The following is a 113413-nucleotide window of genomic DNA, read 5'->3' as shown; positions in this document are numbered from 1 at the left end:
CACCGTAGCCAAGCCCCCGAGTGATCTCCCCCGAATCCCCTGATCGACCACCCCGTGGGACGGGGGGCCGGGCTTGGGGATGTGGAGGACTTGGGCCGGGGTGTGACATCCGGGGAGGGGGTGGCGCTGATGATTGCGTGAGCATCGAACCTTCTGTCGGGAGCGACGGCGTGACGCGTCGGCTCGACGAATCCGCGCTGGACGGCACGGCGTCCGTCACCACGGTCACGATCGCACCGGCTCCCCCGGCGAGCGCGGCGCCCGTCTTCGTGGACGGCAGCGGGCGGCGGGCCCGGACCGTCCGGGGCATCGGTGCCCTCGCGGGTCTCGCCTTGATCGCGTACCTCGCCGTGGTGGGCGTGAACCTGGCCACGGGCGCGGAGGTGCCGTTCACCCCTTGGCCCGCCGGGAAGACGGCGACCCGCTCGGACAAGGGCGAGCAGGGCGAGCCACGGACTCGTAGCGTGTCGCCCCGGCCGGTTGGGCCGGGGACGGTGAACAACGGCTCGCGGAACGAGGTGCCTGGCGGCGGCGCCCCGTCCCAGGGCGGTCTGCCGTCGAATGGGGTGCCTGGCCAGCCATCGGCGGCGCCCCGGCCCTCCACGACGTCCAGCCCGTTGCCACCGACCGCCGGGCCGACGCCCACGCCGTCGGCCGCCACGCCGATCCCCACTCCCACCTCGACTCGGCCTGGCAATTCGCATGCGTCGCCACCGGCTCACGGCAAGAAGAAGAAAGAACAGAGCGGCTGACCGTGGCGAACGCGAACGCGAACCGCGAACCCAAGGGCCACTGGATCCTGCTCCTGCTGGGCGGGATCGCGCTCGCCGTCGCCCTGCTCGTGAACGGCTTCGCCAGTGGCCAGATGGGCGAGGGCACGGGCGGCGCCGGGAAGACCGTCGGCGAGCCGCCGTCCGAGGCCACCCGCGCCGGTTCGGTGCTCAACCTGACGGACGGCAGGCTCCGCAGCGCCCATCCCCTCCCTGGCAGGATCGCCCTGACGTTCGACGACGGCCCGGATCCGGAGTGGACGCCGAAGCTGCTGGACGTGCTCCGCAAGCACAACGCCCACGCCACGTTCTTCTCCATCGGCGCGAACATCGCCAAGCATCCCGATCTGGCCCGGCGCATGATCCGTGAGGGCCACGAGATCGGCTCCCACACGTACACGCACGTCGACATGGGCTCCGCGCCCGCCTGGCGTACCGACCTGGAACTGGATCTCACCCAGCGCGCCCTGGCCGGGGCCACCGGCCGCGGCACCAACATCCTCCGGCAGCCGTACTCGTCGACGCCGTCCGGGCTCACCGCGGCGCAGTGGCAGGCCGCCCAGGCCTCCGCCAGGCAGGGCTATCTGACCGTCCTCACCGACCGGGACACCGAGGACTGGGCCCGTCCCGGCCTCGACAAGATCGTTGAACGCGCCGCCGGAGCCGGTGCCAAGGCGGGCGCCGGGGCGATCGTGATGTTGCACGACTCGGGCGGCGACCGCACCGAGACTGTCAGGGGCGTCGAGGCGATCCTCACGCGGCTGGCGGGCAGGGGATATCGCTTCACGACCGTCTCCGAGGCGATCGGGTTGCCGCCGGGGAACACGCCGGCCGCCACCGACGAGAAGGTGATCGGCAAGGCCCTGGTCTGGGGGCAGCTCGGTTCGTCCTGGATCATCGGCGGGCTGGCGCTGCTGTTCAGCGTGGCGGCCGTGCTGACCGCGCTGCGGCTGGCCATCCTGTTGATCTTCGCCAGGGTGCACGTCGGGCGGGTGCGGCGGCTGCGCAAACGCCGGGCGCACCGGCGAAACCCCGTGTACGCGGTGCCCGTGTCGGTGGTCGTGCCCGCCTACAACGAGGAGGTGGGCATCGAGGCGACGATCCGTTCCCTCGTCGACAGCGACTATCCGGCGCCGATCGAGGTGATCGTCGTCGATGACGGCTCCACCGACCGGACGGCGGAGATCGCCGGCTCGCTCACGCGGCTCCCCGGCGTGCGCCTGATCCGCAAGTCCAACGGCGGCAAGCCGAGCGCGCTCAACGCCGGCATCGCGGCCGCCCGGACCGACATCGTCGTGCTCGTGGACGGCGACACCGTCTTCCAGCGCGACACGATCGGAAACCTCGTCGCCCCCATGGCCGATCCCCAGATCGGCGCGGTGAGCGGCAACACCAAGGTCGCCAACCGGGGCGGGATCATCGGCCGCTGGCAGCACATCGAGTACGTGATCGGGTTCAACCTCGACCGGCGGATGTTCGACGTCCTGCAGTGCATGCCCACCATCCCGGGCGCGATCGGCGCGTTCCGCCGCCAGGCGCTGGCCTCGGTCGGCGGCGTCTCCGACGACACCCTCGCCGAGGACACCGATCTCACGATGGCGATCTGCCGCTCCGGCCGGCGGGTCGTGTACGAGGAGTCCGCCCTGGCCTGGACGGAGGCTCCCGCCTCCATCCGCCAGCTCTGGCGCCAGCGCTACCGCTGGTGCTATGGAACGTTGCAGGCGATGTGGAAACACCGCGGCTCTCTCCTCCAGGGCGGCCGGTCGGGGCGTTTCGGCCGCCGCTGCCTGCCGTACCTGACCCTCTTCCAGGTGGCACTACCGCTCTTCGCACCTGCGGTGGACGTCTTCACGCTGTACGGCCTGTACTTCCTGGATCCGGCGAAGCTCGCGCTGTCCTGGCTCTTCTTCACACTGCTGCAGGCGCTGGCGGGGGCGTACGCGCTACGCCTGGACGGTGAGCCGGTCCGCACGCTGTGGGTGCTCCCCCTTCAGCAGATCGTCTACCGCCAGTTGATGTACCTGGTCGTCATCCAGTCGCTGGTCACCGCGATCGCAGGTGTACGGCTCCGCTGGCACACCATCCGCCGGGCGGGAACGTTCGCCACCCCTACCACCCAGGAGACAGCCCCGCAGGTCCGCTGACCGGTGGGCGCCCCGGCCGCATAGGGCGGGAGGCAGCCGGTTCGCCCCCGGTCAGCGGACCGTTCCTCACCAAGTCAGGCGGTCAGCCAGTACCGCCGCCGCCGTAAAGCCGGCAGGCGGTCACATGTCAGGCGGTCAGCCAGGCGTGCATGCGGCGCTCGCAGTCGGCGATCAAGGGGATTTCGACGAACTCGTCCTTGGTGTGGGCCAAGGTCGGCTCGCCGGGCCCATAGTTCACCGCGGGCACGCCGAGTTCGGAGAAGCGCGCCACGTCCGTCCACCCCAGCTTGGCGCGGACCTCCGCCCCTGTGGCGGCCACGAACGCGGCGGCTGCCGGGTGCGTCAGTCCGGGGCGCGCCGCCGAGGAGCCGTCGGTGACCTTGACTTCGAAGCCCTCGAACAGCTCCCGCAGGTATGCCTCTGCCTCGTCCAGCGTCTTGTCGGGCGCGAACCGGTAGTTGACGGTGACCACGCACTCGTCGGGAATGACGTTCCCCGCGACCCCGCCCCCGACGAAGACGGCGTTGAGCCCCTCGTGGTACTCCAGCCCGTCCACGACAGGACGCGTCGGCTCGTACGCGCGCAGCACGTCAAGGATTTCGGCGGCCTTGTGGATGGCGTTGGAGCCCATCCAGGCCCGCGCGCTGTGCGCCCGTTCGCCCCGCGCGGTGACCTCGACGCGGATGGTGCCCTGGCAGCCGCCCTCGATCAGCGCCGTGGTCGGCTCCATGAGCACGGCGAAGTCTCCGGCGAGCAGCTCGGGACGGGTCTCGGCCAGGCGCCTGAGCCCGTTGCGCTCCGCCTCGATCTCCTCGCACTCGTAGAAGAGGTAGGTGACGTCGCGGGTCGGCTCGGCGACGGTCGCGGCCAGCTTCAAGGCGACCGCGACCCCGCTCTTCATGTCGGTCGTCCCGCACCCGTAGAGCCGGTCGCCCTCCACCCGCGAGGGCAGGTTTCCGTTGAGCGGCACGGTGTCGAGGTGCCCGGCGAGGACGACCCGTTCGGCGCGTCCCAGGTCGGTGCGGGCGATCACGTTCTCGCCGACCCGTTCGACGGTGAGGTGCGGCAAGGCCCGGAGCGCCTCTTCGACCGCGTCGGCGAGCTCCTTCTCGTTGCCGCTCACCGACTCGATGTCGACGATCGCCGCCGTCAGGTCCGCCACGTCCGAAGAGAGGTCAAGCCGCATGACCGGCAAGCCTACCGGCGGGACGCGACGGGCACCCGAGGCCGCAGGCCCGGGGCGCCCCGCGTTTGCGTGCGGTCAGGTGTTGATGCCGTGGTCGCGAAGGATGTCGTTGAGCTCGGCCTTGTCGTGGCGCTGGCCCTCTTCCAGGCGCTTGAGGATCAGCACGGCCGGCATGCCGAACGTGCCGCCCTTGAACTCCTTGAGCCGGGTGCCGCCGACCGCCACGCACCAGTCGGGGATGCGGCCGCGGCTGATCTCCTCGCCGGTCTCGACGTCGATCACCGGCATCGAGGCCGACAGGTTGGTGCCGGAGCCGACCACCGCGCCCGTGCCGACCCGGGCGCCCTCGACGATCATCGACCGGCTGCCGATCATGGCCTCGTCCTCGATGATCACCGGCACGGCATTCGGGGGCTCCAGGACGCCGCCGATGCCGACGCCGCCCGACAGGTGCACGTTCTTGCCGATCTGCGCGCAGGAGCCGACCGTGGCCCAGGTGTCGACCATCGTGCCGCCGTCGACGTACGCGCCGATGTTGGTGAACGAGGGCATCAGCACCACGCCGGGCGCCAGGTAGGAGCCCCAGCGGGCGATCGCGCCGGGGACGACGCGCACGCCGTCCAGGCGGCTCTTGAGCGGGATGCGGTCGTGGTACGCGAAGTCGCCCACCTGGGAACGCACCATGCCGAGCACCTTGAAGCTCATCAGGATCGCGCGCTTGGCGCGCTCGTCGACGACCACCTGGTCGGACGCCCGGTCGATGAGGGCCACGCGGGCCTCGCCGGCGTCGATCTGGTCGACGGCCGCGACGATCGCGGCGCGCGCCTCGGCGTCGTCCGGGGTGAGCTCGGCGCGCCGCTCCCACAGCTCGTCGATGACGGCGGAGATCGGGCTGATGAACGATTCGGTCATGGCCCATGAGCTTACTGGGGTCCAACTCCCGGTACCTTCGTCGCGTGGCTGTATGGGATCAACGACGGGCGCGGGTGACCGGGATCACGCTCGCCGTCCTGCTCGTGCTCGGCGTCGCCGGGTACGCGCTGTTCGCGCGCGTCCGCCCCTACCTGCACGGGTCCAACTGCGAGGTGCGGACCTCGGCCGGCAAGATGCCGCTGGACCTGGAGCAAGGGGCCAACGCGGCGACGATCTCCGCGGTCGCCTACCGCAAGAAACTGCCCGAACGGGCCGCGGTGATCGCCTACGCGACCGCGATCCAGGAGTCACACATACGTAACCTTCCCGGCGGTGATCGTGACTCCGTCGGCATGTTCCAGCAACGCCCGTCGCAGGGCTGGGGCACCCCGGAGAAGCTGCGCGACCCGGTGACGTCCACGAGCAAGTTCTTCGACGCGCTGGTCAAGGTGAAGGACTACCTCGACCGCGATCTGCACGACGCCGCACAGAAGGTGCAGCGCAGCGCCGACGGCACCGCCTACGCCCAGCATGAGCCGGAGGGCAAGCTGCTGGCGCAGGCGTTCACCGGCCGTACGGCGGCGTCGGTGCGGTGCTGGTTCTCGCCGGACAAGAAGACCGCGCCACGCCGCGCCGAGGCGATCCGGGAGCTGCGCCGCGCGTTCGGCAGCCGCCTCCAGGTAGAGAACCCCACGACGACCGTGAGCGCCACGGAGCCCACGCCTCCGAGCGGCTCCGACGCGGTGCGGGTGAGCGGCTCGCGGACGGGCTGGGCGGTCGCCTCGTGGGCGGTGACGCACGCGCAGGTCTACGGCCTGACCGAGGTCAGGCACGGCGGCAAGGGCTGGACGGCCGACGACGGCCACGACGGCTGGACGGACGACAGCGGCGCCCCGAACGACCGCGTCATCATCAAATAACCCGCACCGCACCACCCGCCGCCCCGCGCCGCAGCAGGGCGCTGCACGGCCGCACCACATCGCGCCGCGCCATCGCACCGCATCGCGCCGCGCCATCGCCGCACAGCACCGCGCTGCAGCGCGGTGCTGTGCGGGTGGATTTAGCCGCCTACGTTCAGGAGGCCTGCGGCGACCACGCCTCGGCCGAACGGGCGGGCCAGCTCGGCCAGGCGTTCACAGTCGTCCTCGCCGAGGGCTGTGTACGCGGGCAGGGCGAGGGTGTCGGTGCGGTCCTCGATGTGCTGGCGGAGGGCCTTTCCTTCGGCGCTCAGCGTCTCGCCGTCGAGCAGGCCGCGCTCACGGAGTCGTTCCTCGGTGGCGTCCCACTCCTCCTCCGGCCACGCCCGGCTGATCTTGAGGAATGCGGTGGGAACGTCGCCGCTGGCAGCGTGCAGAACGAGCGCTTCCAGCCCGCCGACACCTTCGCTGAGCAGGGTCGCGATGTGGCCGTCGCCGCGGAACTCGCGCAGCAGCGTCTGGGCGTGCCACAGCTGGTCGATCGGCTCGTCCGGCCAGGGAAGGGTGGCGTGGGCAGCGAACAGCGGGCGGCCCTGGGGGTACTCAATGGCGGCCTCAGCGGCGCGCCTGGCCAGCCCAAGGGTCTCCTCCAGTCCGGCTATCTCGTGGATCCCAGCGCGGCGCAGCGCCTCGCCCGCGGCCAGTCGCCGGGCCTCAAGGATCTGCTCTGGCGTCACCACGTCCCATGCGGCGGGCAGCGCCTTGCGTACGAGGGCAGGGTTGAAGTTGTAGAACGTGGCGATGACCAGCTCGGCGGAGGCACGTCCGAAGGCCGCGCCGCGTGAGGCGAAGTAGCCCGCCATGCCGTGGAGGCCCAGCTCGGCGTAGCGCCGGCCGCCCTCCGGCACGAAGTAGATCATGCCGTGCACCGGCTCCAGCCGCCGCCATGCCTGCCGAGCTGCTGCCCGCATTGTGCCGCTCCTCCCGAGATACCGACCGGTCGGTACTAGAACCTAATTCTAGTCGTGCCTCGGCGTCAACGTCCCCGCCTTGGTGCCGGCGTCCCGCCTTGACCTTGACGCGACGTCAAGGTGTCTCATGAACGCATGAAGATCGGCGAGCTCGCCGCCCTGGTCGGGGTGTCCACCCGAACCGTCCGGCACTACCACCACCTGGGCCTCCTGCCCGAGCCCGAACGGTTGTCCAACGGCTACCGCGAATACCGCCTGCGGGACGCGGTCGTCCTCGCCCGCGTGCGACGCCTGGCCGAGCTCGGCCTGGCGCTCGACGAGATTCGCGACGTCCTGGCCGACGACCAGGGCAAGGAGTTGCGCGAGGTTCTCCAGGAGCTCGACGCGGACCTGGCCCGCCAGCAGGAGACCATCCGCCGGCGGCGCGAACGGCTCGGTTTGCTCCTGGCCGAGGCCGATCTGCATCCCGACTCGGCGGTGTCGCCCGCGATGGCGTCGGTGCTACGCGACCTTCCTGCTGGTGGCTCCAAGTTCGCCGACCTCGACAGGGAAATGCTGGCGCTCGTCGACACGACCGCCAGCCCCGGCGAACGGGAGGCTTTCGCAGAGCTACTGCGGCCGCTCACCACACCCGAGGCGCAAGCTCGCGGCGAGGCCATCTACGCGCGCATGGACGAGCTGGCGGAGGCCGCCCCGGACGACCCGCGCGTAGCGGAGCTCGCCACCGAGCTCGCAAGCTATCTCCCCGAGGAGATGAAGGCGACGATGCTCGCGAGCGTGGCCGCCGACCCGGACGGCTTCAACGGGAACGGGCGATGGCTCGCGGAGATGCCCCTCACGCTTTCTCCAGCGCAAGCCGAGGTTTTCCAGGTGCTCATGACCATGCTCAAGGAGAAGCAGTGACGCGCAGGGAGAAGCAGTGACGCGGGGAGAAGCAGTGATGCTCACGGGGACAGTGATGCCGAGGGAGAGACAGTGATGCTCAGAGCCGCCCGTGCCGTGCTGTACGCCGTCGTTCCCGCCGAAGCGGTGCTCGCGGTGCTGTTCGTATCGGGCGTTCCGCTCCCCCACCCCGTGATCGTCGCGGCAGAGGCGATCGTCACCGCCGTGCTCGTTCTGGAGGGCGTGGTCGCCGCCCGGCTGTACCGCGCGGCGCGCCGGACCGGCGCCGGCCGCCTCGCCGCCCTCCGCGCGATCGTGGCCGGACTGGTGCCCGCGAAGGTGCGGCGGTTCATGGGGTTCGACACGAAGGGGGCGGTCAGCCTCGTCCTGTGGCTCGGCCGGCGGCGCCACGGGGTCCCGCCCGGCGCCACCGCCGTCTCGTACTCCGGCGCCCAGACGGCCACGATGATGTTGTTCCTGTTCGCGATGGTCGTCGAGCTGGTCGGCGCCGAGATCGTGCTCCGGGCGTTCGGCGCGCCGGCGGTGGTGCGCAACGTCGTGCTGGTCATCGACGCGTACTCGATCCTGGCCGTGCTCGCCGTCGTCGCCGCCTGCATCACCAGGCCGCACGTCATCACGGCCGACGAGGTGCGCGTCCGCTACGGCGCGTTCTTCGACCTGCGCGTCCCCCGCCGGCAGATCGCCGCGGTACGGCGCGTCCGGAACTACAACGAGGAGCGCTTGATCACCGTCAAGGACGACCGGCTCGGCATCGCGGTGGCCGCCCAGACCAACCTCGTCCTGGAACTGACCGAGCCGATCACCGCCGTCCGCCCGCTCGGCCGCCACGCCGAGGTGCGGACGATCCGCATCTACGCCGACACCCCGGCCATCGCCCTGGCCGCCCTCACCCCTCTGCCTGGCCCCGCCTCCCGGCCCGAGCCCGCCTCCCGGGCCTGACGCTTCTCCTGGCCTGGGTGCGATTCCTCAGGCTGAGCCTGCGATCGGAGTCTGACGGACGTTTCTCAGGTTCCGATGGGGGCGGCGGCGAAGACGGCGTCGAAACGCTTGCACCAGATCACGACACTCTTGTACTGGCTGAGGTCCACTCCGGCTGCGACGGCGTAGTTGGAACTGCCCTTGTTTCCCTTGAGCGTGCCAAGGCTGCGGTAGTCCGGGCTGAGGTTCTGCTGGGTCTCGTGTCCGCCTTTGGAAAGCACGACCTTGAGGTCTGGGCCGTTGGAGGTGTCGAGGTTCTCCAACCTCAGGGCGTACGACCCGTCGGGATGCTTGTAGACCTTGACCTTGCCGGTTGTCTTCCCATGCGAAACCGACTGCCAGGTGGAGGTGCTGAAGACCTCCCGTGTCTGCGCCGCCGCCCCCTGAGGCGCACCGGACGCGGATGTACCGGACGCAGGCGTACCGGGCCCGGACGCAGCCGCACCGGACGCTCCGGGTGCGCCTGGCGCTGCTGCGGCGGTTGGTGGCGCGGCTTCGCTGGCGGTCTGGTCGACCCACAACTTCCATGGCTGGAACGCGGCGAGGGCGAGCACGGTCACCAGTCCCAGAGCCAGGACGCCGGCGCCGGAGATCAGCTTGTGCCCGAGGATGAGGCTCTTCACGTTCTTCATGCCGGGTACAACGCCGCCGGACGCCCACCGAGACCCGATTTCGTCTTACGTACTGCTTACGAGAGTTTGTTAGGGAGCCTTCTTTACGAAACCCGCGATGCCGTTTATCGTCTCGATCAGACCGGCGCGGTGGACGGGGGCGACCGCGCAGAGCCTGCCCCTGGAGGTGTCCATGCTGGTCAGAGGCGCGCGACCGACGTTCATGCGGTACGTCTCCATTCTCGTCACCACCCTGGCCCTGCTACTGGCGGTCGGCGCGGCCGAGACCGGCGCGGCCGAAAACAGCGACTCCCGTGCGGCCACCGCCGGCTCGACGAAGCTGACGTCCGGCTGGGCACTCCGTTCGGCCACCGGTCTGGCCGACACCGGCGACGTCATCTCCCGGGTCGGCTACGGCACCTCTGGCTGGCACCCGGTCACGCTGCCCACCACAGTGTTGGCGGGGCTCGTCCAGAACCGCGTCTACCAGAACATCTACTTCGGCCAGAACCTCAAGAACGTGCCTGACCTCACCACTCAGAAGTGGTGGTTCCGTGGCGAGTTCAAGGCCACCGCTGCCTCTCCCGGCCAGGCGTACTGGCTCCGCTTCAAGGGAATCAGCTACCGCGCGCAGATCTGGCTGAACGGAACGCTTCTCGACGCGAACGCCGTCGGCACGCTGGCTCAGCACGAGTACAACGTCGGCAATCTGATCCGCCCTGGCGAGGCCAACGCGCTCGCGATCCTCGTGACACCGCCAGCGCACGCCTGCAAGGACCTGTCGATCTGTACGGTCGACTGGAACCCCGAAGCTCCCGACATGAACGCGGGCCTGTGGGGCGACACGATCCTGGAGACCACCGGACCGGTCGCCCTGCGTGACCCGTACGTGAAGACCGTCCTGCCGCTCCCCGCCACCGACTCGGCCGACCTGACCGTCTACGCCGATGCCGTGAACGCCACCCAGGCTCCTGTGACGGCCAAGGTGAACGGCACCATCAGCAAGGCGGGCCATCCGTCACTCACGTTCAGCCGTACCGTCACGCTCGGCCCTGGCGAACGCCGCGAAATCGCGTTCAAGCCCATCCACGTGGCCAAGCCAGCACTTTGGTGGCCGCATCAGTACGGCAAGCCCGAGCTCTACCACCTGAAGCTGCGCGCCGATGTCGACAAGAAGACTTCAGACGTCAAGGAAATCGACTTCGGTGTCCGGCAGTTCACCGACTACCGCAAGTCCGTCAACGACACCTCATGGGCGGCCTACAAAGTCAACGGCAAGAACGTGCTCTTCCGTGGCGGCGGCTACGTATGGGACCTGCTCCAACGCTGGGACACCAAGACCAACGCGACCCACGTCCAGTACGTCAAGGACATGGGCCTGAACACGATTCGCCTAGAGGGCACCCTCGGCAACGAGGAGCTCTATGACCTGGCCGACCGGAACGGCATCATGCTCATGCCCGGCTTTGTCTGCTGCAGCGCATGGCAGTCCGACGACGAGTGGACTGCCGAGCAGACCGAAGTGGCGATGGCCTCCCTCGACAGCCAGATGCGTGCCCTGCGCCACCACGCCAGCCCGTTCATGTGGAACTACGGCAGCGACGAGCCTCCGGAGCCCGCACACCTCGCCGCGTACAAGAACATCGCCGCGAAGCTGCACTGGCAGAACCCGACCGTGGACAACGTCGCGACCTGGTCGAACCCGGACGCGGGCATGAAGATGGACGGCCCGTACGTCTGGGAGCCACCGGTCCTGTGGTGGGACACCACCCGCGCCGGTAGCGCGTTCGGGACGACCGGCGAAGAGGGCACGCAGGCACCTCCACCGCTGGAAAGCGTGCAGAAGTTCCTCGCGCCGTCCGACCAATGGCCTCTGTCCGACGCTTGGAACTTCCATGCCGGACGCCCGTCGACCGTCTTCGACACCACCGCGCCGTACGACAAGGCCATCGACAATCGCTATGGCAAAGCGACCGGCGCCGCCGACTACGCCCGCAAGTCCGAGCTCCAGAATTACGAGAACACCAGGGCGTTCTTCGAGGCCTGGAGCTCCCACAAGTACTCCAAGTCGTTCGGCACGATCTTCTGGATGCTCAACAACTCATGGCCGTCCGTCCAGTGGAACTTGTACGACTACTTCTTCAAGCCCGGCGGCGGCTACTTCGGCACCAAGAAGGCCAGCGAACCCGTTCACATCGCCTACGACTACAACACCGGCAAGGTGTACATCGTCAATTCGACCCTGAAGTCACGCACCGACCTCAAGGCGACCGCGACGTTCTACACCGTTCCCGACCTGAAGCAAGAGCACGGCACCACGAGATCCGTCAGCGCGCCCGCGAACGCCTCGTCCGAGATCATGAAGCTTCCGGCGGTCAGTGGCCTGTCCTCGACCTACTTCGTTCGCCTCCAACTGAAGGACTCCTCCGGCGCGGTCGTCAGTAACAACCTCTACTGGAACTCCACCAGGCCTGACGAACTGGGCACCAAATCCGACTGGTACTACACCGAGGTCAAGACGTACGCGGACTTCAGCGGCCTCAACAGCCTGCCCTCCAACCCGAACCTCACCGCCTCCGCCACCCGCGCCGGCACGAATGGACATGAGACGGCCACCGTCAAGCTGACCAACACCAGCCCGAAGAACATCACGTTCTTCGTCCGCCCTGAAGTAACCGCAGGCGCGGACGGCACAGAGGTTCTGCCGATCACCTACTCGGACAATTACGTCACACTCTGGCCTGGCGAATCGACCACCATCAATGCCGCCTACGCCACCCGCGATCTCGGCGGCAAACAGCCCCACCTCAGGATTCGCGGCTACAACGTCCCCTCAACCTCAATCCCCATTCCTTAACCCGCCCTCCGTAGCCCTCAGTCTGCCTTGAGGAGACGATTGCGAAAATGGTCGAGGACCTGATCCAGTGCGGCGCGGGTGGGCTCGCCCGGCTCGTCGATAAGGTGCTCGGTCACCACGGAGTGACGCGGCAGAGTCGCGTCCGGATTGGCAGAAGCGTCGGGGAGCTCGACGGCGACAAAGGCGTCGCCGAGCTCACGGCGCAGGAACTCGAACCGGCTGCGCGGCACCAGCGAGTCGCCCTCGAAACGGAGCCCCAGAACGGTCAGCCCATTGGCGCACCGGCCCTTGACCTTCGCCAGGTCGCCGGACGAGATGTCAATGGAGTTACGCTGCCGCCGGGTGAAGGGAAGCGGCAGCGAGGGCTGCGACAGCACCGGCGCGAGAAGACGATCGTCGGTGGCCATGGCGAGCGCGAAGCCGCCGGTGAAACACATGCCGATCGCGCCCACCCCGGGGCCGCCGCACCGTTCGTGCTCGCTCGCCGCGAGCGCGCGGAGCCAGTCGACCACCGGCGAGCTCCGGCCGGTGGCCATGACCGTGAACTCCTTGCTGATGCAGGCGGGCACCAGCGTGGCGCCCGTATAGGACAGCGCCGCCCGCCAGCCGTGCGCGTCGGGGCGGGCGTCGCGGCCCGGACGGCCGAACAGGTGCGGCATGACGGCCGTGCAGCCGATCCCCGCGACCATCCGGGCGAACTCGGTCACCTTCGGCGTGATGCCGGGCATCTCCGCCATCACGATCACCGCCGGGCCCGTGCCCCGCCGAAAGATCGTGCGGGTCTTGCCCTCGTGCGTGAACGTGGCGGTCTCGAAATCGCTCAGGTCGTCGTCGGGCATGGCCGCCTCCAAGGTCAGGTTGCTTGAATTCCACCACGTAAGCCGCTCCTGACGGACCGGGGCGGCGGCCTGAACTATGGTGATCGGATGTCGGACTCATCGCCGCGTCGGCTGCCCAGGGGGCGGTACGCGCTGTCCCGCGAAGAGGTCGAACGCATCCAGCGCACGCGGCTGTGCACCGCGATGGCTGAGGCGATGACCGAGAAGGGATACGTGGGCACCTCCGTCGAGGACGTGCTCAAACGGGCCGTGGTGTCCCGGCAGAGCTTCTACCAGGTGTTCGACTCCAAGCTCGACTGTTTCATGACCGCGTTCACCGGCGCCGGCGACCTGCTGATGCGGCGGGTACTGGAGTCGGTCGGCGTGGACGAGACGTCCGGGGAGCCGCGGCTGGAAGGCGGCCCGCTGGAGAGGTTCGAGCGGGCGATCACCGCCTACCTGGACGTGCTGGCGACCGAGCTGCCGTTCGCGCGGCTGTTCCTGGTCGAGGTGTACGCGGCCGGCCCCGAGGCCATCCGCCGTCGCAGCGACGTGCAGGTCACCCTCACCGCCGCGCTCGCCGACCTGCTCGAGGTCAAGGACGACGCCGGCCGCTTCACCTGCCAGGTGATCATCTCGTCGGTCAGCGCCATGGTCACCCCCCTGGTGGCCGCAGGCGACGTGAACGGCCTGCGCGCCGTCGGCCCCCCAATGATCGCCCACGTCCGCAGACTCTGGGAGTCCGGCACCTTCGGCACCCCCCAACCCACCCCAAGCACGTAACCCCCGGCACTCAGCCAAGGCTGTCTGCTTGTGCGTCACATGACCATGGCTACTCACCCGCCGATAGGACGTTCCGCAAGCATCGGCAGGCAGGCAACACCTCTCGTGGAACGCCCGCAAGCGTTGATCGGGGCGTGCTAGGAGGAGCGCATGAGCGAGGACAGATCCCCTTGGTAGGCGATCAGCCGACTGACCGAGCCCTTCAGACTGCCGCCGCCGCACCACCCTCGGGACCTCGACCGGCGGCTCACCCCCGAGGCCGTCCACGACCAGCGGTTCAGCACCACCCGGCTTTACCCGGGCTACGCGATGGAGGAGGTCGACGCGTTCCTCGATCACGTCAAGCAGGAGCTGGCGCGCCTGATCCAGGAACGCGACGAGGCCCGTTCCGTAGCCGCCGAGCGCCCAGCGCCCCAGCCTGCCGAGCGTCCAGCGCCCTAGCTCGCCGAGTACCCCAGCGCCTCAGCCCGCTCCGAGTATCCAGCGCCCAGCCCGCCGATCCCGCCTGATTCGCCTGGCCCAACACCGTCCCCGTGCTGCCGCAGCACTCCCAAGGCTGTCTCTGCTCCCGTCCTAGCCGATGCTGGCTTGTACCAGGACCGGTTCCTGGCCAGTTGGCTTGCCCCAGGCCGATTGGGCCGGGTCGGGCCCGTTGGGGCTTGCGCCGGGCCGGTTGGGCCGGGCCGGTTGGCATGGGCCGGGCCGGTTGGCATGGGCCAGGCCGCTTGGGCTGCACCAGGGACGGTTGGCTTGGGCCAGAGCCGGTCGGCTTGCGCCGGGCCGGTTGGCCGGGGCGTGTCGGTTGGCTTGGGCTAGCGCAGTCGCCAGACCGGGCGCCGGACACCTAGCTGTACTGGGTCCGGCGCCACAGGAGGCGGAACGTCCAGGACGGGCGGGCCGGGGGTGGGCGCAGGCCGCTGCGGGACGGGAGCGGCGAACTCCGTGGCCCGGACGGATCGCGGCGCCGACTCGACCTTGACCTCCACGCGCGCGGGCTCGGGCTCGTGACGCGGAATCAGCAGCACCGACCAGAACGCCAGGATCAGGCCGATCGCCGACAGGAGGAACGTGCCCGGCGTCTGCGGCCAGGGCTGGCCGTACACCAGGATGCCGGTGAGCCAGAGCGACGCCTTCGAGCCGACGGCCAGCACGATGATCACCACAGACAGCCGGCAGCGTTGCAGCCCGATCTGGGCCAGGCCGGCGCCCAGCAATCCCGCCACGGTCACTATGTACGGGTGCGGCGACGCCAGGACCGGGCCGTACTGCCAGGGGTGTTCCGTCACGATCCGGGCGATGCTCGCGCCGGAGCTTTCCGCGAGCCCGACGACCACCCCGGCGCCCAGGCCGAACGCCACGCCGGTCACCCGCTTGGCGTGCCGTCCGTCCACCGGCCTGTCCCGGACGGTGAACAGCCAGAGCGGGATCAGCAACGACGGCACCACGATCAGCGAGAGCTTCCAGAGCGGCGCCGAGGCGTCCCAGCGTCCGGCTTCCGTCGCGCTGTCGTCCGTCAACAGCCCTCCGGCGGCGGCGAACGCCAGCAGGGCCATGAGCAGGACCGCGAGCGCCCTCCGCTCCCCGCCCGTCACCCGTTCACCGAAATTGCTCACCGAAACGAGCAGCAGAACGGCCATCACCGGCCCGTACATTGGCACAACCACGCTCACCGGGAGCCGCGTCATGACCAGGCTCTGCGAGACCAGGCCGATGATGAGCGTCGTCAGCCCCCACAGCCAGACCGGGTCGAGCGCGAGGTGCCGCGTCGTGTGGAGGGGGCGGGCACCGGTCAGGCGCGGCATCCGGCTCGCGGTCGTCTTGAAGATGGCGAAACCGGCCACGTAGGCGACCGGCGCCGCGCTGGCCAGAACAACCGCCCCCATGGCTGCTCCTCGGATCGAGCCAGGTGTGCTGTTGACACAAGGTCTCATAACGGATCGGATAGCGAAACAGACCAACCGTTAAGAAATTCGTCGGCATTTGTCGGAAACTGAGCATGTTCACGCGTTCAGGAGCGAGTAGACGAGCGCGGCGGCGATGGCCAGCCCGTAGCCGGTCGTGGCGAGCCGCACGGCGCTGAGACGCCGCGACTCGTTCCACCCGACGAACGCCAGGAACCACGCGAGCGCGGGCAGGACCAGGACGCCGTGCAGGCTCACCCCGTGCGCGAGCTTGAGGAATCCGGTGACGACGTAGGCCGTCTCCTGGCTGCCGGTGTTGGCCTCGATCACGCCACGAGCGATCATGGCGGCTCCGGTGGCCAGGCCGATCATGAGCGTCACGAATCCGGCGCGCAGCGCCAGCCGCATGTCCGCGGGCACTCTCGTGTTGGGCCGGAACGCGGTCACGGCCATGATGCCCAGAACAACGATGAGCACGCCGCCGCCCGCCGCGAGCACCGTCGAGACCGCCGAGTCGAACGCCGTCTCCCGGTTGATGTGCGAGGGCACGCCCCGCCATGCCTGCAGGGTGATGCCGCCGACCTCCACGAAGCAGTCGGCCGCGAAGACGCCCAGCAACACGGTCCGGAGCCGTTCGCCGAGCGGCAGGTACGAGGCGACCCAGGTGATCGAGATCAGCGTCAGGCCGAACGACAACCCGAACGTGGCCGGCTTACGCCAAGAGACCGGCCCTTCCCACGGCCCGCCGTCCACAACGAACACCGCCAGGTGAAAGATGCCCGCCGCAATGAGCACGGCGCCGAGGACGTACCAGAGCCGCTCTACCCGACGCTCACTGCCCACAGCCGCTGTCGCCACCATCTCGAACCCCAATCCGCTTGCGAACGGATACATCGTGGGACGAGGAAGACAAGCGACGCGTCGTCCAGCGGGAGGCTTCGCGCCTACTCCGAACCGCGTACGCCTGAGGGGTCAGGACTTGGTGGCGCCGATGGCGGCGGTGATGGCAGGCCAACTCCTGACCAGTTCACGCTTCCAGTACGACCACTTGTGCGTTCCCGGGCCGTACAGGTTGGCCGTGATGGGGATGCCCGCGTTCTTGGCGGCGTTCACGAAATTAGCGGCCATCTGCCCAGAGAGCTGCTCACCGACCCGGCCGGCATGCAGGGGCGACATCTTCGGGTCGTCGTACGGGCCGACTCGCCCATCGCCGGACGACACGTAGACGCCGATGCCCTTGAGCTTGGACACCATCACGGTCGCGTCATGCGCCTTCCAGTTGGCACGGTCACGCACCGGGTCGCCCCAGATGTCGTCGCCGGCCGACTGGTTCATGTGCAGCAGAACAGTCGGCATGCCTGGCGCGGTGATGTTGAGCGCGCCGCTGTAGGACGCCGCGTACTTGAACATGCCCTGATGACGTTCGGCGTAGGTGATGGCGCCTTGCCCACCAGAAGACAGGCCGATTGCAGCCCGAGACGACCCGGCGTGGAAGTTACGCTCCATCAACGGGATGACCTCGTTGATGTGGAAGTTCTCCCACTGCGGGATTCCGCCCTTGCCGTCGTTCCACCAGTTGGTGTACGAGCCGTTCCAGCCTCCCTCGGGCATGACGACCATCACGTCGTAGCCCGCGGCAACCTGCCGGATGTTGGAGTCCTTGGTCCAGGACGTGTAGAGGTTGTTGCCGCCGTGGTAGGCGTACACGACCGGCCAGGTCCGGGTGGCCTTGCTGCTCCACGACTTGGGGAACAGGACGCGGGTCTTCCTCTCGACGCCGAGCGCCGGGGAGGCGATGGTGACGTCGTACAGGGACGCGCCGACCTTCGTCAGCTTCGTGATCTTCGCGCCGTCGTCGGCCGCCTTGAAGCCGGGCAGGCCCTTGGCCTTCGGCATCCGCGGCTTCCCCCCGCGCCGGTCGCCGCGCAGGTCCGGGTCGCCCGGCGCCGGCCTCTCCTTGCCCGTGCTGAACGGGTTGCTCACCGGCGGCTTGGGGCTCCGCGGCGTGTTCGGCGGAGGCGAGGCCATCGACTCGGGCCCTGGGACGAAGTTGCCGGGGATCGACGGGGGCGTCGGCGTACCAGCCGCAGCCTGAGGCCGCTCCTCAGAACCGCCCGCACCGGTCTGCGCGATCGCGATCATGCTTCCGGACAGCGTGACGGCGATCGCGACGGCCGAAGTGATCGCGATCTTCTTGTCGATCGAGCGCCTCTTGATGCTCGCGACCGGCCTCGTGGTGCGCTTCTCCACGGCTCCCCAGCCCCCCGTGCTCCACGCGACATGCGTTCAGAACGAAACTTCGAAGACAGGTTAGTGTTCCACTCGCCACAAACGCAGGCAACGACAACAAACACGACATCAGATCACGATTGTCGCTCGATTCCCAACCACCTAGAAACCACCCGACTCCCACCCCCAAACCGACCATCCCCCAGCAGGCCGACGTCAGCGTAGATCCCGCCACGCACGCCCCGGCGCATCCTCCACGCACGCGCCGACCAAAAGCGCCCAGGACGGGCGCCTTTACCTCTGACGTAATCGATCTTCAACGAGCCGACCTGGCAGGGTCGGCCGCATGGAACGGGCGATGGAGGTGGCGGCCGGCGGCCGCGTCGTATGGGGAGCGCTTGCCCTGGCAGCGCCAGGCCTCAATGTGAAACTGGCAGGCATGGGCGACCGGGACGCACCTGAGCTGCGTTACCTGATCCGCGTCTTCGGAAGCAGGGCCGTCGCCCTGGGCCTGGGCTACCTGGCAAGCGATCCGGCAGCACGCCGCCGCTGGCGGAAACTCTGCCTGATGGTGGACGCCTGCGACACCGCAGCCGGGATCGCGCACCTCATCCGGGGAGACGTCCCCCGCGCATCAATCGCCAGCCTGGCAGCGATAACCGGAACCTACACAGCCCTAGACATCCTGGCCCTACGGGCAGAACGCCACGACTCTCTCGCCTGACCTGCCTCCACCACAAACGGCCGGCTCACCTGGAAGCTCCGGTCCGGACACACGGAGAAGCCCACGCCGCTGCCCCTGCGAGTCAGCCCCGGGCCCAGGTGCCCAGACTGCGACCGATGATCTCGGTGGCGCCGCAGAAGTCCTCGCCCCATCTATGCGGTGCGGCCTGGCGTCGTGGAGTCCGCCATCAATTCGGCGATCTCGGCGACCTGACCCAGCAGGATGTCAGAGGGCTGAGCGAGATCGAGCGTGTACTGCACGATCCGGATGCCGCTGGAACCGACTACCTCATGGGTGTGCCGCTCAGCGGCTCCGGCCGCGTAGACGAGATGTCCAGCGGGCAGTCCAAGGGCGGTGCAGTAGGCGAGCATCTGATAGAGGTCCTGACCGTGTGCGCCGGGCCGTCTCTCGATCTTGTATTTGGCGTCCGCCACGGCCGCGGCCTTGTCGATGCCGAGAGCGGTAGCCCGGTAGTACAGGAAGTCGGGCCGCAGCGGGACCAGGCTCCCGTGGTCGAGATGGTGGGCGGTGTCCTGTTCGACAACGCGCCCTCCGTACGGCCGGAGCGCCTCGGCCAGCGCGGCACCGACGAACGATTCGAAGACCCGCCACATGTCCACCAACAGCCCGTCCACCCGGATCGTCTCGCCGTCGAACTCCAGCGAGTCGCCGCGCAGCACCAGCTCGGCCAGTCCGAGCGCGGCGTGGTAGCGAGCGTTGAGCCGGGTGGGCCGCCATTCAGGCAGCGGACGGCCCGGCAACAGCGGGCTCACCCCCGCCAGCCTTATCGGCAGGTGCCGGAGCAGAGTACGCGTCCCCAGCGGGATCCCGGGTAGCCGCAGCAGCCGATACGTCGCGGCCAGCAGCAACCGGTTCTCGGTGATGTCCACGTCGTACTCGTCGTAGCGGACCTCTACTGGTAGCGGCATCCCGTACCGGCTCCGAAGCTGCTCGCCGACGAGCACCCGGCCTCGCACGTACGGCAGCGCTTCCTCGACCTCCCGGTAACCTTGAAGTACGCCCCGGCTGAGTGCCCGTTCGGCGGCGCGGGCAAAGGCGTGCGCGATTGCGGCGAGCAGATCGGTGTGCTGCCCGGCGTCCACCTCCGCCTGCTGCCAGCGCAGACTGCCCTGCGCATAGCCGAGCAGGAAGAACAGCCGGTGCACGGGCGTCTTGGGCTTGATGCGCAGTTGCAGGCCGGCGATCCGGGCCGCTCCGACGATGCCTCGGTCACGCAGGACGAAACGGCCGGGCACCGGGCTCAGGCCGAGTTGGACGACCTTGCTGTCGGCCAGTTCGGTGGCCTGTTCGGCGGTGAGCGCCACCTCCTGGGCGACGCCCTCAATGAGCTCGATCACGCCAGCGCCAGCCGGAGCGCCGCCGGCCCGTACCTGCCCTCCACATCGGTGCCGTCGCCGTAGTGGTGCTCTTGCAGCAGCGGGATGATCTGCGTCCGCCACACCCGTTCGAGCCCCTTCGGATCGGCGTAGATCCGCTCCCGCATCAGATACGAAGGGCCGACCTTGAAGTCCCGATCCTCGATCCGCCGATTCAGCTCGGCCAGCAGCAGGGCCGCCTCGCCGGGCAGTTCCTTCTTCTTCAGCCACTTCTCCAAGAACAGCGAGGTCGGCTCTTCGGCCGGGTGCAGCTCCAGGAAGGCGAACCGGCGCCGCATGGCCGCGTCGACCAGGGCGATCGAACGGTCCGCGGTGTTCATGGTGCCGATGATGAACAGATTGCGAGGCAGCGTGAACGCCTGATCGGCAAGCTCGCTCTCCGACGCGTAAACCAGGTCGACGGCCTTGTCGCGATATTCGAGCAGGAAGTACAGCTCACCGAAGATCTTGGCCAGATTGCCGCGGTTGATCTCATCGATGATCAGAACGTACGGCCGATTCTTGTGCTCCTTGGCGGCGGTCACCATCCGCCGCAGCGGACCGTCCTTCAAACTGAAGCCGACGCCCATGCCCTCCTTGCTCTCCACCGGCCGGAAGCCCTGGAAGAAGTCCTCGTAGGTGTAGGCAGGGTGGAACTGGACCAGCTTCACGTTCTCCTTGCGTCCACCCGCCAGATGCTGAGCCAGCTCCTGAGCGAGGTAGGTCTTGCCGGTGCCGGGAGGCCCGTAGAAGATCAGCTGCGGCCGATCCCGCAGCAGCTCCACGCACTCCTCCAGCCACGGCAGGTCGACAAGGACCTTTTCGGCCAGTTCCTCCGTCGGAGCGGGCAGCACCGCCTCGGCCGTCTCCGCCTTGCCGCCGGCCTCCAACTCCTCCAGCTCATGCAGGAACTCGGTCAGATCAAGGACGTCGTGCTGGGTACTGATCTTCGCTGCCAGCTCATCAGGAAGGTCGGCGACGACGTCGTACGGCGGGTTCCTCTCATGCCAGCTGACCCTGCGCTGCAGATTGGCCCGGCTGTCCTGGCTGGCAACGAACCCGGCGTCGCTCGCCACCTCACCGAGATGGGCGTCGCCATCGTCGATGGTGAGCACGAGGTCACCGATGCGCAGCTGGGACAGGAAGGCGTAGAACTCGGTCGTACGACGCGTCCGTTCCCCGTAGGTGGCGGCGTCGTAATCCTCTTCCACCGCCTTACGGACCACCTCACGACTGACGCCCGGCGCCAACTCCCGCAGCCGTGAGGCAGGCAGCGAGCAGTAGCCGCCGTCGAGCCAGTCTTGGACGAGATCGTCATCCCGCGCGCTGGTTCCCCGCACCAACCAGGCCCGGCGTGGGCGCTCCTCCGGCAGGCTGTCCTCTCCGGCGTCCTCGAACGCGAGCTGTCGGAGATCGGGTGCCGGCATCTTCCGCTCGTGAGGGGCCATGTCCATGACCATGGTGACTCCGTCATCGTCGAGCAGGCGATACCACTCATCACGCGTCGCCCCGTCGGCATCCACCGCGTCAGGCAGACCGCCGTCAGGATCGAGGACGCGGTACCAGCCCTCGGGTCGCTCCCCTTGCAGCCAGTGGACGAGGTTCTGCTCGCTCAAACCGGTCTGGTCGGCGAGGTCCTCGATCGAGATCCAGGTCCCTTCGGGCACCGACTCGACCAGCCGCTTCGCCAGGCCGAATCCCTCACGGTTCTGCTTCCAGTACTTGTAGCTCGTCCCGGCCTCGCGGTAGAAGCCTTCCGGATCCGGGTGGCGCTTCAATGCCGTGCGCCCCACCGGCGTCACGAACCATCGCCCGTCCTGTTTGGTGAGCCAACCGGCCTTCACCAACTCGACGCTGCGCCATTGGAAGTATTTGTACGGCGTCGTGCCGCCATCGACGGCCGCCGCCGTCTCCGCCTCGATGCCGGGCAGTGCGTCCGTCACCATGGGCCACAGTTCCCGAGCCCGGACACCCTCGGGCCGGTCGAGGAGAATCCGCAGCCCGGCCCGCTGGGCCTTGCTGATCGCCTCCACCCACGTGACCATTCCGCGGCTCCTGCCATCCCGGAGGGCAATGGATCAAGAGCCGAGCGTATCCGACCGGACGTCGGCAGACCGGGCACATCACGAACCCGCCGAAGACTCGGGATGCGACGGAGCGGCAAAGCAGGCGGTGATGGCACGAGACCGGCCAGAACCGGACCAGAACCAGCGGACGGAGAGCGCGGCCACAAGGGCCAGCCCGCGACCGGACTCGGCGAGACCACCGGGCGCCCGGCGGACAGGACGGCCAGGCCCACCCTCATCGATCACCGAGACGGCGATGCAGGCCGCGTCTGTCAGGACCCTGACTCGGAACGTGCCACCGGCCTCGCCGGAACGGGTGTGCCGGATGGCGTTGACGACGAGTTCATCGACGACCTGCAGCATGTCGTCCAGTCCAGGGTGGGTGGGCAGCAACGCGCGCAGGAAGGAACGGGCCTGCCTGGCTTCCTCTGGACGGCCGGGAAAGGTGCGCTGCCAGTACATCTCGAGGACGATCGGGGCGGACTCGGGCATTGCGAGCGACATCGGCATACTCCGTGGACACGAACGGTGTTCCGCCGGTCGCCCGGCGTGGTCGTGTCCAGTTCACCGTCCCGGACTGCCAACGTCTCGACATCAGCACGCCCGCTAGCCTCCCCGACCAGTTCCTACGATGCGCTGACCGACCCGACCCATTCCCAACGCTCCAAAGCCGAACGTCACGCTCGCGAACGTTCCGCAGCCGAACGTCACGACCCGAACGAACCTCACACAGGATCGCGAGTGAATACCCAGCGTGACGATTCGTCGCCTATCGTGTCGATCGGATCCCCGGTCGGTTCGTTCAAGGGAGAACGAGCGTGAGCAGCCCCTATGTACGCCGCCGTCGACTCGCCGCCGAACTGCGCACGCTCCGCGAGTCCCACAACCTGACCGCCGACGAGCTGGCCGCCCGTATCCACCAATCCCGAGTCAAGATCTCCAAACTGGAGAACGCGCACAGCCGCCCCGGCCTCTCCGACGTCATGAACATCCTGGAGGCCCTTGAGGTCCCCGACACCGAATGGCGCCGCATCCTGCGCCTCGCCCGCGACGCGGCCCAGAAGGGCTGGTGGGACAAATACGGCGACGCCATGGGCGAGCGCCAACGTGTGTATGCAGATCTGGAGTCCGGAGCCGACACCATCCGCGAGTACCATCCCGGATTGCTGCCTGGCCCCCTGCAGACACCGGAGTACATCCTGGCGCTCATTCAATTGGCTCGGGCCGCAACGCCACTCAAGTATTCGATCGATCGGCTGGTGGGGGCGAGGCTTCAGCGAAAGGCACAGATTCTTCGCGCTGACGGACCGCGGTACGAGGTGATTCTCGATGAGGTGGGGCTCCGCCGATACAGCGGTCCCGCCGACGTCTACGTCGCGCAACTGCACCACATCACCGAAGTGGCCGAGTCCAACTCTCGTGTAGCCGTGCGCGTGCTTCCTCTACGCACCGCGCCAATCGGTGACCTCATGCCACGCGCCCAGTTGTCCGTCTACACCTTTCCCGACCCTGCCGATCCGACCATCGTGATCGAGGCGACCGTCGCGACCGACCTGGTCGTTACCGAGCCCGCGGAAGTCGCCGCCAACCTGCGACGTTACGATCACGTCCGCGACGCGGCACTATCGGAGGTGAGCAGCCTGAGCTTCCTCGGTTCGCTCGCCGACGAGATCAGCAGTACGGCAGGATGACGGCATGACCACGAAGTACTACGGATGGCGCAAGGCAAGTTACACAGAGCCGACCGACAACTGCGTGGAGGTCGCGCGCTCCACCGCCAACACCATCGGAGTACGCGACACCAAGGCCAACGGCCAAGGCCCCATTCTCGACTTCACCCGCGCCGAGTGGGCCGCGTTCCTCGCCAAACTCCGCCGGTAATCAGATGCCGAGGCTGCGGCCGATGATCTCTTTCATGATCTCGGTGGTGCCGCCGAAGATGGTTTGGATACGGACGTCCTGGTAGGCCTTGGCGATCGGGTACTCGTTCATGTAGCCGTAGCCGCCGTGCAGCTGGACGCAGCGGTCTACCACGGTCTTGAGCATTTCGGTCGTCCAGTACTTGGCCATCGAGGCCTCTTCGGCGCTGAGCTCGCCCTTGCCCTCCTTGGCGATGCACTGGTCGACGAACGCGCGGCTCACGGTGATCTCGGTCTTCATCTCGGCGAGCGTGAAGCGGTTGTGCTGGAACTTGCCGATCGGGCGGCCGAACGCCTCGCGGGTCTTGCAGTAGTCGAGGGTCATCTCGAAGGCCTGCTCGGCTCCGGCGACGGCGGCGACGGCGATCGCCAGGCGTTCGCGGGCGAGATTCTGCATCAGGTAGATGAAGCCCATGCCCTCTTCGCCGAGGAGGTTCTTGGCGGGGACGCGGACGTTGTCGAAGAAGAGCTCGGCGGTGTCCTGGGCGTGCATGCCGACCTTGTCGAGGTTGCGGCCGCGTTCGAAGCCGTCCATGCCGCGTTCGACCATGAGGAGGCTGACACCGCGTGCGCCGGCGTTGGGGTCTGTTTTGGCGGCCACGATCACCAGGTCCGAGAGAATGCCGTTGGTGATGAACGTCTTGGAGCCGTTCAGGACGTAGTCGTCGCCGTCCTTGACCGCCGTGGTCTTCATGCCCTGCAGGTCGGAGCCGGCGGCGGGCTCGGTCATCGCGATGGCGGTGATCAGCTCGCCGGAGCAGTAGCCGGGCAGCCAGCGGGCCTTCTGCTCGTCGTTGAGCAGCTGGACGAGGTAGCCGCCCACGATGTCGTTGTGCACCGCGAAGCCGGGCCCGGTGGCCATGGCCCGCGCCAGTTCCTCGTTGAAGATCGTGTAGTAGCGGTAGTCGTCGTTGCCGCCGCCCCCGTACTCCTCGGGCATCTCGATGCCCAGCAGGCCCTGGCGTCCGGCCGCGAGCCACACGTCGCGCGAGACGATCTCGTCCTTCTCCCACTGCGCGTGGTACGGCGCGATCTCCTTGGCGATGAACGACCGCACCATGTCGCGGAAGGCCTCGTGCTCCGCGGTGAAGATCTCTCGCGCCATGCGGCCCCGTCCTCGTGTAAGTGGTTGCTGATACAAGGTTAATGTAACACTGGTGGTGTCATATACGTCGATACCCCGGAGGGTGCGATGGAGCTCACTGTCGACGAGCTGGCCGCCCGCGCCGGGGTCAGCGTGCGGACGGTGCGCTTCTACGCCGGTCGCGGTCTTCTGCCGCCGCCACGCCTGCGCGGCCGGACGGGTCTCTACGGCGCCGACCATCTGGCCCGGCTGGAGCTCGTCCGCGAACTCCAGTCGCTGGGCCTTACTCTTGCGGCGATCGAGAAGCACCTGGAGAAGATCCCGCTCGACGCCCCGCCCGAAGATTTGGCACTTCAACGAGCGCTCCTCTCCCCTTGGGCCCCGGAACAGACCGAGGAACTCGACCGTCACGAGCTCGACCGCCGCGCCGGCCGCCACCTCGACGACGAGGCCCTCGCACGCCTCGAAGCGCTCGGTGTCGTGGAGCTGCTCGCCGATTCGGTACGCGTCGTCAGCCCGGCGCTCCTCGGCATCAGCGCCGAGCTCGCCGAACTGCCCATGCCACTCGACACCCTCATCGCCTCCCACGAGGCCGTCGACCGCTACACGACGGCCCTCGCCGCTGAGCTGCAGAGCGTCTTCCAGGACACCATCGTCCGCCCGTACCGCGAACGCGGCCGCCCACCCGAGGAACGCGAGCAACTCTTGGAGTTGGCCACCAAGCTCAAGCCGCTGATGATCCAATCGCTGGTCACCTCGTTCCAGCGCGCCGTCGACAAGGCGATCCGCCGCACCGTCCCCCACGACTGAGCGTTCTCATCCGGTGCAGAATCTGGCGTCGCCCCGTGGGGCAGGATCGACGCCACCGCGCATCGAGCTGCGCCGCTCAAGGATCCGCTGAGTTGCACTCAACTTCGCCTACGCGGCACCGGAGATTCCCTGGCGAGGACGCCTTTGGTTCTGTCGCTGTACGGCGGCCTGCGAGCGCGACCGTGACCCACGGCGTCAGCAGTGTCGTCATTGCCTCAGCCGCGCTCTTCGTCTTGCAGCTAAGGGCAAGACGGGCACCTGTGGACGACCGGAAGCTGAGGCCGTCCACCAGCACCGACTCGCCGATAACTGGCACCTGTGCCGCGTACACCCGGAGCATCGGCGGGTGCTCGCCGTAGCGCGGCTCCGTCGTCCAGCCACGTCGCTGCAACTCAAGGGCAAGCCGGTCGAGTCGCTGGCGCCGGAAGCGGTCCACCTGCAGGAGATCGGATGCTGGACGGGCTAGTTTCTGCAGGCGGCCAGAACGCTGCGCGCGATCGCCTCCCTGCAGACGGCCAGACTCCGGGTCGCCACCGTTGCGCGAAGGCGGCGCGGCCAGTGCGATCGGGGGAACGAGCACCGACCGCGCCGCCTCCTTCCCCCCACCCGCTGATGAACGCGGCGGCTCCACTCGCCGGCTCACCTGCGGACTCCTTCGAGAGCGGCGCGTAACTCGGCTGAACTATCGGCGTCATGCGCGTCCACCTCGTGCAGACGATGGTTCGGCAGCGGCCCGCGCATCGCCCACCACCGGCCTCGGTCGCTCAGGATGAACCGCCATTCCGGGAAGTCGGCACGGAGCCGGGCCAGCGCGTGAACGTCGGAACTGGCACGCGTATTCATCGGGAAGCCTCACCGCCGGTGGATCTCGGGATTCGTACGACCAACTGTCACAGGTGACGACTACTCTCCGGAACAGGTCGATCACGATGAACGACGCACCTCGATAGAGATCGTCCAAACCCCGATCAGGTCCAGCCGAACCTGATCCAGAACCACCGGGAGACCCCGATGCCCGTCCGCTCCCAGCCGTTCACGTCCCCCGCGATCGTCACGTTCGCCCGCGAGCTGGAGGCGTGGCGTACTCAAGCCGGGCTCAGCAAGCGGGACCTCGCGAAAGAGCTCGGCTACACCGACTCCTACGTCGGCCAGATCGAGCTCTGCAAGAACGTCCCGTCGCGGGAGTTCGCCGACGACTGCGACACGTTCTTCAAGACCAACGGACTGTTCCACCGCTTATGGGAACGCATCATCGACACGCGACACCTCGCCGCGCTACCACCAGGTTTCACGCAATACCTCGACTACGAGTCACGGGCGGCATCCATAAAGGGCTTTCACCCCACTCTCATCAACGAGCTTTTGCAGACCGAGGATTACGCGCGCACGATCCTGAGCGCCCACCACCAGCCGGACCTTGTCGAGCAGCTCCTCCAGGAACGCATGAGCCGCCAAGGCGTCATCACCACCGCCCGCACATACTTCACGCTGGACGAAAGGGTCCTCTATTCCCGCGTCGGAAGCCCCGAGATCATGTGCGCTCAACTCGAAAGCCTCTTGGAACAGGCTGAGCGGCCACTCTGCTCGATCGACGTCATACCGTCGACCGTCGGCTTCTACCCGGGTCTCAGCGGAACGCTGACCATCCTCGGCACGGAGGACGGACGCAACATCGCCTACACCGAGTCAGCCGGAGTGGGCATACTGCTCGAAGACCCGGCCCGCGTCGCGCGGCAGGTCTCGCTGCACGACTCGATCCGCGGCCGCGCAGTCTCGGTGGACGAGTCTCCGAGGTTGATCAAACGAGCGATCGAGAGGCTGCGAGCATGCGAGACCTGACCAAGGCCCGATGGCGAAAGAGCACCCACAGCGATCAGCACGGCGGCGACTGCGTCGAACTCGCCGCGGTGTGGTGTAAGGCGAGCCGCGGCGACCAATCGTCCGTCGAGGTGGCGCGCATGGCACCGATGGTCGCCGTCCGAGATTCCAAAAACCCCAGCGGCCCCATCCTCATCTTCGGCGCCGCCACCTGGCGCACGTTCGTCCACCGCGTCAGTACCGACGGTAGCGACCTGGCCTGGCCTCCCTAGGGGCGTCAGGCGTTGCGCCACTCTCCGCCTTCGTACTGGACCAGGCGAGGGTGGACGAGGGTGTTGATGTCGACGTCTCGGTGCCGGAGGTCCTTGCCGAAGACGGTGGCGGCGCGGAGTACGTCGGCGTCCAGGAAGCGCAGGTCAGGGACATCGTCCGCCAGCTTCAGCTCGGGGCGCGAACCTGGTTGGGCCAGGACGTAGCCCCAGTCGCCGAAGCTCGGCACGTCCACGTGGTACGGGTTCGTGGCGAAACCGGCCTCGCGGATGGTCTTCTCGATGCACCAGAACGACTTGGGCGCGAAGTACGGGGAGCCCGACTGGACGACCATGCGGCCGCGCGGCGCGAGGGCGCGTTTGACCAGGCCATAGAACTCGACCGAGTAGAGCTTCGCGGTGGCGACGTCGTCGGGGTCGGGCATGTCGACGATGATCGAGTCGAAGCGCGCGGTCTGGTCGCGTAGCCAGGAGAACGCGTCGGCGTTGATCGTGCGGGCGCGCGGGTCTTCGAAGGCGTGCTGGTTGAGGTCGGCGATCTCCTTGTAGGAGCGGGCCAGACGGATCATCTCCGGGTCCAGCTCCACGAGGGTCGCGCTGCGGACGTCCTTGTAGCGCAGCACCTCGCGCAGGGCCAAGCCGTCGCCGCCGCCGAGGATGAGCACGTTCCCGCGGGTGCCGGACAGCGCCGGGTGGACGAGGGCCTCGTGGTAGCGGTACTCGTCGACCGACGAGAACTGCAGGTCACCGTTCAAGAAGAGCCGCAGGTCGGGCTGGCCGGAGAACTCCACCCTCCGGGTGAGGACGATCTCCTGATAGGGGGTGCGCTCGGCCAGGGCGATTGGATCGCGGAAGAGCGCCTGACGCGCGGAGACCTCAAAGCCGTCGGCCATGACATACGTGCCGCCGAGAACGACCAGCACCGCGGCCATGCCCGTCCACAGCCCGGCGCGCGCCACGCGGCCGATCTGGCGGCGGAAGAGCCAGAGCACAACGGCGATGCCCGCGACCGCGTTGATCACGCCGACCAGCAGCGCGCCCTTGATGTGCCCGAAGATCGGCAGGAGCACGAACGGGAAGGCCAGCCCGCCGATCAGCGCGCCCACGTAGTCGGCGGCGAACAAGTCGGCGACCGCGCTGCCCGCGTCCTGCCGCCGGATCCGCTGGAGTAGCGTCATCAGCAGCGGGATCTCCGCGCCTATCAGCGCCCCGACGAGGAACGCCACCACGACCAGCGCAGGCACATAAAGATTGAGCCACGCGAACGCCGCGTACAGCGCGAGGACCGAGAGGCCGCCCAGCAACGCCAGCGCGCCCTCCACGATCGCGAACGCCACGACGGGCCGACCCTGCAACGGCTTGGCGGCCAGCGAGCCGACGCCCATCGCGAACACCATGACCGACAGCACGATCGACGCCTGCGTGACGGAATTGCCAACGAGATAGCTGCCGAGTGCAACCAGCGCCAGCTCGTACACCAGACCGCAGGCGGCACAAGTAAAAACGGCCGCCAGCACCAACGCCCTGGCCGCCCGAGCAGTAAGCCGCAACGGAGCCCCGGCCGCCTCTGCCGTCAGCCCAACCGCCGCGTCGGCCGTCGGCTGAGCTGTGGCGTCGCCCCTCGGCTCTGCCGTGGCATCAGCCGTCAGCCCGACCGCCGCCTCGGCCGTCGGCTCCGCCGTGGTCTCGGCCGTCAACTTGGCCCCTGGCTTCGCCATGGCATTAGCCGTTGGCTCTGCTGTGGCGTCGGCTGTTGGCTTGGCTGTCGTGCTGGGTGGCGGGTTTGTGGTGTTGGGGTCTTGCATCTAGGACCTTCCCCCGGTGCGGTCCCGAGGGGTGCTCAGGAAACGGCGCCTGCGACGATCGCGGCTACCGCCAGGTCGGCGGCGGCGACCACCCAGCCGGCCGGGTGGATCGCTGTGCCCGCGACCAGGGTCGCGCCCAGTTTGCCGGGCGTGCTCGCGTCGAGCAGGTAGAACGCCACGACCATGAGGATGATGCCCAGGAGGCCGAAGACGGTCGTGTCGATGAGCCCCTGGCCCAGGTCGTTGTCGCTGGTCACGATCGCGGTGGTGACGATCGCGCCGACGCCGAGCAGTTTGGCCGACAGGAGGAGGGCCGCGCCGCGGTTGCCCTCGCTCCAGATCTGGTGGCCGAGGCGGCCCGGCGTGGTCACTTCCACGACCAGGTAGCCCAGGGCCATCAGGGCGATGCCGAGCGCGCCGAACGCCAGCGTGGCCCCGGCCTCCTCCAGGACGTCGTTCATGCGAAGCTCCTCACTTGCCTGATCCGGGTCCGCCGCCGCGGAAGGACGCGGTGCCGCTACGGTTCCAGCCGCCGCTGCCGGGGGTCGTCCAGCGGGTGCCTACGTACGAGTGGTAGCGCCGGTAGCCCGAGTCCGGTCCGTCGACCGTGATCCGGCTGCCCGCGCCGTCGGGCAGGATCCCGACGACCGTCTTGGGGTACTGCAGGAAGATTCCGCCGCCGGGCGCCGCCGCGTTCAGCGGGGTTCCGGTGAAGCTGATCGGGGTTGCGGGCACGCCGGTTCCGGCGGCCAGGCTCAGCGCGTCCACGCGGTCGATCGGCTTGAACTTCTTCGCGATGTCCCCGGCGACCTTCTGCGGGGTGTTTCCCGACCGGTAGGTGCCGGAGCTGAGCTTGCTGTACTTCTTGGCGATCCAGCCGTTCGGGTCGTCGTCGCCCTTGATGAGGACGGCGACCAGGACGATCGCTCCGATCACCGCGGCGACCACGCCGCCGATCAGCCATTTACGGTTCACGGTTCGCTCACCAGCCGGCTTCGCGTCATGACGATCTCCCGGGTCTGCGGATAGGCGTGCCAGGTGCGCCAGCCCAGCCCGTCCTCCGCGGGTTCGAGGGCGAGCGCGGTCACTGCGTGGGGGGAGCCGGGGAAGGTCCCGGTCAGGGCGTCGTCCCGGTCGGCGAGGCGGGCGCGCAGGTCGTCGACGGCGCTGCCGAACGCGGTGTGAGTGACCGTGGACGAGGTGAAGTCGTACGACCAGCCGGGCAGCGCCTCGGTCACCTGGCCCGGCAGGGGGCCGGGGCGGCCGGGCAGGCACGCGACCGTCTCGGTCACCGGGCCGGCGATCACCTGGTGGGACGCGCCGAGCAGGCGCAGCTCGACGGCGAGTCCGGCGCGTTCGGCCGACAGGACGGCCAGCGCGTCGAGCGCGGGCAGGCCGAGCGCGAACGAGAGCTCGTCGGCGCGCGTGTCGGTGTACGCGGTGCGGAGGGTCGCGAGCAAGCGATCAGCTGCCCGGGTAGATCGTCAGGGTGCCGGCGGGGACGCGCTCGCCGGTGCCGAGCTCCCACGGGCCGTCGCCGTACCGCTCGAACGACAGGTAGCGGCCGCCGGGGCCCTCGTAGTCGACGTACTCGACCCGGCCGCCCTCGCCCACGCCGGTGGTGCCCTCGCTGCCGTAGTCGGCGGTGCCGTGCTCGTCGCGGCGGTACTCGACGCCGTCCACGACCAGCGTCTTCTGGTCGGGCTTCAGCTCACCGATCTCGTGCTCGGTCCACCAGACGACCTCCAGATCGGGGTCCTCCTCGACCGAGACCCAGACCTTCAGGTCGACGGTGTCGGCGTCCAGGAGGTGCTCGCTCCAGGTGAAGCCGCCCTCGCGCATGCGCAGCGAGCCGCGCACGAAGTAGCGCACGCCGAGGTACTCGATCATGTCGCCGGCCTTGATCGAACGCGGGTCGCCGCCCACCTCGTCCTCGGCGGCGAACGGATCGCGCGGCACGGCGCGTTCGGCCGCCGCCGCGGTGGCACCGCCGCTCGCGCGCCGCCGCAGCATGACCACGATGATCACGACGAGCGCGATCAGAATGAGGGCCAGCAGGACCGGCACGACCGCCCCGCTCATGCAACCTCCACCGTTACCTTGGAAACGCCACCGACCTGCGGATCTTATCGACATCCGGCGCTTCTGGATATGTGGATCTTCTACTGTCCGTTCCCGGCCGGGTCCGCCAGAGTGATCAACAGGCCGTCAGAGCCGGGTGAGCGGGCGGTCACAGGCGGGTGAGCGGGCGGTCAGAGGCGGGTGGCGGCCTCGGCCACGCGCTCGTCGGTGGCGGTGAAGGCGATGCGGACGTGCCGGCCGCCGCCGGGTCCGTAGAACTCGCCGGGGCCGACGAGAACACCACGTTCGGCCAGGTAGGCGACGGTGTCCCAGCAGGCCTCGTCGCGCGTGGCCCACAGGTAGAGCGAGGCCTCGGAGTGGTCGATCCGGAAGCCGTGCCCCTCGAACGCGGCGCGCAGGACGGCGCGGCGGCGGGCGTAGCGCTCGCGCTGCTCGTCCACATGGGCGTCATCGTCGAACGCGGCGATCATGGCGGCCTGGATCGGCGCGGGCACGATCATCCCGGCATGCTTGCGCACCTCCAGCAGTCGCTTGATCAGCGCGGCGTCGCCGGCGACGAATCCGGCGCGGTAGCCCGCCATGTTGGACCGCTTGGAGAGCGAGTTGACGGCCAGCAGGCCCTCGTGCGACCCCTCGCAGACGTCCGGGTGCAGGATCGAGACCGGCGTGTGGTCCGGCTCCCAGCCGAACTCCAGGTAACACTCGTCGCTCACGACGATCGACCCGCGCTCGCGCGCCCAGGCGACGACCTTGCGCAGATGCTCGGCGGGCAGGACCTTGCCGGTCGGGTTGGACGGCGAGTTCACCCAGACGATCTTGGGGGTGGCCGGGCCGAGGGACAGCAGGCCGTCGGTGGCGACCGGCTCGGCCCCGGCCAGGCGGGCACCGACGTCGTAGGTGGGGTACGCCAGCTCGGGAAAGACCACGCGGTCACCCGGACCGGCGCCGAGCAGGGTCGGAAGCCAGGCCACCAGCTCCTTGGTGCCGATCACCGGCAGCACGGCCGCCGGATCCGCGTCGATCACGCCGACGCGGCGCCGCAGCCAGCCCGCGATCGAATCGCGAAGCTCGGGGCGCCCGTAGGTCATGGGATAGCCGGGCGCGTCCGCCGCCGCGGCCAGGGCGGCGCGGATCGGCTCGGGAGTGGGGTCGACCGGCGTGCCGACCGACAGGTCGACGATGCCGCCCGGGTGCCGGCCGGCCAGTTCCTTGTACGGCTCCAGCCGATCCCACGGAAAGTCCGGCAGCGTGAACAAACCCACTCCTCCTCGTTCAAGGCCCCTGGCGAACACCCGGCCGGGTCTTCGGTGGCGCTCCGGCCCCGACGACCGCAAGGCCGCGACCCCATCGACTACGGGGTCACGGCCTTGAGGTTACGCACCTGTTCCTCGGTCCCGAGCCGGTGGGACGTCGGTCAACCCGGTCCATCCCGAAGGACGTCAGTCCGTGGGGACGGGCTCAGTCGTCCTGCGACTGCGGGGGCAGCGCCGCGACGATGGGGTGGTCCTTGTCGATCTTGCCGACCTTCGAGGCGCCGCCCGGCGAGCCCAGGTCGTCGAAGAACTCCACGTTGACCTTGTAGAAGTCCTTCCACTGCTCGGGGACGTCGTCCTCGTAGTAGATCGCCTCTACCGGGCAGACCGGCTCGCACGCACCGCAGTCGACGCACTCATCCGGGTGGATGTAGAGCTGACGCTTGCCCTCGTAGATGCAATCGACCGGGCACTCTTCAATGCATGCCTTGTCGAGCAGGTCCACACAGGGCTGCGCAATGACGTAGGTCACGTTCGTGACTCCTCTCGGGTTTCCCGGCCCCGCCGTTGGCCACGGCTCACCGCAAGCTCGCTGTGAATAGTATTGCCACCACGGCTCAGTCGATTCGACATGGGGGTCCTCACATGTCTGGCCGTTTCGCCGCCCGGCTGGTCGTCTCGATCACCGCAGCAGACGTCGGGCAACGGGTCTCGCTGCGTCGCCGCCTGCCTACGGGAGAGTACAGCGACGTGGTCGGCGTCCTCGAATCGTGGTCCCGCGGGACGCTCCAGGTCCGCCGCCGCACCGGCGAGCTCGTCGAGGTACCCGAGGGCATCGTCGTGGCCGGCAAGGTCGTCCCGCCGATGCCACCGCCCCGGCGCCGCCGTCCCCCCGAAGCCTGACCGTCAGGCGCGCCACCGGCCGTCAAGGGACGCGACGAACCGCTGGTGAGGCGGCCGGCCGTCAGTCGAAGAGCGCCATCGCGATGGCGCCGATGAAGCCCAGCGCCAGGACGGCCTGGGCCGCGTAGGCCACCGCCGCCCGCACGGGCGCCGGGGAGTGCACCAGCACGGGTTCGCGATTACCGCCGGGCATGCGTCTGAGCTCGTCCAGTTGCTCGTCGAAGCCGGGGCTGCGCAGGACCAGTCCGGAACGCGGCGCGGCCAGGCTGATCCGGGCCCCGTCGATCTCCTCGGCCTGGACGAGGCGCCCGACCAGCGTCGGCATCACGACGAACCGGACGACCCGTTCCCAGGCGACCTCTGCCTGGCGCCCGGCGAGCCGGTTGGTCAGCCCGTCCGGCCACGCCTCCGTGACACCGCGCTTCAAGATCACAAGACTGCGGACCGCGACGGCGGTGGCGCCGAGCCCGATGAACAGGGCCACTGGCGAGGTCGTCAGGATGCCTGCGAGGAGCAGAAGCGGTCCGGCCGCCAGCACCGGAGCGGCGGTCAGCGGGCCGCGCCACTCCGGACGCAGACGCAGCACGGGTCCTGTGGAGGTACGGCCCATTCCTCACCCCGATGATCGGCGAAAGGCAACCCCGGCACAAAGCCTCGGCGATGGCTGGGACGCCGCTGCACGCCCATGGTCGCCACCCTGACCGGACTCCACAAGGTGCCGTGAGGGGTCGTTATGCAAGCTGCGAAGGCGTCGGAGTGTCGCGGCCTACGCACGCGCCTAGGGTGAATCGCCCCAGATGTGGTTCACACCCCAGCGACGGCACTCACCTTGGGCGCGCCTTGACGCCCGTGGCGCAGCCCGAGGTGGTCCTGGCGCTAGACGACCGCGACGAGATCGCCGCGCTGACCACCAGCCGGGCCTCCACGGCCACCGCGTCGAGCGTCAGCCGCCCTGGGGCCCAGGCGCCCCAGGGCTCGTGCCGTCGCAGCGAGCAATCGCCTCGTCGCTGGTGGTGCGCGGTCGTGCCGCGCGAACTGCGAAGAGGCCGTCGGCGCGTACTGGACACTCGCGCGGCGCGTGGCCGACTCTCGCGTGATCGTGCTCGCGACCGCCGCCAATCGTCGAATCCACCCGCCATCGCGGTGATCATCCCGTTCCACCTCGTTCACCGCCCCCTGCGCAACCCGCAGCCGGTCATCTCGTCCGGACGGATCCGCCGGGGCGGCGACTTCCCGCTGGGGTCACGCTTCTGGGGCTTTGGACGGCTTTGCGACTGAGGGCGTTGGGCGGGAGCCGGGTCAGGGAATTGGACGGGGGTTGGGCGACATGCCGCTTGGGACACCGAACGGGGGGCTACTCGGAGTGCCAGGCGAAACGCCGGATGGGGTGCCGCTCATCGGTCCGGATGGAGCGCCTGACGGGGCGCCGCTCGGGGAGCCGCCACTGGGAGTGGTCGCCGGGACGCCGCTCGGCGTGGTCGGGACACTGCTCGGGGTGCCGGGCGTGACCGGCTTGGGCTTCGGGTTGGGCTTGGGCCGCTCAGCCTGGAGGTATTCGTGGCCCGGCTTGAGCTGCTGTCCCCGGAAGATCTCGGACACGGTCACGAACGTGAAGCCGCGGCGCTTGAGGCCCGACAACACCTGCGGGATCGCTTCGACGCTCGCCTCATGGATGTCGTGGTAGAGCACGATGCCGCCGGCCTGGGGTTCACGCGTACCGATCCGGATGTTCGTGCTGACGCTGTGGTGCTGCCAGTCGAGCGTGTCGACGCTCCACATGATCTGGGGCATCGCCACGGCCCGTCCCACGCGGCCATTGGTCGCCCCGTACGGCGGCCGGAACATCGTCGGCCGCACTCCGGACGCCGCCTGGATGGCCTGGTTGGTGCGCTGCACCTCCGAACGCACGGCGCTCGACGACAACCCCGTCAGCTGCGGATGCGACCAGCTGTGGTTGGCGACCTCATGTCCCTCCTGGACCATGCGCTTCAGCAACGCCTCGTTCCCCTTGATGTTCTGGCCGAGCATGAAGAACGTGGCGTGCGCTCCTGCCTTCTTGAGGTCGTCCAAGAGCCGCGCGGTGTACTCGCCAGGCCCGTCGTCGAACGTCAGCGCCACGCACTTGGCCTTCATGCAGTCGACCGGTGGCACCGTCGGCGTCGGCGTCACCGTCTTGATCGCCGCCTGCCGTCGCGCGACCTGCGCCTCGCGCTTGTTCGTGTCCGCGCAGGCGGATGCGGCCAGCATCAGCCCGGCCGCGACAAGAGCAACGGAACACCTGCTTCGCACCACGTACCCCCGAACGTGTGGCCCCGTGCGGACTGAATACCCTCCGCCGATCTGGTCACACACATCCCCAAAGCCCGTTCCACGCTCGCAGGGGCGATACGACCGCCACACCACCCTTGCGCGAAAGTTGCTCAGCGTCCGCAGGTGCCGATCAACGTGCGCGGCTGACCAACGTGCGCGGGGACGGGCAACGTGCGCGGGGCCGGTCAAATGAGCGTGGGGTTGATCAGTGTCAGCGGAGTGGCCAGTCGGGTACTTCGGCTGGAAGGTCGGTGCTGACTCGCATCGGGAACGCCGCTGGGCGCTTCTCCAGGAACGACGTCACGCCCTCGTTGGCGTCGGGAGCGCCGCCCAGAGCGGCCATCAGCCGGGAGTCGGCGGCGTGCGCGTCCCATGGCGACGAGGCCGACAGTCCGGACCACATGAGGCGCCGGATGGTCGCGACCGACACGGCCGAGGTGTTGTCGGCGATCTCGCGGGCCAGCTCGTACGCCGCCGGGAGCAGCTCGTCCGGCCCGTACAGCCGCGATACGAGACCGCCGTTGAGCGCCTCCTGTGCGTCGAACACGCGCCCGGTCGCGGCCCATTCCATCGCCTGGGCGATGCCCACCAGGCGCGGCAGGAACCAGCTGGACGCCGCCTCGGTGACGATGCCGCGCCGCGCGAACACGAAGCCGAACTTGGCCTTCTCGCTCGCCAGCCGGATGTCCATCGGCAGCGTCATCGTGACGCCCACCCCGACGGCCGCGCCGTTGAACGCGCCGATGACCGGCTTGAGGCAGCGTGCGATCCGCAGCGCTACCGTGCCGCCGCCGTCGCGGGGCGTACCGTCCTCCAGGACGTCGTCCTCCCCGGCGAACATGTCCTGTGATTTCGCCTTGTTGAACGTGTCGCCGCCACCGCCGAGGTCGGCACCGGCACAGAACGCCTTGCCCGCCCCGGTGACCACCACCACGCGCACGTCGTCGTCCGCGTCGATCTTGTCGAACGCGTCGAGCATCTCCGCGCGCATGACGTAGGTGTACGCGTTCATCCGCTGCGGCCGGTTCAGGGTGATCGTGGCGATCCCGTCCTGAACCCCGTACTCGATCTCGGTGTACGACACCCTGCGACCCCTCTCGCGCCGACGTTTAGAACGTCATTCTAGGAAAGTCGTTCACCGCGGCCGCAACCGGACCTCCCGGCGGGCTTCGGCGCGGCGCACTGCCATATGTCACGTCTGCATTGCTGTACGGCACATTCGCTCTGCGGTACGTCAAGTCCGCTTCGCTACCTGACGTCCGCTCTGGGGGCGGCCTTGATCAGGCTCCGGCCTCCCCGGGCTAGCCCCGGGAGGCCGGAGGTGGCCAGCGGTCCGGCGGGCTCGTCAGGTGGTGGCGGCCGGGAATAGCCGTGTCAGGACGTCGCGGCGCCAGTCGTCCAGCGAGCCCTCGAAACCGTGCGGGGGAAGCGGGACCAGCTCGCCGTTCTCGACCTTGAGCTGGATCGTTACGCCTGGCGCCAGCTCCAGCAGCTCGGGCACATCCTTGCCACCGGCCGCCAGGCGTTGCGCCAGAGCGCCCATCACCTGGGCCCATCCGTGGCCCAGATAGGGCGGCAGCGCAACGACGCGGATCTCTGGCAGGCCACCGGCCGCCAGACCGTGCGTTCGCAACATCAGGCCGTCGTCACGCTCGATGCCCGCGACCCGGACCTCTTCTCGCTCGCCCATGTGAACGACAGTACGCCGGGCGGCGTGCCCGCCCGTCCCCGGGTTGAGCTGCGTGATCCACATCACCGGCGGACGACCTGGATGCGCAAGGGCGAGCCGTCTCGACGCTTTGTCGGATAAATTACGACAGTGAATTGGGCCGTGACGACGTACGACTCAGCGTTCGGGTACGTGTCAGCGCACGGCGCCCCGCTGGTCGACCTGCTCGATCCCCAACCCGGGGAACGGGTCATCGACCTCGGCTGCGGCACCGGCACGTTCAGCGCGGAGATCGCCGAGCGCGGCGCCGAGGTGCTCGGCATCGACGGTTCGCTCGACATGGTCAACCAGGCCACCGCGCTCCATCCGGGGCTGTCGTTCGCGGTCGGGGACGCCCAGAGCTTCACCACGAGCGAGTCGTTCGACGCGGTGGCCTCCAACGCCGCCCTGCACTGGATGACGCGCGACCCGGACGCGGTGATCGCCAGCGTGCACGCCGCGCTGCGCCCTGGCGGCCGGTTCGTCGCCGAGATGGGCGGCGCCGGCAACTGCGCCGAACTGATCGCCGCGATGCAGACCGCGTGGCGGGTCTTCGGGCTGGGCGAGCCGGAGCTGCCGTGGTACTTCCCGAGCCCGGCCGAGTACACCAACCGGCTGGAGGAGGGCGGGTTCACCGTTCGCCTCCTGGAGTACGCCGACCGCCCGACGCGCATGACGGAGGGGCCGAACGGCGCGGCCGACTGGGTCCGGACGTACGCCGCGAACGCCCTCGCCGACGTGCCACCGGAGCTCATCGAGCCCCTCCTGGGCCGCATCAACGACCTCGCCGCCCCGGCCCTGCGCCGCGAGTCGGGCTGGGTCGCCGACTACGTCCGCCTGCGCTTCGCCGCCGTCCGCAAGCCGGACGGCAAGAGCCCCCTCGACATCCTGTGAGGCTGTACGACCACGGCACCGGCCAGGTCGAGGAGCTTCCGCGCAGGCTGCACGTCCACGTCGCGTCCGGGGCGGGCCGGGTGCTCGTCACGGCCGACCTGCTCCGCCGGGTGGCGCAGCGGACGAAACATCGTCCGGTAACGGTCACCCGCGCCGCCGCAGTCTCCGTGACCCCGGACCTCAACGTGCCCGACTTCGAGATCGCCGACGCGCCACCCGACGCGATCCAGATAGCTCCGACCTCCGGCGCCCGCCTGGTCGTCCACGAGGCGCGCCATGAGCCGTTCGATGCTCTAGCCATGCGTCTGGCGTGGCTACGCATTCACTACCGCGCCCAGGACAACATCGACTTCCACAAGGCCGAAGCCGACCTGGCAACGTGGCGCAGCCTCGTAGCCGAGTGGGCCAACGCTCCCGGACGTCCGTTGAACCGGGAGTACGTAGCCGAGGCCGAGGAAGCCCTGGCGAACGACCTGGACAGCCCCGCCGCCCTCGCCGTCCTAGACCGTCTGATGGCCGACGCAGACGTGCCGCCTGGCGCAAAGCTCGAGTCGGTCATCCACCTAGACATGCTCCTGGCGCTGGACCTGGTTCGCGACATAGGCCGCGTCTGAGCCTGGCAAAGCGCGCGAAGCATAGGCGAACGAGCAGATCCGGATGTATCCCTGACTCCCCTACCTCCCTGCCAAGGGCTCGCTAGCGTGCTGCCGATCTGACGGACGCGGAGGGGAGCATATGAGGGGCACACCGCTGCTGTTCATGCTCTTCGTCAGCGCCTGTAACGCTCCCGCAGGAGCTTCGGGGGAGTTCCAGCCCAGCGGCACCTACGCGCCGTCCCGCCCCGCGTCCGCGCCACCAGAGAGCCGCGCAGTCCTGGAACGCTCTGCCCTGACGGCCTACCGCCAGTTCCATCAGGCCTTCGAGCACGCCCTGGAAACCAACGACAGAAGCCGCCTCCCTGAGGTGACCACCGGCCTCCAAGTCCGGCACCTCGACCGAGTCATCCGGGCCAATCACCGCGCCGGCGTCATCCAGCGTGGCCATGCAGTCCCCCATCCCCGTCTGACGAGCTTCCGTCCACCCACGGCCCAGATCGTCGACTGCGTGACTACGTCCGGCCTGTGGACGTACCGGGCCCGCACAGGCGCGCGCGTAGGCAAGCCACCCAAGACCCAGCGCTATCTCCTCTACGTGACCCTCCACCTCACCAACGGCACCTGGAAGGTCGCCTACATCACGCACCCCCGGAATCCGAAGTGCTGACCCCCGCCCACGAGTCAGCCAGCCGCTCTCACGTGCCATCCGTCGCGCGAGCGCCGGTTCATCAGACGCCGACCGGCCAGCTCTCGTTCCGCCGGGCCGATTCCCACATCAGCCGCCCAACTCCGAAGTCGACCGCAGCCAAGCTCCGCTCCGCGGTGCAGCAGGCGAACCTCGCCGCAACGATTCGACGAGGTGTACACGCGGCGTCCGCCGGGTTTCTTCTCGCAGCCACACTTTTCATGGCCATCCCAACGCCAGCCCTGGCAGACGCTAACTGCGGCCGTTCAAGTAGCGGGGGTTGGCTGTGCAACCTCTCCGCTGCCAACAACCACGGAGGTCCTCGCAGAGGGGGCAATGGATCCGTCGGCCACAGCAGCGGGCCCTCCATCGAGGTGCCGTCCATGTGCGCGCCCACGGGCGGGGCCGACCACTGCATAACGCTCCCGGAGGCACCGCGTACGAGCACGGCTGACGTGGCGCAGATGGCCATGGACGCCATCGCCCTTCCCGCGCCCAGGCCGCACACGAGCCCGCGAGGACGTACTTGGGTCGGCCTCCGCACGTTCCTTTGGATCGACCGAAACTCCTGGCGCGCCCACCGTGCCAGTGTCGCCGTGGACGGCCAGACCGTCAGCATCGTCGGCCGTCCGACTCATGTCGTCTGGAACATGGGCGAGGCCCCGATCACCTGTCAGGGCCCCGGCGTCCCACAGCAGGGCACGTGCTCGTACACCTACCGCCGGGCCGCTTCGTACCAGGTCAGCGCCACTATTTACTACTCGGTCACCTGGACGTGCGCGGGTGCCTGCGACACGCCGGGCGGCACGTTCGGCCCGCTTCCGGCTACCACAGACCTCCGACTAGTGATCGGTGAGATCCAGACTTCGACCCGCTGATCGACCGCATCCGGCCGGAACCACCCCCGTATTTTCGGACAAATCGCCACATCCGCCACCAGCGAGACATGCAACACTAAATTAGGTTCTTGACTCATACCTCCCAGTACCTGTTTGCTCTTTCGTTCGGAACCCCCCTCAAGCAAGCTCCTTACGGAAGGCAGCACGTTGCGTCTTTCATCCCCTCGAATTCTCATCGCGGGCGCCTCGGTGGCGGCCCTGGCGGCCGCCGGTGGCGTGGCCGTCGCGGCCACCGGCGACGCCCCCTCCAAGCCCGCCGCCAAGGTCGCGGCAGCATCGGCCGACTCGCAGGTAGTCGTCTACCAGCCGAAGGAGACGGCCAAGCAGGTCCAGTCCTACTGGACGGCGGCCCGCATCAAGTCGGCCAAGCCCGTCAAGGTGCTGAACGTCGAAGCGCCGTCGGTCGCCGAGGCCCAGGCAGAGGCTTCGGCCCTCGCCGCCCCGGCCTTCGAAGGCGCCCCCTCCCTCCCCGAGGTGGGCGGCAAGTCCGGCTCCGCGTCCGCGCAGAACCTCGCCTCCGCCCAGGCGGTCGTCGAGGCCCGCGTCTGGAAGAAGCACGGCACCGCCCCGGCCCGCACCCTGGGCAAGCTGTACTTCGACGTGCCCGGCGGTCGCGGCAGCTGTAGCGCCACCGTCATCACGGCCAAGAACAAGCGGAGCCTCTGGACCGCCGGCCACTGCGTCCACGCCGGTAAGGGTGGCGGCTGGTACCGCAACTTCGCCTTCTTCCCGGACTACCCGGCCAAGAAGGTCGCCTGGTCCGTCGACAACGTCGTGGCCCTCAACCCCTGGATCCGTAACAGCGACAAGCGCTACGACATCGCCGCTGTGACCGTCCGCCGGAAGGGCGGCAAGGGCATCCAGTCCACCAACGGCAGCCAGGGCTACAGCTTCGGCTACAAGAAGCGCAAGTACTCCATGTACAGCTTCGGCTACCCGGCCGACCGCCTCCCCGGCGGCAAGCGCTACGCGAACAACAACCTGCTGCGCTACTGCCAGGGTAAGACGTACGCGGTCAACTACGGCGGTGGCCACATCGCCCTCGGCATGAGCTGCACCATGGGCCACGGCGCCAGCGGTGGCTCCTGGATCTACGGTCTCAACCGCAAGGGCTACGGCCGCATCGCCGGCCTGAACAGCATGCACAGCCTGAGCACCAAGGCCATGTACTCCCCGTACCACGGCTCGCAGGCGGTCGCCGTCTACAAGGCGATCTCCAAGCGCTAATCGAGCGAGACCAAAGAACGCCCCCGCCGACCCGGCGGGGGCGTTCTGCGTCTCTCGCAAGCAGGCATCGCGCCAAATCCAATCCGGCCTGTTGCGATACTCCAACCTTTGGCCTCACCCTTTGCGCAAGGGCGCTGCCACCTGGGAGGCGAGATCGGCTCCGTCCAGGCCGAATCTCGACAGCAATGTATCCAGGGCGGGGCTCGGCCGGCTGAGAGCGCCCAGCAGCAAAGTCTCCACAGTGCAGAGGTCTTCGCGCCGAGGGCTACGCCCCAGGATTTCGGCCGCCCGGCGGTGTCCCTCTTTAGCCAGAGAGAGAAGATGCCCTCCAGGCAGACCACCTGTCGGCGGGGGATGGCCCGTGACGACCTCAGAGGTCATTCCGCTTTCCACGAATGGACGAATCGCGGGAAAACACGTCTCCCAGCCCGCACCGAACTGCACACCCTCAGCGCTCACTGTTTCGTAGACCGCGAGCACCGCGGCGACAATCTGCTCCGGCTCGCCGGCCCCGGCCCGCTCAGTTGTCGCGGCGGCCAGTCCATTCCTCCAGTGCAGGTCTTCGGGCCGTCCAGGGATTGAGTAGGGACCTGCCCGCAACGCCCAGCGCAGAACATGGCCAGCCGGACGCACAGCCCCGTCAGCCCAGCCGATCGCCCTCGGGCCGCTGGGACCGTACGCCGCGGTGACCTGCTGAAGCAGCTGATCGGCTGACACTCCCAGCTCGATCAGCGCCTCACGGGCCGCGCAGTCCGCGTGGGCCAGCAGAGCCAGGAGTTGTTCACTGCGGCTGCGAAGGTGAAGAGGCGTCGACCCACTCGTCCTCCTTCGGCTGCCCGCGTGACCCCCAAGACCAAGATCGCCTTGGGGGGCGCTGGGGTGCAAGGGGTTGGCCTTGGCCGGATAGGTAATGCGGAAGGTTAGGGGAGGTTGGGTGGGGGCTTGGGCATCTCGATGGGGTCTGTTTGGTCGCGGCGTTCTTGGGTCCAGTACTTTTCGGGGTTCTCGGAGGGGACGTTGTGGACCACGGGCTTGGTGGGGTTGTCCGGCTCTGGCTCGGCGGAGCCCACGGTGGCCAGGCCAACGATGGCGGCCGCTGCGGCGGCGGTGGCCAGCCCTGCCAGGATCACGATGCGCCGTCGAGTCATGCGCTTCCCTCCGGGTTTGGAAGATTGTCCGAAACAGCCTAGAGGGATTGACTCAATCGTGATCTGGCGTCACGAAGATCTCTTCAACCCCGTTGGTACTCCAAGAGGAGTCTGTCTTCGTGACCCGCATGGGCCGTACGGCCGGAGTCCTGATCGCGTGCGTCGCCGTCGTCGCGTCGGGCTCGGCGCCCGTACAGGCCGCACCCAAGAAGATCACCTGGAAGAAGTGCGCCGACGATCGGACGGTGCAGTGCGGCTATCTGAGCGTCCCGATCGACTGGGCCAAGCCCAAGCGCGGCCGCATCAAGATCGCGGTCGCGCGGGTCAAGGCCAAGAATCCCAAGAAGCGGCTGGGGGTGCTGTTCGTCAACCCGGGTGGCCCTGGCGGGTCGGGGGTCGACTTCGCGCTGGACCGGGCCGGGCTCTCGAAGCAGGTGCGCGAACGGTACGACATCATCGGGTTCGACCCGCGGGGCGTCGGGCGCAGCCATGCCGTCAAGTGCGGAAAGGTCGGGAAGATGCCGCGGAGATATCCGCGGAACCAGAGTGACTTCGGGAAGCTGAAGGCGTACCAGAGCAAGCTCTACAAGGCCTGCCGGAAGAAGACCGGGCTGCTTTATGAGTTCTTGGGAGCGGGGAACGTCGCTCGGGACATGGACGCCATCAGAGCTGCGATTGGTGCGCAGAAGGTGTCCTTTTACGGGCGCTCGTACGGGACGTGGCTCGGCCAGCGGTATGCGGAGATCTTCCCCAAGCGGGTGCGGCGCATGACGCTTGACGGGACGATGAACCACCAGGTGAAGGGCGCCTTGGCGTTCTCCGTGGACGAGGCCAAGGGGCTTGAGGCCGCGTATCTGCAGTTCGCCAAGTGGTGTCCCACGTCGAAGTACTGCGGGTTGAGGGGCAAGGACCCCGTCAAGGTGCTCGATGCGTTGATGTTGCGGGCCGAGAAGGGCCGGCTGCACGAAATCGGTGAGCCCAAGGTGCCGTTGGGGGTGCCCGACCTGGCGCAGATGGTCCGCAATTCGATGTACGAGCCGATCGCGTGGGCGCAGCTGAGCGAGGAATTGAAGGAGCTCAGCAGGCAGAAGGGCCAGATCGTCAAGGGGAAGGCGGCGAACGACGATCCCGACGGGATGTTCGCCGGGATTCTGTGCTCCGACTGGTCGTTCCCTGTCAGGAATTACAAGGAGCTCGCCGCCGTCCGGGCCAAGACACGACGGGCGGCGCCGCACGTCCGGATCAACCCGCTGGGATGGGAGGCCATCACGGCGTGCATCGGACGGCCGCGAGGCGCCTGGGACCCGCAGCGGGCATACCGGATCAAGAGCGTGCCGCCCATCCTGGTGGCGGGCTCGGTCGGTGACCCGGCGACCGTGTACCCGTGGGCGGTCGGCGTCCAGCGGGGCGTTCCCGGGACGGCTCTGCTCACATACGAGGGTGCCGGGCATGGCTCGTACGGGCTGAGCGGGTGTGTGCGCAAGACTGTTGACGCGTACCTGCTGAACGGAACCAAGCCCGCGCCGGGCGCGCGCTGCCCGGCGAAGATGCCTGACTTCAGCCAGATGCGCGCGACGAACGTGCCAGACGGTTCCGTCCGGCGCTTCTGACGGTGGATCGGCCGACCCTGTACCCGGACGCTCTGGCGGGAGCGAACAATGGGTCGGCCGACCACCGAAGGGGGCCCGGTAGATCGGCCAGCCCCCGTAGTGCGTGAATGGTGGATTGGCCGACCCTCATGGCCGACGCTCTGGCGGGCGAACGGTGGGTCAACTGACTCTCGGAGCGGCCCATCCGGTGGTCGGCGTTGGGTCGGTCTCCGTCGGGCACCTCATCGATAGGTGGTGGGTCAGCCTTCGTGAAGCGTTCCGTCGGCCAGGAGATCGGCGATTGAACGTGGGAAGACGTAGGCCGTCCCACCGCCAGGCTGGTCGAACCAGGGAACTGCTATGCCGGTCAGCACTCGGCATGGGCGCTGCAGACGGTAGGAGTGGTACGGGTGGTGCGCCCAGCCTTGCGGTAGCGAGCGTTCGGGGAACGGTGTGCGGAGCGCGTAGGTGACGTTGCCTGTTGGCGCGCCATAGCGATCGACGGTTGTCCCTGCCGGAAGCTCGATTTCCTGCCTGTCGCGGAAGAGGCTCAGCGGCGGTTCACCGGCTAGCGGAGTGATGGCTCCGGTGAGTTGTTGCCGGGGTTCGGTGGGCGGCGCGAGGAGGAGCGAGCCTAGGAGATAGGCGGCGGCCTTGTCTGCGGCGTCGAAGTCTGCCGCTTGGACGCGTTCTCCATTGTGGAGGGCGAAGACCTGCCAGCGGTTGTCCTCGTACACCATGCACCACGCGCCCTCGGCCGCCTCTTGCAGCCGGTACGCGGTCGGCGGCACGGCCAGTTCGCCGAGCCGCTGCTCCAGTCGGCGAAGCACCTCAGCGGGACTGGACGGGCGCGCGGGCGTTTGCGACTGAGCGTGGGGTGCTGGCGCAGGGCCGGGCGGGGGCGGCGGAGGTGGGGGCGGCATCACCGGCTCGGCCAACGGCTCGAACACCGTCGCAGCGGGTGGCGAGGGCTGCTGAACGGACTGCGCCACCTCGGCAGCGGGCTCGAAAATCGTCGGTGCGGCGGGTGCCGGCATGACGGACGGCGGCCCGGGTGGAGGTGTCGGCGGGAAGGGCGGCGGCCCGGCAGGAGGCGGCGACGCGATAGGCGGTGGCGCGGCCGATGGCGTAGCAGCGGGCGGCATCCCCGGGGACGGCGTGGCCGCAGGCGGCATGCCCGGGGGCGAGGCGGCGGCCGCAGGCCATGCCGAAGCCGCCCAGGCAGGCGCGGACACAGGCGACGCGGCGGCGGGGTGTACAGGCGGTGGGGGTGGGGGCGGGATCACGGGGATCGGTGGCGCGTCAGAACCGTGGGCAACTGCGGGCGCGGGTGCAGCGGCCGAAGGCGCAGCAGACGGACGCGCAGGGGCCGGAGTGGGTGTTTCAGAGCCTGCGGGTGGTGGGTGTGGGGTGGCGGCTGGGGGTGGGGTTGGGGATGGCACTCCCATGATTAGGTCGCTTGCTGCGCCCAGGGTCGCTTTGTCGACCGGTGGGATCTCAAAGCCCTTGGCGCGGATGTGGGCGACCAGTTCGGGCTCCGGCGGGATGCCGTGTTCGCGCAAGTAATACGCCGTGCCGCCGGACCAGACCCAGGTGCCGTCGGTGTGGAAGGTCAGCGGTACCTTCTCCCCTCGGGACGGGTCGACCATGTCCTTGCCGTACGAACGGGCGGCCATGACGACCGGGGCCTTCCGCAGGTATTCGACGATCTGGTCGACTTCGTGCTGCGGCACGGCAGGGCGGGAGACCGAGGGTCGGTCGTTGTTCGGTCCCATGTCGTCGAAAAGGCGCGCCTCACGCAACCCCTGCGGTGAGGGAGGGGGTGGTGGCGATGCCGGGGCTGGCGGGCCCGCTGACGGCGGTGTGAGTGCGTTGGAGGGCGGCGCGGTGGACTGGGCGGCGGCGGGCTGCGCGGGTTCGTTCAGGCGGCGGGTCATCCACTCGGGGGCGTCGTCGCGGGGGAAGCGTTCGAGCTCCCGCCGCACGTCCTCGGCGCTCGGCTCGGGGCTGAAGTCGGGCTCCTCGTCCCAGGTGTACTTGGCCTGGCACCTCACCTGCGAGTTCTCGAACAGCACCTGGAAGTCCACCCGCGACCAGGTGCTCCCCTGGAAGCCGTACATGCCGGCGCGCAGGCGGTCGAAGAGCACTCCGGCCGAGGCGGGCGGGGGCGGGAAGGCCATGGTGCCGTCCGCCTTGTGCACCAGCATCGGCGGGAACTGCACGTTCTCTCCGACCGCCTGGTAGTACCCGGAGATCATCCGCCAGAGCGGCGGGGCGTGGTCGGCGAGGACGAGGGAGAGTTCGTTGGAGATCAGCTCCATCTGCTCGACCGGGTTGAGCGGCGGCGCGTCCAGGTCGAGCCCGTGGTCCGGTTCGCGGCCCTCCAGCCGTGCGCGCAGCCAGTCGGGGGTGTACGCGTCGTCGCGCGGCAGGACGATCTGGTCGCGGCGCCAGGAGTCCTGCGGGATCGGCGGGTTCCACTCCGGGTCGTAGTCGAAGTTGTAGAGCCGCTGGGCCTCCGCCCCGGGCTCGATCAGGAAGAGCACCGAGAACCACGTTCCCCGCTCGGGGACGTAGTGCGCGCGGCGCAACTCCCCTAGCAGGTCGGTCAGTTCGGAAGGCACGGATTCGGCCGTCGCGGCCTTGCCGTCCTCCTGGAGAACGGTCAGCGCGACGTCGTTCACCGCCACCGTGGCGATGCAGTGCAGGTCGATGCGTTGCCAGCCGGGAGGCGCCAGCTGCGCCGCGAACCGGATGATCTGATCTTCAAGCCCCGCGATGCGCTCGTTCCGCCCCGACACAGCCACGTCCCCTTCAACTTCCGATTCGTCGCGTTCGGCAGGCTATCGGCATCCGGCCCGATCTCCCTGCCGATCGGGCCCCTCCGTCTGAACGATCCGGCGTCCCCCACGTGGGGGAACATGATCACCCGGCGGCGGGAGTCCTGGCTGGTGGCCGCCGCGAGACCGTCGATACGTCCGGGCGGCGCAAGTCCGGATGCCGCAGACGTGGAGGTCCCAAATGTCTCGTCTCGTACGTACCGCCACCGTGACCGGACTCGCCGTCGGGGCCCTCGGCATGCTGCCCGCCAGCGCCACGGCCGCCGCCACGGCGGACGGGGTTACGCCCGACGCTTCGGCCTCCAACGCCAGCGGCGTGGGCGGCCTCTGAGGACGACGACCAACCCCCCGGAAGGCCAACGTCTTCGCATAGATTCCGGCGGTCGCCGTCAACCGCCCGATACGGCGGCCGCCGGTCCCCGCCCGGTCATATCCGCCTGGCCCGGCCGCTCGTTCTCGCGTCCTGGTACCTAGTAGTCGGTGACCTCGAATAGCGTGATGCGTCGTGTCCAGTGATGCCTCCGCGCCCGCGCCGGCGCCCGCCACCGAGTCTTCCGCGCCGTCCGGGCGCCGCAAGCGCAACCGCGGCCGCCGCCGGCTCCGGCTGATCATCGCCGTCGTCGTGGCGCTCGCGCTCGTCCTCGGTGCGGCGACCGTTGGCATCGGCTGGTACTTCTCCGGCGTGGCTACCGAGGTGAGCCACGAGGAGGAGTACCCGCTGACCGTCCTGGACGTTGCCCCAGGCTCGGTCACCCTCCCCAAGGACGAGGTGACGGCGCTCCCCGGCACGTGGGCGCTCGCCTGGAAGGGCGGCCGCGCGATGCTCGGCCCGGTGCTCAGCGACAGCCCCAAGACGGTCGTCCGGAAGGTCACCTCGGTCTCCCAGGGCACGCTCACCAAAGGCACCAAGGTCTACGTGGATCACTGGATCTATGGCGGCGACCCCAAGTCCGCCCTCGGCCTGGACTTCCAGAACGTCACCTATCCGTCGAAGCTCGGCCCGATGTCCGCATGGCTCGTCCCCGGCAAGACCTACAACTCCACCTGGGTGATCGGCGTCCACGGGCACAACGCGGACAAGCTGGAGACCATGCGGGCCCTCCCCGTCGTGCACCGCCTCGGCCTGCCCATGCTCTCCATCGCCTACCGCAACGACGTGGGCGCGCCTGCCTCGCCCGACGGCCAGAACCACCTGGGCGACACCGAGTGGAATGAGGTCACCGGCGCCATCGCCTACGCACGCGCGCACGGCGCGACCGGTGTCGTCCTGTACGGCTGGTCGATGGGCGGCGCCATGGTCATGACGGCGCTCCGCAAGGCCGCCGACCCCGCGTTCGTCCGCGGCGTCGCCCTGGACTCACCGGTCATGGACTGGAGCGCCACGCTCGACAAGCAGGGCGCCGACCGCGGCCTGCCGGGCTTCGTGACCGCCGTCGCCAAGCTGATCCTCCAGCGGCGCATCGGCATCGACCTCGACGATTTCGACCAGCGCCCGTACGCGCCGCGCCTCAAGACCCCGACGCTCCTCTTCACCACGAGCGACGACGAGATGATCGACAACGGCCCCGCCCTCACGTTCGCCAAGACCGCGCCGCCCGGGATGGTCACGCACATCGCCACCTCCGGCGGTCACACCGAAGCGTGGAACGTCGACCCTTCCGCATACGAGAAGGCACTCACGGACTTCCTCGATAAAGTCGAATAGTGGAGCCGCTCACCACCCCTCGGCTGCTGCTGGAGTCCTGGCGGGAACGCCATGCCGCCGATCTCTTCCGGATGTCCTCGGACGAGAAGGTCATGCGCCACATCGGCCAGGGTGTCTGGGATCCCGAGTACGCCGCCCAGCGTCACGCCGCGGCACTCGACCACTGGGCGCAGCACGGTTTCGGCTGGCGCGCCATCCTCGACCGGATCGACCGGACGTTCCTGGGCCTCGCCGCCCTCGGCTGGCTCCGCGACGCGATCCCCGGCATCGACCGCCTCGCCGTCGAGATCGGCTGGTGGACGGAGCCGCACGCGTGGGGACGCGGCATCGCCACCGAGGCCGCGACGGCCCTCATCGACGACGCGTTCCGCCGGGTCGGGGCCGACCTGGTCGTGGCCCGCTGCACCCCGGACAACCTCGCCTCGCGGCGCATCATCGGCAAGCTCGCCATGACCCGCCACCCGCACGACGCGCCCAGCCTCTACGGCGACCTGGTCCAGATCTACACGCTCGCCCGCCCGGCTGTCTCTTCGGACTGAATCCCACTCGCGCGGTTTCCATAAAGCCTGGTCAGCGCGGAGCCGGGGAATGATCTACGGCTCAGGGCGGGTTGGTAGTCCTCATCTGTGGCGTCGAATGGAAGAGGGACGAGAATGGCGGCGACCATGCGTGCGGCGGTGGCGGAGCGGGCCGGGGCGCCCAAGGACGTGCTGCGGGTGCGGGACGTGCCGCGGCCGGAGGTCCGGCCCGAGTGGACGCTCGTCCGGGTCGAGGCGTTCGGGCTCAACTGGTCGGAGCTCATGACGCGCCAGGGGCACTCGCCGAACGTCCGGTTCCCACGGATCATGGGCATCGAGTGCGTCGGCGTGGTCGCGGCCCGCCGATCCGGTCACGGGACGGTGACCGGGGGCGATGGACCATAACCCGGCGTCGGGACGCAGCCTGGCAGAGGGGTGCCGCAGGCTCGCCACCTGTTTCGCCGCCCACGCCACCGGCGCATTAACCCCGACGTGGGTTACGGGTTCACCTCGAGCAGCGTCTTGCCCACGGTGGCGCGGGTCTCGATGGCCGCGTGCGCGTCGGCGGCGCGGTCGAGCGGAAAGCGCTGGCCGATCACGGGCCGGAGCCGCCCGGCCGCGCCCTCGGCGAGCGCGCTCTCGGCGTATCCGCGCAGGAGTTCTGGGGTGAACGCGGTCTCCACGATCGTCACGCCTCGTCCGGCCGCCGTTTCGGGGTCGATCCCGGCCCATTCGCCACTGGCCAGGCCGAAGTTGATGATCCGGCCGCCCTCGCCGAGCAGCTCGAACGCGACGCGGCCGACGGCGCCGCCCACCGCGTCCATGACGATGTCGACGCCGCCTACGGCCTCCCGCACCCGATCTGCCCAGCCGATTTCGGTGTAGTCGACCACGTGGTCTGCGCCCAGCTCGGCGGCCAGCGCCGTCTTCCGTTCGCCGCCCGCCGCGCCGACGACGGTGAGCCCGGCCGCCTTCGCCAGCTGGACGAGCAGCGTCCCGACACCGCCCGCCGCCGCCTCGATCAGGATCCGTTCCCCGGACTTCGGCTTGACCGCCGCGAGCATCATGGTGGCCGTCCGGCCGTCGGCGAGCAGCGCGACCGCGTCGTCCAAGGCGAGGCCGTCCGGCACCTCGATGAGCGACGCGGCGTCCACCACGGCCTTCTCGGCGTAACCGCCCTCGCCGCGCAGGCTGCTGATCACGCGCTTGCCGACTATGGCCGGATCCACGCCCTCGCCGACCTCGGCGACCACGCCGCCGACGCCGTTGCCGGGGATCATCGGCGGCTTGGCCTTGAACGGCCCCGGCAGGCCCCGCCGGAACTGCGTCTCGACGAACGTGATGTTGGCGTACGCCACGTCCACCACGACCTGCCCGGGACCCGCCACCGGATCGGGCGCCTCGCCCTCGACCAGCACCTCCGGTCCGCCGAACTCCTTCAACCACACAGCTCGCATGTCGCTCACTCCTCAACCTGTCGCGCTTACGCGATCAAGGTTGCAACCTCAAGTCATCTTGAGGTCAAGCGGGGCAGGACACTCAGAGCGTGACCGTGTCGTACGCGGCGCGGAGGGCCGAGAGGCGTTCGGCGTCAAGCTCCTCACCGCGTTCGAGCGCTTGGTGGATCTCGCGAAAGTAGTTCTCGTAGCCCGACGGAGTGAGCAGGAAGAGGCAACGGGCCCAATCGTCCGAGGCGTTCCGGAAACCATGCGCGGCCCCCTTCGGAACCGACACCGCCCCACCCGCGCCGACCGCCAGCGGACCGTCGGCCAGGTCGAACGTGACCTCCCCGTCCAGGACCTGGAAGTGCTCCTCATGGCCGTGGTGAACATGCGGGGACGCCCCGATCGCACCGGGCGGGAACGTGTACTCGACGACGGCCAGCGAGCCACCGGTCTGCTCTCCCGACAGCCGGACGACGTACTCCCCCGCCGGAGCCCGCAGCCGCTCGGCTCCATCGGCGGTGGTCAGCGCAATATCGGTCATGCCCGGCAGTCTCCCACCCCGCCATCCCGACCCGACCGGACGGCGATCTGGCCACCCAGCACCCAGACGGCCAGCCGCTCGAACGGCCAGGCAGGCTGGCCGGCGGCCAGACGGTCGCGCGGGCAAGGCGGCCAGCCGGGCGGCCAGCCGGGCGGGCGGGCGGCCAGGCGGTCGGGCGTGGTCGGGCGGGCGCGTGGTCGGGCGGGTGCGCGGCCAGGCGGTTGCACGGCGAGGCGGCCGGACAACCCAGGCGCGCGGTCGGGCGCGCGGTAGGGCGGGCAGGCGGTTGGGCGGTTGGGCGGGCGCGTGGTCGGGCGGTTGGGCTTAAGTGATGTCGCGGCGGATGGTCGTGGCGGTGGCGATGGCGGCGAACGCGAGGCCGTACGCGAGCAGGACGAGCACGCCGCCCCACGCGGGGAGCGTGGGCAGGCCTCCCGGTCCACCGAAACCACCCGACGTGTGGGTTATCGCGCGCACCGCGCCGGCCGGCAGCCACTGGCCCACGTCCGGCACCGCGAACGTGAGGATCGCCTCGACCAGCTGCACCCACGCGACGGCCACGATGATCGCCGCGATCTGGTTGCGGATCAGCGCGCCCAGGCCGAGGCCGACGAGCGCGTACAGCCCCATCGCCAGCACCGTGCCGCCGAGGATGGCCGGCACGTCGTTGTCGAGCAGCGACGTGGATCCGCCCTTGATCGCGAGCGCGGGCCACGCGACCGCCACCGTGACCAGCACGGTCGCGACGCCGAACACCAGGCCGAACACGAAGTACGACACCAGCTTGGCGCCCAGCACCCGGCTGCGGCGCGGCGTGGCCAGGAATGCCTGCGTGATGGTCTGATGACGGTATTCGCCGGTGATCCCGATGATGCCGAGGATCATCATGAACAGCACGCCGGAGCTGGCGTTGGCATAGAACGCCCGCACGGTGTCCGGGTCGGTCACCGGCGGGAACCCCGACTCCTCGTTCCCGAAGTCACTGCCCGCCAGCAGGATCAGGAAGATCAACCCCAGCAGTGCGAAGCCGACGCTGAGCACCAGCATGCCGATCCACATCCGGGTCGACCGGATCTTCAGCAGCTCCGCCCTGACCAGCCGGATCATCGTGCCCTCCCCGACTCGTCGCCCGTACCCGCCGCGCCGCCCGCTTCCGGATCGCCCGATGACGTGCCACCCGATGACGTGCCGTCCGCCTCTGGGCCGCCCGCCTCTGCGCCGTCCGCCTCTGGGCCGCCCGCCGTGAGGGCTGCCTTGCTCGGACGGTCCTTCGCCGAATCCCCCGTCCCCAGGCCCGCGTCCGTCGCACTGCCGTCCGCCGGAGCACTCGCTGCCGGAGCGCCGTCCGGCGGGGGTGGGGGCGCGGGCGGCGGGGCGCTCAACTCGGCCATGGTGAGCTCCAAGAAGATCTTCTCCAGCCCAGAGCGCTCTTCGGCGAGTTCGGTGAGGACCGTCTGGGTCTCCAGGGCTGCGCGCCCCACCGCGGCGGCGTTCAGGCCGGTGACGTAGAGCCGGTCGCCCTCATGGCGTACGACCCCGCCCGCGTTCTCCAGCGCGGCCGCCAACCTGCCGGGCTGCTCGTGTTCCGCGCCATCCCCCGGAGACTCCACGCCGACGCGGAGCTCGTTCTTGTCGCCGACCAGCTCGCTCAGCGGCGCGTCACGCACGACCTTGCCCCGCGTCACGATGACGACGTGGTCGGCGATCTGCTCCACCTCGGACAGGACGTGGCTCGACACGAGGATCGTGCAGCCGACATCAGCCAGATGGCGCAGCATGGCCCGGAGCCAGTGGATGCCCGCGGGGTCCAGGCCGTTCGCGGGCTCGTCGAGGATGAGCACCGGCGGCTCTCCGAGCACGGCGGTGGCGAGCGTGAGGCGCTGGCGCATGCCGAGCGAGTAACCGCCGACACGGCGGTCCGCGTCGTCGGTCAGCCCGGTCATCTCCAGGACGGCGCCGACCCGTTCTGTCGGCAGCCCGGCGGCCATGCACGTCACGCGCAGGTGGTCGCGCGCGCTACGGCCGGGGTGGAATCCGGTCGCCTCCAGCGCCGCGCCGACCTCCTTGGCCGGGTTCTCCAGCTCGGCGAACGAGCGCCCGTTGATCAGGGCCTTCCCTTCGGACGGCCGGACGAGCCCGAGGAGCATGCGCAGCGTGGTCGTCTTGCCGGCACCGTTCGGCCCCAAGAACCCGGTGACCGAGCCGGCCTGCGCGGTGAACGTCAGCCCGTCCACCGCCCGCACGGGGCCGAAGTGCTTGACGAGACCCTCAACTGTGATCACAGCGCGCATCATGACATTCGAGGCACCGGCGTTCAGCGGAATCGACCAAACGCGGCCAGTTCACGACCCGTTCTGAACGCCCCGGGCATAGCGCACCGTTTGCGGCAGCAGAAGCCTCCCGTCGGCAGCGCGCAGCACCTCGGCCGCCTCGCACACCACGCGCCGCGCCTCCTCACGACGATCGGCGGGAATGCGGTCCATCATTCCTCGGTAGCCGCTCGCCCACATGTAACGCCACCACTCGTCCGGACCGTCGAGCCAGATGTCGAACGGCTCGTCCGCCACGTCCACCTGCCCGAACCCGGCCTCGGCCATCAACTCCGCCAGCCGTCCGGCGGGATCGAGCTCGACGGCCGGTGGACGCGTCGTCGCGGGCGCCATGAACGACTCCAGCGCGCCGCGCACGGGCTCCCACTCCGGCCCGAACGTGGAGGCGTAGATCGTCGCCCCGAAACGGCCACCGGGCTTCAGGAGCCGCGCGTACGAACGCAGGGCCGCGGCCGGATCGGGCAGCAGCCGCAACACGAAGCCCGACACGACCACATCGAACGTCCCCGCCGGGAAGTCCGGCGCCTGGGCATCGCCGACCTCCACCGTGACACCGGCGAGCCCCCGCCGTTCCGCGTCCGCCCTCGTCAGGCCGACCATCTCGGGCGAAAGGTCGACGCCCACGACGCGTCCGCCCGGCATCACCGCCTCCGCGACCGGAAACAGGCACGCTCCGCGACCGCACCCCGCGTCCAAGACGATTTCGCCCGCGACCACGCCGACCCGTGCCACGAGCCGCGCACCGTTCGCGGCGTAGAACGCGGGTCCGATCTGGTCGTAGTCGGCGGCGGCCTCGCGGTAGATCCGGGCCACCCTGGCCTGCTGTTCCTCGTACACCGAACTGATCACCCGCTTCTGAGGGCGGACGCCATTGCGTAATCGCGGTCGCGGCAGCACGATACTGACCGTGCGATATGCGGCGAAGACGTGATGGCAGACCCTCGTCCGGCTCCGGTGACCGACGCCCAGCGGGCGGCTCTGGCCGACGAACTGGAGATGCGCGGGTCGCCGCTCTGTGACTGCGCCGGCGCCGGTCCGCCGCCGATCAGCCCGCTGACCGGCGGCGCCGTGGCGTATCACTGCGAATGCGCGGCGGTACGAGCCTCAGCCCTGGTGCGCCGGGCCGCCAGCCGCACCCGCCACGCCGCCGAGTGCGGCTGCGGGCTGGCCGACGACGTGGCGGGCCGGTTCTGGGACGAGGCCAACCTCGCCGAACGTCCGGGCCCTCGCGGCCCTGGCTCTGGAGCCTGCTGACGTCAGGCCTGTGCCCCGTTCACCATGGCCTTGGCGCAGGCAAACACTGTCTCCTTCGTAATCCTTTCCGGCGGCCCGGTCAGGAGTCCGAAGACCGCGTTGCCGAACGGCAAGACCAGGCCCTGGATCGACACCTCGTTCACTCTGGTCAGGGTTTCCCGCAACGCCGGCCGCCGGGTCGACTCAAGGGTCAGCTCGCAGATCGCCAGCCAGCGTCGACGGTGCTGGGTGACGGCCGTGAACAGCGCCCGTCCGACCACCTCGACGAGGTCCTTCCCGACGAAGGTCTCCGCGCCGTGCAGCTCGGCGACTCGCTCGGCCGCGGCCGCGAGCAAGGCATCCCGGCTGCGGAAGTAGTTCGACGCCGTGCCGACGGGCAGCCCCGCCCGCTCGTCCACCGCCCGATGGCTCAGACCATGCACGCCGACCTCGCCGAGCACATCGATCGCCGCATCGGCCATGGCCTGTCGGCGTTCCGTGTTCTGTGGCGGCACGCCTCGGACCCTAGCCCCTGATAGATCGCGACGCCGTCACCCACGCCCCGCCAAAATCAGTTGCCGTCGCCCTCGGCCTGCCGCAGGATCGGGCCCCATGACCACGATCTCCGTCCTGCCACTGCCCGCCACCGCCCTCCCGGTGCGCGTCCAGCAGCAGCCCGGCGGCTGGAGGCCGACGCTCTCCCGATCGTGATCGCCGCCCTCGTCGCGGGGCTCCTCGCCGGCTATGGCATCGCCATGCCCGTGGGAGCGGTCGCGACCTACCTGGTGGCCCTCACCGCCCGCACGTCCCTCAAGGTCGGCGCCTTCGCCGCCCTGGGCGTCGCGACCGCGGACGGCCTCTACGCTCTCATCGCCACCCTCGGCGGCTCCGCGCTCACTCCCCTGCTGGAGCCCATAACCCAGCCCCTCCGCTGGTGCTCGGCTCTGGTCCTCCTGGCTCTAGCAGTACGCAGCGCAGTAAAGGCGACCAAGAAATCGGCCACCATCGAAGAGACACCGCCCAGCCCTCCCCGCGCCTACCTCGCGCTCTTGGGCATCACGATGATGAACCCGACCACCGTCGTGTACTTCGCCGCCCTCGTCCTGGGCAGCGGCACCACCACCGGAGCCCTCGAACAGGCCATCTTCGTCACCGCAGCCTTCGCGGCCTCCGCCAGCTGGCAACTGGTCCTCGCCGCCGGCGGTGCCCTGCTAGGACGAGCCCTCACCGGCCGCCGCGGCCAGCTCATCACCACCCTGGCGTCCAGCGCCCTGATCGCGGCGCTGGCCGTCCACCTCCTTGTCCGGTAGATCCCTGAAGCGACAGAAGGCTCACGGGTGAGAACCTTTCCGCAACGAATCTCTTTTCTCGCCACATTGACCTCTGTAAGCTTCCAGCCGTACTCGCCCCGTTGTCGGCTGGTTGATCAGGTATAGCGATGCGCGCCCGGTTGGTACGTTCCGTCCCCCCTCCCGGGCCCCGCCGCGCGCTGACAGGAGCCGCCGCGGCGGCCCTCCTGGTCCTGACCGGCTGCGGCACCGACAAATCCAGCGGCGACTTCGAGCCCCAGGGCGCGGCGTCCAACGGCAACCCCGCCACAGACCCCACCCAGCAAGCCGCCCCACCCACGATGTCCCGCCAGCAGATCGACAAGCTCGTCCTCCAGCGCTACCGCGAATACCAACGCGTCTACAAGCGCGTGTACCAGGCGAACGACCCTGCGCCGCTCAACGCCGTCGTGACGGAGCCGCTGCTGAGCTCCATCACCAAGGACGTCGAGGCGATGGCGGCCAAGAACGAGATCTGGCGCTTCACCAACATCTTCAATCCACGAGTCCAGAGCCGTTCGCAGGACGGCACCGCAGTGAACGTCATCGACTGCGTGCGCACTCTCGCCGCCTACCGTTACTCGACCAAGACTGGGAAGCGCTTGGGCGGAGGACCAGGTGACGCCGTCGCCTACCTGACCACTCTGAAGTACGACGCCGGCACCTGGAAGGTCGCCGACTCTAAGCGGGGCAATTCATGCTGACAGGGCGCTGCACATCACTCGTCTCCATCGCGGCCCTCGGCGCGGCGACCATCGTCGCGCTTCCCACGACGGCCTTGGCAGACCCATGCCAAAGCAGCAAGAACAAGGTGCGATGCGGCGCTTACGGCGAACGTCCGGGTAGTGGCGGCGGCGGAACCGGTGGTGGCGGCGGTGGCGGTTCGACCGGTCCAGGAAAGGCGGACGACTGCCCGGAAGGCGGCATCTGCGCACCGCCAGCCGACCCGGGCGAAGAGCCCATTCCGACCGCCGCGGTGGTCGAAATGGCCATGGACGAGATGTCGTTCCCGCCTCCGGTGGTCCACACGAGTCCCGAAGGTAAGACGTATGTGGGCGTCCGCACGGGGTTGTGGATCACCTCCCGGGAGCCCGGCCAGGGCGTCTTCGCCGACCGGAGGGTCCAAGCCGAGGCGGGCGGCCAGGTCGTCACCGCCGTCGCGATCGCGCAGGGCGTGACGTGGAATACGGGGGAAGGCTCCGTTCTCTGCAAGGATCCGGGCAGTGCCGCCAGCACCACGTGTGGCCACACCTACAAGCGGTCGTCCCATGGCCAACCCAACGGCAAGTACCAGATCAGCGCCACGATCAACTGGTTGGTCACCTGGCGCTGCGAGGGCCCCTGTGAACCGCGGACGGGCACGCTCACTCCAGAAATCCCCGCGGGCACCGAAGAGCTGACGGTGGGAGAGATCCAGACCGGTTCGCGGCCCTGACCCCTGAGAACACCTGGAGGGTGGCCTGTGGGCCTGAGAAGACCGCTACCGCTCGGCATCGCCACGATTCTCGTCGCGGGGCTCACTTTGGCGGGCTGCGGTGGTGACGACAAGAAGGCCGCGCCCAAGAAGACCGCCACGCCTTCTGCTGTTACGCCCAGCGTTCAGCCGTCCTACGACGCGGCAAAGGTTCGGGCGGCGCTCCTCAAGCCCGGAGACGTCGGGAAGGGGCTCCGCGAGGTCCAGGTCTCCCTGCTTCCACTCCAGGACAAGGAGATCCCCATCTGCTCGCTGGGCGGGGCGAAGGTCGACGGTGACCCCGGGCTCACGATCCGGCAGCTCACGGATCGGCAGAGCTCGACTTCCCGCACCAACTACAGCCAGCTCGTCGCGCACTACGACAGCGCTGAGGCCGCCGCTCAGGCCTTCGCCAAGGTGAAGGCGAAGGCCACCGGATGTCCGGCCAAGAAGCGTGTGGACGCCAAGAGGGTGCCGGGTAAAAGGGTCGTGCTGTTCTCCCATGACGACACGTGGAAGACCACCGAGGACACCGTTGCGGGTTGGACACACCTGCGCGGCTTCGAGCGCCAGCTCTACTCCGCCTCGCAGACGACGGAGAACGTCCTCTACTTCGTGTACGACTACGCCGTGCGCGGCAATGTCGTCGTCACGACGGTCTACTGGGAGCGCACCAAGCCCTCCAAGCCCGGAGAGCCGACCGCAAAACGGGCGACGGAAATCCTGACCAAGCAGCTGCAGAAGATCGGCTGATCCGGGGTCGCTCATGTCCGTGCGGGAGCCTTCAGCCAATGGACGCCTGCACGGGTTCACGGAGCTCCGGGTGCTCGGCTCCGGGGCACAGGGGCGCGTCGTGCTGGCACGGGCGGACGTCTCCGGCGAGGTCGTCGCGATCAAGTACCTGGCCGCCGGGCTCCTCGGCGATGCCCACGGCCGCGCGACCTTCCGCAACGAGGCCGCCCTGCTCGCCCGGGTGGCTGATCCGCACGTGGCCCGGCTGCGGGCCTTCGTCGAGTACGGCGGCGGCGCGGCGATCGTCATGGAGGCCGTCCACGGGAGGTCGCTGCGCAAGCTCCTGGACGAAGAGAACGCGCTCCCTGCGGAAGCCGCGCTGACGATCCTCAAGGGTTCGTTGCTGGGCATGGCCGCCGCGCACTCGGCCGGTGTGGTTCACCGCGACTACAAACCGGCCAACGTGATGGTCCAGGACGACGGCCAGAGCAAGTTGATCGACTTCGGCGTGGCGGTACTGAACGGCGGGCGCAGCGTCGCCGGTACCCCCGCCTACATGGCACCCGAACAATGGGACGGCGGGCCGGCGGCTCCGGCGACCGACATCTACGCGGCGACATGCGTCTTCTACGAATGCGTCACGGGAAGGACGCCGTTCATCGCGACCACTATGGACGCGTTGAGAGAGCAGCATCTCACTCGCGTCGTTCCCCTCGACGACCTTCCGGAGCCACTGCGTCCCCTCGTGATGAGAGGGATGGCCAAGCGTCCTGACCAGCGGTTCGGAAACGTGCGCGAGTTCGTCGGCACGCTCGACGTGATCGCGGCCGCAGCGTACGGCGCGGACTGGGAGCGCCGCGGCCTGTACGCCCTCGGCGCGACGGCCGCCCTGCTCACCGCGGCGTTCCCCGTCGCTCTGCTCGGCGGAGCGGGCGCCTCGATCGGCGCCGGCACTGCGGCGGGCGCGGGTGCGGCGGCAAGCGGCACCGCGGGCGCGGTCGCCTCAGGCGCGACGACCGGCGCGAGTGCGGACACCGGCGCGGGCGCGACCACCACGGTCGGCGGGACGGGTCAGGCGGTCGGCCGCCCAGGTGTGATCGGGAAGGTCGGTGGCGTCAAAGGCCTGGTCGGCGCCGGAACGGTGGTGACAGGGGTCGTCATCGGCTTGCTGCTCTGGCCGTCCGGGCCGACCGTCGGCGGGGAGTCCCACGGCACGCTGAACGCCTACTTCACACAGCCCGCTTCGTTGCTCAACCAGCCCTACATGCCCGCCTCGGAGACCCCGTTCATGAAACTGGATGTCACCGTGTCTCCCGCCAGGATGAAACCGGGCACGAAGGTGACGGTGAAGACGCACGTCCAGGCTCGGACAGTGTCGGGCGCCAAATACCTTCCCGGTGGTCAGCGCCAGTGCTTCGGCGCCAAATCGAAGCGGAACGACGTCAACGGCGCCTACCGGTTCGGACTCGGCAACAGCGTTCCGGACGCCAAGGACAAGAAAGCGCCGGCGTGGTTCTACCGAACCTCCAAGTCCGATGCCAAGAAGCTTCCCACTGGGACTGGCACCTACGTCGTGGCGGAGTCGAAGGCCGTGAACGTGTCCGAGCCCTACGTTCCCAACGACTGCGCGTACCGCAGCACCTGGGACGACGTCCGGACCTTCACCTTGCCGGATACCGATGAGCTGAAGCCCGGCCGCTATCTGATCTCGCCCGCGGGTCCGCCACGCTTCGTCACCGTCAAGCGAGGCAAGGCGGCGATTCCACCGGAGTCCGTTGGCGCGCGGTCAGACGGCGCACTCCCCATGGTCACCGTCTTCTGGGATTGAGAGTTGCCGCGGGTGGTGGGGTTGACGTTCTTGCTAGGGCGGGCCTAGTTCGGCTCGGATCAGGGCGCCTCCGGAGGGGGCGGAGCCCAGGGTGAGGCGGCCTCCTGAGGTCTCGGTGACCCGGCGGACGATGTCGAGGCCGAGGCCGGACGAGCCGCCGCCGCTGCGGCCTCGGCGGACGCGGGTGTCGGCGAAGCCCGGGCCGTCGTCGGTCACTTCCAGGACCGCGCCGCCGGCGGGTCGTGGGGTGAGGGTCACCGCGAAGTCCGTGCCGTCGGGCGTGTGGCTGAAGATGTTGGAGATGAGGACGTCGAACGCGTCGGCGAGTTCGGCGCTGGAGGCGGCGACGGGGAGGGGCGGGGAGGCTGTGCAGCCGGTTATGGAGCGGCCCTGTTCGCCGGCGAGCACCGACCAGAACTCCATGCGTTCGGCGATCACCACTGCGGCGTCGCAGCGTTCGGGTTCGGAGTCGCCGCCGCGGACGGTCTTGATGGCGTCGGTGACCGTTGTCTCTACCGTGTCGATGGTTTCGTTTAGTTTGGCGCGTTCTGTGGTGTCTTCTAGTAGGTCGGCTTCCAGGCGCAGTGCGGTGAGCGGTGTGCGGAGCCGGTGCGAGAGGTCGGCGATGCGTTCGCGTTCGCCCTTGACGAGCTCGGAGATCCGGCGGGCCAGATAGTTGAGCGCGGCGGCCACCTCGACGAGTTCGGCCGCGCCGCCGCCGCGTGCGCGGGCGCCGAGGTCGCCGCGGCCGAGGCGCCGGGAGACCTCGGCGAGCTCTCGGAGCGGTGACGTCAGGCGGCTTGCCATGAGGAACGTGACGAGGACGCCGATCAGCAGGAGGAGCAGGCCGAGGAGGCCGAGTGTGGCCAGGGCCTCGCTCACGCCCTCGTACATGACGGTGTCGCTCACGAACGCGCGGACGACGATCGGCCCCTCCTGCCTGCCGATCATCGAGAGGAGGACCTCACGGCCGCCCGGCACCTCGGCGACCAGGCTGTAGCCGTGCTGGGCGAGCCGTACGGCGTCGGAACGTTCGGCGGCGTCCCCGAGCACCCGGCCGTCGGGGAGGAAGACGGAGTAGGTGTCGGTCTCGCCGGCCGCGAGGCTGTCGAGGGACAGCGTGAACGTCTCGGGTTCCTCGCTCATGAGCAGTGGCACGAGGGATTCGGCCTCGACGGCGGCCTGCGTGACCTTGTCGTCGGCGGAGATCGACCGCACCGTGGCCACGAGCGGGAGGAAGAACGCCACGAGGACCAGCAGGGTGGTCGCGACGACCAGGAACGTCAACTGCCGCCGGATGGTCGTGAGCCTCACGGCTCGTACCCTAGCTGACCTGCTATTTCATCACTCCGGCTTGACCCGGGATCGACCCGCGGGATGCCACGCTGGCTCGCGTGACCGCACGTATCGGCATCTGGCTCGCCATCGCCGTGCTCATGGCCGCGGTGGGACTCGTCGCCGTACGGATCACCGCCTGGGTCCTGACGGGCAGCGTCGTCCAGCCGATGCTGGGCGGGGAGATCAAGAAGCGCCTCGCCACGCATCCGGCGGCCGCTCCGAGTCCGGAGGCCTCCGTCAAGGGTGCGGGCGCGTTGCGGGTGTTCACGAGCCCGGGCGGACGGGTCCTCGCGCGGTGCGTCGGCCAGGACCGGGCGGTCCTCACCGGCTGGAGCCCGGCCATCGGCTATCACGGCCGTCTCGTCCAGGACGGCCCCGCTCCGGAGGCCGCGGTGATCTTCAGCCGCGAGGACGGCGTCACAGTGAGGGCCGCCGTGCGCTGCACCGGTGGATTGCCGCGCCTGCTTCACTGAGCGGCGACGCGGCCCCGGAAAAGCACGAGAGGCCGTACCAGTTGGTACGGCCTCCGGTGGCGGGCGGGGTCTGTCACGAGACGCGGCGCACGGTCATGACTTTGCGGGGACGTCGGCGGCGTTCCGGGATTCCAGGATCGCCGGCGGCGAGCAGCTGCTTGAGCGAACGGGGGACGATCTCTTCCGCGAGGTGCGCGTTCATGGTCCTTCTCCTTCACAGTGGTCACGCGGCGATCGCGAGGCCGAAGTAGGCGGTCTCGACGGCGTCGAGCGCCCAGCGCATGCGGGCGGCGTAGGCCTCGGGGTGGTCGCCGGCCTCCTGGGCCACGCGGGCGAGGCAGGTGGCGCAGGCGTCGCCGCACTCGGTGAGCCGGGCGTCGACGGCGGCCCGGACCTGGGCGGACGAGGGGGCGGCGGACGCCTGGAGCGGGGAGGTGAAGAGGATCTGGGCCAGTTCGGAGACGCTCATCGTGGTCGACATCGCGGGCCTTCTTCCCTTGTTCGGCTCTACCCTGAGCCTATCAGAACGGAATACTTTGTTCCATAGTCTGAGTCGTCGGAGTTCCAGGAGAATCGCGGTGGTTCCGGCTGGTCGAGAGCCCTCCGCCGAGCCCGCTGGTTCGTTGTCGCGCTCTCACAGAGATAGACCTCACCCCCGCCGAGAACTCATCGCCCCCGGTGCACCGTTCTCAAGAAATATTCGGCCGGGACGCGCTACAGGATGAGGGCGGCGGCGACCTTCTTGGGGACGACCATGCGCCAGGCGTCGATGACCAGCTCGCGCATCTCGGGTTCGTCCAGCTCAGCGGTCCAGGCGTTCACCCAGTTGAAGCGCTGATCGGAGAGGCGCGGCAGATGGAACTTCGCGGGCTCGGACTCGATCAGCGCGGCGCGCTCCTCCTTGGGGAACGCGAACCCCATGATCGTTTCATCCGGCGAGAACGCGACGTAGACGATCTGCCCGACGCGGAACTTCACGCAGTCCCTGATGAGGTGCTCGGACGTTCGGGGCAGCCGCCGCGTCAGGCGCCGCACGTCCTCGACCGTGACCATGCGCCATTATGACCGATCCACCCGGCGCACAGTTGACGATCTTGTTAGATTGCTGGACAAAAGAACAGTGCCGGGCAGGCAAGGTGCGTCGGGGAACGGGGTGCGCGTGGACGAGCTCGTGCGGTGGCAGACCGACCAGGGACCGGTGATCGTCGAGGTCGGCGCCCGGGAGCCGGGGTTCCAGTCGGTGTCGCGTCCCGAGCACGGCTTCATCGTCGACGCCGCCGAGCGGCTGGAAGCGGCCCTCGAGCACGTGCGCGGCGCCGCCGAGGCCGCGCTGCGCACCATCCGCGACGGCACGCTCGACCCGGACATGATCGAGCTGGAGTTCGGGGTCAAGCTGAACGCCTCGGCGGGCGCCGTCATCGCCAAGACCGCCGGCGAGTGCCATCTCAAGGTGAAGCTCACCTGGGGCGGCCCGGCCGGACCCGGCCAGGCGCCGAACGAGGAGGAAGGCTGACCGCGCCGTGCACGACTGGCAGTGGCGGGCCTGGGTGGGCGAGGCCTCGGGAGAGCCCCGCGCGTCGGCGTTCCTGATCACTCCCACCCGGCTGCTGACGTGCGCCCACGCGGTGAGCCACCGCGGCGGTACCTGGGTCGGTTTTCCCGGGTTGACGGGCCCCCTGCCCGCCAAGGTCGTGTCATGCGGCGACTGGCGGAGGCCGGGCGACGAAGGCGACGTAGCGGTGCTCGAACTGAGCAGTCCCGTCACGTTCACCCGTCCCAAGCTGGCCGCTCCCGACATCCTCGACGGCGGGCCCCGCATGCTCGCCACCTATGGCTTCCCCAATCCGCACGAGCCGTTCGAGCGGCACATCACCGTCACCACCGGGCCGTCGATGGTGCAGCGCCAGGAGTGGTGGCAGGTCAAGGCCGAGCCCGGCGACCAGATCCTGGCGGGCTACAGCGGCGCCGCGGTGTACGACCCGTCCACGCGCGAGGTCGTCGGCATGATCACCGACTCCGACCTGTACGGCACGGACGGCGTGGTGGGCCGGATGCTGCCGCTCGCCGCGATCCGCCGGTACTGGGAGGAGCTCGACGACCACCTGCCCCTGACCTGGCTGACGCCGCCCGCCCGGCATTCGCTGCGGCGCCTGCTGAGCGGCGCCGCCACCGCCGCGCCGCTCGCCGAGCTCGCCGCCGAGGCCGTCGGCCCCCTGCCGGGACGGCCCAGGTTCCGGTCGGCGTGGGACTCGGTCCGGAGCGTGGCCGAGGGCTGGCCGGACGACCCCGAGCGGCTGGCGCGCTGGATCGGCGTCCTCCAACGTCACCTGCCCGATCGCGACCTGGCCGGCTGGTCCCGGACGTACCTCCCGAAGGCCACCACCACGGCGGACGACGGTGGCACGGCCTCGGTCATCGTCCGGCTGGAACGCGTGACGCACGACAACGCCTACGACGTGACCGTGCACACCTGGATCGACGGCGCGGAGGGCGCCCGGCAGGAGACCGTCCGGGCCCCCGAACGCGCCGTCCGCCACACCGTCGAGACCGGCCTGGCCAGGGCGCGCGGCGCGATGGTGGGCCGGGCCGACTGGATGATCGAGTTCGCGGTGCCGGAGTCGTGGCTCGGCAGGCCCTTCGAGGAGTGGTACGTCGAGCGCGAGCACCGGCTGCCCATGGGCATGTACCCGGTGGTGGTGCGGGACGTCGAGCGCCTCCGTCCCGACTCGATCCGCCGCGACCAGGCCCACCGCCGCTGGCGCGTGCTGCGCGAGCGCGGCCGCAGCGAGCCCGAACGGGTCGGCTGCGACGCGCCCCGCGCCAAGAGCGCGTTCCAGAACTGGCTGATGGCCAACGCCGACGTCTGCGTCCTGGTGTACGGGGCGCGCCCGGCGAAGTCCTGGGTCACCGCCGCCCTCAACACCGGCATCCCGGTCATGGCCTGGCCGCGTACCCGCTGCTCCGCCGCCGGCTGCACCGGGCGGCACCAGCTCGACGCCCTCGCCGACGCGGTCGCCGGCCGCCACCCGGACCGCCTGCCGGCCCTGGTGATGGAGCTGCGCAAGCAGGCGCTCGTCGCCCCGGCGCACGAGCCGCACTGCGGCCGCGAGCTCACCCTGCTGTGGGACGACCCGTCCCGGCTTCCCGATCCGCCCCTGGCGATGGAGGTATGAGGTGCCCGACTGGCTGCTGTACCGCGGGACCCGCACGCCGCACGACGGCGTCGACCGCCTCCCGCCGCCCCCGCCGTGGCGCTCGTTCGACGGCGGGCCGACGCTCGACATCCCGCCCGCGGGACCCGCCGGCCACCACCAGGCGACCACGTACCGGCCCTCGGACGACGCCGTGCAGCAGGTGAACGCGGCGCTCTACCTGCGCCGTCCCCTCCTCGTGACCGGCCCGCCCGGCACCGGCAAGTCCACCCTCGCGTACGCGGTGGCGCACGAGCTCGGGCTCGGCTCGGTGCTGCACTGGCCCATCACCAGCCGGGTCACGCTCCGCGACGGGCTCTACCAGTACGACCCGCTCACCCGCCTGTACGCGGCGGGCCGCGAAGGCACGGCCAACGGCGGGGGTGAGGCCGCGCCGGACGACATCGGCCGCTACATCCGCCTCGGCCCGCTCGGCACCGCGCTCCTCCCGTACGCGCGGCCCCGGGTCCTGCTCATCGACGAGATCGACAAGAGCGACATCGACCTGCCCAACGACCTGCTCACCATCTTCGAGAAGGGCGAGTACGAGATCCCCGAGCTCGCCCGCCGTGCCGAGCCCACCGCCGAGGTGATGACCGCCGACGGCTCGGCCGCCGACCGCGTCACCGTGACCGGCGGGACCGTCCGCTGCAACGCGTTCCCCCTCGTCGTGATGACGAGCAACGGCGAACGCGAGTTCCCGCCCGCGTTCCTGCGCCGCTGCATCACGGTCAGGCTCAGCCAGCCCGCCGACCAGGCCGAGCTCGCCGCCATCGTCCGCGAGCACCTGGGCGATCTCGCCGACCAGAGCGACGACCTGATCAGCCAGTTCTTCGAACGGGCCAAGGAGGGAACGCTCGCCACCGACCAGCTGCTGAACGCCGTCTACCTGTGCCGCTACTCCGACGCGGCCGACCGCCACGACCTCGCCGACCGCATCACGCCGTACCTGGCCAGCGGCCCCGATGAGGATTAACGAACTCCGCCAAGCCCTGGACTCGCTCGGCCAGTCCGCAGACGCGCGCGAGCTGAGCGAAATCCTCTGGCTCGCCTGCCACACCTCCGAAGGCCCGGCCGCCAGCGCACCCGAAGCGTCACCCGCGCCTGACACCGCCCACAACGACCTCCCGGCCCTCGAAGAGATCCCCGAACGCCCGGCGGCTCCCAAGGGTCCACATCCAACGCCCACCAGCGCGCTCCACCCTCGTCCGGCGGCGCCCGAGATCGGCGGCGACGCCACCGAGATCCTCGTCCCCACCGCGCCGATGCTCGCCGACCCCCTATCTGTTCAGCGGGCGCTCCGTCCCCTCAAACGCCGCGTCGCCTCTCCCCTCCGCACCGAGCTGGACGAGGACGCGACCGCCGCCCGCATCGCCGACACCGCCCTCTGGGTGCCCGTCCTCACCCCGGCGCCCGAACGCTGGCTCTCCCTCAACCTGGTCGTGGACACCGGCCCGTCCATGCGGCTCTGGCGGCCCCTCGCCCGCGAACTCGCCGAGACGATCCGCCGCCAGGGGGCCTTCCGCGACGTGCATCTGACCTACCTGGACGTGTCGGGCGGCGTCTCGTCCTCGCCCACCGCCCCCGCCCTTTCACCCACCGCACTTCTCGACCCTGCCGGACGCCACGCGACCCTCGTCCTCAGCGACTGCTCCGGCCCGCACTGGTGGAACGGCCGCGCGCCGCGCGCTCTCCATCGCTGGGCGCAGACCGGCCCGGCGGCGATCCTGCAGCCGCTCCCCGAACGCCTCTGGCGCCGCACCGCCGCCCCCACCACGCCCGGCCTCGCCTCGCTCCCCCGCCCCGGCGCGCCCAACACCAAGCTGCACTTCACCCCCTACGACGGGGAGACGCCCGAGGGCCTGCCGATCCCCGTGCTGGAGATCGCGCCCCGCTGGCTCTCCGGCTGGGCGAACCTGGTCGCCGGCGCGGGCCCCCGGCCCACCGCCGTCGCCACGCCCACCGCCACCACCGCCGCGCCCGTCCGCCGCGAACGCGAACTCCCTCCCGAGGAACGGGTCCGCCGCTTCCTCGTGACGGCGTCTCCCGAAGCCGCCGAGCTGGCCGCCCACGTCGCGGTCTCGTTCCCGTCCCTCCCGGTGATGCGCCTCGTCCAGAAACGCATCCTGGGCGAGTCCGGCCCCAGCCAGCTGGCCGAGGTACTCCTGAGCGGCCTCCTGCGTCCCCTCGACGTGGCCCTCGGCCAGTACGAGTTCGTCCCCGGCGCCCGCGAGGCCCTCCTCGCCAGCCTCCCGCGCCCCGAGGCCTGGCACACCCGTCACGTCCTCGAACACGTCTCCGCCGAGATAGAACGCCGCGCCGGCTCGTCCACCGAGATGTTCCGCGCCCTCCTCCCCGCCACGGACGGCGACCAAGCGCTCCCCTGCCGCCCCTTCGCCCTCCTCAACCCGGAGGCGAGAGCCCTCCTGGACCGCACGACCACACCCCCGCCTCCGTCGCCACTGGCCGCCCGCAACCCGGACTTGCTGGAGCTGCTCGGAAGGCCGGTGTCGCAGCTGATCATCGACGCGAGGTGGCGGGCGGCCGGAGAGACGGTCCCGGTGCCGATCGGCGTGGCCGACGAAGGCGAGCCCGTCCGGCTGGATCTGCTGGGCGGCTACCGCGTCGGCCCGCACGGGCTGATCATCGGCGCGCCGGGATCGGGCCGTATCGCGCTGCTGCGCACGATCGTGACGGGACTCGCCCTCACCTACCCGCCGCGGACCGTCGCCTTCGTGCTCGCCGATCTAGGGGCGGGCAACGCGTTCGACGGCCTCGCCGGGACGTCGGAGCTGATCACCGCCACCGCGTTCCAGCCCTCGGAGACCACGCGTCTGGTCACGGCTCTGACGGACGAGCTCGATCGCAGGGAAGCATTCCTGACCCGCGCCAACACCCGGTCCTGGGCGGGCTACCAAGGGCTGCTCGCCCGCGAGGTCACGGACGACCCGCTGCCCGCTTCGTTCGTCGTCATCGACGAGTTCGGGGCGGCGCTGACGCAGACCCCTGGGTTCGCCCGAGTACTTGAACGAGTTGCCAAGCAAGGTGAACGTCTCGGCGTCAGGCTGGTGCTGGCTTCCACGGAACGGCAGCCCACGTTCACCGAACGGCTGACGTGGCGGATCGCGCTGCGGGACGAGCCGGGCACCGGCCACCTCTATGTGGGCGATGCGACGCCGACGCACTTCCACACTGCCGAGGTCCCCTCGGACGTGGCCTCCCTTTTCCGGACATCGCCACCTGTCCTCGACTGGACGCGGCCGTTGGACGAATGGGCGCCGATCCCCCTCGGAATGAGCGACGAAGGGCCGGTGCGGCTCGATGTCATGGACGGCTTCGTACCCGGGCATGGGCTGATCACCGATCCGCAGGAGTCCGGCCGTTCGGGGCTCGTGCGGTCGCTCGTCACGCAGTTGGCCCGCGTCCATCCGCCCACGCAGCTCAACTTCCTCCTGGCGGACTACTCGGGAGGCACCACGTTCACCGACGGGCTGGACCGGCTTCCCCATGTCGCCGACGTGGTCGTCAACATCGCCGGAGAGCTCTCACTGGCCGATCGACTGGGCGAGGCGCTCATCCACGAGCTGGACCGGCGGCGATCCTTCCTCGAAGTGTCACGTTCGAGCGCCTGGCATCACTACCAGTCATCGGTGGCGCAGGGCGAGCCGATCCAGCCACTGCCCGCCCTCTTCGTGCTGGTGAACATGGTCGACGAGTTGCTGGAGGTGAAGCCGGACTTCGGTGAGGTGATCCGGCAGGTCGTGGAGCGCGGCCCGCTGCTCGGCGTGCAGCTCACCCTGATCTCCACCGGCAGGAAGCTCTCCTTCGGCCATGACCCGTCCTGGTTCATCGCGGCGTCCGGGGAGAGTGGCCGCCTGTATCAGCCCCGGGAACCCACCGCGTTCAAGCTCCTGCCCGAGCACAACATGCCCGCGCTGATACGGCTGATATCCGACCACGGGCCGCAGGCGCATTGGCTCATGCCCCGGCGGCGCCCCGGAGCCGCGGCCGTCGACGACGCACTGGATGCGACTGGTGATCTGATCCAGCTGAGCTCTGTACGGGCTCAGTTGAAGTCGCTCGCCGAGCGGGAGTTGGAGCGCCTCCACGGGAACGAGCCCGCCCGGCACCTGCATCTGGCCTTCACCGGTCCTGGCCAGTTCGCCAGGAGACCGGCGGCCAAGGGTTACGCATCCGTGCTCGCCGAGTTGGGTGTCCTGCGCAAGGCCCAGATCATCGAGAGCACCTGGGCGGGACTCACGTACCAGGAGGTCTCGCAAGCCTACGGCGGGTTGCTCTACATCGCGGACGACGGACGCTCGCCGGGAAGCGACGCGGAGGCCGCCGCACTGATGGAGCGGCTCCGGCCTGAGGCGGTCATCGTCTTCGAGGGCGAGACCGAGAGGATCGCGAGCTTCATGCGCGAGCATCCGGACATCGCGGCGAAGTTCGACGCGACGGTTACCTTCTTCGAAGAAGCGTAAGTCAGCGCATGGCGGCGATGGACGTGCGGAGGCGGCGCAGGTCCCGGATGCGGTGTTCGTACGTCGCGCCCATGAAGAGCAGGGCCAGCCCCGTGACCGCGATCGGTGCCCAGCGCGGTCCCTGGCCGACGAGTTCGAGCAATGCCGGGGCCAGTTCGTGCGCCGCGTTCAACACCAGCACGCCGCCACCCAGCAGCAGGGGTGCTTGGAGGCGGGTCCGTGCTCCTGCCAAGGTCACGGCGAACGCAGCAATGCCCAGGAGAAGTGGGCGGGTCAGGCCCGGATCGCTCCACGCGACGGCCAGGCTCGGGACGAAGGTCAACGCCAGGGTCGGCCCGTAGATCGCCCACGAGGAAGCCGTTGGCCGCATCCAGTTGCTGCGGCGAGCGCGGCGATTCCGACCACGACGGGTGCTCCCGGGTCGAGCTCACGCGGGCCGGTCCAGACCCGGTCGATCCAGAAGTACGGGCCGAGCAAAGCTTCGGTGAGCGCGGGCAGGTGAAGGAGCACTGCGACACCTGCGGTCAGCAGGCCCGCTATCTGCAGCCCGATCCACCTGTGGGCGGTCACCAGGGCGAGACCGCCAGCCGCCAGCACGAGGGACAGCGGCTCCGGATACGGCACGGCCATGCCCGCAGCGACCGCCAGCAGGGCGGATCCGGTGCCGAGCAGCGTGTCCCGCATGACCGCCGTGAACTGCCCCCCAGACCGGAGGACGAGCACTGCGACGGCCAGCACGACGAAGGCCGCGTGCTCGCGCGGCAGCCCCTCCGACAACGCGACCGCGGCCCCCTCCGCGCCGAGGGCGAGCGACGCGACGGCCGCCGCCACCCCGGCCTCCGGGGTGTCCCTGCCCCAGCGGGCGAACACGGCGGCGATCAGTGCGAGCACTGCCAGGACCGCGAGCGTGGCGGGCCGTCCGGCGAGCGACCAGGACGCGGCGAGGGACGCCGTCCAGAGCGCCGCCGCCCCCGTCGGCCCGCGCGCGACGGCCGCCCAGCAGGCCAAGCCCGCGGTGACGGCGACCAGGAAGGCCAGCGCGGCCCAGTAAGGAAGATCGGCGGCGAGGGGCAACGGCGTGAGCACGGCGGGGAGAAGCACCCGGACGACGCCCGTCGCGGCCCAGCCGCTCTGGGCGGCGGCCGCGAGGACGGCGGCGGACGCGGCGAGCAGCAGGACCGGGACGAGCATCGGCTCGGCGTGCCAGGCCGGCGAGTCCGGGGACAACACCGCGCGGGCGCTGTCGGCGGCTTCCACCCCGCCCCAGCTCTCTCCCATCCATGCGTACGGGCCGAAGAGCGCGGTGAAGAACGCCTCACCCAGCGGCAGCGGCGCGCAAAAGGCCAGGAGGGACGCGGCGACCACATGCGCGAGACGCGACGGGCCACTGTTCATCCAGGCGCCCACCGCCATCAGCATGGCGGCGATCGCCCAGGTGAGCGCGAGGAGCCCACGGTCTGCGGGCACGTAGAAAACGGCCGCCACGGTGAGCACTTCGGCCGCCAGACCAAACACACGCACATGCGCGGGCCGCCGGGATTTCCAGGCCGGGAGCGCCGCGAGGGCGAGCGCGACGGCTCGTATGGCGAGCAGCAGGAACGGGACGACCGCCGATCTGCTGTCAGGCGACTGCCAGGCCCAGACCGCCCACGCCAAACCGCCCGCCGCCACCACCGCCCCGGAGGCGCCGGCGACACGCGGCACCTCCGTCCGAGCCAGCAAGGCGACCGCGAGAAGAAGCACGAACACGATCCCGACGACCAGCACGGTCGTGCTCTCGCGCACCAGCGAACCAGCCACGGCCAGCAACGCGGCGAATCCGGCCACGAGAGTGCTCGTCGCGGCCAGCCCCTCAACACGGGTGCCCGCCGCCACGCCTGCCAACGCCAACGCGAGCCCGAGCGGGACCACGACGGCGGCGGTATGCGGCATGTCGCCGGATATCGGCAGCGTGAGCACAGCGACCGAGCCCAGGACCAAGGCCGCATGCATGAGGCCACGCCGTCGCACGGACACGACCCCGGCCACGAGAGCCGACGCGGCGATGACCACGGGAACGGCCGGTGCGCCATGCCACACGAAGTCCGGCCAGGCCGTCTCACGAGCCCGGACAGGCGAAGCCGCCCATATCGCGCCGACCCACGTCAGCGGGCCGAAGAGCGCCGTCATCACGTACGGCGTCATCAGCAGAGCGGTCAGCGCGAGTGCGTGCAAGCTCGCGCCGACGAGCCCCGCACGCAACCAGCCGGGCGCCCAGAGCGAAGCGGCGAGAACGACCAAGCAGGAGACCGCGTACGCGGCCGGATCCCACACCCACTCACCAGGGAGGACGGCAGCGGCTGGGGTCGCGAGGGCCGCCACCAAGCAGACGCCCGAGACCGCCTGTGCCGCGTACGAAGGCGGAGAGCCCGGATCGAGAAGACGTGCGGTCGATCCCGCCAAGACAGCAGCCAGGACCAGGACGGCGGCAACCCGCACAGCCGCCCCGTCCGAGCCCGGAGCGAACGAGACGATCAGGGCAAGCCCGGCGCCAACACTCGCCGTCAGAACCCCGGCCGCCGCGATGACCGTCCGTTCGACCCGCGCGTGCTTGGGCGCCAGCGTGTACAGAAGAAGGTCGAATCCGGCCGTGACGCACAACGCGAGCGCCATCCCGGTCGGGGTGAGCCCGACGGCACACGCGGCCAGCGGAAGCGGCGCCTGGGCCAGCACGATCGCGGTCGGGTACGGCAGCCGCAGCGGAGCGTGCTTGCCGTACCAGGCCCACCCCGCCGCCATCAACGCCACGGCCAGCGAGGTTGCCCAGAACGTGGCGGTGTCGCCGTCGACGGCACCCCGCGAACCAGCCGGCGCCTCGTCCCCTCTCACCGCCTTGCCGATCGCGACGGCGTTCAGCGGCACGAGCACGAGGCCGATGAACGCGATCGTCTCGGCAGTCGCGGCCAGCCCGCGCTGGGCGAGCGGCCACGGCACCGCGAGCGTGATCGCGGTGACCGTCGCCAGGACGCCCGCGCGGACGCCAAGGTGCCCCCAGCTGACCACGGTGAAGACGATCGCCGCGACGGCCAGCAGCAGGCCGCCGAAGAGCAGCAGCAGGTTCTGGACCGCCCGCTGGGACAGGTCGCGTCGCGCCCTCTCCGGCAAGGGCAAGGGCATCGATGGCGATGGCGTCGGTGATGGCGGTGACGTCGGCGGCGCTGATGGCGGTGACGGCCTCGTGGGCGTGCGTAGCGGCGGCGTCGGCGTGGGCGGTGGCGATGTCGGCGCGACGGCTGCGGTCGTGTGCTGGGCGTGATCGAGGCTCGCGAGCAGTTCCCGCTGCCTGTCCCACAGGTCTGCGCGTTCCCGCTCGATCTGCCAGAGGCGTGCGTTGACTTCGGCCGGCTCGGCGCTGATGGCCTCGGCTTCGGGGAGCGGCGGACCCCAGTGCCAACTGGGATCGCTTCGATGGTCGGCGTCCATGGACCAACCCCTGTCGATCTTCAATTGCGGGCAGCGTACGACGCGGACGCCCGCCAGACCGGGCAACGGCGTAAACCGGACACCGATCCATTTTGCACCAATCGATCCAAAACATGCTAGGGTCGGGGACATGGCACGACCGAGGCAGTTCGATGAAGAGCGGGCGATGGACGCGGCGATGCGCGCGTTCTGGACCGCGGGCTACGAGGGCACCTCGACCCAGGATCTCTGCGACGCGACGGGCCTCGGACGGAGCAGCATCTACAACACGTTCAAGAGCAAGCACGATCTCTTCGAACGGGCCCTGAGCCGCTACATGGACGGCAAGAACGCGGCGGTCTTCGAGCTGCTGGAGGGCGACGCCCCGGCCAGGGACAAGGTGCGGACGCTCCTGTGGCAGGTGATCGAGGCTCCGGTGGACGATCCGATCGGCTGCCTCGTGGTCAACTCGACGGTCGAGCTCGGCCCGCACGACGTGGCGGTCTCCGCCACGCTCCGCAAGGACCTGGAGCGGCGGCTCGACGCGGTCACGGCCGCGATCGAGGCCGGGCAGCGCCGAGGCGAGATCGACGCGGGCAGGAACGCCCGGGATCTCGCCCAGTTCGTGAACGCCACGATCAGCGGGATGCAGGTGGCGAAGCGCGGTGGCGCCGGACGCGACGCCCTGGCGGGGATCGCCGGCACCGCACTGACCGCTCTCTAAAGCGCGGCGGCCTCTGAACGCGAGGGCCCAGAGCCGCCGCTCTCTGCTGTGCAAATTTTGTACCGATCAATCTAAAACAGGAGGCGCGCCGATGCCACTGGCCATCTACATCCTCGGGTTCTCCATCTTCGCGCAGGGCACCTCAGAGCTCATGCTCGCCGGGCTGCTGACCGAGATGGCCGCCGATCTGGACGTCTCCGTCCCGCAGGCGGGCCTGCTCATCTCCGCGTTCGCACTCGGAATGCTGGTCGGCGCGCCGGTCCTGGCGGTGGTGACGTTGCGATGGCCACGCCGGGACGCGCTGCTGGTGTTCCTGGCGGTCTTCATCGTGGCGCACATCGTGGGCGCGCTGACGCCCGGGTACTGGGTGTTGTTCGCGACCCGCGTCGTGGGCGCCTTCGTGTACGCCGGGTTCTGGGCGGTGGCGGCGACGGCGGCGCTCGGCCTCGTCCCGGCGAACGCGCGCGGCAAGGCGATGAGCGTCGTCGCGGGCGGGCTCACCGTGGCCACGATCGCGGGCCTTCCGGCGGGCACCGTCATCGGCCAGCACCTCGGCTGGCGTGCCGCGTTCTGGGCGGTCGCCGCGCTGTCGGCGGTCGCGATGGCCGGCGTGACCGCCACGATCCCCGGCGGGCGCCCGGCGGAGACGCCGGAGCTGCGGCGCGAGCTGCGGACGATGGCCCGGCCCCGGCTGTGGCTGGCGTACGGCACGACCGCTCTGTCCACCGGCGCCCTGCTCGTGACGTTCGGCTATCTCGGCGCGCTGCTGACCGGGACGACCGGTGTGCCGGAACGCTGGGTGCCCGCGGTGCTGGCCGTGTACGGGGTCGGCGCGCTCCTCGGCATCACCGCCGGCGGCCGCACCTCGGACGCGCATCCCTTCCGAACCCTCTTCGCGGGCGTCACGGGCCTGACCGTGATCTCGGTGGCGCTCGCGCTGGCGGCCGGGACGGCGATCGCGGTGGTCGCGCTGGTGTTCCTGCTGGGCGCGTTCGGGTTCGCCACCAATCCCGCGCTCAACACCCGGGTGTTCGCGCTGGCCGAGGGAGCTCCGACGCTCGCCGCCGCGGCCAATGTCGCCGCGTTCAACGTCGGCATCACGGCCGGTCCGTGGCTCGGGGGTCTGGCCATCGGCGGCGGGCTCGGCTACCCCTCCGTCGCCTGGATCGGCGCGGCGCTGGGCCTGGCCGCGCTCGGCACGGTGGCGTGGGCGGCGGTGCTGCAACGCCGAAAGGCCGGCACGGAGCGGATTCACTCCGTACCGGCCTTCACGGACGCATGACTAACACGTCAGCGGCACTGCTTGGCGGGCATGCCGTAGAGCACGCGCCCCTGCCACTTGCCGTTCTTCGTCTGCCGCTTCTCGGGATGCTCGGCGACCGTCCAGACCTGGTGCGTCCCCCGGTAGCACGACAGGTCCTCCGGGCCGTACGAGATGGTCGGCCTGGACAGGATGGTGAACTTGCCGCCCGCGTACTTCGCGCTGACGAGCTGGCCGCGGTTGCGGACGGTGCCGGGTTCGAGCGGCTTCTCCGACTTGGGCACGTTGCGGGTGAACCACCAGTTGCCGCGCGTCCCCACGCCGCCCTGGACGTTGGTCACCGGCAGGTTGACCACGTAGGACGGGTTGGCACGGCCCTTCGTGTCCATCACCAGGTCGCTGCCGCCCTTGCTCCCGATCGGGAACGCGGCGACTCGACCGGCCCCGCCCGTGCAGAACTCGCCCGTGATGAGCTTGTCCTTGCCCGCCCGGTCGATCGACAGCCACGAGTGGTTGGGCGTGCCGGTGCCGGTGCAGGGCTTGCCAGAGCGCGTGTTCGGCACGTACGAGGCGACCTGCGGCATCACGTAGCGGTAGCCGTATCCGTAGTAGGTCTTGCCGTGCAGACCGATCCACGAGGGCTTCTTGGTAGAGCCGTTCTTGCTCTTGCCCAGGTCGAAGATTTGCCGCATGTCGAAGACACGGATGCCGGTGTTGGTGTCGGCGACGTACAGCCGGTTGCCGTACCAGGCGAGGCCTCCGGCGTGGATGCCCTTGTCCGTGCCGTGCGTGCCGACCGGCTCGTACGTGGTCTTACCCGTGGCGTTCTTGTACGGCCAGACCAGGAGCGCGTGGCGGTAGGTGTTGTTCTTCAGGTTGACGAACGTCACCCGCGCGCTCTTGTGATAGCCGTCCTTCCTGTTGTCGTACCAGCTGACGAGCAGGGCCTTGTTGCCTTTGCCCCACGACTCGTCGGCCTGGGCGTCGGACGTGCCGGTGACGCCCTGCGGGTACCACTGGGCGGTCTTGGTGTCGCCCGAGTTGAAGCAGAACCAGTCGCCCTGTTTGGGGGCCGCCGCCTTGGTGGCGCAGGCGCCCTTGCGGGTGCCCTTGCGATTGCCCGCCTTGTCGTTGAGCAGTGCGGTGACGCTGCTCGTCTTGAGGCTCTTCGCCATCCCGCCGAGAGCGCCGCCGGCCGGGCCCTTGCCCACCTTGAGCACGTAGGCGCTCTTGCTGGGCGCGGCCGCGGCGACCGTCTCGGCCTCACTCGCTTCATCTGAAGACACGTAGGCGTATGCGGGTACACCGGCCGCCAGCGTCGCCAGCGAGGCGACGACGACGAGGGAGCGCCGGACGTTCAAATGATCACCTCCAGGGGATCATGGAACGTAACATTCACCTCCTTTCCGGCAAAAGATCACGAAAAGCGGCACTCTGCTCACCCTGGGACAGTTCGCGCAGGTCAGAGGCCCGTTGATTGGCACGGTCCAATGCGGGCGGCCGAACGTGACGTCCGTAACAGTGCGGAACGTGACGAACGCGGGTCGCGACAAACGCGAGGCCGGCCCCGATCGTCGCGATCGGGACCGGCCCCTTGACGCGGGCGAGCCGGGGCTCCTAGCGGAGGCGGCAGTTGCCGGTGTCGACCTTGGTCGGGTCGCTCTCCGAGGTCGCCTTCACCACGAGCTTGGCCTTGCGGTCAGCGCCCGGAGCGGCCTTCGCCCAGACCTGCACCGCCGTGGCACCGCCCGCCTTGGCGGTGGCCAGCGCGTTCGGCAGCAGCGTCGTCCAGCCCTTGCCGGTCGCCGAGGCGCTCAGCCGGAAGACGTCCGAGCCGTACACGCCGGAGCCGCCCTTGCCGGAGTTGCGCAGCGGCACGGTGCACTTGACCCAGCCGGAGCCGGCCGGACGCGCGACGCCGTTGTCCACCTTCACGTTGCGGCGCTGCGAGCCCGCCCCGTCCAGGGAACGGACGGCGACGGTGTAGGACAGGACGCCCTTGCGGTCGCGCTTGATGTCGAGCACGTAGAAGTGCAGGCGGTTGGCCGCGTCCACGTGCTCGTACTCGCTGCCGGAGTTCGTGCCCGCGTGCATCAGCGCGTCCGACAGCTGCCGGTAGTCGCCGATGGTCATCTTGACCTGCTGGCCGTTCGGCAGGACGTAGTCGACCTTGTCGATGTCCTGCGGGTTGGAGTCCTTGACCCAGATGAACGGGGCGTTGTCCGCGTCCTTGGTCTTGGCCAGCAGCACACCCGAGTCCGGCGTGAACGAGTCGAAGCCCATCCGGTCGACGACCTCGAGCGTGTAGTTGTTGTACTTGCCGCCGTCGCACAGCGGGTCCTTGGTGGTGTCGCAGGCCGGGCTCCGGTCGGCCGTGTCACCCGCGCCCAGCCGCACGTTGATGCCGGCCAGCGAGCCCTTGCCGGGCTGCACGGCGCGCGCCGTCACCTTGGCGACGACCGTGCCGTCCTTCGGCAGCGTCGCCCGATCGAGCTGCAGCACCTTCTTCGTGTCGACGATGCCCAGCTTGAGCTTGTTGCGCAGCGTGTGCTGCGCGCCCATGGACGCGCCGCCCGTCGCGGGGATCATCCAGCGGCTGTGCGGGCCGCCGGGGCCGTTGAAGCTGCCGCGGCTCAGCATCTCCCACGGGCCCGTGTACGCGCGCCGCGGCGGAACGCCGTACGGGTTGTTGTAGTTGTCGCCGATCCCGAGGATGTGGCTGAACTCGTGCGCGTAGACGCCCATGCCGGAGCTCTCGGCCTGGGTCGAGCTGCCGGTGACCGCGTTCGGCCAGTGCGTCGAACCGGCCTGCCACGAGGTCCACTCCACGTAGCGGGTCTTGATCCAGTTCGGCAGGGCCGGGTCGTCCGGACCCCACTCGTCCGGCACGTCCTCCTTGGTGGGGAACTTCATCTGGCCGAACTCCTGCCAGGTGGACGACTCGTCCTGCCCGGCGGTGAGGAAGAAGACGAAGTCGAACTGCTTGGCGGTGTCCTCGCCGACGTCGGCGATCCACGCCTTCCGCGCGTCCGCGCGGATGTCCCGGTTGCAGGTGTCGCCGGCCGGGCAGCCGGTGCCGTCCTGGAACTGGCCGACGCCGTACTCGTGGTCCTTGGCGGTCATGCGGTACGCGCCGAACGCCTTCAGGTCGACGCCGTACCGGCCGCCGGAGTCCTCCATCCAGTACTCGTGGAGGGTGTGGCCGCGGTTGAGGTCCTGCGGCTTGTTGAGGAAGTCCTGGTAGAACTGCGCGACCTTGTTCTGCGGCACGTCGCTGACGACGGAGGGGTTGCCGAAGATGGTCGAGTTCTTGGGCTGGGTGACCACGAACGGCTGGTTGGGGTAGTCGACGAGGACCACCGCGCCCTTGAAGTTCTTGATCGAACCCTTCTTCGCGGGATCCGCCCAGTTCGCGCCCGGGATCTCGCGGTAGTCGTCCCAGGTCATCGTGTCGGGGATCTCGTAGTTCTGCGGGTCGATCGGCTTCGGGGCACCGGGCGCCGCGAACGTCCGCACCTGCTGACCCTGCTGCCACGGCTGGGTCTGTGGCCAGTGCCGCATCTGCCAGGGGTTCGGGGTGGGTTTCGGGATCGGCGCCTTCGTCTGCGCGGTGGCCGGGGCGGCCGCCAGGCCCGCGGACAGCAGCATCGCTGCCACGGCGGGCGCCAAGAGGATCTTTTTGACGTTCATGTCTCCCCTGTCTGAAATGTCATCCGAGACGGTAGAGACGAGCCCCTTCTTGATCAAGGGCTGGAGTGGCCGACGTTCCCGGCGGCCGGCTGGCAGGTGACGACAGGTGGGACGGCCAGGGCAGCGGCGCCCGCTTCGCCTAGGCGGAGATGGCTCAGACGAGCTTGCGGGCGGCCACGACGATGCCGTCCTCGTCGCTGTAGAGCCAGTCGTTCTCGCGGAACTCCACGCCGCCGAAGGTGACCGGCTCGTCCACCTCGCCCGCGCCGTCCTTGGCGCTCTTGCGGGGGTTGGATCCGAGCGCCTTGACGCCGAGCTCCATCGTGCGGAGCGCCGCGACGTCCCGGACCGCGCCGTTGATGACGACGCCGGCCCAGCCGTTCTTGACCGCGGCCGCCGCGATCATGTCGCCCATCAGCGCGGACGCGAGCGAGCCGCCGCCGTCCACGACGAGCACCCGGCCCTCGCCGGGGCTGTTGAGCAGCTGCTTGACCAGGGCGTTGTCGCGGGAGCAGCGCACGGTCGCGATCGGCCCGCCGAACGTGGTGCGCGCGCCGTACTGCCGGAACTGCATCTCGCAGCTCCGCAGCTCGTCCCCGAAGTCGTCGATCAGGTCAGCGGTGGCGAAGTCCATGAGCTGATCCTACTCATTGGTAACCCCCGGCCCCGGCGGCGGCTCGGGCAAGAGCAGGGGCGTGCCGCCTGACAGCGGGCGCCTGTTTTCGATAGAACCTTGGACAAACTCCCGCAGGAGGTCACCGATGCAGTCCCCCGCCCGGCCGGCCGCGGCCCTCGAACCGCTCGAGGCCGGCGATCCGCCGCTCGTCGGCGGCTACCGGGTGCTCGCCCGGATCGGCGCGGGCCGCATGGGCCAGGTCTACCTGGCCACGACGCAGAGCGGGCGGCGGCTCGCGATCAAGGTCGCGCGCCCCCGGTACGCGGGCGACCCGGAGTTCCGGCGGCGCCTCCAGGAGGAGGTCAGGGCGGTCCAGGACGTGCGGCACCGCGCCGTCGCCACGATCGTCGACTCGCATCCGGACGGGCCGCAGCGCCCGTGGTTCGCCACCGAGCACGTGCCGGGGCCCTCGCTCGTCCGCGCCGTCGCCGAGCACGGCCCGCTGCCGACCGACGCGGTACGGACCCTGATCGCCGGGCTGGCCGAGGGGCTGCGGGCCCTTCACGGCGCGGGCGTCGTCCATGGCGACCTCAAGCCGTCCAACGTGCTGCTCGCCGCGGCCGGTCCCGTGATCGTCGACTGCGGGACCGCCCGTGCCGCCGCGGCGGTCCGGACGACCGTCTCGCGGCTGTTCCAGGCCCCCGAAGACGCGCAGCGTCATGAATCACAGGGCCATGACGTCACCCCGGCCGCCGACGTCTTCGCGCTCGGCCACCTCATGTTCTACGCCGCGACCGGACGCACCGCCTTCGGGCACGCCACCGACGAGAACCTCGACATCGCGATCGACCACGAGCGGCCCGATCTGGCGGGATGCCCGAGCGCCCTGCGCGGCCTGGTCCAGCGGTGCCTGGCACCGGACCCCGGCGACCGGCCGGCGCTCGACGCCGTCCTCGCCGAACTGGAGCAGGATCCGCCCGGCGAAGGCTGGCTCCCGGCCGCGATCGCCGCCACGTTGCCGCTGTACGCGGCGGAGCCGCCCAAGCCGACCCCGCCGCCGCTCCCGGCCGCCCCGGTGGACGACCTCCCGGCGGAGCGAGCGTCCTCCGGCTCCATGCAGGTGCTGGCACCTTCGCAGGTACGGCCGCGGATGCTGCCGCCGATCGAGGCTCCGGTCACGCGCCCGGAAGGGGCATGGCCCGTGCAGGCGACCGCCCCCGGGGTACGGCGCCGCGGCGGGCCAGCCGCCGCCCGTCCCGCGCGGACGGGACTCCACCGGAATGCTGATCGCGATGGCCGTGCTGGTCGCGGTCGGGGCGGTCTGCTCGTTCGTGGTGCTCGCGGTGGTGCTCTGACCGCTCGCGGTGGTGCTCTGACCGCTCGCGGTGGGTGCTGTGACCGCTCGCGGTGGTGCCCCGATCAGGACGTCGGGGCGTCGATGGGACGGCCGATCAGCCGGGACAGCACGATCGCGGTCTTGGTCGCGGTGATGTTGTCCTCGCGGCGCAGCCGTTCCAGGGCCTGTTCGAGGTGCTGGATGTCGCGCACCCGGACGTGCACGAGGGCGCTGGCGTCACCGCTGATGGTGTAGGCGGCGACGACCTCGGGGTGCTTGCGGATGCTGGAGTAGATCTCGTCCGGCGACGTCGCCCCGGTGCAGAAGATCTCGATGAACGCCTCGGTCGTCCAGCCGAGCGCGGCGGGCTCCACGACCGCGGAGAAGCCCGTGATGACACCGTCCGCGCGGAGCCGGTCGACCCGTCTTTTCACGGCCGGAGCCGACAGTCCGATCTTGTCGCCGATCTGCGCGTAGGAGGCGCGGCCGTCTTCGAGGAGCTGCGCAACGATTCGATGGTCAAGCTCGTCAATACGCAATGAATATCTCCCCCCAAGTTGAATCTCGTCATTGGTCGCCGGTCAATCCCGAACATACGCTGGCCCCGGGACCGATGACCACCACTCCCGTCGGCCCGCCCACCCCCGTCGGCACCGGGCCGCCCCCGGTGTCACCAGCGACCCCCGGCCGGCCGGGCCGACCGGTGTGAAAGGAGCGTCGTGACCAGAGCCGACGAACTGCGGGCGATGTCTGAGGAGCACAGCGCGCACAACTACCACCCGCTCCCCATCGTGATCGCCGAGGCCGACGGGGCCTGGGTCACCGACGTGGACGGCAACCGCTACCTCGACATGCTCGCCGCCTACTCCGCGGTCAACTTCGGCCACCGCAACCCGCGGCTCACCGAGGCCGCCAAGCGGCAGCTCGACCACGTCACGCTGGTGAGCCGGGCGTTCGACCACGACCAGTTCGGGCCGTTCGTCACCGAGCTCGCCGAGCTGTGCGGCAAGGACATGGTCCTGCCGATGAACAGCGGCGCCGAGGCCGTCGAGACCGCGCTCAAGACCGCCCGCAAGTGGGGCTACGAGGTCCGGGGCGTTCCCGCCGACCAGGCCAACATCATCACGTTCGAGGGCAACTTCCACGGCCGGACGACCACGATCGTCAGCTTCTCGACCGACCCCGACGCCAAGGACTCGTTCGGCCCGTACACCCCCGGGTTCCGCACCGTGCCGTACGGCGACGCCGACGCGCTCAAGGCCGCGATGGACGGCTCGACCGTGGGCGTGCTCATCGAGCCGATCCAGGGCGAGGCCGGCGTCAACGTGCCGCCGAGCGGGTTCCTGCGCGCGGTGCGCGAGCTGTGCACGGTGAACGGCTCGCTGATGATCGCCGACGAGATCCAGTCGGGCCTCGGCCGGACGGGCACCACGTTCGCGTGCGAGCACGAGGGCGTCGTGCCGGACGTCTACATCCTCGGCAAGGCGCTCGGCGGCGGCATCATGCCGGTGTCGGCCGTCGTGGCCGACTCCGGCGTCCTCGGCGTCTTCAAGCCCGGCCAGCACGGCTCCACGTTCGGCGGCAACCCGCTGGCGTGCGCGATCGCCCGCGAGGTCGTCGCGATGCTCAGGTCGGGCGAGTTCCAGGAGCGGTCGCGCGAGCTGGGCGCGCACATGCACGAGCGGCTCGGCCGGCTGCCGGACGACGTCGTGCGCGAGGTGCGCGGGCGCGGGCTGTGGGCCGGCATCGAGCTGTACGGCAAGGCGCGGCCGGTGAGCGAGCGCCTCATGGAGCTCGGCGTGCTCGCCAAGGAGACGCACGAGACCACGATCCGCCTGGCCCCGCCGCTGGTGATCAGCCGCGCCGACCTGGACTGGGCACTGGACCAGCTGGAGATCGCGCTGAAGGGCTGACACCCGGCTCGACCAGCGAAGAGGCTCCCCTCCGCAGGGGACTGAACGAGGGCTTCCCACAACGGCGTGGGAAGCCCTCGTCGCGTTCCGGGCCGGCCGGACGGCGCGCGACGGCGAAGGTGGGCTGCGTCACAGTGAAAGTGGATGACAACATCATCCATTCGGATTAGTCTGACTGGACTAATACAGTCCCGACTAAGGCTGACATGTCATGGCACGCCCCATCACCCCCCTCGCGCTGATCGTGCTCAGGATGTTGCACGAGCAGCCCATGCATCCCTACGAGCTGCAACAACAGATCCGCATCCGCGCGTACGACGTGGCGGTGAAGCTGACCCACGGTTCGCTCTACAACACGGTCGAACGGCTGGCCGCCACCGGGCTCATCGAGCCGATGGAGACCAGCCGCGAAGGCCGGCGGCCGGAGCGCACCGTCTATATGATCACCGAGGCGGGACGGGACGCGGCGTCCGCCCGGCTGACCGAGCTGCTCGCCCGGCACGTTCCGGAGTTTCCGCTCATCGGCGCCGCCCTGGCCGTCATCACCCTGCTGCCGCCCGCCGAGGCGCTCATCCACCTGCGTACCCGCGCGGTGGTCCTCGAGTCCCTGGTGGCGGCCCAGCAGACGGCCTACGACGCCCTGCGCAAGCGCGGGCTGGAACGGTGCAGGCTGCTGGACGGTGAACTGCACATCGCCCAGCTGCGCACCGAGCTGGAGTACGTCCAGGGCCTCGTCAAGGACATCGCCGCAGGCCAAGTGGACTGGGAACCGATCGTCATCAACACCCGCATCGACAGCGGCGACACCGCCGACACCGGCAAGGAGCACGCATGAGCAAGTGGCGGGGAAATCCGTGGGCGATCCTGCTCACGCTGTCCCTGGGGTTCTTCATGACCCTGCTCGACCTCACGATCGTGAACATCGCGATCCCCAACATGATCGACAAGCTGCCCGCCACGCTGGACCAGGTCCTGTGGGTCAACAACTCCTACATCCTGGTGCTGGCCGTCCTGCTGATCACCGCGGGCCGGCTCGGTGACCTGTGGGGCAAGAAGAACCTGTTCATCGCGGGCGTGACGCTCTTCACGCTGGCGAGCCTCGCCTGCGGCATCTCGCAGGATCCGGCCCAGCTCATCGCCGCCCGCGCCGTCCAGGGCCTGGGCGCGGCGATGCTGATGCCGCAGACCATGTCGATCATCATCGACACGTTCCCCGCCGAACGGCGCGGCGCCGCGCTCGGCGTCTGGGGCGCGGTGGCCGGGGTGTCGACCATCGCCGGGCCGACCCTGGGCGGCCTGCTGGTCAGCTCGCTGGACTGGCGGTGGATCTTCTTCGTGAACCTGCCCATCGGCATCCTGGTGCTGACGATGGCGGTGCCGATCCTGCCCGCCAACGCGCGCACCGTCCGGCACCGGTTCGACGTCGTGGGCGTGGTGCTCGCGTCGGCCGCGCTGTTCTGCCTGACGTTCGCGCTCACCGAGGGCCAGAAGTACGACTGGAACGGCTGGATCTGGGGGCTCTTCGGCGCCGCCGCCGTGCTCCTCGCGGTCTTCCTGCTGCACCAGCGCGGCAAGCAGGACAGCGAGCCGCTGGTGCCGTTCGCGCTGTTCAAGGACCGCAACTTCTCGATCCTCAACTTCGTCGGCGCGACCGTCTCGGTCGGCATGGTCGGCATGTTCCTGCCGATGACGATCTACCTGCAGTCGGTGGAGGGCTTCAGCGCCCTGGAGGCCGGGCTCGTGATGGCGCCCTCCTCGGTGGTGTCGATGTTCCTGGCGCCGGTCGCCGGCCGGCTCTCCGACAAGATCGGTGGCAAGTTCATCCTGATGGGCGGGCTCACGCTGTACGCGATCGGCACGTTCTGGATCCTGTCCATCGCCGACGTGGGCACGTCGTGGACATCGTTCATGGCGCCGTTCATCGTGTGCGGCATCGGCGTCGGCGGGGTGTTCGCGCCGATGGCCACCGAGGCCACGCGGAACGTTCCACGCCACCTGGCGGGCGCCGCGTCCGGCGTCAACAACACCATCCGCCAGGTCGGCTCGGTGCTGGGCAGCGCTGCGGTCGGCGCCGTCCTGCAGAACCAGCTGGCCACCGCACTCAAGGACCAGGCCGCCGAACGGTCGGCGGCGCTGCCCCCGGGCGCCCGGGACGGGTTCGTGGACGGCTTCGCGCAGGCGGCCAAGGGCGGGCTCGAAGTCGGCGCCGGCCAGCACGGCGCTGCGCAGCAGCTCCCGCCGGGCACGCCGCCCGGGCTGGCGCACCAGCTCCAGCAGCTCGGCGACGCCGTCTTCAAGCACGGCTTCGTGGACGCGATGCGGCCGACCATGCTGCTCCCGGTCGTCGTCATCCTGCTCGGCGCGGCGGCGTGCTTCGGCGTCAAGCGTTACCGGGCGCCGGCGGCGAGCCCGAGCGATCAGGCGAGCGAGCGATACGTCCCGTCGTAGAAGATCAGCGGCCTGCCCCGCGGGTCGGGAAGGTCGAGGCCCAGCACCTCCCCGACCACGATGCTGTGGTCACCGGCGTCGTGGACCGCGTGGGTACGGCACTCCAGTGCCGCCACCGCGGCCGAGAAGACCGCCGCGCCGGTGACCGGCCCGCGGGTGTGCGGCCAGCCCTCCAGCTGGCCGTCGAGATCACGCCCGCGGGTCGCGAACCACGTCGACGCCTCGTGCATGTCCTCGCTGAGCACCGAGACCGCCCACTGCTCGCTGCCGAGCACGAACTCGTGGAACCGCGCGACCTTCTCGGCGCAGAACAGCACGAGCAGCGGCTCCAGCGAGACCGACGTGAACGCGTTCACGGTCATCGCGTGGTCGACACCGTCCACCACGGTGGTCACGACCGCCACTCCGGTGGCGAAGCGGCCGACCACCTGCCGGTAGAGCTCCGGATCGACGGGCTCGGATCGCACGGCGGCCCTATCCGGGGGTGCGCCCGGCACCCCCGAGCAGCCAGTCGCCGGGCTGCCGCCGGGTGGGCACCAACGAGACGGCGATCACCGCGGCCACCAGGCCGCCGATGAGGAAGACGTAGCCGGCCAGGTCGCCGGGAATGACCAGATCGCCCTCGGGACGCTGCTGCGACATCAGGAATACGACGATGGCCCAGGTCAGGGTGGGGATGACCGCTCCCATCCGGCCGCCCATGGCCCAGCCCGCCAGCCGGACGAAGCCGAGGTTGAGGGCCACGAGGAGGATGGCGGCCACCGGGACCGAGCCGGCCGTCCAGTCCTGGAGGAACGAGCCGACCGCGCCGAGCAGGGCGCCGAGCAGCCCGAGCGCCCCGTACGCGGCCCCGCCGACGAACGCCTCGGCCCGCGGCCCCAGCACCGGCCCCGCCGGAGCCGCGTCCCCGCCCGGGTCCGCCATGGTCGCCGGAGCCGCGACGACCGGCACGGGGTCCTCGGCCGACCCCGGCGTGGGCGTCCCCGCGGGCGACGGGTCACCCGGCACGGTACCGGGCACTGCGCCGGGCGGCGGGTCGCCGGGCGCGGCGTCCTTGGCCAGCGACAGCTGGGCGTCCTCGTCCTTGTCCACGGACGTCAGGGTATCGGGGTGCACGGCCGCACCGGCCTACCGCGGGGCGGGTCCGGCGAACAGGTCGGTCTCCCGGCCGCCGGGGGCCGCGGGGCCGCGCTCCCCCGCCAGCAGGATGAAGAACTCGGTGCCGAAGGCCTGCTGGCCCAGGCCGTTCGACAGGGCGAAGAACGGCCCCACCTCGTCCGGCGCCACCGACACCTGGGTGCGGTGCGCGCGCAGCGCGGCCAGCTTGGCGGGCAGGTACGGGCGGGCGTCCACCATCGTGGTGATCCGGTCGTCGGGGACGCCCGAGCCCAGCTCGTCCAGCCCGGCGACCCGGTCGAACGGGAGCTTGGCCTCGCGCATCACCGCGATGGCCCGTGCCAGGACGGTACGGGGCGTCGCGTACGCGTAGAACTTCGCGACCTGCCACGGCTCGCCCCCCGCATGGGCCGGGTCGGCGGCGAGCTCGACCGCCCGCCGGGCCACCCGGTGCGCCTGGATGTGGTCGGGATGCCCGTAGTTGCCGCGCTCGTCATAGGTGACGACCACCTGCGGGCGCACCTCGCGGATGATCTTCACGAGGTCGGCGGCCGCCTCGTCGACCTCGGCGCGCCAGAAGCAGCGCGGATCGTCGTTGGAGGCGCCGCCCATCATCCCCGAGTCGCGCCAGCGGCCCGCGCCGCCGAGGAACCGGTGATCGGCCACGCCCAGCGCCGCGCAGGCGTCCGCCAGCTCGCCGATCCGGTGTTCGCCGAGGCGGTCCTCCTTGTCGGCCGCCAGGTGACGCAGCTCTTCGGGAATGACCTCGCCCTCCTCACCCAGCGTGCAGGTGACGAGGCAGACATGGGCGCCCTCGGCCGCGTACTTGGCCATGGACGCCCCCGTCCCGATGGACTCGTCGTCCGGGTGCGCGTGGACGAACAGGATCCGCGGCTGGTTCATAGGTAACGAGCGTACTAACGGCGCGCCCCGGTTCGGATCCCCGCCCTAGCCACCGTCCTCCAGCCCCCACCCACCGTCCTCCAGCCCCCACCCGCCACCATCAACGGACGAGCTCCGCTCGACGCCCCGCAGACGAGCATCCCTCGACGCCCTCTGGACGATCTTCGCTCGACCGTCAGCCGGTGCCAGTGCCCGTGCCCGTGCCGGTTCCGGTGCCACCACCACCGCCACCGCCGGTACCACCGCCGCCGCCTTCTCCACCGCCGCCGCCACCATTTCCGCCACCGCCGCCGCTACCGCCGGACGGCGGCGGCGTGCTCGGGTCATCCGAAGGCGGCGGCGTGCTCGGGTCTTCCGAGGGCGGCGGCGTGGTCGGCGTCTGCGACGCCGGCGGGCGCTCGGTCGTCGGCTGCGTGCTCGGCCGCCGCGTCGGGGTGCTGGTCTTCCTCGGCGCCTCGGTCGTCTCGTCGTCGGTCGGCGAGGTGGGCTCGGACTCGGAGGTCGTGGAGGCCCCGGGGGTGGGAGTGTCGTTCTTGTCGCCGGTGGCCGCCATCACCACGCCCACGAGGACCGCGATCAGCAGGATGGCCCCGACGCCGGCGACGATCGGCCACATGTTCCGCTTGCGCTCGGGCTCGTAGTAGCCCGGCGCCGGCGGCAGCGTGGGCGGCTGCGTGCCCGGAAGCGTCCTGTCGCCCGCCGTTCCCATCCGCTGCGTGCGGTCGTACGCCATCGTCTGGTCCGCCGCCGACACCCCGGCGGCCGCACCCGCGGCCCCGGCGGCGCCCGCCGCCATCATCGTCGTGGCCTGCGCCGCGTCGTCCATCCGGGTCTCCTGCGGCCCGGTCCCGATCAGCGTCATCATGATCTGCTGCGCGGTCGGCCGCCGCTCCGGCTCCTTGACGAGGCAGGCCGAGATCAGCCCGCGCAGGTCCGCCGGCACACCCGCCACCGAGGGCGGCTCGTGCAGCACGCGGTTGATCACGGCCATCACCGTGTCGTCGCCGAACGGCGGCGTCCCGGTCGCCGCGAAGACGATGGTCGCCGCCCAGGCGAAGACGTCCACGGCCTCGGTGAGCGTGGCCCCCGCCACCTGCTCCGGCGCCATGTACGAGGGCGTGCCGATGGCCTTGGTCGCCGCGGTCTGGCCCGCGTCCAGCGCCCGCGCGATCCCGAAGTCGATCACCCGCGGCCCGTCCGGCGCCATGAGCACGTTGTGCGGCTTGAAGTCGCGGTGCACGATGCCGGCCTGGTGGATGGCGACCAGCGCGGTCGCGGTGCCGATCGCAAGGCGCTCCAGCGCCGCCCCCGTGATCGGCCCCTGCTCCTTGACCTGCTTGTACAGGCTCGGCCCGGGCACGTACTCGCTGACGATGTACGGCTGGTCGCCGGCGACGTCGGCCTCGATCATCTGGGCGGTGCAGAACCGCGCGACCTGCTTGGCCGCCTGCGCCTCCCGGACGAACCGGTGGCGCGCCGACTCGTCCTCGGTCAGATCGGCCCGCAGCAGCTTGATCGCGGCCTGGTTGCCGGAGGGGTCCCTGCCGAGGTAGACGACCCCCTGGCCGCCCTCGCCGAGCCGTTCGAGCAGTTCGTACGAACCCAGCCGCCGTGGATCACCCGGCTGCAGTTCCGGCATGGACCTTCTCCTCTGACCGGTGACGCTTGCGTAAAGCGGAAAGCCTTGAGCCTACGCGAGCTTAAAACGCAATCATGGGTTGTTCCCGATCCACGGAGAACAACCCACGATTGCGCGTCCGAACGTCAGGCCCCGTACTTCCAGATCACGCCGGTCTCCCAGTTCCCCTTGTCGCGGACCATTCCGGCGGCCCACAACGAGCGGGTCCCCGGAATCCGCGCCAGGTCACCGACCTCGGCTCCGTGACCGGACCCTCGCGGTCACCTTGCCGCCCACGTAGTGGAGGAGAACGTCTTCCCAGGACTGCGCCCAGAAGCCGCTGCCACCGTCACTCTCGAGGTGGCGCAGGTTGTCCTTGCGGGACCACTTGGCGCCGTTCCAGTGGACGCGGCTGGCAGACTTCCTTGCCATGACCATCAGCTATCCGCGGCAGAGCGCTCGCACCCGGCGGTTCACCCTCGGCGTCCCGCGCGCCTTCCAGATCGCGGCGGACGAGTCGTACGTGGCGTTCCTGCGTACCAAGGCCGGGGACGACCCGGTCACCTGCCTGTGGACGCTCGACACCGCGACCGGTGCCGAGCGGCTGATCGCCGACCCGACGGCGCTGGACGTGCCCGGCGAGGAGAACCTTCCGGCGGAGGAGCGGGCCCGCCGCGAACGCGCGCGTGAGCAGGCCGGCGGCATCGTCGGCTACGCGGTGGACCGTGAGGTACGGCAGGCCGCGTTCACGCTGGGCGGGCAGCTGTACGTCGCCGACCTGCGTGCCGGGACGGTGCGAGGGCTGGAGGCGCAGACGCCGGTCTTCGATCCTCGGCTCGACCCGGCCGGGCGCCGTGTCGCCTATGTCTCCGGCCGCACGCTGCGCGTCATCGAGCTGGACGGTAGTGAGGACCGGGCACTGGTGACGCCCGAGAGCGACCAGGTGTCGTACGGGCTGGCCGAGTTCGTGGCCGCCGAGGAGATGGACCGCATGCGGGGCCACTGGTGGGCTCCGGACGGCGGCACGCTCCTGGCCGCGCGGGTCGACGAGACCCCGGTCAACCGCTGGTACATCGCCGACCCCGCCAACCCGGAGCGGCCCGCGACCGAGATCGCCTATCCGGCGGCGGGCACGCCCAACGCGATCGTGTCGCTCGTCCTGCTGAAGGTGGACGGCGGCCGCGTGGGCGTGGCGTGGGACCGCGGCGAGTTCCCGTATGTCGTGACCTCGACCTGGGACCGGCAGGGCCTGCTGATCGTCGTGCAGTCGCGGGACCAGCGGGCCCAGCGGGTCCTCAAGGTCGACCCGTCGAACGGCGAGACCGTCCTGCTGCACGCCGGGCACGACCCTGTCTGGACCGACATCGTGCCCGGCCTGCCCGCGCGCACGGGCAACGGCGAGCTGGTGTGGGTGGCCGAAGACCGCGAGACCGAGACCCGGCGGCTCACCGTCGGGGGCGAGCCGGTCACCCCGGGCGGGCTTCAGGTGCGGTCGGTGCTCGGCGCCGAGGGCGACTCGATCCTGTTCTCGGGCTCAGAGGAGCCGACCGAGGTGCACGTCTACCTCCACGGTCCGGACGGCGTCACCCGGCTGACCGAGGGCCGGGGCGTCTTCGGCGGGACGCGTTCGGGCGGCACCACCGTGCTGAGCGGCTCCCTCCTGGACCGGCACGGCGTCACGGTCGAGGTGCGCACGGCGAAGGGCACGCACCGGATCAAGTCCCGCGCCGAGACGCCCGTGATCACCCCGAGCGTGGAGCTCCTGCGCGCGGGCGAACGCGAGATCCGCACCGCCGTGGTGCTGCCGACCGGCTGGGAGCCCGGCCACGGGCGGCTGCCCGTGCTGATGGACCCCTACGGCGGCCCGCACGCCCAGCGGGTGCTGGCGGTGCGGCGGGCGTACTGCGAGGCGCAGTGGCTGGCCGACCAGGGCTTCGCCGTGGTGATCGCGGACGGCCGCGGCACCCCCGGCCGCGGCCCCTCCTGGGACCGCGCGGTCCACGGCGACTTCGTCACCCCCGTCCTGGAGGACCAGGTCGCGGCGCTGGAGGAGGCCGCCCGGCGCCACCCCGCGGCCCTCGACCTCGGCCGCGTCGGCATCCGGGGCTGGTCGTTCGGCGGCTGGCTGGCCGCGCTGGCCGTGCTGCGCCGTCCGGACGTGTTCCACGCGGGCGTCGCCGGCGCGCCGGTCACCGACTGGACGTTGTACGACACGCACTACACCGAGCGCTACCTCGGCCACCCCGACGAGGAGCCGGACAACTACACGGCCAACTCCCTCATCGCGGACGCCGGGAAGCTGGAGCGCCCCCTGCTGATCATCCACGGCCTCGCGGACGACAACGTGGTGGCGGCGCACACGCTGCGCCTCTCGTCGGCCCTCCTGGCCGCCGGACGCCCCCACAACGTCCTCCCGCTCTCGGGCGTCACCCACATGACCCCGCAAGAAGTGGTAGCCGAGAACCTCCTGCACCTCCAGGTAGATTTCCTAAAGCGCAACCTGGCCTAGCCACGCACCGCGAGCGCGCTGTCGGGTCGTGAAGCCAGCCGAAGGCGAGGCTTCACGAGAGATCGCGAAGCGATGTCGTGCTCGCCGCATTTGCGGTTCGGGTCCGAGCCTCTAGGCGAGGGCCCGAGGCCGCGAAAGCAAACTAACGCTGCCAGGACGACCAGAGGGCGGCGTAGGGGCCGTTGGCCTCGATGAGCTCGTGGTGGGTGCCGAGTTCGGTGATGCGACCGCCCTCGACGACGGCTACGCGGTCGGCGTCGTGGGCGGTGTGGAGGCGGTGGGCGATCGCCACGACCGTGCGGCCTTCGAGGACGGCGGCGAGCGACCGTTCGAGGTGGCGGGCGGCGCGCGGGTCGAGCAGCGAGGTCGCCTCGTCGAGGACGAGGGTGTGCGGGTCGGCCAGGACGAGCCGGGCCAGGGCCAACTGCTGGGCTTGGGCCGGGGAGAGGGGCTCTCCGCCGGAGCCGACGACGGTCTCCAGGCCGGGGCCGTCCCAGTCGACCGCGGCGAGGGCCGTGGCGATCTCGTCGTCGGTCGCGTCGGGACGGGCCATCACGAGGTTGTCGCGGAGCGTTCCGCGGAAGACGTGGTGCTCCTGTGTGACCAGCGCGACGTGCCCGCGCAGGTCGTCCAGGGGCAGCTCGACGAGCGGCACGTGGGCGCCCTGGTCGCCCACGGTCACCGAGCCGGCGCGGGGGCCGTCGATGCCGGCGAGGAGGCGGCCCAGCGTCGACTTGCCCGCGCCGCTGGGGCCGACCATCGCCAGCCGCTCGCCCGGCCGCAGGTCGAGGTCGACGCCGCGCAGCACGTCGTGGCCGTCGCGGTAGGCGTAGTGGACGTCGCGCGCGGTCAGGCCCTTCCCGGACGGGCGTTTCCCGTTCGGGTCGCGGTCTGGGCCGACATCGCCCACGCCGAGCAGCCGGGCCAGGGACGCGCCGCCCAGCTGGAGCTCGTCCAGCCAGGTGAGCAGCATCTCGACCGGGTTGATCAGCTGCTGCACGTACAACGTCGCCGCGGTCACCTGCGCCAGCGACGCCAGGTCGTGGATGTGAAGCCAGCCGCCGATCAGCAGGGTGGCGGCGACCGGCAGCACGAAGCTCATCTCGATGACCGGGTAGAGCACGGTGCGCAGGCCCAGCGTGTAGCGCTCGACGGCGTACGTGGCGGCGATGTCGCCGTCCACGCGCCGGTGACGCCGGCCGGCCAGGCGCAGCGCCTCGATCGTGCGGGCGCCGTTGACCGTCTCGGCCATGCCGTCGGTCATCTCGGCCCACGTCGCGTTCTCGCGCAGGTAGCCGGCGTGGGCGCGCGGCAGGTACCAGCGCATGACGCCCCACAACAGCGGCACCGCGATCAGGCACGGCAGCGCGAGCAGCGGTCCGACCAGCACCAGCGCCCCGAGCGTGAACGCGCACGCGACGATGGCGATCAGCGTCTCGGGGACGGCGTAGCGGACCGTGGTGCCGAGGGCGTCGACGTCGCGCGACGTGCGGGTGACCAGGTCGCCGGTGCCCGCCCGTTCGACCCGGGACAGCGGCAGCGCGAGCACCCGGTCGACGAACTCCTCGCGCAGCTCGGCCAGCACCCGCTCGCCGAGCCGCGCCGAGGCCAGGTAGGCGTACCGGATCAGCACGCCCTGGACGATCACGAACGCGGCGATGGCGAGCCCGGCGGTGTCGATGTCGGCCCGGCCGTCCCGCACGTCCTCCACCAGCTCGCCGAGCAGGCGCGGGGTGACCAGCCCGGCCACCGCCGACAGGGCGTGCAGGGCCAGCGCGCCGAAGAGGGCGCGCGGATGCCGCAGGGTCAGGCGTCGCGCGTAGGCCCGTACCTGCGCCGGTGTCGCCACCGGAAGAATCTCGGCGCTCATGCTTCCCCGTCCTTCAGAGCGTGGTGACGGCCTCTCCCCTGGTCACGGTCGCCGCGTAGCGCGGCTCGGTCTCAAGCAGCCCGCGGTGGCCGCCCTCGGCGATCACCGTGCCGTCCTCGACGTAGACGACGTGATCGGCCCGGTCCAGCACGAGCGGGCTGGTCGTGCACACCACGGTCGTCCGGCCGGTACGGGCGGCGGCGAGCCGGTCGGCGATACGCGCCTCGGTGTGCGCGTCGACGGCGCTCGTCGGCTCCACCAGCACCAGGACCTCAGGGTCGGCGGCCAGCGCCCGGGCCAGCCGCAACCGCTGCTGCTGGCCGCCCGAGAACTCCCGGCCCGCCTCGACGACGTGCGCGTCGAAGCCCGCCGCCTCGACGATGTCCTCCGCGTTCGCCGCCGCCACCGCCGCCGCCAGATCGGCGGACCGCCCCGGCGGGCTGAGGCTGTCGCGGAGGGGCCCGGAGAAGAGACGGTCCTCGTTCACCGCCACGAGGATCCGTTCGCGGACGCCGGCGAGATCGCGCAGCGGCAGGCCCCCGTAGGTGACGTCCCCGTCGGCGTAGCGCCCCAGCCGGTCGGCGATGGCCTGCGCGTCACGCGGGTCGGCGGCGGCGATCGCGGTGAGGCGCCCGGGGCGCACGACCAGGCCGGACGCCGCGTCCACCAGCTCACCGGGCCCGTCCGGACGCGCCGTCCCGGCGAGCCGGATCTCGGGCTCGATCTCCAGCAACCGGACCACCCGGCCCGCCGCCACATGCCCCTTGGTCAGCTTGCTCGCGGCCTCGCCGATCGTCTTCAGCGGATGGATCAGGAACACCGCGTACCCGTAGAACGCCACGAGCTGCCCGGGCGTGATCGTCCCTTCGGCCGCGAACCGGGCACCGAGCCAGGTCACCAGCGCGATCAGCAGCCCCGGCAGCAGCACTTCGGCGCCGGTGAGCCGGGACTCCGCGCGCGCCACGTCCACCCCCGCCCGCCGCACCCGCTGCGACTCGGCGCGGTACCGCCCGGCGAAGAGCCCTTCGCCGCCGATGCCGCGCAGCACCCGCAGCCCGGCCACCAGGTCGGTGGCGCGGGTGTTGAGCTCGCCGACCAGCTCGCGGTGACGTTGCTCACGTTCGCGGTACGGGCGGAGCAGCGGCGCGGCGATCGCCAGGATCAGCGGCACGCCGATCAGCACGACCAGGCCCAGCGGCGGCGAGGTGGCCAGCAGGATCCCGGCGACCGCCACGATGGCGACCACGGCGCCGGACGCGCGCGCCACGATGTCCATGGCGTCGCCGATGTGGGCCACGTCCGAGACGCCCACGCTCACCACCTCGCCCGCGCTCAGGCGTTTCGGCAGGGTGGCGCCCAGGCGCGTGGACTGGCGGACGACGATCTGGACCGTGCGGTACGCGGCGGACAGCCAGTTGAAGACCGCCAGCCGGTGCCGGGTGACGCCGCTGGCCGCCTGGACCGTGCCCAGGCCGACCAGCACGGCCGCCCAGGTCACGAGCGCCGTGCCGTCCTTGGCGGCCACCCCCGCGTCGATGGCGCGGCCGATCGCGGCCGGCATGAGCGCCTGGCTGAGCATCCAGACCACGCCGAGCAGCGCGCCGGCGACGATCGAACGGGCCTGGGTCCGGGACAGCCAGAGGAGATAGCGCACCGGCGAGCGATGGTCCGGGGTCCCGGGGTCCGCGACCGGCAACGACTTCACAGGCCGCAGAGTAGGCATCACCCGGAGCGAACTTCGACTGATTTTCCGGCCGAACGGACGTTTACCGGCAAGCATCACATCACCGGACAGATGCCGTAAGAGGCCCTCCGGGGATGCACAATCGTGATCAGAGACGCTATGGTCGGTGCAGTACGGAGCGACGTTTTCTCCGCTCCATGAGCCGGGACCCCGGCGGCTATGCAGCAGCCGCCTCCCCGGTGCGCGGCTCGTTCCGCCGGATTTGACCCCCTGGGGGTCTCCGTGCGGCCAGGCCGTCGTGGGAGCCAGCCACGTCAACGATCGCCGCCGCCATCCCAGCGCAGTCCGGAAACCGGTATCCCTGTGAGCACCATCAGCCATCACCCGCATCCCGTCGCCCAGGGCGCCGAGGACCGAATCGACCTGCTCCTCATCGGCCACGACCCGGCCGATGTGTTCCTGGTCGAGAAGATGCTCGCCGAGACCGGCCTCACCGCGCAGATCACCGTCGCCGAGGATCTCGACGTCGCGCGCCGCAAGCTGACCCGGCGCACGCAGTGCGTCATCGTCGACCTCTCCGCTCCCGGCATCAACCGCATCGAGGGCCTGCGCCAGGTGCTGGCGCTGTCCGAACGGGCCGCGGTCGTGGTGCTGACCGGCATCAACGACGCCCATCTCGGGGTGCGCGCGGTCGCGGCCGGAGCCGAGGACTACCTCGTCAAGCAGGAGGTCGACGGGCCGCTGCTGGCCCGCGCCATCCGCTACGCCGTCGAGCGCAAGCGCGCCGAGGAGACCGAGCGGCGGCTCGTCGAGGCCCGGATCATGGGCCGCGAGAACGCCCGGCTGGAGCGCGGCCTGCTGCCCGTCCCGCTGATCGACGACCCGACGCTGCGCCACCACACCCGGTACCGGCCCGGCCGCCGCCGGGCGCTGCTGGGCGGCGACTTCTACGACACCGTGCAGACCGAGAGCGGCGCGGTGCACCTGATGATCGGTGACGTCTGCGGCCACGGCCCGGACGAGGCGGCGCTCGGCGTCCAGCTGCGCATGGCCTGGCGCACGCTCGTGCTCGCCGGGCACTCCGGCGAGCAGCTCCTGGCCACGCTCGACACGGTCCTCGGCCACGAACGGCGCAGCGAAGAGATCTTCACGACGCTCTGCATGATCACGATCGCGCCGTCCCGCCGTACCGCCCGCATGCATCTGGCCGGCCACCCCGCGCCGCTGCTGTTCCAGGCCGACGAGAACGGCGAGGCCAAGGTCAGGGCGCTGCCCGAGTACGCGCACGGCCCCGCCCTCGGCCTGGTCCCCGGCGCCGAATGGCCCACCACCGAGATCGACCTCGGCGAGTCGGCCTGGAGCCTGATGCTCTACACCGACGGCCTGATCGAGGGCCGTGTCGGCGAGGGCTCCCGCCGCCTCGGCACCGAGGGCCTGGTCGACCTGGCCGCCCAGGCCCGCTCCCGCGGCGCCACCGGCCGCGGCCTGATCGACGAGCTCGTCACCCGCGTCGAGGACCTCAACGGCGACGCCCTCACCGACGACCTTGCCGTACTACTGCTTTCACGGCCTTGAACCCTCGCCTGGCGGCTCGGGATCAAACCGTAAAAGGGGCGAGCGCGACATCGCTTCGCGATCTTCGCGTGAAGCTTCGCTGGCGCTCGCTCCAGCTCAGGTAGCGCGCTCGCGTGCGTGGTGGGGAGATCTCGGCAAGTTCCTGCGGAGCTTGTGAGGTCACTCACCTTTAGGTTCGGTTGAAAACGTGAAAGCCCCGGTGCCGCACCCTGCATAGCCTGCGGCTATCGAAACGAGTGCGGTGATGACTTGGATCGTGCTGCCGAGCCGGGCTTACCGTCCGGCTTGTGGCTATAGCGATACCTGCGATCTACCGGTCGACCGTCGGGAAGAAGGCGGTCATGGCCGTCACCGGCGGCATCCTCGTGCTGTTCCTGATCGCGCACATGGTCGGGAACTTGAAGATCTTCCTGGGCGCGGAGGACTTCAACCACTACTCGCACTGGCTGCGGACCCTCGGCGAGCCCGCGGTCCCCTACCGGACCGTGCTGACGGCCCTCGAGGTCACGCTGGCGGTCTCGATCGTCCTGCACATGTGGTCGGCGATCTCGCTGGGCAAGCGTGCCGCGCACGCCCGCCCGGTCAAGTACAAGTCGAAGAAGAAGTCGCACGCGCAGGGCTACGCGGTCCACACCATGCGGTACGGCGGCATCATCATCGCCCTGTACGTGATCTGGCACCTGCTCGACATGACGTTCCTCGTCGTGAACCCCGCGGGCCGTGACGCCACCCCGTACGAGCGCGTGATCGAGGACTTCCAGCCGTCCCACTGGTACATCACGGTCTTCTACGTCGTGGCCGTCCTGCTCGTCGGGCTGCACCTCCGGCACGGAGTGTGGAGCGCGATGCAGACGCTCGGCCTGCGCTCCCCGCGCAACGACCGCGCGCTGCGCGCCCTCGCCGCCACGATCGGCGCCGTGGTGGCCCTCGGCTTCCTCGCGGTGCCCGTCTCCGTCACCTTCGGATGGGTGGGCTGATCATGACCTACGACGGCTTCTACAAGAGCGGCGAGCCGATCGCCGACGCCAAGGCCCCGGCCGGCCCGGTCGAGGATCGCTGGACCACGCGCAAGTTCCAGGCCAAGCTCGTCAACCCGGCCAACAAGCGCAAGAAGAAGATCATCATCATCGGGACGGGCCTGGCGGGCGGCTCCGCCGGCGCCACCCTCGGTGAGGCCGGCTACCACGTCATCCAGTTCTGCTTCCAGGACAGCCCGCGGCGGGCCCACTCGATCGCGGCGCAGGGCGGCATCAACGCGGCCAAGAACTACCGCAACGACGGCGACAGCGTGCACCGCCTCTTCTACGACACGGTCAAGGGCGGCGACTTCCGCGCCCGCGAGTCGAACGTGCACCGCCTCGCCGAGATCTCCACGCAGATCATCGACCAGTGCGTCGCGCAGGGCGTGCCGTTCGCCCGTGAGTACGGCGGCCTGCTCGACAACCGCTCGTTCGGCGGGACGCAGGTGTCGCGCACGTTCTACGCCCGCGGCCAGACAGGCCAGCAACTGCTGCTCGGCGCCTACCAGGCCCTCATGCGCCAGGTGGACGCGGGCAACGTCGAGCTGCACGCGCGCCACGAGATGCTCGACCTGATCATCGAGGACGGGCGGGCGCGCGGCGTCGTCGTCCGCGACCTGATCAGCGGCGAGGTCAAGAGCTACACCGCCGACGCGGTGGTGCTGGCGTCCGGCGGCTACGGGAACGTCTACTTCCTGTCGACCAACGCCATGGGCTCCAACGTCACCGCCTCCTGGCGCGCGCACAAGCACGGTGCCTACTTCGGCAACCCGTGCTACACGCAGATCCACCCGACCTGCATCCCGGTCAGCGGCGACCACCAGTCGAAGCTGACCCTGATGTCGGAGTCGCTGCGCAACGACGGCCGGGTGTGGGTGCCGAAGAAAGCCGGCGACACGCGCAGGCCCGCCGACATCCCCGAGGACGAGCGCGACTACTACCTGGAGCGCATCTACCCCTCGTTCGGCAACCTGGTCCCGCGTGACATCGCCTCCCGCGCCGCCAAGAACGTCTGCGACGAGGGCCGCGGCGTCGGCCCCGGCGGGCTCGGCGTCTACCTCGACTTCGCCGACGCGATCGAGCGGCTCGGGCTGAAGGCGGTCGAGGCCAAGTACGGCAACCTCTTCGAGATGTACGAGCGGATCACGGGCGAGAACCCGTACGAGATGCCGATGCGCATCTACCCCGCCGTGCACTACACGATGGGCGGCCTCTGGGTGGACTACGACCTGGAGTCCACCATCCCGGGCCTCTTCGTGATCGGTGAGGCCAACTTCTCCGACCACGGTGCCAACCGCCTCGGCGCGTCCGCGCTGATGCAGGGCCTGGCCGACGGCTACTTCGTCCTGCCGACGACCGTCGGCAACTACATCGCCGAGCACAACCTCGGCGAGGTCGGCGAGCAGCCGGTGGCCGAGGCGGAGCAGCGGGTCAGGGACCAGATCGAGAAGCTGCTCTCTATCGACGGCGACCGCACCGTGGACTCCTTCCACCGCGAACTCGGCCACATCATGTGGGAGTACTGCGGCATGGAGCGCACCGAGGAGGGCCTCCGCAAGGCCCTGGAGCTGATCCCGGCCCTTCGCAAGGAGTTCTGGGAGCGGGTCAAGGTCACCGGCAAGGGCGAGGAGCTCAACCAGCAACTGGAGAAGGCCGGCCGTGTCGCCGACTTCCTGGAGCTGGGCGAGCTCATGGTGATCGACGCCCTGCACCGCGCCGAGTCCTGCGGCGGCCACTTCCGCGCCGAGAGCCAGGACGAGGACGGCGAGGCCAAGCGCGACGACGTCAACTTCGCCTACGTCGCCGCCTGGGAATGGGGCGGAGAGGACGAGCAGCCGGTCCTCCACAAGGAGGCCCTGGAGTTCGAATACGTCAAGCCGAGCCAGAGGTCTTACAAGTGAAGCTCAAACTGCGGGTCTGGCGCCAGAAGGGCCCCGAGGACAAGGGCAAGATGGTCGTCTACAAGATCGACGACATCTCCCCCGACGCGTCCTTCCTGGAGATGCTGGATGTCCTGAACGAGGAGCTCATCGCCAAGGGCGAGGAGCCGGTCGCGTTCGACCACGACTGCCGCGAGGGCATCTGCGGCATGTGCTCGCTGGTCATCAACGGCACCCCGCACGGGCCGGAGAAGATGACCACGACCTGCCAGCTGCACATGCGCAAGTTCAAGGACGGCGAGACCATCGACGTCGAGCCGTGGCGGGCCAAGGCGTTCCCGGTCGTCAAGGACCTGGTCGTCGACCGGTCGGCGTTCGACGACATCATCGCCGCCGGCGGCTACATCACCGCCCCGACCGGCACCGCGCCGGAGGCCCACGCGACGCCGGTGCCCAAGCCGGACGCCGACAAGGCCTTCGAGGCGGCCGAGTGCATCGGCTGCGGAGCCTGCGTGGCGGCGTGCCCGAACGGCTCCGCGTCGCTCTTCCTGGGCGCCAAGGTCAGCCACCTCGGGCTGATGCCGCAGGGGCAGCCCGAGCGCTGGGACCGGGTGGTCAACATGCTGGAGGCCCACGACGACGCGGGCTTCGGCGGCTGCACCAACACCGGCGAGTGCACCGCGGCCTGCCCGAAGGGGATCTCGCAGGACTTCATCAGCCGCCTGAATGGCGACTTCCTGAAGGCGACCGCCGGGGGCAAGAAGAAGTAAGCTGCTGCCAGCCGAGGAAGACGCCCCGGGCCGTGATGGCCCGGGGCGTCTTTGTGTCCGCGCGTCTTTGCGTCCGGCGAGCGTTACCCCAGGTCGGTCACTCCACGTCGCCGTCGTGGGCGTGGCGGAGCGCGGTGGCGGCGGCGTCCTCGACCGTGCCGGGGAACTTCTCGAACGCGTCGGGGTCGATGCCGTACACCTTGCCGGTCGACAGGTCGTTCAGCATGTTGGTGAGCCCTGAGGTGACCGCGCGGGTGAACCGCTCCGACATGTAGTGGCCCATCGTCTGCGTCTGGCCGCGCACCTCGAACAGGACGGTGCCGGTGCCGATCATCGCGAGCGAGCAGCGGGCCTGGCCGGGCAGGTCGCGGGTCGGCGCGTGCGGGTAGCGGGCGGGGATGTAGCCGCGGTTCTCGATGCCGCGCGCCGCGCTGACGGCGAGCTGCTTGGAGAGCTTCTTGGCGTACGTCTTGGCGTACGGCGCGTACTTGCCGCCGGGCTCGAAGAACTTGTCGGGCAGCGGCGGGTAGTCGACCGCCACGTCGAGGAGCCGGTTCTGGGCGTCCTCACGTACGCAGGCGCCCTGGTGGTGGAGGTCCACGTAGACGTCGACCTTGCCCTTGCGGGCGCGCAGCTTGGTGTAGATGTCGCGCAGGGTCTGCGACTCGGGGTTGAGGAACCAGCCGGGCTGCGCCGACTCGCCCGGCACGTCCGCCGCCTTGGGGACGTACTTGAGGTTCGGGTTGAAGTCGCGGTTGAGGTCGAAGCCCGGACGCTCGGTGTAGTCGTCACCCTGCTGCGAGGTGTTGAGGTAGTTCCACGCGGGCGGACGCCCGGCCAGCTGCGGGAAGTCCTTCTGGACCTCGGCCCAGGCGTTGTCGTTGCCGCGCCGGTCGAGCCCGGCGCCGTCCGGGTTGATCTTCGGAACGGCGACGAACGTGACGGTGCGGCGCAGGCGCTCGGCCTCGGGAGAGCCGGACGTGCCGAGCCACTTCAGCATGCGCAGCAGCGCGGTGGTCCCGGTCTTCTCGTTGCCGTGGATCTCGCTGGTGACGAGGAAGACCTTCTTGCCGGTGCCGACCGTGGCCGTGTAGATCGTGCGGCCGCGGTTGGACTTGCCGGCGGCCTTCACGTTCACGCGGCCATGGCTGATCCGCTGGATGCGGGCGAGCTCGCGGCGCATCTCCTTGTAGTCGATGAACTTCCAGGTGGGGAGGTCGCGCGGTTCCTCGCTGCATTCCGGCGCGGTGGTGGTCAGAGCGGACGAGGCGGGAGCGGCGGCGCCGGCGGACGGCGCGGCGGGAGCGGCCGAGGCCGGGAGCGCGACGAGCGCCGAGACCGCGACGGGCGCGGTCACGAGCAAGGTCAGGCGGCGGAGGGGCGGTTGCATGACGTCTCCGAGGGGGCTAGAGATCGTTTGCGTACACGCCGGACACTAGATCCGCAGGCCGGGACAAAGGTGAACAAAAGGCGCCGAGAGCCGCGACCGAGAATCGGTGAGGCTTGTCGTTGACGGCGCCCGAGCGAAGGGTGGGCGTCTGCGCGAAGGGTCGGCGTCAGCGGGACGTGGACAGCAGCGACTCGACACCGGCGGGAAGGCTGCCGGCGAGGGCGGCCTCGATCAGGAAGGTCTCCAGCGTCTCCTGGAACGCGCGGGCGGCGTGGGTGAGATCCACGTCCTTGCGGTGGGCCAGCGCGATCGTCCGCAGCAGGCCGGGCCCGGGCTGGCCGCGCCGGGCCGCGGCGGCCTCGTCGGGGTGCTCGGTCAGCACGAGCGGCGTGCCGCGCAGACCGGGCCGGCCGGCCAGCACCATGCTCGGCACGACCGCGATCCCCAACCCCGCCTCCACGAATCTCAGCACCGCGTCCATCTCGCCGCCCTCGACGGCGAATCTCGGCTCGAACCCGGCGGCGCGGCAGGCCCCGATGGTCGCCTCGCGCAGGTCGTACCCGGAGCGGAACATCACCAGCGGCCGGTTCCGCAGGTCCTCGATGCGCAGGTGGGGACGGCGGGGCGCACCGGAGCCCGCCGCCGGGGACACCACGACGAGGTGCTCGCGCAGGATCGGCGTCGTCTCCAGGGGGGCGTCCCCGTGCAGGGGCAGGATCACGAGGGCGAGATCGAGCGAACCGCGGGTCAGCTCGCGGACGAGGTCACGCGATCCGCCCTCTTCGACGAGCAGTTGCACGCCCGGATAGGTGTCGTGGAAGCGTCGCAGCACGTCTCCCAGCAGCCCGGCGCACAACGACGGCGTCGCGCCCAGCCGGACGCGTCCGCGCCGGAGCCCGGCGAGCTCCTGGACTTCGAGCCGGGCGGTGTCGACGTCCGCGAGAATCCGCTTGGCGAGGGGCAGCAGCGCTTCGCCTGCCGGAGTCAGCGTGATGTTGCCCCGCGCGCGGCTGAACAGCGAGGCGCCCAATTCCGTCTCCAGCGCCCTGATCTGTTTGGAGAGCGAAGGCTGGGCGACGCGCAGCAGCTCGGCCGCCTGGGTGAAGTGCCGTACCTCGGCGACGGCGACGAAGTAGGCGAGCTGCTGCAATTGCACGCTTCATAGCGTAGGGCTATCGAAAACGGTGCCCTCATGCCGCCCCCGCCGCTCAGCGGGCGTGACGCCGGAGGGCCTGGAGGTCGTGCACGATGACGCGCCGCCGGCCGGTCTCGATCCAGCCGTGCCGGCGCAGGGTGCGCAGGGCCTTGCTGACCGCCTCGCGGGACGCCCCGACCCAGCCCGCCAGCTCCTCCTGGGACAGGTTGAGGGTGATCCGCACGCTCTCCCGCTCGTACGGGACCCCGAAACGTTCGGCCAGCTCGACCAGCCGCTGCGCCACCCGGCCGGTCGCGTCGAACATGCCGAACTCGACCCGCTTGCGGTCGGCGTCGCGCCACCGCTGGCAGAGCGTCCGCATGATGAGGATCGACACGCGGCCGTGCGCCTGGAGGAACGCCATGAACTCGTCGGCGGTCAGCGCCAGTGCCTGCGCCGGCTCCAGCGTGGTGACCGTGGCGGAACGCGGCAGCCCGTCGATCGCCGCGACCTCGCCGAGCAGCGCGCCCGGCCCGCGCACCGCCAGCAGCGCCTCGCCGCCGTGCTCGCGATAGGAGAACGCCTTGACCCGCCCGGCCAGCAGGACCGCGACCCAGGTGGACTCCTCACCCTCGGTGAACAGCACGTCCCCGCGGCCGAGATCGCGTACCCGGCCGCGCATGTGCAGGTCGGCACGCTCCACCGCCGTGAGCTCCGCGAGGAACGAACCCGGTTCGAGGGGGTTCATGTTCTCACGCTAGAGCGATCCTGACGGCTCGTAATGCCCTGCACAATCACGAATACATTACGCGTTGTGTGTACTTCTCCCTATTCAGCCCGCGACGGCCGGGTGAAGGATGATCGCGGCGCGTGCGGTCGCGGGTTTCGCGCGGGTTCACGCACAGGGTGACGTTCACGGGGAACGGCGGTACGGCGGGCGGCGGTGACGGGGGCACGCCGCCCGCCGACGTGCCCGCCATCGCCCTTCCGCCGCCCCGCCGTCCCTCCACACCGCCACCCCTCTCGACACCGAAGGCCGGTCCCCCGCTGGGCGGGACCGGCCTTCGACCATCGTTCAGGTCAGGCGGACGGGGTGTCCTGGCCCTTCTTGACGATGCCGAGCTTGGAGCCGAGCCAGACCACGGGGTCGTAGCGGCGGCCGACGACCCGCTCCTTCAGGGGGATGAGGGCGTTGTCGGTGATCTTGATGTGCTCCGGGCAGACCTCGGTGCAGCACTTGGTGATGTTGCAGAAGCCGAGACCGTGGTCCTCCTGGGCGATCTCCCGCCGGTCGGCGGCGTCGGCCGGGTGCATCTCCAGCTCCGCGATCCGCATGAGGAAGCGCGGGCCCGCGAACTCGGGCTTGTTCTCCTCGTGGTCACGGATGACGTGGCAGACGTTGTTGCACAGGAAGCACTCGATGCACTTGCGGAACTCCTGCGAGCGCTCGACGTCGACCTGCTGCATGCGGAACTCGCCCGGCTTGGTGTCGCCCGGGTCGAACGAGGGGATCTGGCGCGCCTTCTCGTAGTTGAAGGACACGTCGGTCACCAGGTCGCGGATGACCGGGAACGTGCGCACCGGGGTGACCGTGATGGTCTCGTCCGGCTCGAACGTCGACATCCGGGTCATGCAGAGCAGCCGCGGCATGCCGTTGATCTCGGCGGAGCAGGAGCCGCACTTGCCGGCCTTGCAGTTCCAGCGGACGGCGAGGTCCGGCGCCTGGGTGGCCTGCAAACGGTGGATGATGTCGAGGACGACCTCGCCCTCGTTCACCTCGACGGCGTAGTCCTTGAGCTCGCCGTCGCCCTCGTCGCCGCGCCAGACCCGGAACTTGGCCTCGTAGCTCATTCGTTCTCCTCCGTCTCGGTCGCCTCGTCACCGGTGGCCTCGGCATCGGTGGCCTCGGCCGCGCCGGGCAGCTCCTCGGCGGTGAGGTACTTCTTCAGCTCGTCGGTCTCGAAGAGGCCGATCAGGTCGTCCCGCATCGGCTCCATCGGCTGGCGCTTGAGCTCCACGCGCGGGTCGTCGGCGTCGCCGGTGAGGCGGCAGACCAGGTTGACCTTCCGCCAGTCGGCCGACATGCCCGGATGGTCCTCGCGGGTGTGGCCGCCGCGCGACTCCGTGCGTTCGAGCGCGGCCTTGGCGATCGCCTCGGAGACCAGGAGCATGTTGCGCAGGTCGAGGGCGAGGTGCCAGCCCGGATGGTAGCCGCGGCCGTCGTTGACGGCCACCGGCTCGACGCTGACGTTGGCCACGCGCTCGCGCAGCTTGTCGAGGGCCTCGAGCGCCTGCTCCAGCTCGCCCTGCCTGCGGATGATCCCGACGAGCTCGTTCATGGTGGTCTGGAGCTCTGCGTGCACCGCGTACGGGTTCTCGCCGCCCTTGCGCTCGAACGGGGCGAGGGCCTCGGTGGTGGCCGCCTCGACCTCGGCCTCGGGAACGGCGGGCCGCCCCTCGCCGAGCGCGTCGACGTACTCCGCGGCGCCGAGCCCGGCGCGGCGGCCGAAGACCAGCAGGTCGGTGAGCGAGTTGCCGCCGAGCCGGTTGGAGCCGTGCATGCCGCCGGAGCACTCGCCCGCGGCGAACAGGCCGGGCACGAGCGCGGCGCCGGTGTCGGGGTCGACCTCGACGCCGCCCATCACGTAGTGGCAGGTCGGGCCGACCTCCATCGCCTCCTGCGTGATGTCGACGTCGGCCAGCTCCTTGAACTGGTGGTGCATCGCGGGCAGCCGGCGCCTGATCTCCTCGGCGCCGCCGGGCATGCGCCCGACGACGGTCAGGAAGACGCCGCCGTGCGGCGAGTTGCGGCCCGCCTTGACCTCGGAGTTGATGGCGCGGGCCACCTCGTCACGCGGCAGCAGCTCCGGCGGGCGCCGGTTGTTGTCGGGGTCGTCGTACCAGCGGTCGGCCTCTTCGGGCGTGGTGGCGTACTTGTCCTTGAACACCTCGGGGATGTACTCGAACATGAACCGCTCGCCGTCGGAGTTCTTGAGGACGCCGCGGTCGCCGCGCACCGACTCGGTGACGAGGATGCCCTTCACCGACGGCGGCCAGACCATGCCGGTCGGGTGGAACTGCACGAACTCCATGTTGAGCAGCGTGCCGCCGGCGAGCAGCGCGAGCGCGTGGCCGTCGCCGGTGTACTCCCAGGAGTTGGACGTGACCTTGAACGCCTTGCCGATGCCGCCGGTGGCCAGCACGACCGCCGGGGCCTCGAAGACCACGAACTTGCCGGTCTCGCGGACGTAGGCGAACACACCGGCGATCTTGTCGCCGTCGAGGAGGAGCCGGGTGACCGTGGTCTCGGCCCACACCTTGAGCCGGGCGTCGTAGTCGCCGAACTCCCGGTGGTCCTCCTGCTGGAGGGCGACGATCTTCTGCTGGGCGGTGCGGATCAGCTCCAGGCCGGTACGGTCGCCGACGTGCGCCAGCCGCGGGTACTCGTGCCCGCCGAAGTTGCGCTGGCTGATCTTGCCGTCCTTGGTGCGGTCGAACAGCGCGCCCCAGTGCTCGAGCTCCCAGACCCGGTCGGGGGCCTCCTTGGCGTGCAGCTCGGCCATGCGCCAGTTGTTGAGGAACTTGCCGCCGCGCATGGTGTCGCGGAAGTGGACCTGCCAGTTGTCGTTGGGGTTGACGTTCCCCATCGCCGCGGCGGCGCCGCCCTCGGCCATCACGGTGTGGGCCTTGCCGAACAGCGACTTGGAGATGATCGCCGTCTTCTTGCCCTGGAGGCGGGCCTCGATGGCGGCGCGCAGCCCGGCGCCGCCCGCGCCGATGACGACGACGTCGTACGAGTGCCTCTCGATCTCAGTCATCAGCCGGCTTCCTTAGTTGAAGATTCGCAGGTCGGAGATCGTCTCGCTGGCCACCAGGGCGACGTAGAGGTCGGCGACGACCAGCGAGCCGAGCGTGATCAGCGCGTACCGGCCGTGCTGCTGGTTGAGCTTGGAGACCTGGCCCCACATCCAGTAGCGGACGGGGTGCTTGGAGAAGTTCTTGAGCCGCCCTCCGACGATGTGGCGGCAGGAGTGGCACGACAGCGTGTAGATCCACAGCAGGACGACGTTCGCCCACAGGATGATCGTGCCGAGGCCGATGCCGAAGCCGCCGTCCTTGCCGTGGAACGCCATGATCGCGTCGTAGGTGTTGATGAGCGAGATGGCGAAGGCGGCGAGCCAGAAGTAGCGGTGCAGGTTCTGGCCGATCAGCGGGAAGCGGCGCTCGCCGCTGTACTTCTTGTGCGGCTCGGCGACCCCGCACGCGGGCGGCGAGGCCCAGTACGAGCGGTAGTAGGCCTTGCGGTAGTAGTAGCACGTCAGCCGGAACAGCAGCAGGAACGGCAGCGACAGCGCCGCGAACGGGATGAAGCCCCGGGTGCCCGCCGGCAGGAACGTGCCGAACTCCGCCGCGTCGCCGGTGTGCCCGTTGACCGTGACGTTGTTGCAGATCTCGTTCACGCAGGGCGAGTAGAACGGCGTGAGGTAGTGATACTCCGGGACGAAGAAGGCGGCCCCCCAGAACGCCCGGATGGTCGCGTAGACGACCCACGCAGTGAAGATCACGAACGTCGTGATCGGATAGATGCGCCAGTTGTCCTTGCGGAGCGTGCGTTCCTTGATCTGGGCGCGCTGCTTGCCGGGCGCCTCCACAGTGCTCATCGATCGCTCTCCTGAGCTCGGGTCATCGGGTCCCCGTACCACGGTCGGACGCACTCATGCCGCCGCCTGCCGCCGGCCTTCACCTGACAGCCCCGCCTCCGGCCGACCGGGGAGCGGCCGACGCCGGCCATCGATCGGACACGGGCCGAGAGGGGCCGTTCCGGTCACCCGGTCACGGCCGTCGCGCCCGGCCGCGGGCAAGCGGGAAAGACAGGCGTCGAAGCAGACAGTGACGCCTCGTGTGCGCTTCCAGCGAAGCGACCTTACGCCACCAGCCTGGCACTGTGACACACATAACAGCCAGGCCTTCATGTGACCCTGACCACAGAGTTTGGCCGATCCCGTCGTCGGCGTCACGGCTACGCAGCGATTATGGCCCTGCGGAATGGTGACGAGCGCGATCCGGCATGGTAGGAGCGGCGGCTCTTCGTATCGGTCCACAATTTCTGCCGGACTTGTCAACAGATCGGGCGATTCGCGCATCCAACATCGGGGGCTTCACCAGGCCGGCAGGGCACCGCTGACCACGCGCCGCGCTGCATAAACTGGCAAACCCCTCATAACCCGCCAAACTTCGCCCCACAAGGGCCTGCCCGAGACGGAACCCGGATGAGCGACACAGACCCCCGCAACGAAGATGCCACGGGGGACACCGCCGCCCAGAACACCCCCGTGGAGCCCGCGTCCGAGCAGAGCGGCAGGCGGCGGAAGCCATGGACCCGCAAGCAGAAGGTCTTGCGCGGCACGGCGATCGGGGCCGCCCTCGTGGTGCTGGCCGCCGGAGCGGGCGCGGCCGGGCTCTACTACGACCTCAGAAGCGGCATCAAGCAGAAGGACGTCAAGGACCAGCTCGGCACCGACCGGCCCCAGAAGCTCAACAAGTCCCTCAACATCCTGCTGCTCGGCTCCGACACCCGCGAGGGCGACAACTCCCGCTACGGGGCGGGCATGCTCGGCGCCCGCTCGGACACCGCGATCCTGCTCCACCTCTCGCCGAACCGGGACCAGGCCGTGGGGATCAGCTTCCCCCGCGACTCGATGGTGAAGATTCCCGACTGCAAGAAGGAGAAGGGCGGCACCGTCCCGGCCCAGTTCGGGATGCTGAACGCCGCGTTCGCCTACGCGGGCCCGACCTGCACCTGGAAGACCCTCGAATCGCTGACCGGCATCCACATCGACCACTTCGTCCAGGTGGACTTCTCCGGTTTCAAGCGCATGGTGGACGCGCTGGACGGCGTGGACATCTGCCTCGACAAGCCGGTGAACGACCCGCGCGCGGAGCTCTCCCTCCCGGCCGGCAAGCAGACCGTCAAGGGCGAGCAGGCCCTCGGCTACGTCCGCGCCCGCTACTCGCTGGGCGACGGCGGCGACCTGGGCCGTATCGAACGCCAGCAGAAGTTCATGGCGTCGGTCGTCGACAAGGCCACCAGCGGCGAGGTGCTGACCGACCCCGCCAAGACCTACAAGTTCCTCAAGGCCGTGACCAAGTCGGTGACGACCGACGACGAGCTCGACCTGGGCGCGATGAAGAAGCTGGCCGAGGGCCTGAAGGGCATGAGCGCCGGGCAGGTGCGGTTCGTCACCGTTCCGGTGAAGGACTACGCCCCGGACCCCAACCGCGTCCAGTGGGACATGGACCTCGCCAAGCCCATGTTCGAGGCGATCCGGCACGACAACGACCTGCCCGCCGCGCCGCCGGACAAGACCGCCAAGCCGGAGCAGGCCGTCGCCCCGAAGAAGGTCAAGGTGACGGTCGTCGACGCGGGCGGTAAGCGCGAGCTCATCGACCGCATCGTCAAGCAGCTCGGCAAGCGCGGCTTCGATGTCGCCGAGAAGGTCGAGAAGGGCTCGAAGAGCTCTGTCAGCCAGATCACCTACGCGCCCGCCGCCGAGGGGCAGGCCACGGCCCTGGCGCGCGTGGTGCCCAACGCGGAACTGACCGCCGACGGCAAGGCCTCCGCGGAGGGCGTACGGCTCGTCATCGGCGAGCAGGGCGTCCGCCTGGCTCCCGACCCCGCCGCCCTCAACAAGATCCAGGGCGGTGTGAAGCCCGGCCAGAACCTCTGCAAGTAGGTCAGCGCGGGAGGCTCGCGCAGTCGGCTTCGTCGGGGAGCAGAGGGCGTGCCGTGAGAACGAAGCGGCGGCCCTGGCTGGCCCAGTGGGTGTTCGGTGAGACGGGCTCCACGAGCTGGGAGATGCTCGCGGCCTCCGATCCTGCGTGAAGAGTGCAGGCGCTGGCGACCAGCGGTTGCAGGGGCCAGGGCCTAACTTGCGCGTTGGAGGACGTGTCGCTCTTCGGGATCTCGCGTGACAGCAGGGCGATGCGCGCCGGCTGGTACAGGCGGGACGGGCCTGCCAAGTCGCTGCGGGGAGGCTCGCCTTTGGTCTTGCCGAGGGCCAGCCGATCCAGCAGCTGGTCGATCAGCCAGACCCGCACGCCCCCGGCGCCGGCGTGGACGGCCGTCACATGAGGCTTCCCGTCGGCCAGCAGGGTGATCTCCGTCAGGCCGCCGTCGAGGATATGGGGGTTGCCCTCGACGGTGCGGGATTCGGCGAGACCGGCCAGCCGGGCGTCGCGATAGATCTGGCGGTAGGCCCGGTCAGTGAGGCGCATGTCCTTGACCAGCTCCCGCGCGGGCATCCGCTCCAGGTCGAGGGACGTGATGATGAGCCGGCCGTCTCCGTACAGGGACAGGTCCGGGACGGGGCGTGCGCCGGGCGGTCCCATGCCGCCGACGAACCGCACGCGCAGCACGAGCGAGCCCGCGTCGCGGGGCGGGTCGGGTGCCCACCACAGGCGTTGATGGCCGAGCGCGAGGACCCCCGCCGCCAGGAAGGCGGCGAGGGCCCCGGCGATGACGGTTCGCCGCGTCCGCATTGACACGCGGCTTGGACGAGGCCCAGGGAGCTTTGGTTCCTTGACAGGAGAAATCGGAGTTCGGCCCGGTCAGCGGACGCGGCGGCGGCCGACGACGAGCAGCACCTCGCGGAGGGCGTCGGCGGCCCGCCGCATGGTCTCCTCCGGAACGCCCGCCATCACCTCCCGCTGGGCCCGGCCGGTGACCTTGAGGCCCGCCTCGGCCGCGCGCAGCCCCTCGGGGGTCAGCCGCACCCATCGGCTGCGCGCGTCGCCGGGGTCGGCGTCGCGTTCGACGTACCCCTCCTTGGTGAGCCGCTGGAGCACGTTGCTCGTGCCGCCCGAGGTCAGGAAGAGGGCGCGGGTCAGTTCGGTGGGCTTGAGGCGGTACGGCTCGCCCGCGCGACGGAGCGCGACGAGGACGTCGAACTCGGCGTAGGTCAGGCCGAGCTCGGCCAGCTCGGCGCGCATCGCCTGCTCGAGCAGGTTGCCGAGCCAGGCAACCCGTTTGCCGAGCTCGAGGTTGGCGATCATCGCGGCCGGCACGCCGTCGTTCTCCCATGTGGGCACCAGCTCGTCGACGACGTCCCTGTTCTCGGCGTCCCGCACGTCTTCCCGCACGTCCCGAGGATACTCGGCTCGCAGATTGCTTTTTGAAAAGCTTCTTATTAAGGTTTTCAGTATGACATCCATCCTCCTCAAGGGCGGCGTCGTCATCGACACCGACCCCGTGCCCACCGTCCTCGGCGGCTCCGACGTGCTCGTCCGCGACGGGCTGATCGCCACCGTCGGCCCGGACCTGGCCGCCGGCCCCGGCACCGAGGTGATCGACGCGAGCGGCACGATCGTGCTGCCGGGGTTCGTCGACACCCACCGCCACACCTGGCAGGCCGGGATCCGCGCGATCCTCCCGGACACCACCCTCCCGGTGTACCTGGAGCGGATCCTGTACGGCATCGCCCCGCGCTTCGAGGCGCGCGACGTCTACGCGAGCGTGCTCGGCGGCGCCCTCGAATGCCTGGAGAGCGGGATCACGACGCTGCTCGACTGGTCCCACATCCAGCTCACGCCCTCGCACACCGACGCCAACGTCGAGGCGCTCAGAGCCGCCGGCATCCGGTCCGTCTTCGGCTACGCGTACGGGGGCAGGGGCGATCTCGACGCCATGGCCGCCGAGACCCGCCGCGTCCACCGCGAGCACTTCGGTGACGACCCGCGTTCCATGGCGCTCGCCGCGTTCGGCCCGGAGATCGGCGGTCCCGAACGGGGCGTCGCGGAGTGGCGGGTCGCGCGCGAGCTCGATCTGCCGGTCACCGCGCACATGGGCGGCCACAGCGCCGAGAGCGCGGAGCGAGGTCTGGCCGTGCTCGAAGGCGAGGGGCTCCTCGGCCACCGGGCCACCTACGTCCACGGCCTCTTCTACACCGACGAGGCCTTCAAGCGGATCGCGGCGAACGGCGGCAGCGTCTCGGTGACCCCGACCAGCGAGACGATGCTCAACATCGGCCTCCCGCCCACCGGCCGCGCCCGCGCGGCGGGCCTCCCCACCTCGCTGAGCGGCGACACGGTGGCGACCGGCCCGGGCGACATGTTCAGCCTGATGCGCGCCGCGTACATGTTCGAACGCGTCCGGCCGGACGACGCGGGCATGGGCTTCACCACCCGCGACGTGCTGCGCATGGCGACCATCGAGGGCGCCGAGACGCTGGGCCTGGCCGACGTCACCGGCTCGCTCCGCCCGGGCAAGCAGGCCGACCTCATCATGCTGCGCACCGACACCCTCGGGATGGCCTCGGCGCACGACCCGATCGCGGCCGTGGTGCTGTGCGCCGACACGAGCAGCGTCGACACGGTGCTGGTCGGCGGGCGGATCGTCAAGCGCGGCGGCCGTCTCGTCCATCACGACGTTCCCGCCGTGCTGGCCGGCATCGCCGAGACCGCCGCCCGGGTGGGCGGTTAGCCGGGCGTTCGAGTGGCGCGTTAATCGGAGGTGACGGAGGGCGACCGCGTGGCATGCTGGCGACGTGGACGACCTGGACGACAATCACCCAGCCGTGCATTTCGAGATCTCCGAGGAGCTGATGCCGTTCCTGCCCGCGTCCCGGCGGCGCGCGCGGCAGCGGGTCCCCTTCGACGGGACGTCGACGATCGGTCACCTGGTCGAGGCCCTCGGCGTTCCGCTGCCCGAGGCGGGGCCCATCACGATCGGCGGCGCGCCGGCCGAGCCGGCACGGCGGCCCGCCGCGGGCGACGTGGTGCGCGTGGCGCCGGTGCCCCGGCCGCAGCCGGTGCCGCTGGAGCCGGGGCAGGAGGCGCCCCGCTTCCTGCTCGACGTCCACCTCGGCACGCTGGCCCGCCGGCTGCGGCTGCTCGGCCTCGACACCGCCTACCACAACGACATGGACGACCCGGC

At 70.0% G+C, this 113413-nt stretch carries 105 protein-coding genes and 1 pseudogene (1 of these 106 cut by a window edge); 50 read left to right on the top strand and 56 right to left on the bottom strand.

Annotation, left to right across the window (positions count from 1 at the left end):
- The first annotated feature begins 170 nt into the window (after positions 1-170).
- Together ACGFNU_RS42540 and ACGFNU_RS42535 are read left to right on the top strand one after the other, a co-directional pair.
- Positions 171-752, top strand: a complete 582-nt coding sequence (locus ACGFNU_RS42540; protein WP_392602321.1) for a hypothetical protein — start codon at positions 171-173, stop codon at positions 750-752.
- 2 nt (positions 753-754) lie between these two features.
- Complete coding sequence (locus ACGFNU_RS42535; RefSeq protein ID WP_392602320.1) at positions 755-2914, top strand: bifunctional polysaccharide deacetylase/glycosyltransferase family 2 protein; 2160 nt, start codon at positions 755-757, stop codon at positions 2912-2914.
- 127 nt (positions 2915-3041) lie between these two features.
- On the opposite strand, the gene dapE is transcribed toward ACGFNU_RS42535, so the two are convergent.
- Both dapE and ACGFNU_RS42525 read right to left on the bottom strand, forming a co-directional pair.
- Positions 3042-4100: a succinyl-diaminopimelate desuccinylase gene (dapE, locus tag ACGFNU_RS42530; RefSeq protein ID WP_392602319.1), complete on the bottom strand. Its 1059-nt coding sequence runs from the start codon at positions 4098-4100 to the stop codon at positions 3042-3044.
- A 75-nt stretch (positions 4101-4175) separates the two neighbouring features.
- Entirely contained in the window at positions 4176-5012 is an 837-nt protein-coding gene (locus tag ACGFNU_RS42525) for a 2,3,4,5-tetrahydropyridine-2,6-dicarboxylate N-succinyltransferase (protein ID WP_392602318.1), read from the bottom strand.
- A gap of 44 nt (positions 5013-5056) precedes the next feature.
- Here ACGFNU_RS42525 and ACGFNU_RS42520 point away from each other — a divergent pair, with 44 nt between their 5' ends.
- Positions 5057-5932, top strand: a complete 876-nt coding sequence (locus tag ACGFNU_RS42520) for a hypothetical protein (protein WP_392602317.1) — start codon at positions 5057-5059, stop codon at positions 5930-5932.
- 140 nt (positions 5933-6072) lie between these two features.
- On the opposite strand, the gene ACGFNU_RS42515 is transcribed toward ACGFNU_RS42520, so the two are convergent.
- Positions 6073-6900, bottom strand: a complete 828-nt coding sequence (locus ACGFNU_RS42515; RefSeq protein WP_392602316.1) for a hypothetical protein — start codon at positions 6898-6900, stop codon at positions 6073-6075.
- Positions 6901-7035: 135 nt separating this feature from the next.
- Between ACGFNU_RS42515 and ACGFNU_RS42510 the strand changes: the two genes are divergently transcribed.
- Both ACGFNU_RS42510 and ACGFNU_RS42505 read left to right on the top strand, forming a co-directional pair.
- Complete coding sequence (locus ACGFNU_RS42510) at positions 7036-7803, top strand: MerR family transcriptional regulator (RefSeq protein WP_392602315.1); 768 nt, start codon at positions 7036-7038, stop codon at positions 7801-7803.
- A gap of 75 nt (positions 7804-7878) precedes the next feature.
- Positions 7879-8742 carry a hypothetical protein gene (locus ACGFNU_RS42505; protein WP_392602314.1) on the top strand — a complete coding sequence of 288 codons (864 nt, stop codon included), beginning with the start codon at positions 7879-7881 and terminating at the stop codon, positions 8740-8742.
- Positions 8743-8807: 65 nt separating this feature from the next.
- On the opposite strand, the gene ACGFNU_RS42500 is transcribed toward ACGFNU_RS42505, so the two are convergent.
- Positions 8808-9413, bottom strand: coding sequence for a DM13 domain-containing protein (locus ACGFNU_RS42500; protein ID WP_392602313.1), 606 nt, complete (start codon positions 9411-9413; stop codon positions 8808-8810).
- 97 nt (positions 9414-9510) lie between these two features.
- On the opposite strand from ACGFNU_RS42500, the gene ACGFNU_RS42495 reads away from it, so the two are divergent.
- Positions 9511-12249, top strand: coding sequence for a glycoside hydrolase family 2 protein (locus ACGFNU_RS42495; RefSeq protein ID WP_392602312.1), 2739 nt, complete (start codon positions 9511-9513; stop codon positions 12247-12249).
- 17 nt (positions 12250-12266) lie between these two features.
- Here the strand turns inward: ACGFNU_RS42495 and ACGFNU_RS42490 are convergent, their stop codons facing one another.
- Positions 12267-13088, bottom strand: a complete 822-nt coding sequence (locus tag ACGFNU_RS42490) for a dienelactone hydrolase family protein (RefSeq protein ID WP_392602311.1) — start codon at positions 13086-13088, stop codon at positions 12267-12269.
- Positions 13089-13175: 87 nt separating this feature from the next.
- On the opposite strand from ACGFNU_RS42490, the gene ACGFNU_RS42485 reads away from it, so the two are divergent.
- Both ACGFNU_RS42485 and ACGFNU_RS42480 read left to right on the top strand, forming a co-directional pair.
- Entirely contained in the window at positions 13176-13850 is a 675-nt protein-coding gene (locus ACGFNU_RS42485; RefSeq protein ID WP_392602310.1) for a TetR/AcrR family transcriptional regulator, read from the top strand.
- A 180-nt stretch (positions 13851-14030) separates the two neighbouring features.
- The gene (locus ACGFNU_RS42480) at positions 14031-14291 is read left to right on the top strand and encodes a DivIVA domain-containing protein (protein WP_392602452.1); all 261 of its coding nucleotides are present in this window, start codon (positions 14031-14033) and stop codon (positions 14289-14291) included.
- A gap of 371 nt (positions 14292-14662) precedes the next feature.
- On the opposite strand, the gene ACGFNU_RS42475 is transcribed toward ACGFNU_RS42480, so the two are convergent.
- The 3 genes from ACGFNU_RS42475 to ACGFNU_RS42465 all read right to left on the bottom strand — a co-directional run bounded on the left by ACGFNU_RS42475 (position 14663) and on the right by ACGFNU_RS42465 (position 18001).
- Positions 14663-15733 carry a hypothetical protein gene (locus ACGFNU_RS42475; RefSeq protein WP_392602309.1) on the bottom strand — a complete coding sequence of 357 codons (1071 nt, stop codon included), beginning with the start codon at positions 15731-15733 and terminating at the stop codon, positions 14663-14665.
- 117 nt (positions 15734-15850) lie between these two features.
- Positions 15851-16594, bottom strand: coding sequence for a hypothetical protein (locus tag ACGFNU_RS42470; protein WP_392602308.1), 744 nt, complete (start codon positions 16592-16594; stop codon positions 15851-15853).
- Positions 16595-16723: 129 nt separating this feature from the next.
- The gene (locus tag ACGFNU_RS42465; protein ID WP_392602307.1) at positions 16724-18001 is read right to left on the bottom strand and encodes an alpha/beta hydrolase-fold protein; all 1278 of its coding nucleotides are present in this window, start codon (positions 17999-18001) and stop codon (positions 16724-16726) included.
- A gap of 325 nt (positions 18002-18326) precedes the next feature.
- Between ACGFNU_RS42465 and ACGFNU_RS42460 the strand changes: the two genes are divergently transcribed.
- Entirely contained in the window at positions 18327-18704 is a 378-nt protein-coding gene (locus ACGFNU_RS42460; RefSeq protein WP_392602306.1) for a hypothetical protein, read from the top strand.
- A 152-nt stretch (positions 18705-18856) separates the two neighbouring features.
- Here the strand turns inward: ACGFNU_RS42460 and ACGFNU_RS42455 are convergent, their stop codons facing one another.
- From ACGFNU_RS42455 to ACGFNU_RS42445, 3 genes are all read right to left on the bottom strand, one after another.
- The gene (locus tag ACGFNU_RS42455) at positions 18857-20062 is read right to left on the bottom strand and encodes an McrC family protein (RefSeq protein ID WP_392602305.1); all 1206 of its coding nucleotides are present in this window, start codon (positions 20060-20062) and stop codon (positions 18857-18859) included.
- Positions 20059-22125: an McrB family protein gene (locus ACGFNU_RS42450; protein ID WP_392602304.1), complete on the bottom strand. Its 2067-nt coding sequence runs from the start codon at positions 22123-22125 to the stop codon at positions 20059-20061. The genes ACGFNU_RS42455 and ACGFNU_RS42450 overlap by 4 nt, the downstream gene beginning before the upstream one ends.
- 78 nt (positions 22126-22203) lie before the next feature.
- Positions 22204-22650: an ATP-binding protein gene (locus tag ACGFNU_RS42445; protein WP_392602303.1), complete on the bottom strand. Its 447-nt coding sequence runs from the start codon at positions 22648-22650 to the stop codon at positions 22204-22206.
- A gap of 314 nt (positions 22651-22964) precedes the next feature.
- Between ACGFNU_RS42445 and ACGFNU_RS42440 the strand changes: the two genes are divergently transcribed.
- Positions 22965-23837 (top strand): helix-turn-helix domain-containing protein, encoded by an 873-nt coding sequence (locus ACGFNU_RS42440; RefSeq protein WP_392602302.1) that lies wholly within the window; start codon positions 22965-22967, stop codon positions 23835-23837.
- 4 nt (positions 23838-23841) lie between these two features.
- Positions 23842-24027: a DUF397 domain-containing protein gene (locus ACGFNU_RS42435; protein WP_392602301.1), complete on the top strand. Its 186-nt coding sequence runs from the start codon at positions 23842-23844 to the stop codon at positions 24025-24027.
- On the opposite strand, the gene ACGFNU_RS42430 is transcribed toward ACGFNU_RS42435, so the two are convergent.
- Positions 24028-25170 carry an acyl-CoA dehydrogenase family protein gene (locus ACGFNU_RS42430; protein ID WP_392602300.1) on the bottom strand — a complete coding sequence of 381 codons (1143 nt, stop codon included), beginning with the start codon at positions 25168-25170 and terminating at the stop codon, positions 24028-24030.
- Positions 25171-25257: 87 nt separating this feature from the next.
- Here ACGFNU_RS42430 and ACGFNU_RS42425 point away from each other — a divergent pair, with 87 nt between their 5' ends.
- The 3 genes from ACGFNU_RS42425 (at position 25258) to ACGFNU_RS42415 (ending at position 28049) form a co-directional block, all read left to right on the top strand.
- On the top strand, positions 25258-25959 hold the full coding sequence (locus ACGFNU_RS42425) for a MerR family transcriptional regulator (RefSeq protein ID WP_392602299.1): 702 nt from the start codon (positions 25258-25260) through the stop codon (positions 25957-25959).
- 1011 nt (positions 25960-26970) lie between these two features.
- A complete protein-coding gene (locus ACGFNU_RS42420; protein WP_392602298.1) occupies positions 26971-27798 on the top strand; it encodes a Scr1 family TA system antitoxin-like transcriptional regulator in 828 nt (275 codons plus the stop codon).
- The gene (locus ACGFNU_RS42415; RefSeq protein WP_392602297.1) at positions 27786-28049 is read left to right on the top strand and encodes a DUF397 domain-containing protein; all 264 of its coding nucleotides are present in this window, start codon (positions 27786-27788) and stop codon (positions 28047-28049) included. Before ACGFNU_RS42420 ends, ACGFNU_RS42415 begins: the two co-directional genes overlap by 13 nt.
- Before the next feature lie 5 nt (positions 28050-28054).
- Here ACGFNU_RS42415 and ACGFNU_RS42410 read toward each other — a convergent pair whose 3' ends face one another.
- The 7 genes from ACGFNU_RS42410 to fdxA form a co-directional block, all read right to left on the bottom strand.
- The gene (locus ACGFNU_RS42410; protein WP_392602296.1) at positions 28055-29764 is read right to left on the bottom strand and encodes a polyamine aminopropyltransferase; all 1710 of its coding nucleotides are present in this window, start codon (positions 29762-29764) and stop codon (positions 28055-28057) included.
- A gap of 122 nt (positions 29765-29886) precedes the next feature.
- Positions 29887-30312, bottom strand: coding sequence for a DUF350 domain-containing protein (locus ACGFNU_RS42405; protein ID WP_392602295.1), 426 nt, complete (start codon positions 30310-30312; stop codon positions 29887-29889).
- A 10-nt stretch (positions 30313-30322) separates the two neighbouring features.
- On the bottom strand, positions 30323-30826 hold the full coding sequence (locus ACGFNU_RS42400; RefSeq protein WP_392602294.1) for a DUF4247 domain-containing protein: 504 nt from the start codon (positions 30824-30826) through the stop codon (positions 30323-30325).
- Complete coding sequence (locus tag ACGFNU_RS42395) at positions 30823-31311, bottom strand: DUF2617 family protein (RefSeq protein WP_392602293.1); 489 nt, start codon at positions 31309-31311, stop codon at positions 30823-30825. The genes ACGFNU_RS42400 and ACGFNU_RS42395 overlap by 4 nt, the downstream gene beginning before the upstream one ends.
- A gap of 4 nt (positions 31312-31315) precedes the next feature.
- Entirely contained in the window at positions 31316-31933 is a 618-nt protein-coding gene (locus tag ACGFNU_RS42390) for a DUF4178 domain-containing protein (RefSeq protein ID WP_392602292.1), read from the bottom strand.
- Between the two features lie 170 nt (positions 31934-32103).
- A complete protein-coding gene (gene dapC, locus ACGFNU_RS42385; protein ID WP_392602451.1) occupies positions 32104-33189 on the bottom strand; it encodes a succinyldiaminopimelate transaminase in 1086 nt (361 codons plus the stop codon).
- 202 nt (positions 33190-33391) lie between these two features.
- The gene (gene fdxA, locus ACGFNU_RS42380; protein ID WP_131759039.1) at positions 33392-33718 is read right to left on the bottom strand and encodes a ferredoxin; all 327 of its coding nucleotides are present in this window, start codon (positions 33716-33718) and stop codon (positions 33392-33394) included.
- A 113-nt stretch (positions 33719-33831) separates the two neighbouring features.
- On the opposite strand from fdxA, the gene ACGFNU_RS42375 reads away from it, so the two are divergent.
- Positions 33832-34089 (top strand): hypothetical protein, encoded by a 258-nt coding sequence (locus tag ACGFNU_RS42375; RefSeq protein WP_392602291.1) that lies wholly within the window; start codon positions 33832-33834, stop codon positions 34087-34089.
- Between the two features lie 61 nt (positions 34090-34150).
- On the opposite strand, the gene ACGFNU_RS42370 is transcribed toward ACGFNU_RS42375, so the two are convergent.
- The 4 genes from ACGFNU_RS42370 to ACGFNU_RS42355 all read right to left on the bottom strand — a co-directional run bounded on the left by ACGFNU_RS42370 (position 34151) and on the right by ACGFNU_RS42355 (position 38089).
- On the bottom strand, positions 34151-34675 hold the full coding sequence (locus ACGFNU_RS42370; protein ID WP_392602289.1) for a hypothetical protein: 525 nt from the start codon (positions 34673-34675) through the stop codon (positions 34151-34153).
- 713 nt (positions 34676-35388) lie between these two features.
- Positions 35389-36336, bottom strand: a complete 948-nt coding sequence (locus ACGFNU_RS42365) for a polysaccharide deacetylase family protein (protein ID WP_392602288.1) — start codon at positions 36334-36336, stop codon at positions 35389-35391.
- Between the two features lie 274 nt (positions 36337-36610).
- Positions 36611-37483 carry an enoyl-CoA hydratase-related protein gene (locus tag ACGFNU_RS42360; protein ID WP_392602287.1) on the bottom strand — a complete coding sequence of 291 codons (873 nt, stop codon included), beginning with the start codon at positions 37481-37483 and terminating at the stop codon, positions 36611-36613.
- 261 nt (positions 37484-37744) lie between these two features.
- The gene (locus ACGFNU_RS42355; protein WP_392602286.1) at positions 37745-38089 is read right to left on the bottom strand and encodes a hypothetical protein; all 345 of its coding nucleotides are present in this window, start codon (positions 38087-38089) and stop codon (positions 37745-37747) included.
- Positions 38090-38230: 141 nt separating this feature from the next.
- Here ACGFNU_RS42355 and ACGFNU_RS42350 point away from each other — a divergent pair, with 141 nt between their 5' ends.
- The 5 genes from ACGFNU_RS42350 to ACGFNU_RS42330 all read left to right on the top strand — a co-directional run bounded on the left by ACGFNU_RS42350 (position 38231) and on the right by ACGFNU_RS42330 (position 42408).
- Complete coding sequence (locus ACGFNU_RS42350) at positions 38231-39001, top strand: class I SAM-dependent methyltransferase (RefSeq protein ID WP_392602285.1); 771 nt, start codon at positions 38231-38233, stop codon at positions 38999-39001.
- Entirely contained in the window at positions 38998-39615 is a 618-nt protein-coding gene (locus ACGFNU_RS42345) for a hypothetical protein (RefSeq protein WP_392602284.1), read from the top strand. The genes ACGFNU_RS42350 and ACGFNU_RS42345 overlap by 4 nt, the downstream gene beginning before the upstream one ends.
- A 121-nt stretch (positions 39616-39736) precedes the next feature.
- On the top strand, positions 39737-40264 hold the full coding sequence (locus ACGFNU_RS42340; protein ID WP_392602283.1) for a hypothetical protein: 528 nt from the start codon (positions 39737-39739) through the stop codon (positions 40262-40264).
- Positions 40265-40665: 401 nt separating this feature from the next.
- On the top strand, positions 40666-41160 hold the full coding sequence (locus ACGFNU_RS42335) for a hypothetical protein (RefSeq protein ID WP_392602282.1): 495 nt from the start codon (positions 40666-40668) through the stop codon (positions 41158-41160).
- A gap of 168 nt (positions 41161-41328) precedes the next feature.
- Positions 41329-42408: a trypsin-like serine peptidase gene (locus tag ACGFNU_RS42330; protein ID WP_392602281.1), complete on the top strand. Its 1080-nt coding sequence runs from the start codon at positions 41329-41331 to the stop codon at positions 42406-42408.
- A gap of 920 nt (positions 42409-43328) precedes the next feature.
- Here the strand turns inward: ACGFNU_RS42330 and ACGFNU_RS42325 are convergent.
- Entirely contained in the window at positions 43329-43556 is a 228-nt protein-coding gene (locus tag ACGFNU_RS42325; RefSeq protein WP_392602280.1) for a hypothetical protein, read from the bottom strand.
- A 128-nt stretch (positions 43557-43684) separates the two neighbouring features.
- On the opposite strand from ACGFNU_RS42325, the gene ACGFNU_RS42320 reads away from it, so the two are divergent.
- On the top strand, positions 43685-45166 hold the full coding sequence (locus ACGFNU_RS42320) for an alpha/beta hydrolase (RefSeq protein ID WP_392602450.1): 1482 nt from the start codon (positions 43685-43687) through the stop codon (positions 45164-45166).
- A 239-nt stretch (positions 45167-45405) separates the two neighbouring features.
- On the opposite strand, the gene ACGFNU_RS42315 is transcribed toward ACGFNU_RS42320, so the two are convergent.
- Complete coding sequence (locus tag ACGFNU_RS42315; protein WP_392602279.1) at positions 45406-47946, bottom strand: TNT domain-containing protein; 2541 nt, start codon at positions 47944-47946, stop codon at positions 45406-45408.
- A gap of 220 nt (positions 47947-48166) precedes the next feature.
- Here ACGFNU_RS42315 and ACGFNU_RS42310 point away from each other — a divergent pair, with 220 nt between their 5' ends.
- The 4 genes from ACGFNU_RS42310 to ACGFNU_RS42295 all read left to right on the top strand — a co-directional run bounded on the left by ACGFNU_RS42310 (position 48167) and on the right by ACGFNU_RS42295 (position 50613).
- Positions 48167-48316: a hypothetical protein gene (locus ACGFNU_RS42310; protein ID WP_392602278.1), complete on the top strand. Its 150-nt coding sequence runs from the start codon at positions 48167-48169 to the stop codon at positions 48314-48316.
- 174 nt (positions 48317-48490) lie between these two features.
- On the top strand, positions 48491-49690 hold the full coding sequence (locus tag ACGFNU_RS42305) for an alpha/beta hydrolase family protein (protein WP_392602277.1): 1200 nt from the start codon (positions 48491-48493) through the stop codon (positions 49688-49690).
- A complete protein-coding gene (locus tag ACGFNU_RS42300) occupies positions 49690-50229 on the top strand; it encodes a GNAT family N-acetyltransferase (RefSeq protein WP_392602276.1) in 540 nt (179 codons plus the stop codon). Before ACGFNU_RS42305 ends, ACGFNU_RS42300 begins: the two co-directional genes overlap by 1 nt.
- A 114-nt stretch (positions 50230-50343) precedes the next feature.
- Positions 50344-50613, top strand: coding sequence for an alcohol dehydrogenase catalytic domain-containing protein (locus ACGFNU_RS42295; protein WP_392602275.1), 270 nt, complete (start codon positions 50344-50346; stop codon positions 50611-50613).
- Between the two features lie 92 nt (positions 50614-50705).
- On the opposite strand, the gene ACGFNU_RS42290 is transcribed toward ACGFNU_RS42295, so the two are convergent.
- The 5 genes from ACGFNU_RS42290 to ACGFNU_RS42270 form a co-directional block, all read right to left on the bottom strand.
- On the bottom strand, positions 50706-51665 hold the full coding sequence (locus tag ACGFNU_RS42290; RefSeq protein ID WP_392602274.1) for a zinc-binding dehydrogenase: 960 nt from the start codon (positions 51663-51665) through the stop codon (positions 50706-50708).
- 82 nt (positions 51666-51747) lie between these two features.
- Positions 51748-52194, bottom strand: coding sequence for a cupin domain-containing protein (locus ACGFNU_RS42285; RefSeq protein WP_392602272.1), 447 nt, complete (start codon positions 52192-52194; stop codon positions 51748-51750).
- A gap of 324 nt (positions 52195-52518) precedes the next feature.
- The gene (locus ACGFNU_RS42280) at positions 52519-53301 is read right to left on the bottom strand and encodes an ABC transporter permease (RefSeq protein ID WP_392602271.1); all 783 of its coding nucleotides are present in this window, start codon (positions 53299-53301) and stop codon (positions 52519-52521) included.
- A complete protein-coding gene (locus ACGFNU_RS42275) occupies positions 53298-54476 on the bottom strand; it encodes an ABC transporter ATP-binding protein (protein WP_392602270.1) in 1179 nt (392 codons plus the stop codon). Before ACGFNU_RS42275 ends, ACGFNU_RS42280 begins: the two co-directional genes overlap by 4 nt.
- Before the next feature lie 60 nt (positions 54477-54536).
- Complete coding sequence (locus ACGFNU_RS42270) at positions 54537-55373, bottom strand: class I SAM-dependent methyltransferase (RefSeq protein WP_392602269.1); 837 nt, start codon at positions 55371-55373, stop codon at positions 54537-54539.
- A gap of 81 nt (positions 55374-55454) precedes the next feature.
- On the opposite strand from ACGFNU_RS42270, the gene ACGFNU_RS42265 reads away from it, so the two are divergent.
- Positions 55455-55778 carry a hypothetical protein gene (locus ACGFNU_RS42265; RefSeq protein ID WP_392602268.1) on the top strand — a complete coding sequence of 108 codons (324 nt, stop codon included), beginning with the start codon at positions 55455-55457 and terminating at the stop codon, positions 55776-55778.
- 2 nt (positions 55779-55780) lie between these two features.
- Here the strand turns inward: ACGFNU_RS42265 and ACGFNU_RS42260 are convergent, their stop codons facing one another.
- Positions 55781-56272, bottom strand: coding sequence for a TetR/AcrR family transcriptional regulator (locus ACGFNU_RS42260; protein WP_392602267.1), 492 nt, complete (start codon positions 56270-56272; stop codon positions 55781-55783).
- 192 nt (positions 56273-56464) lie between these two features.
- Here ACGFNU_RS42260 and ACGFNU_RS42255 point away from each other — a divergent pair, with 192 nt between their 5' ends.
- From ACGFNU_RS42255 to ACGFNU_RS42235, 5 genes are all read left to right on the top strand, one after another.
- On the top strand, positions 56465-57067 hold the full coding sequence (locus ACGFNU_RS42255; RefSeq protein ID WP_392602266.1) for a LysE/ArgO family amino acid transporter: 603 nt from the start codon (positions 56465-56467) through the stop codon (positions 57065-57067).
- A 128-nt stretch (positions 57068-57195) separates the two neighbouring features.
- The gene (locus tag ACGFNU_RS42250; RefSeq protein ID WP_392602265.1) at positions 57196-57789 is read left to right on the top strand and encodes a hypothetical protein; all 594 of its coding nucleotides are present in this window, start codon (positions 57196-57198) and stop codon (positions 57787-57789) included.
- Between the two features lie 281 nt (positions 57790-58070).
- Entirely contained in the window at positions 58071-58520 is a 450-nt protein-coding gene (locus ACGFNU_RS42245) for a hypothetical protein (protein ID WP_392602264.1), read from the top strand.
- A gap of 27 nt (positions 58521-58547) precedes the next feature.
- Entirely contained in the window at positions 58548-59291 is a 744-nt protein-coding gene (locus ACGFNU_RS42240) for a hypothetical protein (protein ID WP_392602263.1), read from the top strand.
- Positions 59292-59310: 19 nt separating this feature from the next.
- A complete protein-coding gene (locus tag ACGFNU_RS42235) occupies positions 59311-61098 on the top strand; it encodes a serine/threonine-protein kinase (RefSeq protein ID WP_392602262.1) in 1788 nt (595 codons plus the stop codon).
- Between the two features lie 33 nt (positions 61099-61131).
- Here the strand turns inward: ACGFNU_RS42235 and ACGFNU_RS42230 are convergent, their stop codons facing one another.
- The gene (locus ACGFNU_RS42230) at positions 61132-62412 is read right to left on the bottom strand and encodes a sensor histidine kinase (protein WP_392602261.1); all 1281 of its coding nucleotides are present in this window, start codon (positions 62410-62412) and stop codon (positions 61132-61134) included.
- Between the two features lie 80 nt (positions 62413-62492).
- Here ACGFNU_RS42230 and ACGFNU_RS42225 point away from each other — a divergent pair, with 80 nt between their 5' ends.
- Positions 62493-62909 carry a hypothetical protein gene (locus tag ACGFNU_RS42225; RefSeq protein ID WP_392602260.1) on the top strand — a complete coding sequence of 139 codons (417 nt, stop codon included), beginning with the start codon at positions 62493-62495 and terminating at the stop codon, positions 62907-62909.
- Positions 62910-62982: 73 nt separating this feature from the next.
- On the opposite strand, the gene ACGFNU_RS42220 is transcribed toward ACGFNU_RS42225, so the two are convergent.
- The 3 genes from ACGFNU_RS42220 to ACGFNU_RS42210 form a co-directional block, all read right to left on the bottom strand.
- On the bottom strand, positions 62983-63111 hold the full coding sequence (locus tag ACGFNU_RS42220) for a hypothetical protein (protein ID WP_392602259.1): 129 nt from the start codon (positions 63109-63111) through the stop codon (positions 62983-62985).
- 21 nt (positions 63112-63132) lie between these two features.
- Positions 63133-63390, bottom strand: a complete 258-nt coding sequence (locus ACGFNU_RS42215) for a hypothetical protein (RefSeq protein ID WP_392602258.1) — start codon at positions 63388-63390, stop codon at positions 63133-63135.
- A 233-nt stretch (positions 63391-63623) separates the two neighbouring features.
- The gene (locus ACGFNU_RS42210) at positions 63624-63962 is read right to left on the bottom strand and encodes an MmcQ/YjbR family DNA-binding protein (RefSeq protein ID WP_392602257.1); all 339 of its coding nucleotides are present in this window, start codon (positions 63960-63962) and stop codon (positions 63624-63626) included.
- 106 nt (positions 63963-64068) lie between these two features.
- On the opposite strand from ACGFNU_RS42210, the gene ACGFNU_RS42205 reads away from it, so the two are divergent.
- From ACGFNU_RS42205 to ACGFNU_RS42190, 4 genes are read left to right on the top strand one after another with little or no spacing between them, the layout of a single operon-like run.
- Entirely contained in the window at positions 64069-64422 is a 354-nt protein-coding gene (locus tag ACGFNU_RS42205) for a CU044_2847 family protein (RefSeq protein ID WP_392602256.1), read from the top strand.
- A gap of 7 nt (positions 64423-64429) precedes the next feature.
- Positions 64430-66082 carry a hypothetical protein gene (locus ACGFNU_RS42200; RefSeq protein WP_392602255.1) on the top strand — a complete coding sequence of 551 codons (1653 nt, stop codon included), beginning with the start codon at positions 64430-64432 and terminating at the stop codon, positions 66080-66082.
- 1 nt (position 66083) lies between these two features.
- Positions 66084-67076 (top strand): AAA family ATPase, encoded by a 993-nt coding sequence (locus tag ACGFNU_RS42195; protein ID WP_392602254.1) that lies wholly within the window; start codon positions 66084-66086, stop codon positions 67074-67076.
- Positions 67066-70584: an SAV_2336 N-terminal domain-related protein gene (locus tag ACGFNU_RS42190; RefSeq protein ID WP_392602253.1), complete on the top strand. Its 3519-nt coding sequence runs from the start codon at positions 67066-67068 to the stop codon at positions 70582-70584. The genes ACGFNU_RS42195 and ACGFNU_RS42190 overlap by 11 nt, the downstream gene beginning before the upstream one ends.
- A gap of 1 nt (position 70585) precedes the next feature.
- On the opposite strand, the gene ACGFNU_RS42185 is transcribed toward ACGFNU_RS42190, so the two are convergent.
- Both ACGFNU_RS42185 and ACGFNU_RS42180 read right to left on the bottom strand, forming a co-directional pair.
- Positions 70586-70906 (bottom strand): SCO7613 C-terminal domain-containing membrane protein, encoded by a 321-nt coding sequence (locus ACGFNU_RS42185; protein ID WP_392602252.1) that lies wholly within the window; start codon positions 70904-70906, stop codon positions 70586-70588.
- The gene (locus ACGFNU_RS42180) at positions 70903-73740 is read right to left on the bottom strand and encodes a hypothetical protein (RefSeq protein WP_392602251.1); all 2838 of its coding nucleotides are present in this window, start codon (positions 73738-73740) and stop codon (positions 70903-70905) included. Before ACGFNU_RS42180 ends, ACGFNU_RS42185 begins: the two co-directional genes overlap by 4 nt.
- Positions 73741-74176: 436 nt before the next feature.
- Between ACGFNU_RS42180 and ACGFNU_RS42175 the strand changes: the two genes are divergently transcribed.
- Complete coding sequence (locus tag ACGFNU_RS42175; protein WP_392602250.1) at positions 74177-74749, top strand: TetR/AcrR family transcriptional regulator; 573 nt, start codon at positions 74177-74179, stop codon at positions 74747-74749.
- A 91-nt stretch (positions 74750-74840) separates the two neighbouring features.
- Positions 74841-76031: a Cmx/CmrA family chloramphenicol efflux MFS transporter gene (locus ACGFNU_RS42170; RefSeq protein WP_392602249.1), complete on the top strand. Its 1191-nt coding sequence runs from the start codon at positions 74841-74843 to the stop codon at positions 76029-76031.
- 8 nt (positions 76032-76039) lie between these two features.
- Here ACGFNU_RS42170 and ACGFNU_RS42165 read toward each other — a convergent pair whose 3' ends face one another.
- The 3 genes from ACGFNU_RS42165 to rraA all read right to left on the bottom strand — a co-directional run bounded on the left by ACGFNU_RS42165 (position 76040) and on the right by rraA (position 80334).
- Entirely contained in the window at positions 76040-77371 is a 1332-nt protein-coding gene (locus ACGFNU_RS42165; protein ID WP_392602248.1) for a hypothetical protein, read from the bottom strand.
- Positions 77372-77627: 256 nt separating this feature from the next.
- Complete coding sequence (locus ACGFNU_RS42160) at positions 77628-79700, bottom strand: M6 family metalloprotease domain-containing protein (protein ID WP_392602246.1); 2073 nt, start codon at positions 79698-79700, stop codon at positions 77628-77630.
- A gap of 154 nt (positions 79701-79854) precedes the next feature.
- Positions 79855-80334 (bottom strand): ribonuclease E activity regulator RraA, encoded by a 480-nt coding sequence (rraA, locus tag ACGFNU_RS42155; RefSeq protein ID WP_392602245.1) that lies wholly within the window; start codon positions 80332-80334, stop codon positions 79855-79857.
- A gap of 127 nt (positions 80335-80461) precedes the next feature.
- Between rraA and ACGFNU_RS42150 the strand changes: the two are divergent.
- A pseudogene (locus tag ACGFNU_RS42150) lies at positions 80462-81268 on the top strand (serine/threonine-protein kinase); the annotation flags it as partial.
- A 467-nt stretch (positions 81269-81735) separates the two neighbouring features.
- On the opposite strand, the gene ACGFNU_RS42145 reads toward ACGFNU_RS42150, so the two are convergent.
- Positions 81736-82191 carry an Lrp/AsnC family transcriptional regulator gene (locus ACGFNU_RS42145; RefSeq protein ID WP_392602244.1) on the bottom strand — a complete coding sequence of 152 codons (456 nt, stop codon included), beginning with the start codon at positions 82189-82191 and terminating at the stop codon, positions 81736-81738.
- Between the two features lie 207 nt (positions 82192-82398).
- Between ACGFNU_RS42145 and rocD the strand changes: the two genes are divergently transcribed.
- The 3 genes from rocD to ACGFNU_RS42130 all read left to right on the top strand — a co-directional run bounded on the left by rocD (position 82399) and on the right by ACGFNU_RS42130 (position 86013).
- Positions 82399-83565, top strand: a complete 1167-nt coding sequence (gene rocD, locus ACGFNU_RS42140; protein WP_392602449.1) for an ornithine--oxo-acid transaminase — start codon at positions 82399-82401, stop codon at positions 83563-83565.
- Between the two features lie 211 nt (positions 83566-83776).
- Positions 83777-84400: a PadR family transcriptional regulator gene (locus tag ACGFNU_RS42135; RefSeq protein WP_392602243.1), complete on the top strand. Its 624-nt coding sequence runs from the start codon at positions 83777-83779 to the stop codon at positions 84398-84400.
- A complete protein-coding gene (locus ACGFNU_RS42130) occupies positions 84397-86013 on the top strand; it encodes a DHA2 family efflux MFS transporter permease subunit (protein WP_392602242.1) in 1617 nt (538 codons plus the stop codon). Before ACGFNU_RS42135 ends, ACGFNU_RS42130 begins: the two co-directional genes overlap by 4 nt.
- On the opposite strand, the gene ACGFNU_RS42125 is transcribed toward ACGFNU_RS42130, so the two are convergent.
- The 5 genes from ACGFNU_RS42125 to ACGFNU_RS42105 form a co-directional block, all read right to left on the bottom strand.
- Positions 85983-86480 carry a flavin reductase family protein gene (locus ACGFNU_RS42125; RefSeq protein ID WP_392602241.1) on the bottom strand — a complete coding sequence of 166 codons (498 nt, stop codon included), beginning with the start codon at positions 86478-86480 and terminating at the stop codon, positions 85983-85985. The two genes, ACGFNU_RS42130 and ACGFNU_RS42125, sit on opposite strands and share 31 nt — an antisense overlap.
- Positions 86481-86487: 7 nt before the next feature.
- Entirely contained in the window at positions 86488-87105 is a 618-nt protein-coding gene (locus ACGFNU_RS42120; protein ID WP_392602240.1) for a DUF6113 family protein, read from the bottom strand.
- Between the two features lie 36 nt (positions 87106-87141).
- Entirely contained in the window at positions 87142-88032 is an 891-nt protein-coding gene (gene mshB / locus ACGFNU_RS42115) for an N-acetyl-1-D-myo-inositol-2-amino-2-deoxy-alpha-D-glucopyranoside deacetylase (RefSeq protein WP_392602238.1), read from the bottom strand.
- A 175-nt stretch (positions 88033-88207) separates the two neighbouring features.
- Entirely contained in the window at positions 88208-89671 is a 1464-nt protein-coding gene (locus ACGFNU_RS42110; protein WP_392602237.1) for a protein kinase, read from the bottom strand.
- 225 nt (positions 89672-89896) lie between these two features.
- On the bottom strand, positions 89897-90082 hold the full coding sequence (locus ACGFNU_RS42105; protein WP_392602236.1) for a hypothetical protein: 186 nt from the start codon (positions 90080-90082) through the stop codon (positions 89897-89899).
- On the opposite strand from ACGFNU_RS42105, the gene ACGFNU_RS42100 reads away from it, so the two are divergent.
- Positions 90081-92159, top strand: coding sequence for a prolyl oligopeptidase family serine peptidase (locus ACGFNU_RS42100; RefSeq protein ID WP_392602235.1), 2079 nt, complete (start codon positions 90081-90083; stop codon positions 92157-92159). The two genes, ACGFNU_RS42105 and ACGFNU_RS42100, sit on opposite strands and share 2 nt — an antisense overlap.
- A 142-nt stretch (positions 92160-92301) precedes the next feature.
- Here ACGFNU_RS42100 and ACGFNU_RS42095 read toward each other — a convergent pair whose 3' ends face one another.
- Positions 92302-94029: an ABC transporter ATP-binding protein gene (locus tag ACGFNU_RS42095; protein WP_392602234.1), complete on the bottom strand. Its 1728-nt coding sequence runs from the start codon at positions 94027-94029 to the stop codon at positions 92302-92304.
- Positions 94030-94042: 13 nt separating this feature from the next.
- On the bottom strand, positions 94043-95734 hold the full coding sequence (locus tag ACGFNU_RS42090; protein WP_392602233.1) for an ABC transporter transmembrane domain-containing protein: 1692 nt from the start codon (positions 95732-95734) through the stop codon (positions 94043-94045).
- Between the two features lie 342 nt (positions 95735-96076).
- On the opposite strand from ACGFNU_RS42090, the gene ACGFNU_RS42085 reads away from it, so the two are divergent.
- The 4 genes from ACGFNU_RS42085 (at position 96077) to ACGFNU_RS42070 (ending at position 100957) form a co-directional block, all read left to right on the top strand.
- Positions 96077-97288 carry a PP2C family protein-serine/threonine phosphatase gene (locus ACGFNU_RS42085; protein WP_392602232.1) on the top strand — a complete coding sequence of 404 codons (1212 nt, stop codon included), beginning with the start codon at positions 96077-96079 and terminating at the stop codon, positions 97286-97288.
- Positions 97289-97575: 287 nt separating this feature from the next.
- Positions 97576-98265, top strand: a complete 690-nt coding sequence (locus ACGFNU_RS42080; protein ID WP_392602231.1) for a succinate dehydrogenase cytochrome b subunit — start codon at positions 97576-97578, stop codon at positions 98263-98265.
- Between the two features lie 2 nt (positions 98266-98267).
- On the top strand, positions 98268-100208 hold the full coding sequence (locus ACGFNU_RS42075) for a fumarate reductase/succinate dehydrogenase flavoprotein subunit (RefSeq protein WP_392602230.1): 1941 nt from the start codon (positions 98268-98270) through the stop codon (positions 100206-100208).
- Positions 100205-100957, top strand: coding sequence for a succinate dehydrogenase/fumarate reductase iron-sulfur subunit (locus ACGFNU_RS42070; RefSeq protein ID WP_392602229.1), 753 nt, complete (start codon positions 100205-100207; stop codon positions 100955-100957). Before ACGFNU_RS42075 ends, ACGFNU_RS42070 begins: the two co-directional genes overlap by 4 nt.
- A 97-nt stretch (positions 100958-101054) precedes the next feature.
- Here ACGFNU_RS42070 and ACGFNU_RS42065 read toward each other — a convergent pair whose 3' ends face one another.
- From ACGFNU_RS42065 to ACGFNU_RS42040, 6 genes are all read right to left on the bottom strand, one after another.
- Positions 101055-102347, bottom strand: a complete 1293-nt coding sequence (locus ACGFNU_RS42065; protein ID WP_392602228.1) for a M14 family zinc carboxypeptidase — start codon at positions 102345-102347, stop codon at positions 101055-101057.
- Positions 102348-102513: 166 nt separating this feature from the next.
- Entirely contained in the window at positions 102514-103503 is a 990-nt protein-coding gene (locus tag ACGFNU_RS42060; RefSeq protein ID WP_392602227.1) for a LysR family transcriptional regulator, read from the bottom strand.
- A gap of 52 nt (positions 103504-103555) precedes the next feature.
- Positions 103556-104230, bottom strand: coding sequence for a Crp/Fnr family transcriptional regulator (locus tag ACGFNU_RS42055; protein ID WP_392602226.1), 675 nt, complete (start codon positions 104228-104230; stop codon positions 103556-103558).
- Positions 104231-104562: 332 nt separating this feature from the next.
- Complete coding sequence (locus ACGFNU_RS42050) at positions 104563-105333, bottom strand: succinate dehydrogenase/fumarate reductase iron-sulfur subunit (RefSeq protein ID WP_392602225.1); 771 nt, start codon at positions 105331-105333, stop codon at positions 104563-104565.
- Positions 105330-107300, bottom strand: a complete 1971-nt coding sequence (locus tag ACGFNU_RS42045; RefSeq protein WP_392602224.1) for a fumarate reductase/succinate dehydrogenase flavoprotein subunit — start codon at positions 107298-107300, stop codon at positions 105330-105332. The genes ACGFNU_RS42050 and ACGFNU_RS42045 overlap by 4 nt, the downstream gene beginning before the upstream one ends.
- Positions 107301-107312: 12 nt before the next feature.
- Positions 107313-108143 (bottom strand): hypothetical protein, encoded by an 831-nt coding sequence (locus tag ACGFNU_RS42040; RefSeq protein WP_392602223.1) that lies wholly within the window; start codon positions 108141-108143, stop codon positions 107313-107315.
- Positions 108144-108752: 609 nt separating this feature from the next.
- Here ACGFNU_RS42040 and ACGFNU_RS42035 point away from each other — a divergent pair.
- Entirely contained in the window at positions 108753-110216 is a 1464-nt protein-coding gene (locus tag ACGFNU_RS42035; protein ID WP_392602222.1) for an LCP family protein, read from the top strand.
- A gap of 1 nt (position 110217) precedes the next feature.
- On the opposite strand, the gene ACGFNU_RS42030 is transcribed toward ACGFNU_RS42035, so the two are convergent.
- Both ACGFNU_RS42030 and ACGFNU_RS42025 read right to left on the bottom strand, forming a co-directional pair.
- Positions 110218-111021: a hypothetical protein gene (locus tag ACGFNU_RS42030; protein WP_392602221.1), complete on the bottom strand. Its 804-nt coding sequence runs from the start codon at positions 111019-111021 to the stop codon at positions 110218-110220.
- A gap of 69 nt (positions 111022-111090) precedes the next feature.
- Complete coding sequence (locus ACGFNU_RS42025; RefSeq protein ID WP_392602220.1) at positions 111091-111621, bottom strand: MarR family winged helix-turn-helix transcriptional regulator; 531 nt, start codon at positions 111619-111621, stop codon at positions 111091-111093.
- 61 nt (positions 111622-111682) lie between these two features.
- On the opposite strand from ACGFNU_RS42025, the gene ACGFNU_RS42020 reads away from it, so the two are divergent.
- Together ACGFNU_RS42020 and ACGFNU_RS42015 are read left to right on the top strand one after the other, a co-directional pair.
- A complete protein-coding gene (locus ACGFNU_RS42020) occupies positions 111683-112960 on the top strand; it encodes an amidohydrolase family protein (protein WP_392602219.1) in 1278 nt (425 codons plus the stop codon).
- A 73-nt stretch (positions 112961-113033) separates the two neighbouring features.
- Positions 113034-113413, top strand: partial view of a Mut7-C RNAse domain-containing protein gene (locus tag ACGFNU_RS42015; protein ID WP_392602448.1) — the 5' portion only. 397 nt of this gene lie beyond the right edge of the window; only the first 380 of its 777 coding nucleotides appear in the window; it begins with the start codon at positions 113034-113036; the stop codon falls past the right edge of the window.

The sequence above is a fragment of the Spirillospora sp. NPDC048911 genome (assembly GCF_043198015.1).
In the GTDB taxonomy this organism is placed as follows: Bacteria; Actinomycetota; Actinomycetes; order Streptosporangiales; family Streptosporangiaceae; genus Spirillospora.
Note: the sequence above shows the minus strand (reverse complement) of the source record. Positions and strands in the feature narration are given on the sequence as shown.

Excerpts from the sequence above, each read along its gene's own strand:
- ACGFNU_RS42135 (WP_392602243.1), top strand. The coding sequence starts at position 83,777 with ATGGCACGCCCCATCACCCCCCTCGCGCTGATCGTGCTCAGGATGTTG.
- ACGFNU_RS42460 (WP_392602306.1), top strand. The coding sequence starts at position 18,327 with ATGGAACGGGCGATGGAGGTGGCGGCCGGCGGCCGCGTCGTATGGGGA.
- ACGFNU_RS42280 (WP_392602271.1), bottom strand. The coding sequence starts at position 53,301 with ATGATCCGGCTGGTCAGGGCGGAGCTGCTGAAGATCCGGTCGACCCGG.
- ACGFNU_RS42295 (WP_392602275.1), top strand. The coding sequence starts at position 50,344 with ATGGCGGCGACCATGCGTGCGGCGGTGGCGGAGCGGGCCGGGGCGCCC.
- ACGFNU_RS42355 (WP_392602286.1), bottom strand. The coding sequence starts at position 38,089 with ATGGGCGAGCGAGAAGAGGTCCGGGTCGCGGGCATCGAGCGTGACGAC.
- ACGFNU_RS42050 (WP_392602225.1), bottom strand. The coding sequence starts at position 105,333 with ATGAGCTACGAGGCCAAGTTCCGGGTCTGGCGCGGCGACGAGGGCGAC.
- ACGFNU_RS42505 (WP_392602314.1), top strand. The coding sequence starts at position 7,879 with ATGCTCAGAGCCGCCCGTGCCGTGCTGTACGCCGTCGTTCCCGCCGAA.
- ACGFNU_RS42190 (WP_392602253.1), top strand. The coding sequence starts at position 67,066 with ATGAGGATTAACGAACTCCGCCAAGCCCTGGACTCGCTCGGCCAGTCC.
- ACGFNU_RS42405 (WP_392602295.1), bottom strand. The coding sequence starts at position 30,312 with ATGAACGACGTCCTGGAGGAGGCCGGGGCCACGCTGGCGTTCGGCGCG.
- ACGFNU_RS42215 (WP_392602258.1), bottom strand. The coding sequence starts at position 63,390 with ATGTCGACCACGATGAGCGTCTCCGAACTGGCCCAGATCCTCTTCACC.
- ACGFNU_RS42390 (WP_392602292.1), bottom strand. The coding sequence starts at position 31,933 with ATGAGCGGGGCGGTCGTGCCGGTCCTGCTGGCCCTCATTCTGATCGCG.
- ACGFNU_RS42040 (WP_392602223.1), bottom strand. The coding sequence starts at position 108,143 with ATGAGCACTGTGGAGGCGCCCGGCAAGCAGCGCGCCCAGATCAAGGAA.
- rocD (WP_392602449.1), top strand. The coding sequence starts at position 82,399 with ATGTCTGAGGAGCACAGCGCGCACAACTACCACCCGCTCCCCATCGTG.
- ACGFNU_RS42035 (WP_392602222.1), top strand. The coding sequence starts at position 108,753 with ATGAGCGACACAGACCCCCGCAACGAAGATGCCACGGGGGACACCGCC.
- ACGFNU_RS42310 (WP_392602278.1), top strand. The coding sequence starts at position 48,167 with ATGTCTCGTCTCGTACGTACCGCCACCGTGACCGGACTCGCCGTCGGG.
- ACGFNU_RS42245 (WP_392602264.1), top strand. The coding sequence starts at position 58,071 with ATGGCCATGGACGAGATGTCGTTCCCGCCTCCGGTGGTCCACACGAGT.
- ACGFNU_RS42340 (WP_392602283.1), top strand. The coding sequence starts at position 39,737 with ATGAGGGGCACACCGCTGCTGTTCATGCTCTTCGTCAGCGCCTGTAAC.
- ACGFNU_RS42170 (WP_392602249.1), top strand. The coding sequence starts at position 74,841 with ATGCCACTGGCCATCTACATCCTCGGGTTCTCCATCTTCGCGCAGGGC.
- ACGFNU_RS42020 (WP_392602219.1), top strand. The coding sequence starts at position 111,683 with ATGACATCCATCCTCCTCAAGGGCGGCGTCGTCATCGACACCGACCCC.
- ACGFNU_RS42510 (WP_392602315.1), top strand. The coding sequence starts at position 7,036 with ATGAAGATCGGCGAGCTCGCCGCCCTGGTCGGGGTGTCCACCCGAACC.
- ACGFNU_RS42475 (WP_392602309.1), bottom strand. The coding sequence starts at position 15,733 with ATGGGGGCGGTTGTTCTGGCCAGCGCGGCGCCGGTCGCCTACGTGGCC.
- ACGFNU_RS42525 (WP_392602318.1), bottom strand. The coding sequence starts at position 5,012 with ATGACCGAATCGTTCATCAGCCCGATCTCCGCCGTCATCGACGAGCTG.
- ACGFNU_RS42515 (WP_392602316.1), bottom strand. The coding sequence starts at position 6,900 with ATGCGGGCAGCAGCTCGGCAGGCATGGCGGCGGCTGGAGCCGGTGCAC.
- ACGFNU_RS42490 (WP_392602311.1), bottom strand. The coding sequence starts at position 13,088 with ATGCCCGACGACGACCTGAGCGATTTCGAGACCGCCACGTTCACGCAC.
- ACGFNU_RS42415 (WP_392602297.1), top strand. The coding sequence starts at position 27,786 with ATGCGAGACCTGACCAAGGCCCGATGGCGAAAGAGCACCCACAGCGAT.
- ACGFNU_RS42160 (WP_392602246.1), bottom strand. The coding sequence starts at position 79,700 with ATGAACGTCAAAAAGATCCTCTTGGCGCCCGCCGTGGCAGCGATGCTG.
- ACGFNU_RS42425 (WP_392602299.1), top strand. The coding sequence starts at position 25,258 with ATGGAGCTCACTGTCGACGAGCTGGCCGCCCGCGCCGGGGTCAGCGTG.
- ACGFNU_RS42335 (WP_392602282.1), top strand. The coding sequence starts at position 40,666 with ATGTGCGCGCCCACGGGCGGGGCCGACCACTGCATAACGCTCCCGGAG.
- ACGFNU_RS42435 (WP_392602301.1), top strand. The coding sequence starts at position 23,842 with ATGACCACGAAGTACTACGGATGGCGCAAGGCAAGTTACACAGAGCCG.
- rraA (WP_392602245.1), bottom strand. The coding sequence starts at position 80,334 with ATGGACTTCGCCACCGCTGACCTGATCGACGACTTCGGGGACGAGCTG.
- ACGFNU_RS42325 (WP_392602280.1), bottom strand. The coding sequence starts at position 43,556 with ATGACTCGACGGCGCATCGTGATCCTGGCAGGGCTGGCCACCGCCGCC.
- ACGFNU_RS42220 (WP_392602259.1), bottom strand. The coding sequence starts at position 63,111 with ATGAACGCGCACCTCGCGGAAGAGATCGTCCCCCGTTCGCTCAAGCAG.
- ACGFNU_RS42030 (WP_392602221.1), bottom strand. The coding sequence starts at position 111,021 with ATGCGGACGCGGCGAACCGTCATCGCCGGGGCCCTCGCCGCCTTCCTG.
- mshB (WP_392602238.1), bottom strand. The coding sequence starts at position 88,032 with ATGAACCAGCCGCGGATCCTGTTCGTCCACGCGCACCCGGACGACGAG.
- ACGFNU_RS42130 (WP_392602242.1), top strand. The coding sequence starts at position 84,397 with ATGAGCAAGTGGCGGGGAAATCCGTGGGCGATCCTGCTCACGCTGTCC.
- ACGFNU_RS42320 (WP_392602450.1), top strand. The coding sequence starts at position 43,685 with ATGGGCCGTACGGCCGGAGTCCTGATCGCGTGCGTCGCCGTCGTCGCG.
- ACGFNU_RS42065 (WP_392602228.1), bottom strand. The coding sequence starts at position 102,347 with ATGCAACCGCCCCTCCGCCGCCTGACCTTGCTCGTGACCGCGCCCGTC.
- ACGFNU_RS42175 (WP_392602250.1), top strand. The coding sequence starts at position 74,177 with ATGGCACGACCGAGGCAGTTCGATGAAGAGCGGGCGATGGACGCGGCG.
- ACGFNU_RS42210 (WP_392602257.1), bottom strand. The coding sequence starts at position 63,962 with ATGGTCACGGTCGAGGACGTGCGGCGCCTGACGCGGCGGCTGCCCCGA.
- ACGFNU_RS42110 (WP_392602237.1), bottom strand. The coding sequence starts at position 89,671 with ATGCCGGAACTGCAGCCGGGTGATCCACGGCGGCTGGGTTCGTACGAA.
- ACGFNU_RS42375 (WP_392602291.1), top strand. The coding sequence starts at position 33,832 with ATGTCTGGCCGTTTCGCCGCCCGGCTGGTCGTCTCGATCACCGCAGCA.
- ACGFNU_RS42265 (WP_392602268.1), top strand. The coding sequence starts at position 55,455 with ATGGCAGACCCTCGTCCGGCTCCGGTGACCGACGCCCAGCGGGCGGCT.
- ACGFNU_RS42250 (WP_392602265.1), top strand. The coding sequence starts at position 57,196 with ATGCGCGCCCGGTTGGTACGTTCCGTCCCCCCTCCCGGGCCCCGCCGC.
- ACGFNU_RS42485 (WP_392602310.1), top strand. The coding sequence starts at position 13,176 with ATGTCGGACTCATCGCCGCGTCGGCTGCCCAGGGGGCGGTACGCGCTG.
- ACGFNU_RS42410 (WP_392602296.1), bottom strand. The coding sequence starts at position 29,764 with ATGGCGAAGCCAGGGGCCAAGTTGACGGCCGAGACCACGGCGGAGCCG.
- ACGFNU_RS42180 (WP_392602251.1), bottom strand. The coding sequence starts at position 73,740 with ATGCCCTTGCCCTTGCCGGAGAGGGCGCGACGCGACCTGTCCCAGCGG.
- ACGFNU_RS42285 (WP_392602272.1), bottom strand. The coding sequence starts at position 52,194 with ATGACCGATATTGCGCTGACCACCGCCGATGGAGCCGAGCGGCTGCGG.
- ACGFNU_RS42075 (WP_392602230.1), top strand. The coding sequence starts at position 98,268 with ATGACCTACGACGGCTTCTACAAGAGCGGCGAGCCGATCGCCGACGCC.
- ACGFNU_RS42045 (WP_392602224.1), bottom strand. The coding sequence starts at position 107,300 with ATGACTGAGATCGAGAGGCACTCGTACGACGTCGTCGTCATCGGCGCG.
- ACGFNU_RS42445 (WP_392602303.1), bottom strand. The coding sequence starts at position 22,650 with ATGTCGCTCGCAATGCCCGAGTCCGCCCCGATCGTCCTCGAGATGTAC.
- ACGFNU_RS42100 (WP_392602235.1), top strand. The coding sequence starts at position 90,081 with ATGACCATCAGCTATCCGCGGCAGAGCGCTCGCACCCGGCGGTTCACC.
- ACGFNU_RS42105 (WP_392602236.1), bottom strand. The coding sequence starts at position 90,082 with ATGGCAAGGAAGTCTGCCAGCCGCGTCCACTGGAACGGCGCCAAGTGG.
- ACGFNU_RS42495 (WP_392602312.1), top strand. The coding sequence starts at position 9,511 with ATGCCGTTTATCGTCTCGATCAGACCGGCGCGGTGGACGGGGGCGACC.
- ACGFNU_RS42430 (WP_392602300.1), bottom strand. The coding sequence starts at position 25,170 with ATGGCGCGAGAGATCTTCACCGCGGAGCACGAGGCCTTCCGCGACATG.
- ACGFNU_RS42365 (WP_392602288.1), bottom strand. The coding sequence starts at position 36,336 with ATGCTGGCCGCATCCGCCTGCGCGGACACGAACAAGCGCGAGGCGCAG.
- ACGFNU_RS42420 (WP_392602298.1), top strand. The coding sequence starts at position 26,971 with ATGCCCGTCCGCTCCCAGCCGTTCACGTCCCCCGCGATCGTCACGTTC.
- ACGFNU_RS42095 (WP_392602234.1), bottom strand. The coding sequence starts at position 94,029 with ATGAGCGCCGAGATTCTTCCGGTGGCGACACCGGCGCAGGTACGGGCC.
- ACGFNU_RS42290 (WP_392602274.1), bottom strand. The coding sequence starts at position 51,665 with ATGCGAGCTGTGTGGTTGAAGGAGTTCGGCGGACCGGAGGTGCTGGTC.
- ACGFNU_RS42450 (WP_392602304.1), bottom strand. The coding sequence starts at position 22,125 with ATGGTCACGTGGGTGGAGGCGATCAGCAAGGCCCAGCGGGCCGGGCTG.
- ACGFNU_RS42500 (WP_392602313.1), bottom strand. The coding sequence starts at position 9,413 with ATGAAGAACGTGAAGAGCCTCATCCTCGGGCACAAGCTGATCTCCGGC.
- ACGFNU_RS42055 (WP_392602226.1), bottom strand. The coding sequence starts at position 104,230 with ATGAACCCCCTCGAACCGGGTTCGTTCCTCGCGGAGCTCACGGCGGTG.
- dapE (WP_392602319.1), bottom strand. The coding sequence starts at position 4,100 with ATGCGGCTTGACCTCTCTTCGGACGTGGCGGACCTGACGGCGGCGATC.